This window comes from Pararhodobacter sp. (assembly GCF_036802785.1).
Taxonomy (GTDB): Bacteria; Pseudomonadota; Alphaproteobacteria; order Rhodobacterales; family Rhodobacteraceae; genus Pararhodobacter.
The window spans coordinates 114524-212736 of the sequence record NZ_DAIRVN010000002.1; the positions used below are offsets into that span (position 1 = coordinate 114524).

The following is a 98213-nucleotide window of genomic DNA, read 5'->3' on the forward strand; positions in this document are numbered from 1 at the left end:
TGCAGATTGCCCGAATGGCAGGCGGTGCAGATCTCGTGATCACCACCGGCGGGATATCGGTGGGGGAAGAAGACCACGTGAAACCGGCGCTGCTGGCCATGGGGGCCGACATTCATTTCAGCGGGGTTGCGATCAAGCCCGGCAAGCCTGTGTCGTTCGGGCGCGTCGGGGGGGCGGCCTGGCTTGGCCTTCCCGGCAATCCGCTTTCGGCCTTCATCACCTGGCAGGTTTTCGGGACGGCGCTGGTCAGAAGGCTGACCGGCGAGGCAGGTGACAGCGCGCCACGGCGGCTTGTTGTCGCCGCTCAGGACATCGCCAGAAAACCCGGGCGGTGTGAGCTGCGCCCGGCCATCTGCACGGGCATCGATCCGCAGGGGCGGGAGGTGGTTGCGTTTGAGTCAGCCACCCATTCGGCCCATGTCCGCTGTCTGGCGGAAGCGGACGGCCTCATCTTCCTGCCTGCCGATGCCGGGTTTCTTGCCGCCGGTGCGCTGCTCGAATTCCAGCCCTTTTGTCAAAACTGAGGAACAGCCAGATGAATCTTGCCTATATCATGGCACCCGGACGGGGCGACACCGACCTCATCCTGCTCCGGCTGGCCGAGAGCCTTGCAAAGCGCGGCATACGCTGCTGCGGCACGGTTCAGATCAACTCTGAACGCGATGATGCCGGACCTTGTGACATGGATGTCCGGGTGCTGCCCGATGGGCCCGTGCTGCGCATCAGTCAGAATCTCGGCCCGTCCGCGCGGGGTTGCAGGCTGGATCCGGCGGCACTGGAAACAGCCGTCGGTCTGGTCTCGGCCAGCCTGAACGGTGGCGCAGATGTGCTTATCGTCAACAAATTCGGCAAGCACGAAGCGGAGGGACGTGGTTTTCGGGCGGCGATCGCCGAGGCACTCTCCCTCGGCGTGCCGGTCATCACAGGCGTGAATGCGCTGAACCTGCCCGCTTTTCAGGCGTTTTCTGAAGGGCTGGCAGTTACCTTGCCGCCTGAACCCAGTGCCCTGGAAACCTGGCTCAACGGCATATCTGGCGCGCAAAGTGCAGCACCTGCCCAAGCCCGGCGCCGGAAGGAGGCGTGAGCCGTCTATCCCTGTCTGCGCTTAGTGTTCCGGCTTGCCAGTCAGCGCAAGGCGCATTGCCAGACCAATAAAGAACACGCCTGCAATGCCATCCATCCATCTGCCGAAACCTGTCTGTGCCACCCACCCGGAGGCTTTGCCTGCCGCAAGTCCGACGCCGACAAGAAATGTCACGCCAATGACGTTGTGAATGCTGCCCAGAAGGAAAATCTGAAGGCCAATATTTCCGAGTTCGACGCTTACGAACTGGGGAAGCAACGCCAAGTAGAAAACCACGACCTTCGGATTCAGTATGTTCGTAATCAGTCCGCGACGGAATACATCCCAGAGAGAGATTTCGATGGGCGCATCGTGAGGCGATGGGGTATCCGCGTGGTTTGCCCAGGATCTTAGCGCCTGGACACCAAGATACAGAAGATATGCCGCGCCAGCATATCTGAGCGTTTCAAATGCGACAGGAGACGCTGCGACCACCGCCGAGATGCCCAGAGCCGCAGCAATAGCATGAAAAATCGATCCGCAACCGATACCAAGCGCCGACGCGATTGCGCCTTTGACCTTGTGCCTCATTCCGTTTGCGACAACGAACAGAACATCAGGCCCTGGCGCGACCGCAAGCGCGGTTGCAAGGACGACATACGCAACCGTGAGATTCGGGTCGAGCAGCATGGCAAAAGACTAGCAGAAGCTTCAGCCTTGGCGAGCCGGAAAAATAAAGTCAGGCCCCTGCCACATTGGTCGATCCGGCCTCTCAGACAGGCGTTTCGGCCATCCCGCTACATGGGTGCCGGAAGGCGCGGTGCCGGGCGTTCAACCCCGTCATAATCCGTTGGTTTCATTACGCATACGGCTGCGTTGACGAAACGAGGACACCATCGCCCAGACCAGCAGCAGCGCGGCCATGGCAAGCAGCACGGCGCTGACAGGCTGGGTAACGAAGGTGGAATAGTCGCCCCGCGAGAACAGCATCGCGCGGCGGAAGTTTTCTTCCAGCATCGGGCCCAGCACAAAGCCGATCAGCACCGGCGCAGGCTCATAACCGAACAGCCGCATGCAATAACCGAGAACGCCAAAGCCAAGCGCCAGACCAACATCGGTGATGCTGTTGTTGGCGCTGTAAACACCAATGCAGATCAGGACGATGATCACCGGATAAAGAAAATGGTAGGGAATTTTCAGCAGCCGGATCCAGATGCCGATCATGGGAATGTTCAGCATCACCAGCAGGACATTGCCGATCCAGAAACTGGCAACCAGCCCCCAGAACATCTCGGGCTGATCGCGGATGAAAGAAGGGCCGGGCGTAATGCCATGAATAAGCAGTGCCCCCAGCATCAGGGCCATGGTCGCGCTGCCGGGAATGGCCATGGTCAGGGTCGGAATGAAGGCGGTCTGTGCGGCGGCATTGTTCGCGGCCTCAGGGGCGGTGACGCCGGCAATTGCCCCCTTGCCGAAGCGCGAAGGGTCACGCGCCACACGTTTTTCCATCGCATAGGCGATGAACGAGGCAATCGTCTGCCCGGTTCCCGGCAGCGCGCCGAAGAACGCCCCTATCGACGTGCCGCGCATGACCGGGCCGGTGAATTCGCGCATGTCCGCGCGCGTGGGCAGCATCGAGCGCATGGTGATCTTTTCATCAATCCGGTTCTTCTCATCGCGCGAATGGATCGAGGTGATCACCTCGGAAATGCCGAAAAGGCCCATAGCCAGCGCAACCAGACTGATGCCATCGTAAAGATCCGGAAAGCCAAAGGCATAGCGCGGGATGCCTGTGTTCACATCGGTGCCGACACAGCCGATCAGCACGCCAAGCGCGACCATGGTGATGCCCTTGAGCGCCGATCCTTGCGTGACCGAAGCCGCCGCGATCAATCCCAGAACCATGACCGAGAAATACTCGGTCGCACCGAATGACAACGCAAAAGAGGCCAGCAGCGGCGAAAAGGCCGCGAGGGTGATGATGCCGAAGCTGGCACCCACGAAAGAGGCGAGGGTGGTCACGAAAAGCGCCACCCCGGCACGGCCATTCTGTGTCATCGGGTAGCCGTCAAGGCATGTCACTGCCGATGACGGCGTGCCGGGCAGGTTCAGAAGGATCGAGGCGATCGAACCGCCGTATTCGGCCCCATAATAGACCCCGGCCAACATCACCAGCGCCGCAGTGGGCGGAATATAAAAGGTGATCGGCAACAGCATCGAAACGGCCGCAAGCGCGCCAATCCCCGGCAGAACGCCAATCAGCGTGCCAAGAAACACGCCAAAAAAGCAGTACATCAAGTTGATCGGTGTGAACGCTACCCCGAAACCCATTGCGAGATTCGCAAGAATATCCATCAGAACGGGTTCCTGAACGGGCGGATGGGCAACCCGAGGCCAACCACGAAAATGAGCCATGCCCCGATGCTGACGCCAGCGGCGAGCGCCAGAAACTGGATGAAGCGCCCTCTGTCATCGGCCATGGAAGCCAGCAGAAGCGTGGAGAAAACGGTCGGCACCAGACCCACGCGGGGCAGCAGCAACACGAAAGCGAAGATGCTGGCGCAGAGCACGACCATCGGTCGCCACGGCAACCTTCGCAAGCGTTCGGTGCTCAGGAACGCGCCCGCCATGGTGGCGAGCGCCAGAACCATTGTGAAAACGCCGAAGACAAAGGGAAAGTAGCCCGCCCCCATGCGCCGTGTCGTTCCCAGCCCAAGCCGGTAGGCAAAATAGGTGAACCCCCCACCGATCAACAGGATGGCTAAACCGCCGAAGAAATCCTTCTGGTTCAGACGGGGCATGGTGCAGCTTTGCATGAGATCATGGGTTCATCGGTCTTGGCTTGCGAAAACTGACAGGTAAAGTTGGCGTGGACATGCCCACGTCAAAGCGTGGCAGCCTGTCCGGCCCTGTAGCGGCCGGACAGGCGTTGCTTCAGGCATCGGCCATCTTGTGGGTCTGCTCGCCCAGACCCTCGATGCCGAGCCGGACAACCTGCCCGGCGCGCAGAAAGATCGGCGTCGGCTTCTTGCCCAGACCCACGCCGGGCGGGGTTCCGGTTGCGATCACATCGCCGGGGTGCAACGTGATGCACTGGCTTACATAGCTGACCAGTTCCGCCACGCCAAAGATCATGGTGCTGGTGGAGCCGTCCTGCATCCGCTCACCATCGACATCGGTGAACATGGCCAGGTTCTGCGGATCCGCAATCTCATCCCTGGTCACAAGCCAGGGTCCAAGCGGCCCGAATGTGTCAAAGCCCTTGCCCTTGTCCCAGCTGCCGCCGCGTTCGGCCTGCCATTCGCGTTCCGACACGTCGTTGCACAGGGTGAATCCCGCAACATGATCAAGCGCATCCTGCTGTGACACGCGCCGCGCGGTTGTGCCGATGACAATTGCCAGCTCACATTCCCAGTCGGTTTTTACCGACCCGCGCGGAATGAGGATATCGTCATTCGGCCCTGCCAATGCGCCCAACGATTTCAGAAAGACAATCGGCTCTTTCGGCACATCGGCGCCGGTTTCGGCGGCGTGGTCGGCGTAGTTGAGGCCGATGCAGACAAAATTGGTCATCCCCGAGACGGGCGCTCCCAGCCGGGTCGTCGCCGGTACGATCGGCAGCGACATCAGGTCGATCGCCGCAATCGCGCGCAGACCTTCGGGGGCAAGTGTCGCCCCCGCGATATCCGGCACCTTGCCGGACAGGTCCCGTATCGTCCCGTCAGAGGCCAGAATGCCCGGTTTCTCGTGCCCGGTTTCTCCGTGGCGCAGCAATTTCATCGTTGTTTTCCTTTCTGTTTTCGGCGTCGTGCCGGTTGCGGCATGCTGCCGCGACCGGCCATAGTTTATTGCATCCCGATGTTCAGTTCCTCGACCAAGGGGCGCATCTGTGAAACCTGTGTGCGCAGCACCTCGCGGAACTCATCGGGGCTGGAGGCTGCGGGTTCGGCGCCCATTGCTTCCATCCGCGCCTGAACCTCAGGATCAGCGGCGGCATGGGCCACGGCTTCCTGAATGCGGTCAATCACATCGCGTGGCGTACCAGCGGGCGCGATGAAGCCGTTGAACCCGACAAGATTGAGGCTTTCAAAACCCATCTCGCCCACCGTAGGAACATCGGGAAGCGCAGGCGAACGCTCACTGGCCATCACCGCAAGCCCGGTCAGGCGACCTGAGCGCGCATGTTCAAGCGAGGTGGCCAGCTGGTCACCGCCGAACTGGACACGCCCGGCCAGAAGATCCTGGACCATGGGTGCGGCACCCTGGAAAGGAACGTGATCCATCTCCAGCTCTGCCTGATGCTTGATCACTTCGCCAACGAGATTGATGATCGAACCCTGCCCGGTCGAACCGTAGAAAAGCGGATCGCCCGCCTCGGACCGCGTGCGCGCAAGTTCGACGAATTCTTCCAGATTCGATACGCCAAGATCCGGATGCGCCAACAGCAGCATCGGCACATTCACCGCGATTGAGACTGGTTCGAAATCTTCCTCGATGTCATGCAGCGCCCGGCCCTCGCGCTGCATCACAGTTGTCGTGGCCGAGAAGGTGATGTTGTGAAAGAGCAGGGTGTGCCCGTCAGGATCGGCGCGCGCGACCGCATCGGCACCCACAGACCCCCCACCGCCAGCCCGGTTTTCGACAACCACAGGCTGACCCAGAAAGCCCTCCATCCTTTCAGCAAACACCCGTGCGGCGACATCTGTCGTGCCACCAGCGGGGAATGGCACAATCACCCTGACAGGCTGGCTGGGAAAGGTCTGCGCCCAAAGCGGTGTAGCCGCGACCATCGCGGTCGCCGCAGAAAGGGCAATGAACAAGCGCCTAGATCCGAGTTTCATGCTATCTCCTCCGTTGCATAAAGCCGATCATTCTGTCGTGGACGACCCCTCCTCCTCCGAAAAAGTGAATGCCGACTCTGTTCAGATCGCCCATTTGAGATATTATATAGAAAAATCGGACAAACAACAAAAAATCTTTTTTTGGAGAAAGCAGTGTCAATCACTGAGCCCAAGAGCCGTGGCGAGATGGCCTATCGCAGTATCCGCGACGACATCCTTTCGTGTCGGCTGACACCCGGCAGCAAACTGCTGCTCGGTCCGGTGGCGGACCGCCTTGGTGTCAGCCTGAGCGTCATCCGCGAAACGGCAAGCCGGCTTGCCGCAGAGGGGCTGTTGATCGCGCAGTCACAGCGCGGCTTTGTTGTGCCGGGAATTGACCGTGACGACCTGATCGAGCTTACGGATGCGCGTATCGAAATCGAATGCCTCTGCCTGCGCGAATCTGTCCGTTCAGGGGATATGGACTGGGAGGTTGCCCTGCTGTCAGCCTACCACCGGATGGAGCGCACGCCTGCGCTAAGCACCGACCCGGCCATGAAGGACCATTGGGCCGAGCTGCACGCCAAATTCCACAACAGCCTTGTGGCCGGAGGTACCAACCGCTGGTATTTGCGCATCCGCGAAACGCTGTTTGCCCATTCCGAGCGCTATCGCCGCCTGTCGGTGGCTTTGCAACAGGAGCAGCGTGACCTTGATCAGGAGCATAAGGCACTGATGGACGCGGTCATCAGCCGCGATGCCGAACTCGCCTGCGAGCGCATCCGCGCCCATCTGTCGCTGACCATCAAGATTCTGCTCGACGCAGGCATATGCGATCCGGGCGCAGGAACACGGAAATGAGCTGCGGTCGTTGCGGCGCTGGCGCTGGCCGGAGTCAGCGCAAGCATGCGAAGGCTGCGTTCATTTCCGCCAGTCAAAGGTCGCCTTCGGCGTCCCAGCTGACCGGGCCATCAACATAGCGAAGCCCCTTCTGCAGCAGCCCCTCGCGCAGGCCCAGAAGATCCAGCGTATGGCCACCCTCGCGCAGCCCGGCCCGCATCGCCTCCTCCTTGGCAATGCGGGCTTGTACATCGGCCAGAACCGCAGCGGCCCTCCGTCGTGCGACGACCACCACGCCGTCATCATCGCCCAGAACCACATCGCCCGGCACTACGCGCTGGCCGCAGCAGATGACGGGCACATTGACCGCGCCCAGGGTTTGCTTGATCGTTCCTTGTGCCGAAACCCTTCGTGACCAGACCGGAAAGCGCTCCGCGCGCAGCACCGCCACATCGCGCACGCCAGTGTCGAGCACCACCCCCGCCCCGCCGCGGCACCGGACATATTCTGCCAGAACATCGCCGAAATAGCCATCATCGCTGGGCGAGGTCGTGGCGACGACCAGCACATCCCCGGGCTGCATCAGTTCGATGGCGACATGCAGCATCCAGTTGTCACCCGGCGCGCAAAGGGCGGTCACGGCAGAGCCCCCCATGATCGCGCCCGGAACGAGCGCGCCAAGTTCGGCACCCATAGACCCGGTCCGGCCCTGCGCCTCGTGCACGCTTGCCACCCCGGCATCGCGCAGCGCAGCAATTATCCCCGGTTCCGCGCGTTCGATCTTCCTGACAGCAACACCCAGCATATCCATGCTCCCCCCTTCTTCTGTTGGTCGGATCAGTCGCTTCCGCGCCAGATGGCGATCCGGTCACAACACCCGATACCCGCGCCCCTTCTTGACCCTTGCAACATCGAGGAGCGCATTCACCGCCTGACCCTCATCCACAAAAACCCTCTGCCTGACACGGCCCGGACTGCCGATGCGTCCCCATTCGCACGAAAGCACGGCAGCGCCAAACAGATCACGCTGCACCACGATCTCGTAGAAGCGGTTCATGTTCCGGGGCAGATCTGTCCGGCGCAGATGAAGCCGTTCGGGAAATACATCATACTGCATGGCTTCGTTTCTGATGCCCAAGAGCTCATTCTCTTGTGGTCAGAACGAATACTACTACAACAATTTGCGATCGGTCCAGTGTCGGCTCTCCCACTCCCCGTCCTCCGCGCCGCCGGTCAGCTTCTGATCTGCTTTCCTTGTCCCTGAGGGCTTCCCGGCGCACAACCCAGCGCCGCCAGCCCCTGAGCGCGACAGTGGCGACGGGATATCCGGCACTCCACTGCGGTGCAGACTGGTGCGTCATTCCAGGCCCTCACCGATCGCGAGGCTGAGCACGGCCCATTGTTGTGCGGCGTCATTCTCGGCGGAAAGAACCGCAGAGCGCGCCGAAACGGTTGTCCGGTCAATTTCCAGCAGTTCAAGCAGGGTGATGGAATTCTCCCGAAAGCTGCTGACCGCCAGGTCATGCGCCTCTTCCTGCGAGCGCAGTGCGGCACTGAGCGCGCTGAGACGTTGCCGCGTGCGGCGCAGGTTGGAAAGGGCGGTCTGCACATCCTCAATGGCGCTGGCAACAGCGGCGCGCCATTCAATCCCGGCCTGTGCCGCCTCCGCGACGCGGCGGTCGCGGGTCGCGCTCAGGCCGGTCTGGTTGAGAACGGGCAGAGAAAGCTGCGGCCCAAAGCTCCAGCCAGAGCTGCCGGTATCGGTGATGGAGCCGCTCAGGGTAAGCGATGGCAGCATATCCGCGGTGGCAACGCCAATCGCGGCGGTGGCCTGAACAAGTGCCATTTCCGCCTGCCGCACATCGGGGCGGATGCGCAGCAGATCGGCGGGAATGCCGGCTGATGGCGTCGGCGGAATGCGCAGCAGGGGCGCGCCGCGCTGCATGCGCACCAGCAACGGCCCGGCGGGTTCGTTCAGCAAGGTTGCCAGCCGGAACACTTGCGCCGCGAATTGCGCGTCATGGGCGGGAAGGTCGGCGCGGGCGCTTTCCAGTTGTGCGCGCGCCTGAATCAGCTCCAGATTGGTGGCGGTGCCGATCTCGACCTTGTCTGCGGTAATCCGGACAGTTCCGTCACGCGTGCGGATCGACTGGCGCGTGACCTCCAGCGCCTGCTGGTAGTAACGCGCGTTGCTATAGGCACCGATGACCTCGGCGAGCCAGGCCAGCCGGGTGGCCTGAGCGGCAGCCGCGGAAGCGTCGAGCGCGGCGGCGCTGGCCTGTCGCTGCCGGAAGAGGCCGCCGAAAAGATCGAACACCAGCGCCGCGCCCAACCCGGCGCTATGGCTTTCGCCGCTCACGCCACCCGCGCCGCTGCGCGTCAGCGATGCACTGGCATTGCCCGACAGGTGCGTTGCCGCAATGCCCTGACCGCGCAGATCTGCCTGCGCTGCGCGGATGCGCTCTTGCGCGGCAAGGATATCAAGGCTCTGGGCCAGCCCCCGCCCGATAATGTCGTTCAGCATGGGGTCACGATAGGCGGTCCAGAACCGGGTCTCGGCGCGGCTGACAGGGGCAGCGGCATCCGCGCCGACATAGGCGGCGGGAAGGTCGATCCGAGGGGGCGCAAGCGGATCGGGGCCGACCGGCGCGCAGGCCGCCAGAGCGAACAGGAATGCGGGGGTGAGGCGGACGGGCACGGTAGTCATCCTTTCGACAGAGCCTGAACAGGATCGAGCCGCGACGCATTGCGCGCCGGCAAAAAGCCAAACACAATCCCGATCAGGCTGGAGCATATGAAAGCCAGCAGGATCGACGCGGAGGAATAGATAAAGCTGTAGCTGCTGCCGAAGAGGCCGGCGAGTTGCCCGACAGCCAGCGCGCCGACGATGCCGATCACCCCGCCCAGAAGGCAGACCAGAACCGCCTCGATCAGGAATTGCTGAAGAATGTCGGACTGCCGCGCCCCTACCGCCATGCGCACCCCGATTTCGCCCACGCGTTCGCTGACCGAAACCAGCATGATGTTCATCACCCCGATCCCGCCGACGATCAGCGAGATGACCGCGACGGCTGAAATCAGCAAGGTCATGGTCTTGCTGGTTGAGGTGATGGTTTCGCGGATGTCGTCGGTGTTGATGATGAAGAAATCCTTCGAGCCGTGGCGCAGGGTCAGCAGGTTGGTCACGGCGGCTTCGGCGCTGTCCATCCCGGTGTCGTCATCCACCCGCACGGTGATGCTGCGCAGCGTGGTCGAGCCGGTAAGCCGCGTCTGCACCGCCGTATAGGGTGCGAAGACTGACAGCGACTGCCCGCCGCCGGGGCCGCGCGACTGGCTCTGCACCACGCCGATCACCCGCAGCGGTGCCTGATCAGCGAGGATCACCTGACCCAGCGGGTTGAGACCGTCAAACAGCGCATTACGCGTATTGGTGTCGATCACCGCCACCTGTGCCAGCCCCGCCACGGCCTCCTGTCCGAACACCCGCCCGCTCAGCAGCGTGACGCCCGCCGCGTCAAAATATTGCGCGCCCACGCCGGTAATCTGGGCGCTCGCTTCCTCGGCAGCGTACCGGAGGGTGGCATTGGCCGTGACAGTGGGCGTCACGGCGGCCACAAAGGGTTGGGTTGCCAAGGCATCAGCATCCGAAACGACCAGCGTGGTGATCCGGTCTGCGCGGGTGTCGCCAAAGCCGGTGCCGGGGTAGATTTCAAGCGTGTTGGTCCCCAGGCTGGAGATATTGTCCAGCACCTGCTGCTGCGACCCGGTACCAAGCGCCACCATCGACACGACCGAGGCAATGCCGATCACGATACCCAGCATGGTCAGAAGCGTACGCAGCCGGTGCGCAGCAAGCGCAACCACCGCCATCCGGAAGGACTCACGGAACCGCGCGGCAAAGGCAAACAGGCGGGGCCGCGCTTTGACTTCGCGGCCCGGTATGTCCAGGGCCGCACCCGGCCCCTTGTCGCTCCGGCGGTCGGAAACGATCCTGCCATCGCTGATCTCGATCACGCGGGAAGACCGGGCAGCGACGCGTGGATCATGCGTGACGACAATCACTGTCCGGCCTTCGGCGCCCAGCTCGTCAAGGATGCTCAGCACTTCCTGCCCGCTCTGGGTGTCCAGCGCGCCGGTCGGCTCGTCGGCCAGAATGACTTCGGCATCGTTCATCAGCGCCCGCGCGATCGACACGCGCTGCTGCTGCCCTCCGGAAAGCTGCCCGGGCCGGTGCTGCAGGCGCTCGCCCATGCCCAGCCGCTCCAGCAGCCGGGCGCTGCGGCGCCGCCGTGCTTCAGCGGTGGCGCCGGCGTAGATGGCGGGGATTTCAACATTGTCCAGCGCGCTCAGCTCTGCCAGCAGATGGTAGCGCTGAAAGATGAAGCCGAACCGGTCGCGCCTGAGCGCGGCCAGTTCATCCGGCCCCAGTTCCGAGACGGTGCGGCCCTCAATCAGGTATGTGCCCTTTGTCGGCCGGTCCAGACAGCCGAGAATATTCATCAGCGTCGATTTGCCCGAGCCCGAGGCACCGATGATTGCCACCTGCTCGCCCGCATCGATGGTCAGACTGATGTTTTTCAACACATCAATCGTGCCTTCGCCCGCCGGATACGAACGGGTGATATCGCGCAGTTCGATGAGTGGCGTTGCTGTCATGGCGTCAGAACCCCATCATCATCGGCGGTCCGCCCGCAGCGGCGGAACTGCCCGCGCGCGACAGTGCCTGACCGATGACCACGCGTTCCCCCTCCGAGACCCCGTCGGTGATTTCCACCGCCATGCCGCTGTTCAGCCCGGTGGCGACCTGCCGAACCTCGATCCGCCCGTCCGCCGCCTGAACCTGCACCGCGACGCGCCCGTCCGTGCCCTGTGCGCCAAGCGCGTTCACGGGGATGACCAGCGCATCCTCCGTCCGGCCCAGAACAAAACTGACCTGCACGGTCTGATAGGTGCGCAGCAGGCCATCGGCATTGGGCACATCGAAAGTGCCGTTGTAATAGACCGCAGACGCTGACGAGGTAGAGGTATTGGTGGAATCGATTGTGCTGTCGGTCCGGATTGTGGCCGGGGCGGGCTCGATGATGCCCAGTTCGCCGTCATAGCGGGTCGAGGTGTCGCCCAGTGTTGTGAACCACAGGGGCTGGCCGCTGCGGACCCGCCCGATATCGGCCTCGGATATCTCGGTATGAACGGTCATCACATCCAGCTGACCCAGAATGACAATGGTCGGCGTGGCGGAGGTGGCATTGACCGTCTGCCCCTCCTGACTGACGATCGCCAGCACCGTGCCCGCGATCGGTGCCGTGATCTGGGTATAGCCAAGGTTTGCCACGGCGGTTTCGATGCCCAGTTCGCTCTGGGCGATCTGGGCATCCAGCGCGTCGATCTGCGCTCGGGTCACGGCAACCGCCGCGATGGCGCTGTCATATTCAGCCGAGGTGGTGGTGCCGCGCGAGAGCATCTGCGCCTGGCGCTCAAGCGAACGCTGGTTCAGTGTCAGCGTCGCTTCCTTTTCCGCACGCTGGGCACGGGCCGATGCCAGCGAGGCTTCGGCGGTGCGCAGCTCGTTCTGCTGCGTGACGGAATCGATTTCGGCGATCAGATCGCCCTCCGATACCGGCTGGCCAACGCTGACATGCACCGCCGTGATACGTCCTGAAACCTGTGCCCCCACCGCAACCAGCCTTGAGGGCTTCAGAATCCCGCTGGCCAGCACGGTCTGTTCGATCGGCGCGCGCGTCACAGCGGCGGTCAACACACCATTTGTGTCGCTTGACTGCGATTGCCACCACAGCCAGCCGCCAAGCCCGGCGGCAGCGGCGGCCATGGCAATGCCGACAATTCTGGAAATGTGCATGAAAGCTTTCCCTGTCTGAAGCAGACCGCGCCGCTTGCGGCAGGTTATTGCAACAAGGCCTCCAGCAGGCCCATGATTGCCAGGATTTGCAAGCTGTTACTGTCCACCAGCACCAGATGCCCGTTCACTGCACGATATTCCTGCCCGCGCGGTGCTCTGGGGAACCGGCTGTTCGCCGCTTGGTGGAAGCTGCGGCCACTGCGGGCACTTTGACCAACGCGGGGTGCCGGGCCATGATTGACCTGCGGCGCCTGCCGCCCTGCCTGACCGGGGCCGGTCGTCTGCCGTGAGGGCGCCTGCGGCTGTGCCTGTTGCTGCGGCTGACCCGGGCGCTGCAACTGTTGACCCTGTAACTGGCCTTGTGGCAGGACCTGTCGGCAGGTCGATGCATCGCGGGTGCATTCCGCAGTTGTCTGGCCGTGGGCCTGCTGGGCAAGGACAGGGGCGCCAGCCAGACACATCAGGGCTGCGAGGGCGACAGGGGCGCTGTGCTTCATCGGAAACTCCATTTTTCGCAAATGCCCGGGATTGGTGCGGACGCGACCACAATTGCTGCGGTCGCAAGACACTTAGATGCGCCGCGTTTCCCGCGTTGGTCTGCCCCGTGACGAAGTGTTTCCCGCAACGGCCTTTTTGTGACGAAAAGTTTCCATCTCCGGCGATGGAAACATCGGGAAACAAATTGCCCGGCACTTGTTGCCGGATAACGCGATATACACACGGCATGACCAAGCCGCACAGGACGGGATGATGCGCATGCAGACGGGGCCAAGCATTCTGGTGGTTGACGATGATTCCGAGATCCGCTCGCTGTTGGCACGGTATCTTTCAACGCAGGGTTTCCGCGTGATCACCGCCGCCAGCCGCCGCGAACTGGAAGCGAAGCTTGCGGATTCACGCGTGGATCTGGTGGTGCTGGATGTGATGCTGCCCGATGGCTCGGGTCTGGATATCTGCCGCACCATGCGCGAAGCCCGCATGAATGTGCCGATCATCCTGCTCACCGCGCTGAAAGAGGATGTGGACCGTATTGTCGGCCTTGAAATCGGCGCCGATGATTATCTGGGCAAGCCCTTCAACCCGCGCGAGCTGGTTGCGCGGATCAAGGCGGTGTTGCGGCGGTTCAATTCCGGCGCCGTCCCCGCCCCGCAGACGGCGCCAGGCTATGTCTTTGCCGGTTACACGGTCCGGGTGGATGCCCGCCAGATCCTTGCTCCAGACGGCCGTTCGGTTGACCTGACGGGCGCTGAATTCGACCTCCTGCATGCTTTTCTTGAGCGTCCGGGCCGGTTGCTGTCGCGCGATCAGCTGCTTGACCTGACGCAGGGCCGCGCCCGCGATCCGATGGACCGCTCGATTGATGTGTTGATCAGCCGGCTGCGCCGCAAGCTGGGTGATCCTGGCGGCGACGGGCTGATCAGAACCGTGCGCAATGGCGGCTATCTGCTGGCAACCCCCGTTCAGATGCAGGAGGCCTCATGAACACCCTGCGCGCGCGCATTGCGGCGCTGCTGGTCGCCGCCATTGTGGGGGTTGTCGGGCTGGCGTCGCTTGTCGCCAGCAATCTTCTGCGGCCACCGCTGCCCGAGGCGACCATCGAACCCGTCGCCCGCCAGATCCGTCTGCTGGCGGGACTTGTGGTTCATGACCGCGGTGCTGCCGAAAGAGCCGGTGCCGATATCCGCCCCGGCCCGGACACCGGCGCGCCCGATCCAGACACCACCCGCTTCCTGACCCATGCGCTGGAACGCACCGGCGAGGCGCTGCCGGTGGCGGTGACGCGCAGCGCCGAGGCGCCGGTGGCGCTGGCCTCGGTCGATCTGGGTGAAACCGGCTGGCTCGTGGTCGAACTGCCGGATTTCCGACCGCCTGATTCCGCCTGGCGGATTCTGGCGGTCTGGGTGTCGCTGATCGTGGCGGGCAGCACCAGCGTGGCAATCTATGCAGCATGGCGTCTGACACGCCCGTTGGAGCTTTTGCGCAGCGCCGTGTCGCATGTGGGGGCAGACGGAGTGCTTGAACCGATCCCGGAATCCGGCTCGGCCGAGGTGAGGGCGACAGCGCGGGCGTTGAACGATCTGTCTGCGCGGCTGAAGGGCGCGATGCACAGCCGCATGCGGTTGGTGGCAGCAGCAGGCCATGACCTGCGCACCCCCATGACGCGCTTGCGCCTGCGGGTGGAATTCCTCGCCGACGATGACGAACGCGCACGCTGGCTGAAGGATCTGGACGAGTTGGAGAGGATAGCCGACAGCGCAATCCGGCTGGTCCGGGAAGAGGCGGGCGGCGATACCGCCGAGGTGATCCGGCTGGACCTTCTGCTGCGCGAAGTGGCGGAGGAACTGGCGGGCATCGGCCATGCCGTGGAATATGGCGCATTGCCCGAAACCCGTGTTCAGGCGGGGCCACTGGCCCTGAAACGCGCGCTGTCAAACCTGATCGCCAATGCCGCCAAACACGGAGGCGGCGCGCAGATCGCCCTGCGCAAGGATCAGGGACTGGCCATCGTTGCAATTACGGACAACGGCCCGGGTATCCCCGAAGCCCTGATTCCGAGGGTGTTCGAGCCGTTCTTCCGCGTGGACCCCGCCCGCAGGCAATCTGTTCCCGGTGCTGGTCTGGGTCTGGCGATCGCGCAGGAAATCATCGAGCGGACGGGCGGACGGATCGTGATTGCAAACCGCGCACCGCAGGGACTGGTGCAGACGGTCTGGCTGAATCTGGCCGAGGAGGCTGGGGCGGAACCTGCAGCAAGGCCTGTGGGACGCCAGCGCATGGCATGATCCTGCCCCGGGGCCCTTGCGCCCGACGGTTTCGCGCCCTTTCAGGGTTGCAGACTGCGCCAGACGGCGGGAGTGGTGCCGGTATGGGTACGGAAAACACGCGTGAAATGCGCCTGATCAGAAAACCCGGCTGCCCCGGCGATATCCACCAGCGGGACATCGGCATTGCGCAAAAGCGATTTCGTGCGTTCTATCCGGCGCCGGGTGACGGCACGTGCCGGTGTCTCGCCTGTCGCGTTGCGGAAGGCGCGGGCAAACCAGCTTTCCCCCAGCCCCGCCGCCTCGGCCAGTTCCGCGATGGCGATGCGCCGGTGCAGATTGGTGTCGATATGCTCCAGCACCCTGCGGCGCTGTCGCGGCGTCAGACCGGCAGGGGTGGCGGGCGCGCTTCCCGCCGGGGCGGCGGACTGGCGGAAATAGGCCAGCATGGCGCGCAGAAGGCTGTCGAGCAGCACCGGATCATGGCGCTGCGCGTCAATCTCACGCAGCATCATCAGTGCCAGCTGTTCGATCCCGGCATGCCGGGCCAGCAGCACCGGCCCCGCAGGCAGGCAGACCTCGTTGCGCAGGGACGGCATGGCCAGCGCTGAAAAATGAATGTCCAGATGGCTGAATTTGCCGTCGCTGTGCATCGTGCTCCAGATAGGAACGCCCGCAGGAACAAAGGCGAGCCGCGCCTCTCCCGGCAGGTCCGGGCAGGTTGACAGGCCAATGGCGGGCGATGGTTCCAGAAAGACCACGATCCGCGGATCGGGAGAGAGGTAATAGCCGTGCCCGCCCGCGCGCCCCTGCGCATGCCAGTGATCGGCCACCGCCCCTGACCAGCCAAGCCAGCGCACATCCGCCAGGGCGCAGATGTCTTCGATAAAGCTGTCCATCGAGGGAAGAAACACGGGCGCAGGCCTTTGCGATTGTGGAATCGGCTCGCTGGCTTGCACTGGCTTTTTTAGTAATCCTGCCATCGCGCCCCAAGGTCAACCGGCTTTTCGCTCCAGCGGCCACGCGGCACGGCGGATTTCTTCCAAAATGTGCAAATCCAGGCAATACAACCGCGCCGCACTCGCCTATGGCGGGGCAAACAACCTCCCAACCCATCGGCCGGGAGCGGTTGCGGGACAGATTGGGAGACGGACATGCGCGACATGAACGCGACGGACTTGCTGATGCGGCTTCTGGGAACTTCAGCCCTCGTGGCGCTGGGGTGCACCCCGCTTGCCGCGCAGGAGACGCCAGCCGAGGGTTACCAATATCTCGGGCAGGTGCGCTTCTCGATGCGGGGAGCCGAGCCGGTCGGTGATCAGGTTGACCCGCTGACCCTGACCGGCGTTCTGACACCGACGCCGCTGACCGAAGTGCCGCAATCCATCTCGGTGGTCTCGGCCGAGTCGATCGCCCGGCGCAACCTTGGCAAGCTGGATGAGGCCCTGCAGTATACCGCCGGTGTGCAGGCCGCGCCCTATGCCTATGATTCCGATACGAACTGGATATTCCTGCGTGGCTTCGATGCTACGCAGACAGGGCTGTTCATGGACGGCTCGCAGTTGCTGTCCTACGGCTTTGGCAGCTTCTATATCGACCCGTTCCTTGTCGAGCGGGTCGAGGTGCTGCGCGGCCCCTCGTCGATGGTCTACGGATCGTCCAATCCGGGCGGCGTGGTCAATCTGGTCAGCCGCCTGCCGACTGACACGCCGGGGCATGTTGCCGAAGTGGGTGTCAGTTCGCAGGGGCGCAGCTGGGCAAGCATCGACTGGAGCGACCATCTGAGCGAGAACGTCGCCCTGCGGTTTGGGGCACGCCTTCAGCGCACCGACGGATTCGGCATGTTCGCGCCGGGAATGACCGGCGTGATGTTCGGTGCCCTGACGACGGTATTTGACAACGGCGGCACGCTGAGCGTGGCCGCGAATTACACGCGCATGGACGAAACCCATGTCGGCGGCCACTGGCTGCCCTATGCCGGCAGCGTCGAGCCCGCGGCCTGGGGCCGGTTCCCGCAGTATTTCAATACGGGCGAACCGGGCTTTGACACCTATGATCGCGATCAGGGCATGCTGACGGCGATCTATCGTCAGGAGATCGCCGATGGCTGGAGCCTGAGCAACACGCTTCGCTACGCGCGCGCCGATGTGCACGAGCAACAGGTCTATGCCTATGGCTATTCCGGGTTCTCGCTGACCCCGACCGACCCTGAGGGCACCCTCAGCCGCCTTGTGTTCGCGCATGACAGTCTGGCCACAACGCTCAGCAATGATCTTCACCTGACCGGCGAATTTGCCACCGGCGGGGTCGATCATACGCTGGTCATGGGTCTGGATGCGCGCCGCTATGAGCTGGATCAGGTTCAGGCCTCGGCCATCGGCACGCCGTTGTCGTCGCGCAACCCGGACTACGGTGCACCGCAGCCAACCCCGGTTCCCTATCTCGATCAGGTCATCACCCAGCAACAGGTCGGGCTCTATCTGCAGGACCAGATGCGCTTTGGCAGCGGGTGGTTGCTCACGCTCAACGGTCGATACGACTGGGTCAGCACCACATCTACCCGTGACGCGGTGACCGGAGTCGCGGGGGTCGACAGGTCCGACCGCGAATTCTCGTGGCGCATGGGCCTGTCGCGCCAGTTCGGTGCCTTCACCCCCTACGCGACGCTCGGAACCTATTTCAACCCGCAGATCGTCGCCAATCCGGCAGGCAATTCCATCGTGCCCGAATCCGGTCGTCAGGCCGAGATCGGGCTGCGGTGGGCGCCCGATGACCGCACGCTGCTGTCGGTCGCGGCCTTCGACATCCGCCGCCGGAATGTCAGCCTTGACCAGTATGACTGGGCGAGCGGCAGCTATTATTACTACCAGATCGGCGAGGTGCGCTCGCGCGGGATCGAACTGGAATACCGTGGCCAGATCACCGACCAGCTTGGTCTTCAGGCCTCCGCGACCTTCCTCGACACCACGATTGTCAACGATCTTGACCCGACGATCATCGGCAATACGCCGCTTTCCGTGGCAGAAAACCAGGTATCCCTGATGCTGTCATGGGAACCGGCGACCATCGACGGCCTGACGCTGTCGGGCGGTCTGCGCTATACCGGCTCAAGCTGGGTCGACAACCAGAACAGCGCGCGGGTTCCGGGGCGTACACTGGTTGATTTGGGGGTGCGCTATGATTTTGCCGCCGACTGGACTGCCAACCTTTTCGTTGCCAACCTGCTTGACCGCAATTACATCGCATCATGCAACACCGCCTATTGGTGCTATCAGGGCGAAAGGCGCAACGTCAGCCTGTCGCTGAGCCGCAGCTTCTGAACGACCATCAGCCAGCCTTCGTGCCAGCCAGATGGCCCGGTTTCCAAAAGCCGGGCCATCCGGCTGTCAACTCATTTCCACCGACCGGCCTGTCGCCGCGTCCCTGCAGGGCCCCTGATGACCGGCATCGACTATCCCCTGATCGTGACGCGGCGGACCATTCTGTCGCCCGGCATGGTGCGGATAAGCCTGATGCCGCAGGCCGACCGCCGCCTGACCAGCTCAGGCTTTTCGGACGAATTCCTGCGGCTGCGGCTGACTGAAGGGGCGGAAGCGGGCGGTACGCCCGTTACCGTCAGCCTGCGCCGTTTCGATCCGGTCAGCGGTGCGGTGGACATCGATATCGTCATACGCGCGCAGGGGCGACTGTCGCAATGGGCGCAGGGCGTGCAGCCCGGCGCGCGCGTGATGGCGGGCGCCCCGGCCGGGCTTTATGCGCCGTCCCGCGAACAGCATTGGCAGGTTCTTGCCGCAGATGCCGCCGGGCTGCCCGCGCTGGCCCGGATCCTTGAAGACAGCCCGCCCACGACCGACACAAGGGTCTTCGTCGAAGTGGCCGACCGCAACCATATCCTGCCCTTGCCCGCCCATCCGCGCAGTCAGGTCAGCTGGCTTGTCGCCGGGAACGGGTGCAGCCCCGGAAAGCTGGCAGAAACGCTGACGGATCTGCCGCTGCCCGCTGGCAAAGGCTTTGTCTGGGTTGCCGGGGAACAGAAGGCCGTGCGCACGATCCGGCGCCATCTGCGCGGCACGCTGGGCCTGCCCGCGAGCGGCTATGCCTGCGTTGCCTACTGGATCGACCGGGCCGAGGCCTGGCAGGAAGCATACCGCGCGCTGGATACGCAGACGCTGTCGCACATGGAAGCCGTCTGGGGATCGGAACGTGATGCTGAATCGATCCGCGATGAGGTCGATGCCTTGCTCGATGCGCGGGGGCTGTGATGACCCGCGCGCGGCACCGGACCGGCCCCGCCGCTGGAATGCTGGCGCTTGTTGTGGCCTTCGCCGCCAGCCTGTCGCTGGGCGACCGCGCGATTCCGCTGACCGAGGTGGCGCGGGCCCTGTGGTCTTCGGATGGCAGCGCGGCGCATCTGATCGTGCAGAGCATCCGGTTGCCGCGCAGCCTGATGGCTGTCGAAATCGGCGCCGCACTGGGTGTCGCAGGCGCGCTGATGCAGGCGATGACGCGTAATCCGCTGGCCGATCCGGGGTTGCTGGGTATCAATGCCGGGGCCGGGCTTTTCGTGCTGATCGCGGTCAGCCTGCTTGGGGTCGGCTCGCTTCAGGGGCTGATCTGGTTCGCCCTGCTCGGGGCGCTGGCGGGATCCGCCGCCACCTGGGGTATCGCGGCGGCAGGCGGGCGCGCGGCCAGCCCGGTGACGCTGACCCTCGCGGGTATCGCCGTGGGGGCCGTACTGACCGGGCTTGCCACCGCGCTGGCGCTCATGGATCCCGAGGCCTTTGACCGCCTTCGCCACTGGAGCGCGGGCTCACTGGGCGGGGCGCGGATGCAGAATGTGGCCACCGCCTTGCCCTTCATCGCGTCGGGCCTTGTCCTTGCTGCGCTCTGCGCCCGGCCGCTGGACGCGCTGGCGATGGGTGATGACCTGGCCGTGGCGCTGGGGGCGCGGATCGGTCTGCTGCGCACGCTGGTTATTCTGGCGGTGACCCTGCTTGCCGGGGCGGCGACGGCAGTGGCGGGCCCGGTGGCTTTCATCGGACTCATGGCGCCGCATGTGGTGCGCTGGTGGACCGGGCCTGACCAGCGCCGGATCCTTGCCGGGTCAGCGCTGGTGGCACCCGTGCTGGTACTGAGCGCCGATGTGCTGGGCCGGCTGGTGCTGACCACAGGCGAAGTGCCGGTGTCCATCGTCACCGCCTTTCTGGGCGCGCCGCTGCTGATCGCCCTTGCCCGGCGGCGCGGAATGCTTGCACCATGAGCGCGGCACCCTTTGTTCTGCGCACGCCGGGCGGGTGGCTGGCGCTGCGGATCGGCCGCCGCGCGCTGCTCGTCGGGGTCATTCTGACCGTGCTGGCCATGGGCTCGGCGCTGGCCGCGCTGATGCTGGGTGATTTTCCGGTCTCGGCAAGCGACCTGTTTCGCAGCCTGACCGGCAACGGCGAAGGGCCGGTGCGCATGGTCATCCTTGAGTGGCGGCTGCCGCGCGCGGTGATGGCGCTGCTGGTCGGCGCGGCGCTGGGTGTTTCGGGCGCACTGTTCCAGTCGCTGACCCGCAATCCTCTGGGCAGCCCCGACGTGATCGGCCTCAATGCGGGCGCCTATAGCGGCGCGCTGATCGTGACGGTGCTGTTCGCGGGCGGCAGCCTCGCCGCGACGGCGGGTGCGGTGGCGGGCGGACTGATCACCGCGGCGCTGGTCTATGCGCTGGCCTGGCGCGACGGGGTGCAGGGCTTCCGGCTGGTGCTGGTGGGGATCGGCATCAGCGCCATGGCGACCGCGCTCAACACCTGGCTGTTGATGAACGCGCAGCTTGAGGTGGCGATGGGGGCGGCGATCTGGGGTGCGGGCAGCCTGAACGGCGTGACGCTTGACGCGCTGGGACCGTTCATCGCGCTCCTGCCGGTACTGCTGGTGCTGGCCGCGCTGCTGGCCCGGCCGATGCGCCAGCTTGAAACCGGCGATGATCTGGCCCGCGCGCATGGCATTGCGGTGGAGCCGTTGCGCATGGGTCTGGTGGCTTTGGGTGTGGCACTGTCGGCGCTGGCCACTGCCGCCGCCGGGCCGATCGCCTTTGTGGCACTGGCCGCGCCGCAGATCGGCCGCCGCCTGACCGGCAGTCCCGGCACCGCGCTGATCCCCGCCGCGCTGACCGGGGCGCTGCTGCTGGCGCTGGCCGACCTCATCGCGGCGCATGCGCTGGCGCCCCGGCAGTTGGCGGTGGGCACCGTAACTTTGGTGCTGGGCGGGCTCTATCTGTTGTGGCTTATCCGACGCGAGGCGAGGCTGGCATGAGTGCAGCAACAACCCGACCGGCCCCGGCCCGACTTCAGGTGCAGGGTGCAACGTTGGCCTATGACCGGCGCGTGGTGTCGCGTGATCTGTCGGTGGCGATCCCCGATGGCAGTTTTACCGCCATCGTCGGTCCCAATGCCTGCGGCAAGTCCACCCTTTTGCGGGCATTGGCGCGCATCCTGCCGCCAAAGGCCGGGAGCGTGTCGCTGGACGGCATGTCACTGGACCGGATCCCGGCGCGCGAACTGGCGCGCGCCATCGGGCTGCTGCCCCAGAACCCGCTGGCGCCCGAGGGAATCACCGTGGAAGATCTGGTCGCACGCGGGCGCTATCCGCATCAGAGCCTGCTCAGGCAATGGACCCGCGCCGATGCCGCAGCGGTCGCGCGCGCCCTGCACGCCACACGCATCGAATCGCTGTGCGGTCGGCGGGTGTCCGACCTGTCGGGCGGCCAGCGCCAGCGCGTCTGGATCGCCATGGTTCTTGCGCAGGAAACACCGATCCTGCTGCTGGACGAGCCGACCACCTGGCTCGACATTGCCCATCAGGTCGAGGTGATGGAACTGCTGGCGCGGCAGGTGCGCGATGAGGGGCGCACCATCGTCGCGGTTCTGCATGAGCTGAATCACGCTTTCCGCTATGCGACGCATGTGGTGGCGATGCGCGATGGCCGGGTGGTGGCGCAGGGGGCACCCCGCGATATCGTCACGGCCGGACTGATTGAAACCCTCTACGATCTGCCCTGCGTGATCGCGCCCGATCCGCTGACCGGCACGCCGATGGTCATCCCCCGGCCTGCCACCTGATCTTTGCCCCGGAAAGCGAGCCCCGCCTGTGCACCCATTCAACACTCTTGCCGCCGCCCTGCTGTCACTGGTTGTCGCGCTGCCGGTGCGGGCGGAATTTCCGGTCACCCTGCCGCATGCCTTCGGCGAAACGACGATTCCCGCGATGCCCGGACGTGTCATCACCCTGGGCTGGATCGCCCAGGACGTGGTGCTGGCCCTTGGGCTGGTGCCGCTGGCCGTGCCCCGGCAGGATTGGGGCGGCGATGCGAACGGCCTGATGCCCTGGGTCGGCGCCGCGATCGAGGCACAGGGCGGGGCACTGCCGCTTCGTTTCGACGATTCCTTCCTGCCCTACGAAACCTTTCTGATGCTGCAACCGGACCTGATCCTTGCGCCCTACAGCGGGCTGCGCGCGCCTGATTACATGCGTCTGTCGCAGATCGCGCCGACGCTGGGCTGGCGTGACGCACCCTGGACCGGGGACTGGCAGGAAATCACCCGCCTTGTCGGCCGCGCGCTGGGGCGCGAGGCCGAGGCCGACGTGCTCGTGACGCAGACAGGGGCCTATCTGGCGGACATCGCTGTCCGTCATCCGGAATTCAGCGGCGTGACCTTTGCCATCGGCTCGGGCGATCCGGCCGCCGGTTCGGTCGGCATCCACCGCGCCGCCGACCCGCGTGTGCAATTGCTTGAACAGCTGGGCCTGACCCTTGCACCCTCGGTCCGTGCGCTGCCCGGCGACGGGTTCTATACGCAGGTCGGTTTCGAGGCGCTGGGACGGCTGGATGCCGACCTGTTCATCCTGTGGCAATCGGGCGAGGATGAGCTTGCGGCGCTGCTCGATCACCCGGTGTTCGCGGCCTTCGGGCCGGTGGCGCGCGGATGCCTCGTGCCTCTGGTGGACCGCACCTTCGTGATGGCGACCTCGGCACCATCGCCGCTGTCGATCCCCTGGGCGCTTGATCTGCTGGTCCCGATGCTGGCGGCGGCGCTCGACGGCGACGCCGGTTGCCATTAGCGCCGTGCCAGACCCGCCAGCGCGACGACAAGAAGCGCTGCGACTGCACCAAAGGTTGTGACGCCCGCCGCGGTATAGAGGTAGACTGCGGCCACCGGGCCCACGACGTACCCCGCAGTGGTCGCGGCAGACATCAGCCCGGCGGCCTCCGACTGACGCTCCGGGGTAACCTGCAAGGAAAGCGCCGCTTGCGTGGCAGGCACAAACAGACCGAACCCGAAACCCAGCGCAGCCTGACAGGCGGCCATGGTGACAAAATCCGGCGCCAGCAGCAGCCCGCTCGCACCCAGAGCGGCAAGACCCAGCCCGATGATCACCTGAAGCCGCCCGCGCAGAAGCTGCCGCGCGGCAACAGCCAGTCCAGCGATGGTGGCCGCCGTCGCCACGATGCCCAGAACCGAAACAAGCCCGATCGTCTGCGCGGTATCCAGCGACAGCCGGTCCTGAACGTGGAACGGCAGCACCGCCTGTACCATCGCCGAGCCGGTCACCGCAGCGAACACCAGCGCCAGAAACAGTGCAAGCGGCGGGTTCAGCAGCCGCCCTGCCGCGGCTGCGGCAGAGGATGCCGCGGCGACGGGGGACGTGGAAGAAGACTGCAGGCGCAGCCCCAGCATCGCAACGCAGGCCCCGAATGCGGCCACGACAACCAGCGGGCCGGTCGGCCCCAGCAATCCGACCGACGGAAGCACGACGATTCCCCCGGCCACCGACCCCAACGCGAACGCGGCGGCGGGCAGGGTCATGGCGCGAGAGCGCATCTCGACGCTGGACGCGCGCGCCACCAGCCCGGCTGCTGCCGGCAGGCCGCCGCTGCCCAGCAGGCCATAGACGATCCGCGCGCAAAGCACCGCAGCAAAGACGCTTCCCGCCGCCATCGCGCCCGCGCGCCCGGCCGTCAGCGCCGCTGCGATCAGGGCCAGCGAGACAGCGCTGCTGAAGATCGCCAGCGCAAAGATCCGCTGCTGCCCTCTCCGGTCGGCCAAGCGGCCCCAGACCGGCGCAGCAACGACAGCGGCCAGCGCGGCACAGGCATGGATGACGCCGACCTGCGTGTCACGGATGCCAATCTCACGCGCGAGGGGCGCCAGTACGGCGATGAGCACGGCATTGCCCATCGACAGGCTGGCCAGCCCGGCCACCATCACCGCACGGTCGCGCCGGGACAGGCCGCTGACGGGCGCCGCCTTGATCTGCTGGCCGGGTTGCAGGGTGGGGGAAACGACACTCGGGGCGCGAGATGACATGACAGAAAACCTGCTATCCAAGTGGGGGAGGAACGCGGGGCACGGCGCCACCCCTTCCGGCTTCTGGCACCCGTTCCGCCGAAGGTCAACCGATGCGGAAGCGCCAGCAAACGGCGCGCTTCCGGCACTGCCGTTGGCCGGTCAGGCGGGCTTTGCTGGTTGGCGCTGGCGGCGGGGCAGGCCGGTCAGGGGATGTTTTTCAAGTGCTGACATAAACAGCGTCATCTGGCGCGTCGCGGGCCAGCGGGCGCGCGTTGCTGCGGCCAGTGGCATCGGCGCGCCCAGACCAAACGGCAAGGTCTTGAAGCGCTGAAGGAATGCATCCGTCCTGGAATAGCCGTTGCTGACAATCCCGATTGTATCGGTCGCGCTGACGATCTCGGTCACCATCGGGAAATTCTCAAGGATATGAAGCTGGCGCATCGACGACACGCTGAGCGGGTTCACCAGCCCGAGGATGCGCTCGATATAGGGGCCCTGAAGGTCTGGCACGATGATCGGATAGGCGGCGATGTCTTCGTTGCGCAGGTCTTTGCGGCCGACCAGCGGGTGATCCTGGCGCACGAACAGATTGGCCACCAGATCAGGCAGGGGATGGCAGTTGAAATCGGCGACGGCTTCAAGCCGGTCGCGCGCGCCAAAGCAGATATCGACGTCGCCCTGACGCAGCTGCTCGATCCCTCTTTCGATGGTCGAGGCGAACAGATGCACACGGCATGCCGGGCTTGTGGTGATGAAGCGGCGCACGGCGCGGTTCAGAAGCCCCTCCAGCGACGAGGGGCAGATGACCAGCCGCAGTGCCATTTCGCGCGATGTCCGTTGCGCCCGCGAATCTTCGATCAACTGCTCGATATCCGCAGTGATCCGCCGGGCACGGTCAATGAAGATGCGCCCGGCATCGGTGGTCGCCACGCCACGCGCCCGGCGGTCAAACAGCGGATAGCCGATCTCACGCTCGACATCGGCAACGCTCTTGGTCACCGCCGATTGAGTCACATTCATCATCTGCGCGGCCTGTGTGATCGAACCACACCGGTCAACATTGACGACATGGCGTAATTTCACGAGATTCATGCGGCATTCCATGCAGGAATATGATGGGAGAATATTGCATTGGTTTTATGTCATTCGCAATGCAATAAATCTGAAAGAGGATCCATTCCAGACGGAGAAACCAATGCGCCGGGCATCGAAAAACAGCGCTGTTGTCGCCGGGGTGGGCATGATCCCGTTTGCAAAACCGGGTGCGTCAGACAACTATGACATGATGGGCGCGCGGGCTTTGCGGCTGGCGCTGGAAGATGCCGCGCTGGATTACGGCGATATCGCGCAGGCCTATGTTGGCTATGTCTATGGCGATTCAACCTGCGGGCAGAAGGCGCTCTACCGCGTCGGCATGACCGGCATTCCGGTTGTGAATGTCAACAACAACTGCTCCACCGGCTCCAGCGCGCTGTTCCTGGCACGGCAGGCGATTGAAAGTGGTGCTGCGGATTGCGTGCTGGCGCTGGGGTTCGAGCAGATGCGCCCCGGCGCGCTTGGCTCGATATTTGAGGACCGGCCAAGCCCGTTCGACGCTTTCGATGCCGAATGCGAGGCGCTGGTGGGAAATGCACAGGTGCCGCTGGCGCTGCGCTATTTCGGCGGCGCGGGGCTGGAGCACATGAAGAAGTACGGCACCCGGCTGGAAGATTTCGCCGCCGTTCGCGCCAAGGCCAGCCGCCACGCCACCAACAACCCGCTGGCGCTGTTTCGTACCGAGATCAGCGCCGGGCAGGTCATGGCCTCGCCCGAGATATGGCCCGGCGTCATGCACCGGCTGATGGCCTGCCCGCCCACCTGCGGCGCGGCGGCGGCGGTGCTGGTGTCGGAGGGGTTTGCCGCGCGGCACGGTCTGGATACCCGCGTGCGCATTGCGGCCCAGGCGATGACCACCGATTTTGAGAGCACATTCGCCAGCCACGACATGATGCGTCTGGTGGGCTATGACATGACGGCCGCAGCGGCGCGCCAGGTCTATGAAGCGGCCGGGATCGGGGCCGGGGATGTCGATGTTGTCGAGCTGCACGACTGTTTCGCGCAAAACGAGCTGATCACCTATGAGGCGCTTGGGCTCTGTGCCGAGGGCGGCGCGCAGCAGTTCATTGCCGATGGCGACAATACCTATGGCGGCAAGGTCGTGACCAACCCCTCTGGCGGGCTTCTGTCCAAGGGCCATCCGCTGGGGGCAACCGGGCTGGCGCAGTGCTATGAACTGACGCACCAGTTGCGCGGTACCGCCGATGCACGGCAGGTGGAAGGGGCGCGGCTGGCGTTGCAACACAATCTGGGGCTTGGCGGCGCCTGTGTGGTGACGCTTTACGAGGCCGGCTGACACCGGCAGCGGGCAGAACAAATCAACGAGGGAGGAACCGTGATGTCAGGCATTGCGCCCAATCCGCGCGGGCTTTTTGACCGCTCGACGGTGGGGCAGACAACCGAACCTGTTGCGTTCGAGGTTGAGGCGGGGCGCGTTTCCTTTTTCGCCGATGTTCTGGGCGAGACCGGAGCGATCCATCATGACCGCGCGGCGGCGCGTGCGGCGGGGCATCCGGATGTTGTCGCACCCCCGACATTTGCCATGGTGGTCGATCTGGAGGCAGGGCGTGCGCTGGAGCGACAGGGCCACAAATCGCTGCTCACGCTGATCGGCTGCGACTTCACGCGCCTTCTGCACGGTGAGGAGCGCTACGACTATTCGGGCCTGATCTATGCCGGCGACTGTCTGAGCATCGAAACCGAAGTTGCCGGATTCGAGGACAAGAAGGGCGGCGCGCTGGAGCTGGCCCATCTGCGCGCGCGCATCAGCCATCCGGAACGCGGCGTTCTGGTGACCATCACGCGCAGTGTCGTGCACAGGCTGGGATGAGGGAGGGAATGATGAGCAAACGGACATTTGCCGACGCCGCGCCGGGCGACACGCTGCCAGGCATCACCTTCGGGCCGATCTCCCGCCAGATGCTGGCGCTTTATGCCGGGGCCTCAGGCGACCACAATCCGGTGCATATCGACCTCGATTTCGCGCGGGGGGCCGGGCTGGACGATGTTTTCGTGCATGGCATGCTGTCGATGGGGGTGCTGGCACGGGTGGTCACCGACTGGGCAGGCATCGGGCGCCTTGTCAGCCTCTCAAACCGCTTCATGGCCATTACCCCGGTGGGCGCACAACTGACCTGTTCGGGCACCATCAGCGAACGTTTCGAGGTTGATGGCGTCGCGCATCTGCGCGTGGCGCTCAGCGCGGAAATCACCGCCCCTGACGGGCGCACCGCGCGCAGTCTGGTCGGTGAAGCCGTGATACGGGCGGATTGATCATGCGCGATTCCTTTCTCAACCACGACTGGATCACCGACGAACACCGCGCCTATGGCGACAGTATCCGCCGGTTTCTGTCTGATGAATTCCAGCCCAACCGCGCCGCCTGGACTGCGGCAGGCGTGGTGGATCGCGGCTTCTGGATCAAGGCCGGGGCCATGGGCATTCTTGGTGCCTCCGCCCCTGAGGAATGGGGCGGGCAGGGGCTTTCGCGCAGTTTCGATCTGGTGACCTTTCTGGAACAGGCGCGCATTGCCGATACCGGCTGGGGCATTTCGGTGCACAATATCGTGCTGCATTACATCGTTGCGCTGGCGACCCCCGACCAGAAGGCCCGTTGGCTGCCCCGGCTGTGTTCAGGCGAATGGGTCGGAGCGATTGCGATGACCGAGCCGGGCACCGGCTCGGACCTGCAGGCGGTGCGCACCACGGCGCGCGCCGATGGCAATGAATATGTGCTCAACGGCTCCAAGACCTTCATCACCAATGGCCAGAACGCGGGTTTCGTGATCGTCGTCGCCAAGACTGACCCGGCGGCCGGGGCGCGGGGCATTTCGCTGATCGCACTGGAAACCGAAGGGGCCGAGGGGTTCCAGCGGGGCCGCAACCTGGAAAAGCTGGGAATGAAGCGGCAGGACACCTCCGAGCTGTTCTTTGACGAGGTGCGGGTGCCGCGCGCCAATCTGATCGGTGATGAAGAGGGCAAGGGCTTTGGCCAGCTCATGATCCAGCTGCCATGGGAGCGGCTGATGCTGTCCTACATGGCGCTGGGGGCCGCGCGCTGCGCCTATGAGGACACGCTGCGCCATACCCGCGCGCGCCGCGCCTTTGGCCAGCGGATCATGGATTTCCAGAACACGCGTTTCAAGCTGGCCGAGGTCAAGACCGAGATCGAGCTTCTGGCCGCGTTCCTCGACCGGCTGATGGCCGAGCTGGAGGCAGGAACCCTGACCGCCGAACGCGCCGCCATGGCGAAATGGTGGAGTACCGAGATGCAGGGCCGCACGGTCGACACCTGCCTGCAGCTCCACGGCGGCTACGGCTACATGAGCGAATATCGCATCAGCGAACTTTACGCCGATGCAAGGGTGCAGCGCATCTATGGCGGCACCAATGAGATCATGCGCGAAATCGTCGCGCGGTCGATCGACCGTGACGAAATCTGAAAACACGACGAGGGATTCATGGGGAAACTGACGGGAAAAGCGGCCTATGTCACCGGCTCGGGCCGGGGGATCGGACGGGCGGTAGCGCTGAAACTGGCGTCGGAAGGTGCCAGCCTGGTGATCAACGATCTGGACAGCGAGCCAGCCGAGGCCGTGATGGCCGAGATCCGGGCTGCGGGCGGGCAGGCCATCGCCGTGCCGGGCAGCGTGACCGGCGAAGGTTTTGCCGAGCGCTTCATCAGTGCCGGGATCGAAGCCTTTGGCGGGGTTGATATCATCGTCAACAACGCGGGTTACACCTGGGATGCGATGATCGGCAAGATGACCGACCAGCAGTTCGATGCAATCATGGATGTCCATGTCAAGGCGCCGTTCCGCATCCTTCGCGCCGCCAGCGGCTTCATCCGTGAAGCCAGCGGCGCCGAGGCTGCCGAGGGGCGCGAGGTGTTCCGCAAGGTTGTCAACATCTCGTCGATCGCCGGCACCGGCGGTAACGCCGGTCAGGCGAACTATTCGACTGCCAAGTCCGCGATCCATGGCCTGACCAAAACACTGGCGAAGGAATGGGGCCGCATGAAGGTCAACGTCAACTGCGTGGCCTTTGGCATGATCGAAACGCGCCTGACCGAGGTGAGCGACAAAAAGAAGGAGATCGAGGTCGAAGGCACGAAAATCGCCGTCGGAATCTTGCCGAAGGTGGCCAGCGGCATGAGCGCGATGATCCCGCTGGGACGTGCCGGAACACCGGCTGAGGCGGCCAATGGCGTGTATCTCTTTTGCGCGCCTGAATCCGACTACATCAGCGGCCAGATTGTCATCGTCGGCGGGGGGCTGACGATCTGATGGAGCATTCCGTCAAGGGGGGAAGTCGATGCAGATAACCGATGCGATGCAGCTTTTGCTGATCGGTGTGGCGCAGGGCTGCGGCTATGCCCTTGTGGCGCTGGGGTTCGTGTTCATTTACCGCGCGACCGAGATCGTCAATTTCGCGCATGGCGAACTGATGATGCTGGGGGCCTTCGCGGTTCTGACCTTCGCCGAGATCTGGGGCATGGGCTTCTGGCTTGGCGCTGCCCTTGGCGTTCTGTCACTGGGGATCTTTGGCTATCTGCTTGATGCTGCGGTCATGCGCCGCGTGATCGGTGAGTCCCAGTCCAGCATCTTCATCCTGACAGTCGCGCTCGGGGTGATGCTCAAGGCGCTGGCAGGGATGATCTGGGGCTACATGCCACGGGTTCTCAACTCCCCGTTTCAAAGCAATATCGACCTTGGGGTGATAACCATCAACTCCAGCCGGATTGCGATCATCGTCGGCACCGTGCTGATCTGCGCCGCGCTTTACTTTTTCCTCAGCCGGACCCGGCTGGGGCTGGCGATACAGGCGGCATCGCAGAACCAGCTGGCCGCCTATTACAGCCGCATCCCGGTGAAACGGCTGGTGTCGATGATCTGGGCGATCGGCGCGATGGTGGCGGCGGTGGCCGGGGTGCTGATGGCGCCGGTGACGCAGGTTGATACCGAGATCACCGTGTTCGGCATCAAGGCGCTGGCCGGTGCGGTGGTGGGGGGCTTCGGCTCCATCCCAGGGGCGCTTCTGGGCTGCCTTCTGATCGGTATCGCAGAGCCCTTTCTGGATTATGCCTATCCGCCGCTGCAGGGCGTCTATGCCTATATCATCATGCTGGTGGTCCTGTTCATACGCCCCGAGGGGCTGATCCCGCAAACCTTCCGCAAGAAGGTCTGACGCCATGCGCATCCTGTTCAAGACCAGCTACGACTTTGACATCAACCACCTTGTTGACCCGGGCGAACGGGTTCGCGTGCTTTTGCTGATCGTGCTGGCGCTGGCCGCGCCGCTGTTCGTGTCGGCCTATGGCCTGTCGGAGCTGTCACTTTTCCTGTGCTATGCGCTGGCGGGGCTGGGGCTGATGGTTCTGACCGGGTTTTCGGGGCAGGTCTCGTTCGGGCATGCTGCCTTTCTGGGGGTGGGGGCCTATGCCCATGCCTACCTGCTGGGGCACGGCATTCCGTTCTTCGTTGCGCTGCCACTTGCGGGCCTGATTTCCGGGCTTCTGGGTGCGGCGCTGGGGCGGGCGGCCAGCAGGATGCATGGTTTCTATCTGGCGATTGCCACGCTGGCCTTTGCCATTCTGGTTGAAACCGTGATCGGCGCGGCGGAACCCATCACCGGCGGGCATATCGGCATGTCGGTTCCGGGGATCGAGATCTTCGGCCAGTCGCTGGCGGCCTCATGGCAACATTATTACCTGTATCTGGCGATTCTGCTGTTCTTTGTCTGGGGCGTGGCCAACCTCAAACGGTCGGTCAATGGCCGGGCGATGATCGCGGTGCGCGATTCCGAGACCTCGGCGCAAAGCCTGGGTGTGGATATCGCGCGCACCAAGATCACCGCCTTCTTCGTCAGTGCCTTCATCACCGGCGTCGCCGGCGGGCTTCTGGCGCATCAGCTTTACTACCTGTCGCCGGAAACCTTTGGTCTGGGGGAATCGCTCAAGCTGTTGCTGATGATCGTGGTGGGTGGTCTGGGCACGATCAGTGGCGCGCTGATCGGGGCGGTGTTTGTGTCATTCCTGCCCAATGTCATCGAGCTGCTGCGCGAGGTTCTGCCCGGCCGTGTGGCGCATCAGGTGGGGCTGGAGCCCTTCATGTTCGGCGCGATCATCGTGGGCTTCATCATTTTTGAGCCTGACGGGCTTTACGGGCGCTGGCGCAAGTTCCGCCTCTTCCTTGAAACCTACCCCTATTACAAGCGCGCCACCTTCACCCGGCAGAAACGATACCTCAAGACGGGACGGTTCAGATGAGCACTCTGGCGGTAGACGGCATCTCGGTGGCCTTTGGTGGCCTGAAGGCACTGGCGGATGTCTCTTTTCATGTCGAAGCGGGCGAGATCTTTGCGATCATCGGGCCGAATGGCGCCGGCAAGAGCACGATCTTCAACGCGATCAGCCGGATCTATCCGGTTCAGGGTGGGTCCATCCGCTTTCAGGACCGCGACCTTCTGACGCTCAGGCCGCATCAGGTGGTGCAAAGCGGCATTGCCCGGACGTTTCAGAACATCGAGCTGTTCGAAAAGGCGACCGTGTTGCAGAACCTCCTGGTGGGCTGCCATGCGCGCCTGCCGCGTAACCTTCTGGCCGAGTTCTTCTTTCTGCCCTCGGTGCGCAAAACCGAACTGACGGCGCGCCGCAAGGTCGAGGAGATCCTTGATCTGCTGGACATGCAGCATCTGCGCGGCGAACTGATCGCCGATCTGCCCTACGGCGCGCGCAAGAATGTCGAACTGGCCCGCGCCCTGTGTGCCGAGCCACGGTTGCTGATGCTGGATGAACCTGCCTCCGGGCTGAACCCCGAAGAGACGATCGACATGTCTTTCTGGCTGAAGGACATCAGGGCAGAGCTGGGGGTCACCATTCTGATGGTCGAGCATGACATGGGCCTTGTCGGACGCACTGCCGACCGGGTTCTCGCGCTGGCGAACGGGATGGTTCTGGCGCAGGGCAGCGTCGCCGAAGTGCAGGCCGATCCGAAGGTGCAGACGGCCTATCTGGGGGATGCGGAATGAGCGATATCCTGCTGGAAACCCGCAATCTGGAAACCTTTTACGGGCCGATCATGGCCATCTCCGGGATCAGTCTGGTGGTGCGCGAGGGAAGTATCGTGACCGTACTGGGCGCCAATGGCGCGGGCAAGACAACGCTGATGAAAACCATCTCGGGCGCAGTCGACTGCAAGAAGGGCAAGGTGCTGTTCCGTGGCGCCGAGATCCAGAATCTTGCGCCCGATGTGGTAGCTGGTTTCGGGATCGGCCACGTCCCCGAAGGGCGCGAGGTCTTTCCCTTCATGACGGTGATGGAAAACCTGCGCGTGGGCGCCTGGGGCCGCAAAGACCACGATGCGGTGGCCCGCGACATCGAACAGGTCTTTGCCTATTTCCCCGATCTGTCAGCCAAACGCGAGGGGATGGCGGGCTTTCTGTCGGGCGGGCAGCAGCAGATGCTGGCCATTGGCCGGGCCTTCATGGGGCGCCCGGCGCTGATGATCCTTGATGAGCCTTCGCTTGGCCTGTCGCCGCTGCTGACGCGGACGATCTTTCAGATCGTGCGGCGTATCAACCGCGAGCAGGGGGTGACGGTGCTGCTGGTGGAGCAAAACGCCAATGCCGCCCTGCAGGTCGCCGATCATGGCTATGTGCTGGAGCTGGGCCGCGTGGCGATGGAGGGGCCCAGTTCCGAGCTGATTGAAAGCGAGGACATCAAGGAATTCTACCTTGGCAAGGCCGAAGCCGGAGTGCGTGGCGAAAAGCGCTGGAAAAAGCGCAAGACCTGGAGATGAGCATGGTGGATCTTGCGGTCAATGACGCGGTGGTGACGATCGACGGGCAAGAAACGCTTGCCCAGCTCATGCGTCTGCGCGTGGCGCAATGGGGCGACCGGATTGCGATGCGCGAAAAGGCTTTCGGCATCTGGCAGGATTACCGCTGGCGTGATTTCGACCACCACGCGCGCCGCATCGCGGGCGGGCTGATGGCGCTGGGTCTGAAGCGCGGTGATGTGGTGGCGGTGCTTTCGGAAACCAACAAGGAATGGGTGTTTGCCGATATGGGAATCCATATCGCGGGCGGGGTCTGCTGCGGCATTTATCCGACCTACACCCCCGGCCAGCTGGAATACACGCTGAACGATTCAGCCGCGCGTTTCCTATTTGTCGAGAATGAAGAGCAGCTCGACAAGTATCTTGCCGTCCACACGGCGCTGCCCGCTGTCGAAAAGATTTTTGTGTTTGACTGGAAGGGCCTGCGCGACTTTTCGGACCCCAGGGTAGAGGCCCTGTCGCATCTTTGCGACCGGGGGGCGCAGTTTGTCGCTTCCCATCCCGATGCGCTGGAGGCGGCAATCGATCAGGGCAAGAGCGGCGATACGGCGGTGCTGATCTATACGTCCGGCACCACCGGCAGCCCCAAGGGGGCCTGCGTGCCCCATAGCTACCTGCTGTACCAGATGGGCGCCGCGCCAGACCCGCTGCCCATCGGACCGGACGACGAGATGCTGACCTATCTGCCGCTGTGCCATGCCGCCGAGCGGATGATTTCGCTGTGCATGTCGCTGGGACATGGGCAAAAGCTGAACTTCGCCGAAAGCTCGGAAACGGTGTTCCAGAACATTCAGGAGCTGTCGCCCACGGTTCTGTTCGCGGTGCCGCGGATCTGGGAGAAATTCTATTCCCGCGTCACCACGCTGATGTCAGAAGCCACCTGGGCGGGGCGTGCCGGGTACCGGGTGGCGCTGCGCATCGGCGAGAAGCGCGCCGAATGCCTGATCGCCGGGCGGCGCCCCACGGCGGGGCTGGCGGCGGCGTACTGGCTGGCCGACCGCTTTGTGCTGCGCAATCTCAAGCAGTTGCTGGGGCTTGACCGGGCGCGCCTGCTTCTGTCAGGCGCCGCCCCTATCTCGGCTGATCTGATCCGCTGGTACATGGCCCTTGGCCTGCCGATTGCCGAGGTTTACGGCCAGACTGAAACCGGCATCGTCACCGCTATCCGCAAGGGCACCTTCCGGCCGGGCACCGTCGGCCACCCGCTGCCCGGCGTCGAGATCCGGCTGAGCGCGCAGGGCGAGATCATGGTGCGAACTCCGGGCGGCTTCAGCGGGTATCTCAACCTCCCCGACGCCACCGCCCAAGCCCTTGTCGATGGCTGGATCAGCACCGGCGATGTCGGCGAGATCGACGGGGATGGCGCGCTGCGTATCACCGACCGGCTCAAGGACATCATCATCACCGCAGGCGGCAAGAACATCACGCCTTCGCAGATCGAGAACCAGCTCAAGTTCTCTCCCTATATATCGGATGCCACGGTGATCGGCGACCAGCGCAAGTATCTGACCTGTCTGGTCATGATCGACCGGGACAATGTCGAGCATTTCGCACAGACCCGCTCGATTCCCTTCACCGATTACCGCTCGCTTTGCGCCCGCCCCGAGGTGGTTGCGCTGATCGAGGCCGAGATCGCGCGCACCAATGCCCATTTCTCGCCCGTCGAGCAGATCAAGCAGTTTCGCCTGATCAACGTGATGCTGAGCCCGGAGGACGAGGAACTGACACCAACCATGAAGCTCAAGCGCGGCTTTGTGGCGCGGAAATACGCAGCGCTGATCGACCAGATGTACTAGCGGGAATGTCCCGCAGACATCGCCAACGGAGGAGGAGGAAGACATGAAAAACAAACTCATCGGCGCCGCAGCGCTGGGACTGTTGCTGGCGACATCGGCCACGGGGCAAACCCGTGGCGTGACGGCGAACAGCATCATCATCGGCTCGCATACCGATCTGTCGGGCCCGCTGGCCAGTTGGGGCGTGCCCGCAACCAACGGCGCACGCATGCGCATTGACGCGGTCAATGCAGCCGGCGGCATTCATGGCAGGCAGATCGATTTCCGCGTTGAGGACACGCAGTATCAGGTTCCGCTGACAGTGCGCGCGACAAACCGTCTGGTGCAGCGGGACAACATTTTTGCCATGATCCTTGGCGCGGGCACAGCGCAAAGCATGGCCTCGATGGAGATCACCGACCGCGAAGGCATTCCCAATGTCTTCCCGCTGACTGCCGCGCGGTCGATGGCCCATCCGATCCACCCGCTGCATGTGTCATATTTCGTCAGCTATCAGGATCAGGCCGTCGGCGCGCTGCGTCATTTCCATGAAAGCGAGGGCATCTCGTCGGTCTGCCTGCAGACCCAGTCCAGCGAATATGGTGAGGAGGTCACCGAGGGTGTGCGCGGGGCCGCCGAGGAGCTGGGCATCGAGATCAAGATGATCGGCACCCACCGAACCACTGAAACCGAATTCGCGGGCGTGGCCACCGCCATCCGCAATGCCGATTGCGACATGGTCTATCTGGGCACCACAGGCCGCGACACGATCGGGCTGTATACCACCTTGCGTCAGCTGGGCTACAGCGGGCCGATGGCGGGCAACATGGTGTCCTATCTGCCGGTGGTCGCCCAGGCGGCGGGCGGCGCGATGGAGGGGCTTTATGTGGTCAGCCCAGTTTCGAATGCCGATTTCGCGGATGGTGATCCGTTCCGCGCCGAGTTTCTGACCGCTTACCGCTCGGCATTCGGTGATGAGCCGACGGTGCAGGCGCAGGTGGGTTATGCCTCGGCCGATCTGCTGGTTATGGCACTGGAAGCAGCCGGGCCGGATCTGACGGCTGAGGGGCTGATGGCGGCAATCGAGGAAATCCGCGATTATCAGGACCCGTTCGGCGGGCCGCAGATCAGCTTCGGGGCAGAGAAGCGTTTCGGCGGTGACAGCCTGATCCTGCTTCAGGTGCAGAACTCGGCCTGGGTTCAGCTTCAGGAAAACCTGCCTTTCTGAGGGCGATCTGCCCGAAAGCGCGCGCGAAGCCACATCGCCAACCCGTGGCTTCGCGTCACCACCTGTCAGAAGGGATTGCCCATGGATCACCGGACCGGCATTGACGCCGATGGTATTGCAACTGTCACGCTGGCACGACCTGAAAGGCTCAACGCGCTGAGCTTTGAGGGCTTCTCGGCGCTGGCCGACACATTCGAGGCCCTGGCAGAGGACAGGGCGGTCCGGGCAATTGTGCTGACCGGCGCGGGCCGGGCGTTTTGCGCGGGTGCCGATCTCGGGTCGCTGGCCGCGCATTTTGGCAGCGGTGCCAGTGGCGGCATCGATACAGAGCGGATGCGCGGCCACTTCGATATCAGTGTGAACCGCCTGCTGCGCGCGATGGCGCGATCACCCAAGCCGATTGTCTGCGCGGTCAATGGCATCGCCTCTGGCGGGGGGGTAGGGCTGGCGCTGGCGGGGGATGTGGTGCTGGCCGGGCATTCGGCGGCGTTTCATCTGCCCTTTGCCGCGCGGCTGGGGATTATTCCTGACGCAGGGGCAAGCTGGCTGGTTACCCGCGCCATTGGCCGTGGCCGTGCCCTTGCGGCGATGCTGAGCGCCGAGAAGATCTCTGCCAGCACCGCGCTGGAATGGGGTCTGGTCTGGGGTGTTGAGGCCGATGCTGACCTGATGCCCGCCGCCTTGCGCCTTGCCCGCCAGCTTGCGGCGCTGCCCGCTGCCATCACCCGCAGACTGCGCGAGACGGTTGATTGTGCGATGACCCAGTCGCTGGATGCCCATCTTGAACATGAACGCGAGCAAAACGCGTATCTGGTCGATACCGCCGATTTTGTCGAAGGGGTGAGGGCTTTCATGGACAAACGCGAGCCGGATTTCAGCGCGCACCGGGCCGGAGACTGACGATTGACCGGAGCGCCTGCTCTTATCGCTCTCCAAGGTACTGCAGTGGTCTGGTAACGCGCAATGCGCTGACTTATTGTGTGCCCATGACAATGCCAAGCGACAAACAGATTGCCGACCTCGCCGCCGCTCTGGATAGCTTTGCGCGGCGTTTCAAGCTGACCGAAGCCGCCTCTGAAAAGCCGCTTGCCGAGATCGACAAGCAGATCCTGCTTTACGTCGAAACGCACCCCGGTTGCGGGCCCACGGATGTGGCGCGTTTTCTCGGTGTGCCGACAACGACCATTTCTTCGGCAACGGACCGTCTGGCAAAGCGCGGGCTGCTCGCGCGGGATCGTCCGGAGGACAATCGGCGCGCCGTCGCGCTCAGGCTCACGGATGCCGGCGAGTCCTATGTCGCTGCCACCAAACAGGCATATATGGCGATGTTCAAGTCCATGCTTGAACCGCTTTCACCTGGGGAACGCGAAAGCCTTGTAGCGATGATGACGAAAATTGCATCAAACGATGGTTGAATAGTGCGAATATCGTAGTATCTTGTGCGCAGGGCTGATATGGTTCTCATGAACGCGCAGGGAGAAGACGATGGCGATAAGCATCAACGGCACCGACGTGGCCATACCCGATGACCCAAGGGTCTCTCTGGCCGATCTCCTGCGGGAAGAGCTGCATCTGACGGGCGCCAAGATTGGCTGCAATCAGGGCGCTTGCGGTGCCTGTACGGTCCTCATTGACGGCGAAAGGGTGCTTTCGTGCCTTACGCTGGCCGTGCAGGCAGACGGGCGCAGTGTCACCACGATCGAAGGGTTGTCGCATGACGGCAACCCGCATCCGCTGCAAAGCGCCTCCATCGAGCATGACGGCTTTCAGTGCGGCTACTGCACGCCCGGTCAGATCTGCGCCGCCGTCGCCATGCTGCGCGAGGTGGCCGACGGAAGCCCCAGCTATGTGACAGCCGATCTCAGCGCACAGCCCGTCATGTCGCCTGAGGAAATCCGCGAGCGCATGAGCGGGAACCTGTGCCGGTGCGGTGCGCATAACGGCATCGTCGAGGCGATCCTTCAGGTTGCAGGGGAGGGGACGGCATGAAGCCTTTTGCTTACAGGCGCACCGCGTCCAGCACGGACGCCAGTTCACTCGCTGTCCTTGAGGGCCACAAACTTCTCGGTGGCGGAACCAATCTGGTTGACCTGATGCGCAAGGGTGTCGAGCAACCGAGCACGCTGATCGACGTCACCATGCTGTCTTCCGACATCGGCGAGACGGATGGCGGTGGCCTGCTCATCGGTGCGGCCACCCGCAACAGCGCCGTCGCTGCACATCCGCTGGTACGCGCACAGTACCCCATGCTGTCCCGCGCGATCCTCGCCGGTGCGTCTGCCCAGATCCGCAACATGGCGACCGTTGCCGGTAACCTTATGCAGCGCACCCGTTGCGCCTATTTCAACGACCCCGCCGCCTCGCGCTGCAACAAGCGCCAGCCGGGCAGCGGTTGTGATGCCATGGACGGTTTCAACCGCTATCACGCGATTCTGGGCGGCTCGCCGGATTGTATCGCGACGCATCCCTCAGATATGTGCGTGGCGCTGATGGCGCTTGATGCAAGGGTCCATCTTTCGGGAAATTCCGGTACACGCATTGTCCCGCTGGCAGAATTTTATCGGCTGCCGGGTGACAGCCCCGATCTTGAGACGGTTCTGAACAGCGGCGAGATCATCACCGCCGTCGAGATACCGCCCTCCCGGTTCGCGCAACGCTCCGCCTATCGCAAGGTGCGCGACCGCGCGAGCTATGCGTTCGCGCTGGTATCGGTCGCGGCGGGCGTCTCGATGCGTGACGGCAGGATCGAGGACATAAGACTGGCATTCGGCGGCATCGCGCCAAAACCGTGGCGCGCCTTGAAAGCCGAAGCGGCGCTGCGTGGCGGCCCCGCGACCCCGGAAGCCTTCGCCGCCGCGATGGACATTGAGCTTGCCGACGCCAGACCCTTCGCAGGCAACGCCTTCAAGGTTGAGCTCCTCAAACGCACCACGGCCGCAGTTCTCGTTGAACTGACTGGAGACAAATCATGAGCAGAACTCAGAACATCGTCATCGAGTCTGTCAAGACAGTCCTGGGCTGGGTGCCGGAACGCTGGCTTCCCGGCGGCACGCCCGACCCGCTGATCATGCGGCGCGGCGCGGTGGGTCGGCAGGTTTCACGGCTGGATGGGCCACTCAAGGTTGGCGGGCAGGCGCGTTTTGCCGCCGAGGTGGCGATGGAGGGCCTGTGCTATGCTTCGTTGCTGCACAGCCCGGTCACGCGGGGGCGCATCACCCGCCTTGATACCAGCGCCGCAGAGGGCGCACCGGGCGTCATTCTGGTGATGACGCACCGCAACATGCCGCGCCTGGGCACCCTCCCCCTGATCAGCGTCACCAATCTGGGCGCGGTCGGCGCGAGTGCTCTGCCAATCATGCAGGACACGGAAATCCGCTACAACGGTCAGGTGGTAGCGCTGGTGCTGGCCGAGACGCAGGAACAGGCCGACCATGCAACATCGCTGATCGGCATCGACTATGAGGCAGCAGCGGCCAAAACGCATTTTGAGGCGGCAAAAGCCAGTGCCAGAACCCCGGCTTCCATTCTGATCGAGAAAAACCATACGGTGGTCGGCAATCCCGGGAGTGAACTGGCGCAGGCGGCCTTTCAGGTCGACAATCTCTACCGCACGCCCGGCAACAACCACAACGCCATCGAGCTGCACGCTGTCACGCTGGCATGGGAAGGCGACACGCTGACCGTCCATGACAGCAGCCAGATGATTGCGGGAAGCGCACAGGCTCTGGCGAAGCTGTTTGGTCTGAAGAAGGATCAGGTCCGCGTGCTGTCGCCTTTTGTCGGCGGTGGCTTCGGGGGCAAGGGGATGTGGGACCATCAGATTGTGGCGGTTGCCGCGGCACGGATCGCCGGGCGCCCGGTGCGCCTTGTCCTCAGCCGTGACGGCGTTTACCGCATTGTCGGCGGGCGCACACCCACCGAGCAGCGCGTGGCGCTGGCAGCCGATTCAGACGGCAAGCTTGCCGCGCTCATCCACACCGGCCATTCGGTGATGCCGCCCTATTCCGCCTGCCCCGAGCAATACACGCTCACCGGGCGCGCCCTTTACCGCGCGAAAAGCTATGAATTCGTGCAGCACCATCTTGACCTTGATATCGTTCCCAACACCTATATGCGCGCGCCGGGGGAAGCGGTCGGCACCTTCGCGCTTGAAAGCGCCATGGACGAACTCGCGCATGCGATGGGCATGGATCCGATTGAGCTGCGCCTGCGCAATGAGCCCGAAACGCACCCGCTTTCCGGCACGCCCTTTTCGCAACGCGCGCTGGTGCAGGCCTACCGGGACGGCGCCGCCCGTTTCGGATGGGAGCGGCGACAGGCCACACCGGGCACGCAGCGCGACGGCGAATGGCGCATCGGCATGGGCTGCGCGACCGGCAGCTTCCCCTATGCCCGCATGCCCGGCGCCAGCGCCAGCATCCGGCTGACGCGTGAGGGCAAGGCAATCGTGTCATGCTCTGCGCAGGATATGGGGATGGGCACCTCCACGGTGCAGGCCCAGCATGCCGCCGACCGTCTTGGCCTGCCGATGGAAGCAATCACCTTCGAGATGGGCGATTCCGCCTTGCCGAGCACGCCGATGGCCGGTGGCTCGTCACAGACCGTCTCCATCGCCGCAGCGATTGCCGCTGCCGCTGACAAGCTTGCGGGCGAGTTGCTGCGCCTCGCCGGCAATTCCAGCCCGCTGGCCGGTCTTCGGGCCGGTGAAGTGCGGCTGGCCGGTCAGACGCTGGTCAGTATCCAGGATCCGTCGCGCAGCGAGAGTTTCCAGTCGATCCTCACCCGCGCATCGCGCGAGGAGATAACGGTGACCGCAGCGGGCAGCGCACCCCTCGAAATGCTGAAATTCGCAATGCACAGCCTGTCGGCGAATTTCTGCGAAGTGCGGGTCAGTGAAGTGACCGGCGAGGTGCGTGTGACGCGGATGCTGGGCTCATTCGACTGCGGCGCAATCCTCAACCCCAAGACAGCGACCAGCCAGTTCAAGGGCGGCATGATCATGGGGATCGGCCTTGCGCTGACCGAGGAGACACTGTTCGACGCGCGCAGCGGCAGGATCATGAACGCGACCCTCGCCGATTATCACATCCCCTCGCATCTTGATGTGCCCGAGATTGAGGTCATGTGGACGGGTATTCCTGACCCGCGCTCCCCGCTCGGTGCGCGCGGTATCGGCGAGATCGGCATCACCGGCGTGGCCGCTGCCATCGCCAACGCGGTCTTCAACGCAACCGGCAAGCGTATCCGCGACCTGCCGATCACGCTGGACAAGCTGCTTTGAGTGGGAAAGACTGATCGGCCTGACCTGCTGGTGCCAGCTTCAACGCCGCCGCCAGAGGCGCGTGGCGAACACCAGCGCGCCACGCAACCTATGTGCCCGGGCTGCGGCCGAGACTGACTGATGCGCCGGTTCGCATCACGTCGGCCAGGCTCTTGCCCCGGACGAAGGAAAAATCCCGTGGCAGGCCCCTCGCCCCGGCTATGCGGAAGAGATTGCGGTCGCGGTAAGCGCGCGGTATCGTTGCCTCTTTCACATTGAGGCCAGACAATCGTGACGATGCCACAGGCTGCTATCGATCAGGCGCACGATCTGCCATTTCTCGCGGGTGGCGGGGACATGGCAGGGCGCATCCGTCTGCACAACTGGTCTGCGACACCTCTGGGTCCCATCGAGACGTGGCCGGAAGCGCTGAAGGCAGCCGTCCGGATCATTCTGCGCACCCCGATACCAATCGTCATGCTCTGGGGACCCAGCGGGGTGATGATCTACAACGATGGCTATACCGAGTTCGCTGCCGACCGGCATCCCGGACAACTGGGCGCAAACGTCCGCGAAGGCTGGGCCGAAGTTGCCGATTTCAACGACAACGTCATGAATATCTGCCTTGGCGGTGAGACGCTCTCTTACCGCGATCAGGAACTGACGCTCATCCGCAACGGCGCGGCGCAGCAGGTCTGGATGAATCTGGATTACTCACCGGTGCTTGACGAACAGGGGCACCCCGTCGGTGTCATGGCGATCGTGGTCGAGACAACGGCGCGGGTGCTGGCGGATCGCCGCATTGCAGCAGAGCACGAACGCCTGCAACGCCTGTTCGAGCAGGCACCGAGCTTCATGGCCATGCTGCGCGGCGAGAACCACATATTCGAGATGGTGAACCCGGGCTATATGAAGCTCGTGGGCAACCGGGATGTCGTGGGCAAGACGGTAGCCGAAGCGCTGCCTGAAGTCGCCACGCAAGGCTTTATCGACATGCTCGATACAGCGTTTCGTACCGGCGAGGCGGTCACGGGCCAAGCGCTGCCGGTCTTGCTCCAGCGCAGCGAAGATCAGGCTCCGGAACAACGGTATGTCGATCTCGTCTATCAGCCGATCCGGAATGACGAGAACGTCGTGACGCAAATCTTTGTCCAGGGTTCGGACGTGACAGAGCGGGTGCTGGGAGAACGCCAGCAGCAACTGTTGATGAGCGAACTGGACCACCGGGTAAGAAACACGCTGGCCACCGTGTGCGCCATCGCAACGCGGACATTGCGTGGTGCCACCTCTCTGGAGGAGGCAGAAGCCAGTCTCAACGCACGGATACTGGCACTGTCGCGCGCCCAGGACATTCTGACCCGCAGAAGCAGCGACGGCGCGGAACTCGGTAGCGTGATCGCCGCTTCTGTCCGATCGCACAGTGATGATCATCAGCGGTTCCGGATCAATGGTCCTGCAATCAAGCTGAATTCGGGTGCCGCCCTCGCGTTCTCGCTTGCGCTCAATGAGTTGTCGACCAATGCGACAAAATATGGGGCGCTGTCAGTGGACTCGGGCCTTGTCCACATCACATGGACGGTCGAGCAGCGGGACAACAAGCGCTTCTTGCTGATCACGTGGGAGGAAACGGGGGGCCCTGTGGTTTCTCCACCTACCCGCAGGGGCTTCGGCTCAACTCTGATCGAAGAAGCCGTGGCAACAGAGACCGGGGGCACAACGCGGCTTGAATATCGCCCTGCCGGGGTGCTGTTCACGCTCGACGCCCCGCTGGAGGATATCGAGGAGCATTGACCTGCCCGTCATGCCGGGACGGCCGGTTTGCGGACAGCAGACACTCTCAAGACCCGGCAACAAGATCCTGCAACCGGGCGCCAAGCGGGTGGCGGATGTCGGACAGGGCAAGCACCACATCCATATGGTTCAGCCCGGGTTCGATCTGCAACTCGGACAAATGGTTTGACGCGGAAAGCCTGTCATGGAGTGCCAGCGCCTGCTGGTGGAAGGGCGTGGTCTCCTCCTGACCCAGAGCGATGATGCGGACCGGGACCGGATGGTGCGTAGCCGACAGGGGCGAATAGTCGCGCGCCTCGGCGGCAGTCATGCGGTTTTCGTCTTTCAGGAAACTGCCCGGGATGTCGGACAGATCAAAAATACCGCTGACCATCATCAGCCCCCGGACGGGCGGAAGGGGGGCGGATGTCTCGCCTGGCGCGGTGGCGGCCAGCAGCGAAGCAAGATGACCGCCAGCGGAATGGCCGCTGGCGGTCAGTTTCGCCGGGTCTGCCCCGAAACCGGCGGCATTGTCAGCCAGCCACTGCGCTGCCCGCCGTATCTGGCTGACAATCGTCCCCAGCCGGGTGCCCGGCATCAGGTCATATTCCACAATCGCCGCAATGCCCCCGGCAGCCAGCACAGGCCCGGCGACGCAGCTATGGTCGGCCTTCTCGCCCGAGCGCCAGTAACCGCCGTGAATGAACATATGCAGCGGCGCGCCGGGAGCAGGGTTGTCAGGAAAGATCAGATCCAGCACCGCGCGGGGTGAATCACCATAGGCAATATCCCGGCGTATCGTCGCGCGGCTTGCCAGCGCGCGGCTGCGCCTTGCCGTTTCAGCCGCGATCACCTCGAATTCAGGGACGAAATCGCGAATGCGGTAAAGGTCCTGGCCTGTCATCTTCCCCCCGGGGTTTTCAGAAATCGACTGCGTAATATTTGGGCTCCATGAACTCCAGTATCCCGTGTACGCCCCCTTCGCGCCCCAGCCCGCTTTGCTTGACGCCGCCAAAAGGCGCAGCCGGATCGGACATCAGGCCACGGTTGATGCCCACCATACCTGATTCGATCCGTTTGCCGACCCGCATCGCGCGTGTAATGTCTTGCGTATAGACATAAGCCGCGAGGCCATATTCGGTATCATTGGCAAGCTGCACCGCCTGATCTTCGGTATCAAAGCGAAATACCGGCGCCACGGGGCCAAAGATTTCCTCATGCGCCAGATCGGCATCAAGGGGCACGTTTTCCAGCACCGTGGGCGGATAGAAAAAGCCAGCACCGTCAATCGGCTTGCCGCCCGTGGTTGCACGCGCGCCGCGCTCTAGCGCGTCAATGACCAGCCGGTCGATCTTTTGCACGGCTTTGGCGGTGATCATCGGGCCGACCTGCGTCTGCGCCTCTGCGCCGGGGCCGATGCGCAGGGCGGACATGCGCGCGGTCAACCCGGCGACAAAGGCATCATGGATGCCTGACTGAACATGGAAACGGTTCGCGGCGGTGCAGGCCTCACCCGCGTTGCGCATCTTGGCGACCATGGCGCCATCAAGCGCGGCGTCCAGATCGGCATCGTCAAAGACGACAAAAGGTGCATTGCCGCCCAGCTCCATGGAACAGCTTGTCACCGTCTTTGCCGCCGTCGCCAGCAGGGTGCGACCCACGCCGGTGGAGCCGGTGAAGGACAGCTTGCGCACCCGCGGATCGGCCAGCATTGCCTCCACCACCGGGCCGGGCTGCGTCGTGGTCAGCACGTTGACCACACCGGGCGGCACGCCGGCCTCTTCGCCCAGCCGCGCCATGGCATAGGCCGTCAGCGGGGTCTCCGAGGCTGGTTTCAGGATCACCGTGCAACCCGCAGCAAGGGCGGGGCCGATCTTGCGGGTGGCCATGGCGGCGGGAAAATTCCAGGGCGTAATCAGCACCGCAATGCCAATAGGCTCATGATCAACAAGGATCTTGTGTGAGCCCGATGGGGTGGCGCGGTATTCACCCGGAACGCGCACCGCCTCTTCGGCATACCAGCGGAAGAACTCGGCGGCATAGGCCACTTCCCCGCGCGCATCGGGCAGCGCCTTACCGTTTTCAAGCGCAATGAGCCGGGCGAACTCTTCGGAGCGCTCGGTGAACAGGGTGAACCACCGGCGCAGGATTTCCGAACGCTGGCGGCTGGGCGTCTCGCGCCAGCCCTTTGCGGCAGCGGCGGCGGCGTCCACGGCAGCGGCGGCCATGGACAGATCGGCGTCGGGCACCTCGGCCAGCGGCTGGCCGGTCGAGGGGTCAATCACCGGGATGCCGCCACCGGCAATCCAGCGACCGCCGATATACAGTCCGTGGGCGTGAAGGGCCGGATCGGCAAAATCGAGGCGTGGCTCATCAAGTGTCATGGTTTTTCCTTCATGCTTCAGTGAACAAGCGCCCGGTCGCCCGTGAAGGCGGCGCCAACAAGGTGACGCATCTGGTCACGGTTGATGGCGCGCGGATTGTTCTGGATCAGGCGTTCAATCCCGCAGGACTGCTCGGCCACCCAATCAAGCTTGCTCTCGTCCAGCCCCAATTCCCTGAGGCTGACGGGAATGCCGATACTGTCAAACAGCGCGGCCAGTTCCGGGATGACCGCATCGCCATCCGCCAATCCCGTGGCCCGGGCAATAAGGTCTAGCTCCGGCCCGATGGCCGGGCGGTTCCATTCCATGACATAGGGCATCAGGCAGGCCACCCCCAGCCCATGCGCCGTATGTGTCAGCGCGCCGATGGGGTACTGGATGGCATGCGCGGCGGCGGTGCCCGCGACGCCAAAGGCCAGTCCGGCCTTCAGGGCGCCCATCATCACCAGTTCGCGCGCCTCGTGATCCTCGCCATCAGCGCAGGCACGGGCAAGACCCTCCCACAACAGGCCGATCGCCTCGATCGCGAACTGATCCGAGACCGCGTTCTTACCGATGAACACCCGCTCTTGTGTCAACCGGGGGTCCGGCGCGCGGCGGATGGCGGTGAAGGCCTCGATAGCATGAGTCAGGGCATCTGCCCCGGCGATGGCGGTCAGGCCACGGGGACAGGTCAGCGTCAGCTCAGGGTCGCAGATCGCCACGACGGGAATCAGATAGGGGCTGGAGATCCCCACCTTCAGGGTGCGCTCATCGTCTGACAGCACCGCGACCGGCGTCACCTCCGAGCCGGTGCCCGCCGTGGTGGGCAAGGCGATCAACGGCAGAACCGGGCCAGGAACCTTTAACTCGCCGTAGTAATCGTGCGCCTTGCCGCCGTGGGTCAGCAGCAAGGCGACGCATTTTGCCATGTCCAGGCAGGAGCCGCCGCCGACACCGATCACCAGATCAGGCGCGAAAGGACGGGCGGCATCGGCAGCAATCTGTGCCGAGGCGACAGGCACATCCGGCAAGGTGCCTGCCTCTATGCGAGTCGTAACGCCATGCGCCGTCAGATCTGCGATCATCGCCAGAAACACGGGATCCTGCGCCAGCCGCTCATCGGTGACCACAAGCGCGCGCAGACCAAGACGGCGGGCGACGGCGCCAAGCGCCTTACGCTGGCCTGCGCCAAACAGTATTTCTCGTGGGGCCCTGAACGTTCCAAAAAGTCCCATGTTTTCCTCACTTTCTGGTGGTTTTACTTGAGCGCGCGACCGTTGCTTCAGGGCGAATAACATCTGCGATACGCGCTGCATTCCGTCCGGACCCGCATTGATTTCGTGAAGCTGCGCGAGGCCTATATACGATCCTATACGATAAAGTATTTGACATTGGGTATCATATTTGCAACTCATTCTGTCAAGACAGTTGTTGAACGTCGTTCGCAGGAGGGGTTGCGCCGGGATGGATTGCCACGAGGAGGTGGCGTATTCTGGCCGCGACCAATGCGAAAAGGGGGAGTTGATGGCAAACGCCATGCCGCGCGAAAATAATCGGCTTTCGATCCGTCCGGCCAGCGTTGTCGATGGGGTCTATAACAGCATTTATGAGCGGCTGATGTCGCTGGAATTTGCACCTGGTGGCCGGATCGCGATTGACCAGCTCGCCCGCGATCTGGATGTGTCGCAAACCCCGGTGCGCGAGGCGCTCAGCCGGTTGGAGCGTGAGGGGCTTGTGCGCAAGGCTCATCTCATCGGCTATTCGGCAGCACCCCAGCTGACGCGCAAGCAATTCGACGACCTCTATGATTTCCGGCTTCAGCTTGAACCTGAGGGCGCGGCCCGCGCGGCGGCCAACCTGTCACCCGAAGCGCTGAAGACGCTGGAGGAATCCGCCGCAGACATGAGCCATGGCGCGCTGCCGGTCGACCGCAACAGCCGCTATTCGCGCTTTGCCCGGACCGATGCGCAATTTCATGACGATATCATGCGCATCGCTGGCAACGAGATCGTGCGCGCAGCGCTTTTCAACAGCCATGTGCATGTCCACATCTTTCGCCTGATGTTTCACACCCGCGTCACCCAGGAGGCGCTGGAGGAACATGAAGCCCTTCTCGCGGCATTCCGTGCAGGTGACAGTGTCGCCGCGCGGGATGCCATGTTCTCGCACATCACCCGGTCCCGTGATCGTCTGATCCCAGCATTCGAATGAAATGACCAGTATGTCCCCGCTCATGACCGCGGCGCCCCCCGGCACCGCGAAGGAATCCGGCTTGCCTGCCGCCGGAACACCGGTCCTCGCCGTCGAGGGTCTGGGCAAGGCCTATGGCGCCATCACCGTGCTGTCAGGTGTGAGCATGGACCTTCGCGCGGGTGAGATTCACGCCATCATCGGCGAGAACGGCGCGGGAAAATCGACGCTGATGAAGCTGCTTTCGGGCCATGTCGAGCGCACCGAGGGACGTATTCTGCTGGAGGGGCAGCCGGTCAGCTTTGACGATGCCGTGAGCGCCGAGCGCGAAGGGATCGTGCTGGTGCATCAGGAAATCCTGCTCGCCAATGACCTGACAGTCGCTGAAAACCTGTTCCTGGGCCGCGAAACCGGGCCTTGGTGGACGGTAGATGACCGCGCGATGAACCGGCGCAGCCGTGAGGTTCTGGGCCGGATCGGCAGCACCGCCCGCCCGCGCGATCTGGTGCGCGACCTGCCGCTGGCGCAGCGTCAACTGGTGCAGATCGCCCGCGCGCTTCTGGATGACCGCAAGGTGGTTATCTTTGATGAGCCGACCGCGGTTCTGGCCAATGACGAGGTGGCGGCGCTTCTGACTGTCGTGCGCCAGCTGCGCGATGCCGGGGCGGCGGTGCTCTATATCTCGCACCGGCTGGACGAGGTTGAGGCGCTGGCGGACCGCATCACCGTGCTGCGTGACGGCGCGATGATCGGCACCTGGCCCGCAGCCGGGATCAGCCAGCGGCAGATGGCCGAGCTGATGGTCGGTCGCAAACTGGAAATGCTCTATCCCGCCAAGCGCGACGGGGCGTCGCGCACGCCGGTTCTTGAGGTGCTTGGCCTGACCGTCGAACATGGCAAGCAGCAGGCCAGCTTCACGATCAACGCGGGCGAGGTTCTGGGGATCGGCGGCATGATCGGCTCCGGCCGGACCGAGCTGATCGAGGGGTTGATGGGCTTGCGCCCGGCACAGACCGAAGCGATCACCCTGCGGGGCACGCCGGTTACGCGGCGCAGCGTCAACGCCTGGAAGGGCCGCGGCGTGGTCTACCTGACCGAGGACCGGAAGGGAAAGGGCCTGCTTCTGGATGTCCAGCTTGCACCAAACCTGACCCTGAGCGCGCTGAAAGAGCTGCATCCGGGCCTGCTGCTGCGCCCTGCCCGCGAAACCCGCGAATTGCGCGGCGCGGTCAGCGAATATGACATCCGGGTGCGGTCTGTCCGGCTGACGGCGGGGCAGCTTTCCGGTGGCAACCAGCAAAAACTGCTGCTGGCCAAGGTGATGCTGACCAATCCCTCGATCGTCATCATTGATGAACCCACGCGCGGCATCGACATCGGCAACAAGAGCCAGATCTACGAATTCATCGACACGCTGGTGCGGGCGGGCAAGGCCTGCGTCGTCATTTCCTCGGAACTGTCCGAGCTGGTCGGCATCGCCGACCGCGTTCTGGTGATGCGGGCCGGGCGGATCGTGGCGGAAATGACGGGCGACGAAATTACCGAACAGAATGTGGTCTATGCGGCAACCAGCAGCCGCCAGACCCCGCCGGGAAGGAGCGACGGATGAACACGGCCACGCTGCGACAAGCCACGGAACGCGAAGGCTGGACGTTCCGCTGGGCCGATTTCGGGCCCTGGATCGCGCTTGCGGTCATCGTGATCGTGGGCGCGACGATCAACGCCAACTTTCTGACCTCATCAAACATCACCAATGTGGTCACGCGCTCGGCCTTCATCGCGATCATCGCGATCGGGGCGACCTTTGTGATTGCGTCAGGCGGGCTGGACCTGTCGGTTGGCTCGATGATGGCGTTTGTCACAGGTGTCATGATCATGATCATGAACAGCCTTGCGCCGGTCTATGGCACCAACGCAATCTTCATGGGGGCAGGGGCCGCGCTGGTGGTGGGGGCGCTTTGCGGGCTGGCGAACGGGCTGATCGTCACGGTCGGGCGGATAGAGCCGTTCATCGTCACGCTGGGCACGATGGGCATTTTCCGCGCCCTGATCACCTACATGTCTGACGGCGGCTCCATCCCCATCGACCGGGGCCTGCGCGCGGCATACCGGCCGGTGTATTTCGGCAGCTTTCTGGGCATTCCCATTCCCATCTGGATCACCATCGCGGTTGTCCTGCTGGGCGCCTTCCTGCTCTACCGTACCAAATTCGGGCGGCGCGTGCAGGCGGCGGGTGCCAATCAGGAGGTCGCAAAATTCTCCGGGGTGTCGGTTGGTGGTGTGCGTACCATGGCCTATGTCATCCAGGGCGTCTGCGTGGCCATGGCCGCCATCTGTTATGTGCCCCGGCTGGGCGCGGCAACGCCGACCACCGGCCAGCTTTGGGAACTGCAGGTCATCACTGCCGTGGTGATCGGCGGCACGATCCTGCGCGGGGGGCGCGGGCGCATCTGGGGAACCGTCGCCGGTGCCCTGATCATCGAAACAATCGCCAATCTGATGGTGCTGTCGGACATGGTGTCCGAATACCTCGTCGCTGCAGTGCAGGGCGTCATCATCATCATCGCCATGCTGGCGCATCGCTTCCTGCGATAGCGACCCGTTTCCGACGACCAAGACTTCACAGAGGAGGAGAACGACCATGACCAATTTGAGGAAACATTTGCTCGCGTCCACACTGGCGCTGGCCGGAATGAGCGCCGGTGCCTTTGCTCAGGACCGCAACATCGTGATCGCGGTGTCGATCCCGGCAGCCACGCATGGCTGGACAGGCGGCGTCGTCTATCACGCGATGCAGGCGGAACGGCAGATCGAAGAGGCGTTTCCGAACGTCGATATCGTGATTTCGACCTCGCAGTCAGCGGCAGCCCAGGCTTCGGCACTGGAAGATCTGTCAGCAACGCGCGACCTGTCGGCGCTGGTGATCCTGCCCTTCACCTCGGAAGAGCTGACCGGGCCGGTCGAAAACGTGCGCGACACCGGCGCCTTCATCACGGTGGTTGACCGGGGCCTGTCTGACGACAGCATTCAGGATCTGTATGTCGCCGGCGACAACATCGCCGTCGGTGCCAACACAGCCGGATGGCTGGTCGAGCAGCTTGACGGCGAAGGCCAGATCGTCGTATTGCGCGGCATTCCCACCGTCATCGACGATGAGCGCATTCAGGGCTTCACCGAGGTCATCAACGAATCCGGCATCGAGATCCTCGATATCCAGTATGCCAACTGGAATCAGGACGAGGCCTTTACCCTGATGCAGGACTATCTGGCGAAATACCCGCATATTGATGCGGTATGGGCCAATGACGATGATATGCTTCTGGGTGTTCTGGAAGCGATCGAGCAATCGGGGCGCAGCGAAATCCGCTATGCTCTGGGCGGCAACGGCATGCGTGAAGTCATCGAAATGGTCATGGCTGAGAACCCGATGACCCCGATCTCCACGCCCTATCCGCCGTCGATGATTGCAACGGCCATGTATATGACCGTCGCCCAGTTCACCGGCCAGGCCCCGATGCGCGGCTCTTTCCTGCTGGATGCGCCGCTGATCACCCCGCAGAATGCGGAACAGTTCTATTTCCCTGATTCCCCGTTCTGATCATCCCCGTCGCGGCCCGGTGCAAAGCCGGGCCGCCACCCAACCCGACACGAGGAGCGCGCAATGAGCGGCAAGAAAATTCTCATGCTATGCGGCGAATTCACCGAGGAATACGAGATCTTCGTATTCCAGCAGGGGATGGAAGCCGTGGGCCACACTGTCCATGTGATCTGCCCGGACAAGAACAAGGGCGAGATGATCCAGACCTCGCTGCATGATTTCGAGGGGCACCAGACCTATATCGAACGCTTCGGCCATCTGGCCGAAATCAACAAGTCCTTTTCCGAGGTGGACCCGGCAGAATATGACGCAGTCTATTGCGCCGGTGGGCGCGGGCCGGAATACATCCGCACTGACAAGCGTATTCAGGCGATGGTGCGGCATTTCCATGAGGCGCAGAAACCGATCTTCACCATCTGCCATGGCGTGCAGATTCTGGTAGCGGTCGATGGCGTGATCCGGGGCAAGAAGGTCGCCGCACTGGGTGCCTGCGAACCTGAGGTTATATTGGCGGGCGGCACCTATATCGATGTCGCGCCCGATGAAGCCTATGTTGACGGCACCATGGTTTCCGCCAAGGGCTGGACCGGGCTGGCGGCATTCATGCGCGAATGCATGAAGGTGCTGGGCACGAAGATTACCCACAGCTGACCACATCTTTAACGGCCCACCGCAACGGACACCGATCAACAGCCCGCGGATCGCAGGTGGGCTGACAACCGCTTCCGATAGCAAAACGGTGCCGCGCCTTTCCGCGGCCCGGTCATTCCTCACGCCGCCCGGTTCATGACCGGGGGCGTCTGGTAGCGCATGGCCGAATGGGTCCGCGTGAAAACCAACGCCGCACCCCGTAAAAACCTCGGGGTTTACCCAGCGATATCCGCCGATATCCGTGCCGACCTTGCCGCAACATGATGACATTCCCGGCCGCGCTGCCTATTCTGTGCCGTCACCCGCCGCAAATGCAATCGGTTGCAGAATTCTTGGTTAGGAGATCCGGATGAACGGTGCAGATCAGCTGTGCGACGTGCTTTTGCAAAACGAGGTTTCTGTCTGCTTCGCCAATCCCGGCACGTCAGAGATGCATTTTGTTGCCGCCCTTGATCGTCGGCCAGAGATGCGCTGCGTCCTGGGCCTGTTCGAAGGTGTCGCCACCGGCGCGGCTGACGGTTATGCCCGCATTGCTGATCGTCCTGCCGCCACTCTGCTGCATACCGGACCCGGGCTGGCCAATGGCCTGGCCAATCTGCACAACGCGCGCCGGGCCTGTGTGCCAATGGTGAACATCATCGGCGATCATGCTGGCTACCATCTGCGTTTCGACGCGCCGTTGACCGCTGATATCCAGGGGCTGGCGCAGCCCATGTCAGCATGGGTTGGCCGTGCCGAAACGGCGGCAGACGTCCGGCGCATCACCGAGCAGGCGATCGTTGAGGCGTGGCGCAACAGCAACGTTGCCTCGATGATCCTTCCCGCCGATGCGGCGTGGGGCGCTGTCGATGCGGCACCGGCTGGCCTGGTCAGCCTGCCTGCGCGCAGGCAGGTTCCGGCAGAAAGCATCGAAGCGGCGGCGCGGGCACTGCATCGCGCGGGGCAGCGGGATGATCGTACAGTGCTCATCCTGTCAGGGCGCGCGCTGCACGGTGCGGCGCTTGAAGCGGCAGGGCGTATCGCAGCGCACACGGATGCAATGCTGTTCTCACAGCAATCCGCGCGCCATGAGCGCGGGCAGGGCAGGGTGTCCATCCGGCCAATTCCCTATGTCGTGGATATGGCGGTTGAAGCGCTGAAAGGGGTCGGGCAGGCGATCTGTATCGGCTGCCCCGCCCCGGTTGCCTTCTTTGCCTATCCCGGCAAACCCAGCGCGCTCCTGCCCGATGGCTGCAAGGTGATTCAGCTGGGCGATGCCACGCATGATCTGGCAACCACGCTTGACCTGCTGGAGCAGGCGCTTGGCAGTGGCGGCGCGATTGCCACGCGGAACCCGGTTGCTCAACGGACGACAGAGCCGCCCACCGGCCCCCTGACCCTTAGCACGATCGGGCAGTCGGTGGCCCGGTTGCTGCCGGAAAACGCCATCATCTGTGATGAATCGATCACCTCTGGCCGGGGCCTCGCGCCGTTCATACCGTCCATGACGCCGCATGACCAGTTGCCGCTGACCGGCGGTGCCATCGGCATCGGCATTCCCCTTTCCGTGGGCGCTGCCGTTGCAGCACCGGACAGAAAGGTTCTGCTTTTGCAGGCCGATGGCTCGGGCATGTATACGCTGCAGGGCCTCTGGACGCAGGCGCGTGAGAACCTTGACGTCGTCACGGTGATCTTTGCGAACCGCACCTATGCCATTCTTCAGGACGAGATGCGCAACATGGGTGTGAACCAGTTCGGCCAGAATGCCCGCTCGATGCTGGAAATCGGGCGTCCTGATCTGGACTGGTGCGCACTGGCGCGCGGCATGGGTGTGGAAGCGGCACGCGCCGACAGCGCCGAAGCCTTTGACCGGCTGCTGGGCGCCGCATTCGCGCGGCGCGGACCGTTTCTGATCGAGGCTGTGTTGTGAGAGTTCTGGCCGCGCACCGGCCAGAGAACAGAAGCATAGCCCCGGGCGTGGCGAGAGGGCGCTCAGGAAAGAGGTGGCGTAGTGCAGCGCAATAGAACGACGACGATCAAGCAGATTGCCGGAAAACTGGGCGTTCACCCGTCAACGGTTTCGCGCGCGCTGAACCCGCAGACCCGGCACCTGATCGGCGACGTTACGCGAGAGCGGATCGAACGCGCGGCAAAGGTGGCAGGTTTCTTTCCCAATGCCGTTGCCGCAAGTCTGCGCACGGGGCGCTCAAAGCTGATCGGTGTCTTTTTGCCCGACATCTCCAACACGGTGTTTTCGCCCATCCTGAAAGGCGTGGCAGAAGTGCTGACCGGCGAGGGCTTTGCCACCATCGTCGCCGATCTGGGTCAGACCGAGGGCACCGACCCTTCGATGGTGTTCGAGCTGGTCTCGCGGCGGGTTGAGGGGGTGATCCTTGCGACCGTCAGCAGAAATGACAAACTGGTTGAGCGCTGCCTGGCCAATGGTTTGCCGGTGGTGCTGGTCAACCGTGCCGAAGGCCAGATACGCGCGTCATCAGTGACGTCTGACGATATTCAGGGCATGCGCATGGCCATGGACCATCTGTGCGGTCTGGGCCACCGGCGGATCGGGCATCTTGCCGGGCCACAGACCCTGTCCACCGGGTTTCTGCGCAAACGCGGCTTCCGCGAGGCGGCCGAAGCCTGGTCGCTGTCGCCCGAGGCCACGCCGGTGGTGGAGTGTCAGTCCTACTCGCGCGAGGCCGGTGCAGTCGCCATGAAAGCGCTTCTGGACGTCAGGCGGGATCTGACGGCAATCGCTGTCGCCAATGACCTGCTGGCGCTTGGCGCTTACGAAGCGCTTGGCCATGCCGGGCTGAAAGTGCCTGATGATGTCTCGGTCGTTGGCCACAACGACATGCCGCTGATTGATCTGGTGAATCCGCCCATGACCACCATCCGCATCAACCACCGTGATCTCGGGCGCGAGGCCGCTTGCCTGTTGATGAATGAAATCAAGGACAACGCCGTTGCGCGCCGGTCCATCATTCTGGCCCCGGAACTGGTGGTCCGGGCCTCGACCAGAGCGGTCTGATCAGGCGCTTTCCCTCCGGCCGGGAAAGCGCGGGATGGCATCGAGCAGGGCGCGGGTATACGGGCTTTGCGGGTTTTCGAACACGTCGCTGACCGGCCCCAGATCGGTGAAGCGCCCTTTCTGCAGCACACCGACCGAATGGCAAAGGCTGCGCACGACACCAAGGTCGTGGCTGATGAAAACATAGCTCAGTCCCCGCTCGGCCTGCAGACGCCGGAGCAGGGCAATGACCTGCGCCTGCGTCGATACATCCAGCGCGCTCACCGCCTCGTCGCAGATGACCAGTTCGGGGTCGCATGCCAGCGCGCGCGCGATGGCCACACGCTGCTGCTGCCCCCCCGACAGCTCGTCCGGGTAGCGGCTGCCAAGCTGTGTCGGCAGGCCGACATCGGAAAAAAGCTGCGCCACCCGGTCTTTCAGCCGGGCTCCGCGCAAGCCCAGATGAAAGCGCACCGCCTCGGCCACGGTATCCCAGGCCTGCATACGTGCATTCAGCGACAGACGCGGGTTCTGAAAAACGACCTGTACGGCGCGGCGGTAACTCAGCGGAGTGCGGCCTGCCGGCCAGTCGGCGATGTTCTTTCCGTCAAACCGGATGCTGCCCCGCAGAACAGGAATCTGCCGCAGGATCGCCTTGCCGATCGTGCTTTTCCCCGAACCCGACTCACCCACCAGTCCGAATGTCTGCCCGCGCTTCACATCGAACGAGACGCCGTGCACCACCTCACCGTAGCGCGGCGTTCCCCAGATGCTGCGCCCTGTCTCATACCGGATATGGAGGTCGCGGACCGAAAGCAGCGGGCCTGTGATGTCTGATTGTGTCATGCGACGGCACCTGCGCTGTCCAGCTGTTGGCGGGCTTCGATCAGCTGTCTGGTGTAAGGGTGGGCGGGCGCCGAAAACAGCGCGGCGGTTCTGCCCGTCTCGACGATCTCGCCATATTGCATGACCGCGACCCGGTCGCAGAGCTGGGCAACGACTGCCAGATCGTGGCTGATGAACAGCACCGACATGCCCAGCTCGTCGCGCAGCCGGCCCAGCAGTTCAAGCACCTGTTTCTGCACCGTGGCATCAAGCGCCGTCGTCGGCTCATCCGCGATCAGCAGCGACGGGCGGCAGATCAGCGCTGCGGCAATCATCGCCCGTTGCGCCATCCCGCCAGAGAACTGGTGCGGAAAGTCATTCAGGCGGTTGCGGGCATCCTTGATACCGACAAGATCCATCAGTGCGGCTGCACGGTCCAGAGCGGCACGGCGGGAAAGCTTTTCGTGGTAGATCAGCCCTTCGATCATCTGGTCGCCAATGCGATGCACCGGCGACAGCGCCATCATCGGGTCCTGAAAGACAATCCCGATATCGCGCCCGCGCCGCTTGCGCATCTCAGCCTCGCTCAGCGCGACAAGATCCTGCCCGCCCAGCAGGATGCGGCCCGAGGTTATCCGGCCGGGTTTCGGAACCATGTTCAGTATCGCCGAGGTCGCCATGGACTTGCCCGAACCGGACTCGCCCACCAGACCAAAGATCTCCCCTTTGCCGATCTCGAACGAAACGTTCCTGACCACCTGACTTGTTCCACCGGCGATGGAGGGGAAGGCGACATTGAGGCCCTCGACCGTGACCACGCTTTCCGTCTCAGCCGGTCGCGCGCTGACGGCGCGGGGCGGGCTTTCTCCGGTTCTGGCAACAGGGCTGGCAGCTGCCTGCCGGACGGGCACCGCAGTGCGTTTCGCCGCCCGTGGTTTCCGGACAACGTCGCTGTTGACAGCATCGCGGATGCCGTCGCCCAGCATGTTGAACGCAAGAACCGTGAGGGTGATCGCCGCACCGGGCACCAGTGACAGCATGGGCTGCTGAATCTGGAAGCGCCGTGCATCATCCAGCATTGCCCCCCAGCTGGGATTGCCCGATGTCACGCCCAGCCCAAGAAAACTGAGCATCGTTTCCAGCAGGATAGCGACACCGAACAGGATCGACACCTGCACCATGATCGGCCCCACCGCGTTGGGCAGGATATGGCGAAAGAGAATGCGGAAGGTGGAATATCCCAGCACCTCAGCGGCCTGCACATAGGGCTTGTTGCGCTCAGCCAGCACGATTGCCCGGCTCAACCGCAGGAAGGACATGGCAAAACCGATGCTGATCGCAAGCATGGCGACCGTCAGGCCACGGCCAAAGATGGCGATGAAGCTGAAGGCGAACAGCAGCATCGGAATCGTCTGCTCGACATCGGCGAGGCGCATGACGATCCGGTCCCACCAGCCGCCCCGATAGGCCACAAACAGGCCCAGCGGCACGCCCACCAGCAATGCCGGACCTACCGACTGCACCACCGCCAGCAGCGCAATCCGGCTGCCCCACATGACGCGCGACAGCAGATCACGGCCCAGATCATCGGTGCCAAGCCAGTTCGTGGCCGATACACCCTGCAGGCGCCGCAGCACATTGGACGTGTTCGGGTCATGCGGCGCGAGTTGCCCGGCAAAGATTGCCACAATGACCAGCATCACCACCCAGGCGAGGGCAAGCGCTGCGGTTGGCTGCGACAGCAGCCTGGCCATGAAACCCGGCCGGCGTTGCTGCGCGCTCAATGCTGCCACCGGCGCTTCGGTTTCCTGCGAGATACTCATTCCGGGCGCACCTTGGGGTCAAGTTTACCGTAGCCGATATCCACCAGCAGGTTCATCAGCACGATGAACACCGCCACCACCACCACCACGGCCTGCAACACGGGCACATCCCCCCGGTTGATCGAATCGAGGATCAGAGACCCGAGGCCGGGGACGGAAAACACACGCTCGATCACGAAAGCCCCCGAAAGCATGAGCGCGGACAGCATGCCGATCACCGCAAGCACCGGCATCATCGCGTTCTTCAGGCAGTAGTGCATCACCAGCTTTCCCCGGGGGCATCCACGGGCGGTCAGGGCGCGCGCATATTGCGAGCCAAGCTGCTGCAGCATCGAGGTGCGGGTATGTCGCGCAATGCTGGCCGTCGCGCCAAGGCCAAGCGCCAGACAGGGCAGGATGATGCTGCGCGCCCAGGGCCACAGCCCGGAGGATATCGGCGTGTAACCGGCGGCAGGCAGCCAGCGCAGTTCGACGGCAAAAGCCAGCACAAGCAGCAGGCCCAGCCAGAAGCCCGGCATCGCCAGCAGGATGGAGACGATGCTGGTCAGCGTCCGGTCGATGATCGAATTGCGGTAAAGCGCGGCGGTCACACCGACCGGCACACCAAGCAGGATTGCAATGGCCATGCCGCCAAGGGCAAGGGTCAGCGTGATCGGCAAGCGCTGCGCAATTTCGCCGGACACTTCAAGCCCGGTGATGTAGGAGCGCCCGAAATCGCCACGCAGCGCATTTGTGACCCACTCGAAGAACAGAACGAGCTGCGGTCTGTCGAGGCCCATTTCCTGCCGCAACCGCTCCACCGCTTCAGGTGTCGCGCTGTCACCCAGAATTGCGGCGGGTGCCTGAACCGGCACGAAACGGAAAAGGATGAACGTCACCACAGCGACCATCACCACCACGGGGATGGCTGCGATGAGCCTTGAAATGATCAGCTTCCACATGATTTCATGACCTTGCACCCCATCCTGGAACGCGTTGCGGCAGGCATACGCCGTGCCGCAACGCAGGCGTTTTCAGACCCCGGTGTTATTCCTGCATCCGGACATCGCGATAGCGCAGTGCGGAAGGTTCCCACGTCGTCGTCGCGATCTCGGCGATGGTTTCGGGGTTGTAATGCACGATCCCTACGGCATCGAAATAGGCACAGTCCAGCGCTTCATCATGAATGATCTGCGCCATTTCCTGCAGCAAGGCGGGCTGTTCCTCTTCCGGTGCAACCAGCGCCAGCTGATACAGCTCTTCCAGCCGGGGCGGCGGGGCCACGTTGAAGGTGTTCGCCGCGCCCCCTTCGCTGAAGCGGAAGCCGTAGTAGTTGAACATACCGCCCATCTCAGGGTTGAAGGTGTTGATGATCAGCGGATAGCGCCCGGAATAGAACGACTGAAAATACTCCGGCGTCGGCATCATCTGAACGTCAAGGTCGATCCCGATCATGCCGAAGCTTTCGCGCGTCAGCTCCGAGATGACCCGCATGAAATCAGGGCTGGGCATCTGAAGGCTCAGTTCCGAAACGCCTGCCTCGGCCATCAGCGCGCGGGCGGCCTCGATATCATACTCGTAGCGCTGGATATCGGGGTTGTAGGAGGGGTCGCCCTCATCGAAGCGCTGCGACGGAAAGTTCAGCAGGCCATCGTAGCGCGCGGCGTTGATATGCTCCAGCGGCATCGCCTTGCACATCGCCTGGCGCACGCGCACATCACCAAGCGCACCGTCCCGGTCAAACATGATCAGATGATAGCGCAGGGTGCGCCAGACATCCGAGACCAGACCGGCTGCTTCGGCGCTTGGCATCTGACTGGGGTCGCCGTCGGCCGCGTCCACCTGACCGGCGAGCAACGCGTTGAAACGCGACGACGCATCCGGCAAATACACCACTTCCACGCGCTGGGGGCCGATATTGTCGTAGTCCCAGTGCTGCTCAAACACGTCAAACACGTAGCGAGAGCCGGAGATCGAAGCCTCGGCGTTGTAGACATAGGGCCCCGATCCGACGGGGATGCGCTCCCATGTGCCTGCTTCAAGCGCCGCCGGGCTGATCATCGCCAGACCGCGCTGGCTGAGGACATAGGGCATTGCAGGGCTTGGGTGACGCAGATCGATCCGGACGGTCAGCTCATCGACCTTGACCGCGCTTTCAATCCCCGAGACCGCTTCACGCCACCGGTTGGCGGCGCGCTGCACATTCTCCAGATTGGCGATGACAGCATCGGCATCCACGGGCGATCCGTCATGGAATACCGCCCCTTCACGCAACCGGATCGTCAGGCTTTCAGGGGTGATTTCCCAGGATTCTGCCAGACCCGGCGTCAGTGTCGTGCCATCGGCGTCGATCCGGATCAACGTATCATAGACCAGTTGGGTGAAGGTGGTATTGGGCGGCGTCTGCGGGTTCCAGCCCTGCGGCTCAAACCCGACACCCCAGCGCAATGTGCCATGGGGCTCGGCCATTGCCGTGCCGACAAGGCCGAGCACCGCCGCGCAACTCAGCGCCACCGTATTAGTCAATCTTGTCATCGCGTTCTTCCTCATTGCTTCATTTCTCCTGCTGGACGATCATCACGCGCCCGGCTTATGGCCAGGCAGATACGACATGCTTTTTCAATGTGGCGCGGCCTCGAATTGCCGCTTTTTCTGCGAACGATTGCATGGAAGTATTCACAATTTTATTGGCCATGGCAAAGACCTCTGACGGTTATCCGGAAATCGTTTGCTTTTTTCCGGGTTCAGCTTGATTTTCGAGCTGAAAGGGCATGCACAACACAATCTGGGCGGTAGCGTCACTGCGGTTTTCCAGCGCGCGCGCCTCGCCCGGCGCGATGCGGCAGCTGTCCAGAGGGTGCAGTGTCGCTTCTGATTCGGATGTCCGGATGACAACCTGTCCCTTGACGACCAGATAGAGCTTTTCGAAGCCCGAAGCTGTCAGCGTGGTGTGGCCGCCCGGCGCTATCTCTGACAGGCCCATCCACAAACTCTCGACGGGTCCGGCCTCGAAACCTTGCAGCCGAAGACAGCGCATGCCGAAATGTTCCGGCGGGCGGTATTCGCGCGCCCTGTTGATCCGCGTGACGATCATGGTGCCGCTTGCGGGATGATGAAAACCCGGTCCCGCGCCGACCCCATGACAGCCGTGTAAGCATCACTGATCTGGTCAAGGCTGAAAAGGCTGCCATCGACCACCGGAAAGGGCCTGAGCGCGCCGGTTTCGAACCCCGGCAGCAACTGACGCAGCAACGCGCCGGTTTCCGCGCAGTTGAGCGCCAGCGTATCGACACCGAAATAGCTGTGGCGCCCCCGGTAGAACTCGAACACGTTGAACTCGACCACAGGATTGATCGCGGCAATGAGGATCTGGCGGCCAAGCTTGGCGAGCGATTTGTGCGCTGCGGCAAAATACGGATCACCCACGGTGTTGAACACAATGTCGGCCCCATGACCATCGGTCAGCGCCCGCACCTCTTCGCCGACATCGGTATTTGCGGCATTGATCACTGCCACATCGGCGGTGGCGTGCCCGCAAAAGGGTTCATCGCGGCGCACAACCCCGATAACCCGCGCCCCGCGCCATGTGGCAATCTGCGCCGCAGCCTGCCCGACCTTGCCATTCACGCCCATGATAACCACGGTTTCGCCGGGCTGAGGCATGCCGCAGCGCCGGAAACCTTCAATCGCCGTGACAAAGGGAACGCCGATCCCGGCGGCCTCGGCAAAGCTCAGCCCGGCGGGTTTGGTGACCAGCCCCTCCTCGGGCACGATGACATGCGTGGCATGTGTGCCGTCGCGCCTGATGCCCAGATCGCCCGAAGACCCGAAGACCTCCTTCCCGATCAGTTCCGCCGCACCGGCGACGACGACGCCGGCAAAATCGCGCCCCGGTGTCCGCGGGAACACAGCATAGGGCATCAGCCCGGTCGCTGCCTTGGCATCGGAGGGGTTCACGGCGGCTGCGCGCACCTCGACCAGCGCTTGCCCGGGCTCGGCGCGGGGAGTCCATCCTGTTTCCAGTTCAGGACGCAGGCTGAACACGTCGGCCGCCTTTTGGGTAAGCCGGACACGGCGCGCCGCCCGCAGCGTTTCAAGGGGCGTAGTACTCATCAGGTCTCTCCTGGCATTTCTGAGCTTTTCAATTCCGGCTCCAACCGTGGCAAGCGCAGGTCGATGCGCGCCTGCTCGGCGCTCGCAAGCGTTCCGCCCAGATCTTCGACGATCCGGCGGGCCTTGAGCACCAGCGCGGCATTTCCGGGGGCGAGTATTCCACGCGACAGATACACGCCATCCTCCAGCCCGACGCGCACATGCCCTCCTGCGAGATACGACTGAGCAACCATGGGAAAGGCAGAGCGGCCTGTGCCGATGGCAGTGAACTGCGCGTCATGCGGCAAGCGGCCGCGGGCGTAGAGCACGCTTTCGGGCAAGGGCTGAAAGCCGTACCTGACGCCCATGACGAACGAGCACAGCACAGGCCCCTGCAGTGTGCCATCCGCCAGCAGGTCGTGCATCAGCGCGATATCGCCACTGTCGAACAACTCGATCTCGGGCAACACTCCGGCCGCACGGATCAGCGCCGCCATGCGCCTTACATGACCCGGCGTGTTGATCACCACCTGCGCGCCGGAATTCATCGTGTTCAGGTCCAGCGTGCAGATATCCGGCTTCAGCGCCACCACATGCGCCACGCGGGCCTCGGGGTGGGTGAGCGTTGTACCCTCGCCAGCCACCCGGGGATCTTTCTCGGATGGCACGAACCGCGCGCCGGGGCCGGTTGTCAGGTTCAGGATCAGCGCAGGGTTTTCCCGGCGCAATGCCTCAACAACCTGCCGGTACAGGCCCAGCTCTGACGAGGGCGCGCCGGTTTCCGGGTCACGGACATGGATGTGCACGATCGCTGCGCCTGCCTCGGCGGCCTCCAGCGCCGCGTCAATAATCTGCGCCGGGGTGATCGGCAGGTGCGGTGTCTGGTCAGGCCGGGTCAGGTTCCCGGTCAGGGCGCAGGTCAGGATGGTATGACCCGTCACAACAGCCGCCCCCCATCCATGACCAGCGTGGTGCCGGTGGCATAGCCAAGCGCAGTGTCACAGGCAAAGATCGCATCGGCGATGTCTTCCGGTGTGGCGATGCGGCGAAGCGGGACAGAAGCGGCGATCTTGTCGCTCGCCGATTTGTCGCGTCCGGGCACAAAGCTGTTGTCAACCACGCCCGGCGCAACCCCCATCACCCGGATATCGGGCGCCAGCGCGCGCGCCAGGGATTTCACCATCACATCGATCCCGGCCTTTGCCGCGCAATAGGCGATGTTGGAGCCAATGCCGTTCATGCCCGAAATGGAAGAGATGAAAACACTGAGCGGGCGCTCGCCCTTACGCAGCAAAGGGGCCAGTTCGCGCAGCGTGGCGAACTGGCCGCGCCAGTTCACGGCCAGCATGTCGTCGATCACCGCATCGGTGAGGGCATCGAGGTCGGCATGCGCAATCGCCCTTGTGAAGCCGCTGGCATGGACAAGCAGGTCGATGCGGCCATGGTCCTGCTCCAGCGATCCGCGCAACGCTGTCAGCGATTGCGTATCGGCCACATCCGCCTGATAGACCCGGAAACCCGCCTCCGACAGGGCGCGGTCGGGCCGCGCGCGCTGGGTCACGCAAACCGTTGCGCCCGCCTCGGCAAAGCGTTTTGCGGTCGCGGCACCGATGCTGCCCGTGCCCCCGATCACCACGACGACCCTTCCGTCCATGCTTTGCATTGCGTCTTCCTATTTGATCGGAGGTGTCGGAAGCCGCGCCGTGCCCGCTTCCAGCGTGAAATTGCACATCAGTGCGCAACGCTCGTCAGGGGTGCCCCGGCCGCTCACCACAAAATCGCCGATCAGGGCAGGGGTGACACCAAAGACCGGATCTTCTGCCAGATGCGGATCGTCGTCCGGAAACACCTGCGTGATCAGCGTCCGGAACCCTTCGCGATACAACAGAAAATGCAGATGGGCAGGGCGGTTGGGTTGTCGCCGCTGCGCGCGCAGAACCTCGCCGGTGGGGCCGTCCGTCGGCACGGGATAGCCAAGCGGGCGCACCGTATGGAACTGAAAACGGCCATCAGCGTCGGTTTTGAAGACGCCGCGCAGGTTCATGTCGGCCTGCTCAGGATCCTGGCTTTCGTACAGGCCTACAGGCGAGGCATGCCAGACATCCACGCGGACCCCCTCGATCGGCGCGCCGCGCGCATCGCGCACCTGCCCGCTGACGTCAAGCGGCGTGCCGGGGGTGGGCGAGCGCAGGAGCGAGGCGCCGTTCTCCATCTCAGGGGCATTCAGGCGCCAGAAGGGCCCCAGAAGCGCCGCGCCGGTCTCGGTGGGGCCGGTCATGCCGTTGTTGAGCAGGCACACCAGCGTCGATGCCCCCAGAACATCAGAAAACAAGGCGGCTTCATTGTGGCTGTCCGTCGTGGCCTGCCCAATGCGGTTTGCAAAATCGAATGCCGTTTCCAGCTCGGCGTCCGTCAACCGCACGTCGCGCAAGAAGGCATGCAGATGGCGCACAAGGGCTGACATGATCTCGGCATGTCGCTGGTCTGAAGCGCGGGCAACTGCCGCCAGCGCGGCCTCTGTCACCATGTCCGGATCGCGTATGATCATTTTTCTTTCTCGTCGGTTTCTGGGCGCAAAGCTGACAGGCGAAGCGGTCGCGCAAACGTTTGCATAAACTAAGCACGTGGTCAAAGAGAAAATTGCAATCAAGCGGCCGAAGGGATGTCGCGCTAAAGGCAGATCGTGTATGCATGTACTGATTTTTAAAGCGAATACAGAGAGTAACGGCGGATTCGCTGAAGAATTGTACGGAACCCGCTACAATAAAGTTGACCTCGGGATTTCGACTGCTAACATGCAATCGATTGTGCTTTCGAGTGCATGCAGGCTGGCGCAAGGCGCCGGTGATCGTGCCGTCGGTTCTCGGCGGCTTTGTTGGCGACATGGCTGTCTGCCACGGATCTGCATGCGCAGAACCCTGGGTCCAAAAGCGAGAATTGCGACGATGAAAAGAACGCTGATCAAATGCGGATGGCTGGTCACCAACGACGCTGCCACGGGCAGCCTGCGCGGGGCGGAGGTCCTTATCGAGGGCGACCGCATCCTGGCGGTTGGCAAGTCACTTGATGCTGCGCATGACGCAGTGATCGACGCATCGGACATGATTGTCATGCCCGGGCTGGTGAACGGTCACATCCATGTCTGGCAATGCGGCCTGCGCGGTATCGGGTCGGAATGGATGGGCCCGGATTATCACGCCAATATCCATGCCAACATCGCCACGAAATACGGGCCGAGGGACAATTACCTTGGCAATCTGGTGGGGGCGCTGAACCAGATTGACTGCGGCGTGACCACGGTTGTGGACTTTTGCCACAACCTGAAGTCGCTGGAAATGGCCGAGGCCGCCATCGACGGGCTGGAGGAAACCGGCATTCGGGCGGTCTTCGCCCATGGCACCGCCAAGCCACCCGCAAAGCCGGGTGAGATACCCTTTACCCATGTCCCCCACCCGCGCGACCGGATCGAGGCGCTGCGCAAGGGCCGCATGGCATCAGATGACCAGAGGGTGACACTGGCCATGGCCGTTCTGGGCCCCCATTACGGCACGCAGGAAGTGGCCGAAGCCGATATCAGGCTGGCGCGGGAACTGGGGCTTTACACATCTTCCCATGCAACCAAGCCGAACGACAAATGCATCTCGCCCCGCGGATATCTGGCCTTGGCCAAGGCCGGGCTTCTGGGGCCGGATCACAACATCGTCCACGGCAATTACATCGACGATGAAGAGCTGGATGCGATTGTCGATTGCGGCGCCACCGTCACCGCAACCGTGCTGGTGGAGCTGCATGGCCACGCCCCCGACCCCCTGACCATGCGGTTGCGCGCCCGTGGCGCGATGCCCTCAATCGGGGTTGATGTCGAACCCATTGTCACGGGTGAAATGTTCCGCGAGATGCAGGCCGCGCTTCTGCATGCACGCTGGTCCGCGCATCGTGACGCCGCCGCCGCCGGAGAGCCGCCATTGACAAAAATGCCCGTCCATTCGCGCGAGGCGCTGGAATGGGCGACAATCGGCAACGCCCGCACGATGGGGCTGGATGACCGGATCGGCATGCTGAAACCCGGCATGAAGGCCGATATCACCATGCTCAGGATGAAGGATCTGAACCTTTACCCGGTCCATGACCCGGTCTTTTCGATTGTTGAACAGGCCAGCGCCAGAAACGTCGATACTGTGATCATTGACGGCGAGCTGCGCAAACGCGACGGGAAATTGCTTTTCGACCAGAAGCTTCTGGCCGGGCGGATGGAAGAAATGCAGGCCTCCGCCCTGCGCGCGATGGACGAGGCGGGCTATCAGGTGAAAGTGAGCTGAACAATGACCAGAACTCTTGTGCGCTGCGGCTGGATCATCACGCTGGATGATGCTCTGGGCGACCGGGTGTCAGAAGACATCCTGATCGAAGACGGACGCATCGTGGCGGTCGGGCGCGATCTGGGCCCTGCCGACACCGTCATCGACGGCCAGGACATGATTGCCATCCCCGGCCTGGTCGATGCGCATCTGCATTCATGGGAGACCGGGCTGAAGGCCATCGGTTGCGACTGGCGGAAAGGTGAGTATTTGCGGGATGTGTTCGCCGGCCTGAGCACCTATTTCGGTCCAGAGGACAACTATATCGCCACGCTGGCTGCGGGGCTGAGCCGGATTGATTCCGGCGTGACCACCTTGCTGGACTATTGCCATAACATCCGCTCGCACGAACAGGCCGAGCGGTCGGTCGACGCGCTGGTCGATTCAGGGGTGCGGGCGGTTTTTGCCATGGGCACCGGCGTGTTCCGGCCTGACCAGAACCCGCCCGGCCCGCTGGCCAAACGGATGCTGCCGCGCGAGGGTGTCGCCGCCCTTCGGGAACGGCTTTCAGACGATGAGGCGCTGGTCACGCTGTGCCTTGCCGTGCCCGGGCCCCATTGGGCGGAAGAAGAGACGATCCGCGCCAATCTGGTCCTGACGCGCGATTTCGGGCTGCGCAGCTCGTCCCACGCCACCATGCGCAAGTCGCAGGAACTGATGCCGGATGGCTATCGCAGGCTTGTGGCCGAGGGCGCGCTGGGGGCTGACCACAACATCGTCCATGCAAACTACCTGCCGGATGACGAGCTGAAGATGCTTCTGGATGCCGGTGTCACCGTCACCTCGTCTGTGCAGACCGAGGTGCGGGGATACGGCCTCCCTCCGGCGGTTTCGCGCGTCTGGGACTTCGGGTTCATGCCCTCCCTCGGGGTGGATGTGGAACCCAAGGTGTCAGGCAGCATGTTTGCGGAGATGCAGCTTGCGCTCGCCTATGTCCAGAATGAGCGCGTGCGCGAGGATATCTCGACCAGAAGCGCGGTGCCGCCACGCCCCGTCACGGCGCGCGACGCGCTTCGCTGGGCCACGATCGGTGGCGCGGAAGCTCTGGGCATCGGGCACAGGGTCGGCACGCTGACCCCGGGAAAACAGGCAGACATCGTCTTGTTGCGCGCAACCGATCTTAACCTGTGGCCGGTGCATAACCCGGTCTTTTCTGCGGTCGAATTCGCCCATCCCGGCAATGTCGATACGGTTCTTGTCGGTGGCAAAGTGGTCAAACGCAAAGGGCAGCTCTCTGTCGGTGAAGGCAAGCTGCGGAAGATGCGCGACGACCTTCTCGCCTCGACCGAACGCGTTCTGAGCGCCGCTGACTACCGGATTGACGGAGCGCTCAGGCGCTGAAAACAGACTGTGAGATATAGCCGGCCGGATGGCCGGGCCAGGGAAATGGATGTGAACCATGTTCCCTGGCGTCCACCCTCCAACCGGCGCCGCCCATGGCAGCGCCGGGCGGCCCGCTTGCTCCCCCGCCCAGACTTGCAATGGTCATCCCCGGAAGCTGAACGATGCTTTCGTGCAGCATCTGCTGTCCGTGCATGCCGCTGACAATGCGGGCGCATGCTCTCGGCTGCGCAAGGAAAACAGGAGTGTCCAGAGTGACTTGTGGCGATCTAGTCCACAAACGACTGACGCAGATCGTTTTTTCATTGGACACAACCGCCATGGGACGCGACTTATGAGGCAAGATTTCGCGGAGGCCCCATGCAGAACATTGATCCGATCTGGTCGGCAGTTGAGCATCATCAGGATGATCTGATCGCGCTCAGCGACCGTGTCTGGGGAATGCCGGAACTGTTGTACGCCGAATACCGGTCCTGCGCCGAGCATACTGCATTGCTGCGTGAAAAGGGGTTTCGCATAACCGAGGCGCTCGCAGGCATTCCCACAGCCGTGCTGGGGGAGGCGGGCGAAGGCGGGCCGGTCATCGCCATTCTTGGTGAGTATGATGCCCTGCCGGGGCTGAGCCAGAGGGCCGGAATTGCCAGGCCGCAGCCTGAGGAACAGGGTGGCGCAGGGCATGGGTGCGGGCACAACCTGCTGGGGTCGGCAGCCCTGCTGGCGGCCTGCGCGATAAAGGACTGGCTGGAAAAAACCGGCACGCCGGGCCGCGTCCGGTATTACGGCTGCCCCGCCGAAGAGGGCGGCGCCGCGAAAGCATTCATGGTGCGCGACGGCGCCTTTGACGACGTTGATGCGGCGATCACTTGGCACCCGGCCAGCATGACCAAGGTGGACGAAGCCGAAAGTCTGGCCAACACGCGGATGGATTTTGTCTTCACGGGCCGCGCCAGCCATGCCGCCGTCGCGCCACATCTGGGCCGCTCGGCGCTGGATGCGGCCGAACTGATGTCGTCAGGCGTAAACTATCTGCGCGAACATATACCGGACAGCAGCCGCATCCATTATGCCTATCTGGACGCGGGCGGCACCGCGCCGAACGTTGTGCAGGCACGCACCAAGGTGCGCTATGCCATCCGCTCGACCAGCCTTTCCGGCATGCGCGCGCTGAACGAGCGGGTGAAAAAGGTTGCTTACGGCGCCGCCATGATGACCGAGACAGAGGTTGATATCTCGATCATGTCGGCGGTCTCCAACATGCTGGGGAACACCCCGCTGGAAGAAGCCATGCAACGCGCGATGGATGAACTTGGCGGCGTGCGCTTCGATGAGGCCGACCGGGCCTATGCCCGCGAGATACAGGCGACGCTGAGTGCGGAAGATATCGAGGCCGCCTATCAGGCCGTGGGTATCGAAATACAGCCGGATGAACCCCTGTGCGATTATGTCGTGCCGATGGACAAACGCGGCAAAGCGATGATGGGCTCGACCGATGTGGCAGATGTGTCGTGGAAAGTGCCGACAGTGCAGGCGCGCGTCGCCACCTGCGCCATCGGCACACCGGGCCATTCCTGGCAACTTACAGCGCAGGGCAAGTCGCCCGCCGCCCACAAGGGCATGATCTATGCCGCGAAGGTGATGGGCGTTGTCGGGCGCATGCTGCTAACCGATGCGGCGCTTCTGGCGCGGGCCAAGAAAGATCATTCCGGCCGGGTGGGGCCTGAACCCTATGTCTGTCCGATCCCGGCAGAGGTGCGCCCCCCGCTGCAACCACGCCCCGCAACGGAATAGCCGCAAGGCCCGGACGAGACAGCGCGCGGCAAACAGAAGCACCCAACCGACAGGACCATGATGCGACACACATTCAGACTGCCGGGCACTACGGAAACGCAGATAGTAGCGCCGTTTCTGACAGGACGCTTTGCTGCCCCTCCCCGCCACACCGCCGCCCTTTGCGGCAGGCCGCATGGTGAAGCCGGTTCAGCGCATGCTCCCGGGATGTCTGGAAATAATCGATGACGACACGAAGCGCGACCTCTTCCGGGGCCGAGGGATGGACGCGCATCTTCCCCCCCGCTTTCGCCGTGCTTCGGCGGATGGGTTCGGTGCTGATCACCCTCATCGGGCTGGCGGCGCTGACATTCATGATCGGTCGCATGCTGCCTATCGATCCGGTTATCGCGGTTCTTGGCGACAACGTGACGGCGCAGGCCTATCAGGCGATGTATGTCCAGCTTGGGCTGGATCAGCCACTGCTTGTGCAGTTCGGCAACTATCTGCTTGATGTGGCCCGGCTGGATTTCGGCCGCTCGCTGATCTCGGGCCGCCCGGTGATTGACGAAATTGCGCGCACCTTTCCCGCCACACTGGAGCTGGCGACGGTCGCGATGATCATGGGCACGGGGATCGGTGTGCCGCTGGGTGTTCTGGCAGCGGTCTACCGCAACTCGATCATTGACCACGTCGCGCGTGTCTGCTCGCTCATCGGCTATTCCGCGCCGAACTTCTGGCTGGGCCTGATGGGGCTGGTCCTTTTTTATGCGATGCTGGGCTGGGTGAACGGGCCCGGGCGCATCGGTTTCATCCATGAGATGGATCTGCGGCCGGTCACCGGCTTTCACCTGATTGACGCGCTTCTGGCGGGGAACTGGCCGCTTTTCCGCAACGTCTTTGGCCATATCATTCTGCCCGCCTCGATCCTTGCACTGACATCGATGGCCTACATCAGCCGCATGACCCGCAGCTTCATGATCGAACAGCTTGAGCAGGAATATGTCATCACCGCCCGCGCCAAGGGTCTGGGAACATGGCGGATTGTCTGGCTGCATGTTTTCCGCAATGTCGCCGTGCAGGTGATCACCGTGGTGGCGCTGTCCTATGCCTTTCTGCTTGAAGGCGCGGTGCTTACCGAGACGGTCTTCGCCTGGCCCGGCTTTGGCCGCTTCATGACCAACTCGCTTCTGGCCGGTGACATGAATTCGGTGGTGGGCTGCACACTGCTGATCGGCGTGATCTTCGTGGTGCTCAACCTGATCTGCGATCTGCTCTATCGCGTGCTCGACCCGCGGACCCGGTAGGAGAAAGCCAATGACTGCAACCCCTCACGATAATCCTGCCCGGTCCGGCCTCGGCGCATGGCTGCGCGATCCTGAGCCACGCACGCCCACTCATGCCAAGGTCCAGCAACTGTGGCTGATGTGGCGCAAGCTTCGGCGCAACGGATCGGCCATGCTGGGACTGGGGCTTTTGCTGGTGATCATCGGGGCGTCGTTCCTCGCACCCTGGCTTGCCACGCACGGGATCAACACCCAAAACCTTGGCAACCGGCTTCAGCCCCCCTCTGCAGCGAACTGGCTGGGCACAGACGAGCTGGGGCGCGACATCTATTCGCGCACCCTCTATGGCGCACGGATCACGCTTTACATTGCCTTCCTGACCGCTGCCATTTCAGCGCCGATCGGGCTGATTGTGGGCACGCTTTCAGGCTATTTCGGTGGCATCGTTGATACCGTCCTGATGCGCGTGACCGAAATATTCCTGGCCTTTCCCAGCCTGATTCTGGCGCTGGCCTTCGTGGCGGCCCTCGGGCCGGGGATCGAGAATGCGATCATTGCCATTTCGCTTGCCACTTGGCCCCCCATAGCGCGCCTCGCCCGGGCCGAGACCATGATGATCAGGCGGTCGGACTATATCGCAGCGGTAAAGCTGCAAGGGGCATCGGCGATGCGGGTTATCGTGCTGCATATCGCGCCGATGTGCATTCCCTCCGTCGTGGCCCGGGTAACGCTGAATATGGCGTCCATCATCCTTACGGCGGCGGGGCTGGGCTTTCTGGGCCTCGGTGCGCAGCCCCCTTCACCGGAATGGGGTGCGATGCTCTCTACTGCGCGTCAGTTCATCCTGTCTCACGGGCATGTGGCGGCAGTGCCGGGCATTGCCATTCTGCTGACAAGCATTGCCTTCAACCTTGTAGGCGACGGCCTGCGCGATGTTCTGGATCCCCGCAATGAGTGAACCGATCCTCTCTGTGCGTGACCTGAACATCCGGTTCCACGCCGCCGGCCGGGTGACCCATGCGGTCCGTGGTGTGAGCTTTGATATCAGGAACGAGAAGCTGGCGATCGTCGGCGAGTCCGGCTCGGGAAAGTCCCAGACGGGGCGCGCGCTGATGCGCCTCTCGCCGCCGGTCGCACGGGTGACGGCAGAACGGTTGGACTTTCAGGGCCGCAACCTGCTTGCCGCCTCGGAGCGCGACATGCGCCGCATCCGCGGCAAGGACATCGCGATGATCCTGCAGGATCCGAAATTCTCGCTCAACCCGCTGATCCGGGTGGGGCAACAGATCTCGGAGGCCTATCGCACCCACCACCGCGCCACGCGCCGCGAAGCACGGCAGAAGGCGCTCAGCATGCTGGAAAACGTCCATATCCGCGACCCCGAACGCGTGTACGATCTTCTGCCGCATGAGGTGTCCGGCGGGATGGGGCAGCGGGTGATGATCGCCATGATGCTGATTTCCGAGCCAAAAATGATCATCGCCGATGAACCCACCTCGGCGCTGGATGTCACCGTGCGCCGACAGGTTCTGTCAATTCTTGACGAGTTGGTGGCGCGCTCAGGTGCCAGTCTGGTTTTCATCAGCCATGACCTGAATCTGGTGGCAGATTTCTGCGACCGCGTGCTGGTGATGTATGCCGGGCGCGTGGTCGAAGAAATTGCCGCCAAGGATCTGGGTCAGGCCCGCCACCCCTATACGCAAGGGCTGCTGCAAAGCTTGCCCCGGCTTGATGCCCCGGTTGCGGAGCTTGCGGTGCTCGAACGTCGCCCCGAATGGCTGGAGGGCCCGACCTTTGCCTGACAACATTCTGAAAATCGACAATCTTGCCATCCATTTCGGCAGCGGAAGCAGCCGGATGACGGCGGTGCGGGATGTCTCGTTTCATGTCGTACGCGGCGAGTCATTCGGCCTGATCGGCGAATCTGGCTGTGGCAAATCCACCATCCTGCGCGCCGTTGCCGGGCTGAATCCGGACTATGACGGATCGATCCTGTTTGACGGCGATGCCCTTTCGGCGCGCCGCAGCCGCGATGTTCTGCGCGCGATGCAGATGGTCTTTCAGGACCCTTTCGCCTCGCTTCATCCGCGCAAGATGGTGCAGACGGTTCTGGCGGAATCCGTGCGCCTTATGGGGATGGACCGCCCGCAGGAACGCATTGAAGACGTGTTGCGCGCCGTCGGATTGAGTGTGCAGTTCCGCTACCGTTTTCCTCATGAGCTGTCCGGCGGCCAGCGGCAGCGCGTGGCCATTGCCCGTGCGCTGATTGTCGAGCCCCGGATGCTGCTGCTGGATGAACCGACCTCGGCACTTGATGTCTCGGTTCAGGCCGAAATTCTGAACCTGCTGAACCGCCTTCGCCGCGAACGGGGGCTGAGCTATCTGATGGTAAGCCACGACATCGCCGTGGTTGCCCATATGTGCGACCGCATCGCCATCATGAAAGATGGCGGCATCCTGGAGACGGTGAGCGCCGGGCAACTGCGCCAGGGCGATGTTCACGAACGCTACACCCATGATTTTCTAGCCGCCAGCGCGCCCGCAGTGACGCGCGCGCCCCCGCCTGCCTGAGAGGAAAAATGCCAGCAATTCTGGACGAGATTGTGGCGCGCGCCAGCGACGCCGCCCTGCTTACTGCACCCGCACGTCAGGCCGCACAGGATGCGATTGCCGACACTTTCGCCTGCATGATTGCGGGCCAGACCGATGGGGCGGTCCGCGCCGTCCGCGCGGGGCTCGCCCGTGGCGGTGTCGATGGCGGCCCCTGTACGCTGATAGGCACCGGGACCGGCCCCGCTCCGGTTGCGGCAATGATCAATGGCACCGCCGCCCATGCACTGGATTTCGACGACAACTTTTCCCCGGCGCTGAGCCACGCCTCGGCGGTTCTGGTCCCGGCTCTTCTGGCAGCCGGGGAACTGCGCGGCAGCAACGGCGATGATCTTGTCCGCGCCTATCTTGTCGGGCTTGAGGCGCAGGCGCTGGTTGGCCAGGGGGTTTCACGGCACCACTACACCACCGGCTGGCATGCGACCTCGACCGTAGGGATGATCGGCACCGCCGCAGGGGTTGCCTGGCTTCTGGGGCTGGACCGCGCCGGCATGGTGCAGGCAATGTCGCTTGGGGTCAGCATGGCGGCGGGCGTAAAGGGTCAGTTCGGCACGCCTGCCAAACCCTTTCACGCAGGCATGGCCGCGCGCAATGCCGTCGATGCCGCCCTTCTCGCGGCTGAGGGGCTGACCGGGCGGCGCGATATTCTGGAGGCCCCTCAAGGGTTCGGGGCGCTTTTCAATGGCGGCCATCCGACCCGGTGGGCAATCTCTACTGACCGGCATATCATCGAAACAGAAGGGCTTGCGCCAAAGCTGCACCCCTGCTGCGGTTCCGCCCACTATGCCATCGACATGATCATGGACCTGCGCCGAGAGCACGGCTTCAGCGCCGCCGATGTCGCCTCGGTCCATGTTATTGTGGGGCTGGCGAATTACCGCAACCTTGCCTATCCGGACCCGCAGGATGAAATGGAAGCACGGTTCTCGATGCAGTATTGCGTCGCCCGGGCCCTGACACAGAATGTCCTCAGGCTGGCCGACTTTACGCCCGGTGCGGTGCATGACCCGGCGATACGTTCCCTCCTGCCCCGGATTTCGATGGAGCCGATGGACCAGGACGAAGAGCGCGCATCACCCCGGCCCTGCCACCGGGTCAGCCTGAAGCTTGCCTCAGGTCAGGTTCTGAAGGCGCGCCGCACCTACGCGCGCGGCACGCTGGCAGAGCCCTTCACCCTTTCTGAGCGACGCGCGAAGTTCTTCGATTGCGTCACGCCGCATCTGGGTCAGGAGGGTGCGCAGGATGTCTGGCACGCTCTTCGCGCAATTGAACGGCACCCGGCGCCTGCACGGCTTCTGTCCGCTTTTCAGCCCGCTTCCGGCTGATACGATCCCGCTTTCCCCTCAGGTCCGGCGCAGCCGGACCGGCGGCGCCGGGGTGCTGGCGTTGATTTCCGCACCCGCTGCCCGCCAGATTTTCTCGATGATGGGTCGCGCCGGGTGGCGTCGCCGGAAAAGACGGATATCGACGCGCAGAAACCATTCAGGCCCGCCCGCGGCGACCAGTGCCCCCGAAGCCAGATCTTCCCGCGCCAGCGATTCCGGCACCCAGGCGACCCCCGCGCCGACCTTGGCAAGCGACTGCAACCCCAGGCTCATGCTGTTCGTGGCCGTCACACTCAGCGCCAGCGGGCGCTCGTTGAAAAGCGCCGCAAGCGCCTGCGCGAAGAAGGACGATGTTCCGTAGCTGAGAAAGCGCACCGGCTCTCCGCCTTCCAGCCGGTGAAGGGGTGTGCCGTCGTCGGCGGGGGCCGAGAGCGGAAGCACGTTTTCCCGCCCCAGAGCGATCGACTCAAACGTGTTCGGGTCCAGCCCCATGGAGACCGAGGGATGCACATAGGTCAGCAGCAGATCGGTTTCGCCATTGCGAAAATGGCGCAGTGTCTGGGCATAGGCCGCCGGAGAACCGACCGGCGTGACGGACCATGGCCCGGTAGTTTCCTCGATCCGGCGGCGCCAGTCTGGCAGAAAAGTGACCCGCAAGGTGTGCATCGCACCGATACTCACCGCATTTTTGGGCGGCGTGTCAAAAATCCGCATGCCCGTGCGCATGCCGTGAAACATGGATACGATCTCGCGCGCCTGTGGAACCATGGCAATCCCTTGTGGCGTCAGCTCGACGGGATAGCTTGATCTGTCGATCAGGGTGGCTTCCACCCAGTTTTCCAGTTGCCGTATCCGCTTGGAGAGGGTCGACTGCGTGATGTGCCGCAACTCGGCAGCGCGCGAGAAATTGCGCGTGTCGCTCAGACAGAGAAAATCCTCAAGAAACTTCAGCTCCACGCCCGCACCCCCATATTCCTGCTGCCATGTCAGCGTTGATGGACGATGGCGTCAATAGCCGACTGGCCGAAACGCGGGCAGCACGTCTGTATACCCTGCGTCGGCCCGGTGGTGCACAGAATTTGACTGGTTTTCACAACCCGGCGCAAGGGGACAATCTGCAGTGCCGCCTTCAGCCCGCATTCCGGGCGGCAAGAATCGCAGCCACGACCCGGCCAAAACCGTGTCTGGAGACGTTCTTGCCGGGTGTGTCGGTATCGACCCGGTGGATGATGACAAGGTCATATTGCGGGATGACCATGCAGTAATGCCCGCCCGCCCCGACGGCGCTGTAACTTCCTGCGGGCGTGCGAACACCGGGGAACATGACGCCGTCGCGTTCAAGCCACCACATGTAGCCATAGGCGCCGGACGGACCGGCATGCGAATAAGGCATGACATTCTCGGCAGCCCATCCTTGCGGCAGTATCTGGCTCCCGTTCCAGATGCCGCCCGCAAGAAAAAGCTGGCCAAAGCGTGCCAGATCCCGGCTGGACATGCGGAACGGATAGGCGTCATGCACACTGCTGTCAAAACTTTCCGTCCAGGCATCAGGCACCGGGCCTGTGAGCGAGAAATCCTCCATGCCCAGCGGCCCGGCGATCCTGCTGTCAAACGCCTGAGCCACCGACTGACCGCTCGCCTGCACAAAGATCGTGCCAAGTGCGTTGAAATCCCAGTTGTTGTAGCACCAGAAAGTGCCCGGCGCGTGACTGTGGCGCACCTCTTTGATCAGGCGCATCCACTCGGTCTCATATCCCGCAGGATGGTAGACCCCCGACCGCGCCGTCAGCAGGTCATAGACTGTCGCCGCGCGCTCAATCTCAGACAGGCCCTCGCGATCATCAATGCCAAGCTCGGCAAGTGTCGCACCCGGATCAATCGCACCGCTGCGGACTTCCGCACCCATCAGCGCCGCGAGCATGCTCTTGCGGATGGAATGGCACAGATATTTGCGTGTCACATCGCCATAGGTGAAAACCGTGCGCCCGCCTTCGACAATCATCAGGCAGTCGGTATCCTGTGCCTCGGCAAGCTGACGGAGTTGCTCGAGCTTCTCCGCGTTCCAGCCCTTCTGTCCTGCGACCTGATCCATTCCCTGCCCTTTCCGGTTTGCGCCGCGTCGTGGTGTCCGGGGGGCCAGCGCCCCCCGGCACAGACTTATTTCGAAACGTGGTTGAGATAGACCCGCAGCCCGTTCCAGGTCCAGTTCTGCACTTCACTGCGATGCAGGGCGTTATCGATGCTCTGCATGATGAAGGCCTGAGCACCTTCTTCCATCTGACTGCGCTGCAGCTCTTCGTAAAGCCCGATGCGCGCCTCCGGATCAGCCTCGAAAAGGGCCGCTTCCACAGCCGCGTTCGCGTCTTCGTTGTAATAGGCCGACCGCCAGCTGACATACTGGGTCAGTTGCGCCTCGGGGTCGTTGTCAGGGTTGAAGACAAACCTTGACGCCATGCCGTTCGCATCCGGCACCGGCGAGCGATAGCCAACCAGAAGCGTATCGAAATCGCGGGCACGGTGACGGGCAAACAACTGCGCATTGGCCATCTGTTCGATGTTGAAGGTGACACCGGCCTGGGTGGCATTCTCCTGGATATTCTGCGCCACTGTCGAAGCGATCGCATGCGAACCGATCAGCATGGAGACGGTCAGACCATCCGCATATCCGGCTTCGGCCAGCAATTCCCGGGCACGGTCGATATCGACGCTGAAGGGCTGCCCTTCTTCTTCACTCAGGGCGCCGGCGACCCCGATCGGCACGAAGCTGGCGCGCGGAACACCCACGCCTTCCATAACGCTGTCGCCCAGCCCCTGATAATCGATCAGATAGCGCATCGCCAACCGGACCCGGGCATCTTCAAATGCGGGGTGGCTGTTGTTCATCGACAAATAGTACATCTGAGGCGTCAGCACCTGCGAGACGACAATATCATCCCGTTGCGCCAGTTCAGCGATATCTTCCGGCGACAGATTGCGCGCGACATCGACATCACCCTGCTCCAGCAGCAGGCGTTGCGTGCCCGCTTCGGCGACATGCCGGATAAGGACGCGCGGCAGGTGCGGCGCGTCACCAGTGTAATTCTCGTTGGCCTGCAGCATGACAACTTCACCAGCGTTCCAGCGCGCCAGGCTGTACGGGCCCACGCATTCTGTCCGCGTGGCAAGCCAGGCGTTACCCAGATCGTCGCCTTCCGCATTCGCTTCCAGAACCTCCCGGTTCAGCATCACGGCAACGCGGTTCGCGGCAATACTGGCCATGACAAGGCTTACCGGATACGGGCGATCAAGCTTCATCACCACAGTGCGATCGTCTTCCGCAAAGATCATCTCTTCGACATTTTCGGCGGTGAAGCCGAACTCCGTCAGGGCCGCAGCATTGCCATAGCCAAGCTGCAGCACCCGGTGAAGGCTCCAGACCAGATCCTGCGCGGAGCCGGAGCTTCCATCAGGAAAGACAATCCCTTCCTTCAGCGTGAAGGTCACTGTCAGACCGTCGTCCGACACCTCCCAGCTTTCCGCCAGCCCCGGGATGAACTGGCTGGAATCTTCCGGGTCAAAATCGACAATCGAGTCGCAGGTGTTGCGGATGATTTCATCGGTCACAACTTCTGCAATCTGCGCGGGATCGAAGGACGAGATCGCATCGATGTTCCACGCCATGACCAGCGCATCAGAGGGGGTATTGGCTACGGCCGGCGTGATGCCGAGCACCAGCGCGGCTGCAATGCCGGAACCAAGGCTTGAGCGTCTTTTCATTTTGTATTCTCCTGTTGGGTTATTGTCAGAGGGTTTGTTTGAGGAAGCGGGCAACGCGGGAATAAGCAGCAATGCGGTTTTCAAGGCGCGCAAAGCCGTGTCCCTCGCCGGTAAGGCGCAAAAACTCCACCGGGTGGCCAAGCCCGCGCAGGATGGCAAAGACCTGTTCGCTCTGCTCCATCGGCACGCGGGGGTCTTCGGTGGCGTGAACCAGCAGCAGCGGTGCCGCGATCCGCGCAAGATGATTGACGGGTGAGATATCCGTCAGAAACGCGGCCATTGTTTCCGGCGCGCCATATTCGGCGGCCCGCAAAGCGCGACGCCATGGGCCGGTGGTGCGCATCAGCGTTATGAAATCAGCAACGCCGTAGAAATCGACACCCGTCTTCCACAGATCGGGGCGCAGGGCGAGGGCCGCAAGGATCATGTAGCCGCCATAGGACTGGCCCATCGCCCCTATACGCGTCTTATCAACCTCGGGCCATGCACCCACAGCCTCGGCCATCGCGCAAAGGTCGCGCACGGCATCCTCCCGGCGCTCCCGGTCGTCCATCTGATGATAGGTGCGCCCATAGCCGGTGCTGCCACGCACATTCGGCGCGATAACCATGATCCCGCAAACCAGATAATGCTGCAGATCGGCGCGCCAGCCCGGCCGCCACTGTGCCTCGGGCCCGCCATGGACAATGAACAGAACCGGCAAGTTCGGTAACGGGTCTTGCGGCCGGTAGACAAAGGCGGGCACCTTCGTGCCGTCGAAGCTGGTGAACGTCACCACCTCGGGCGCAACCAGCGCATCACTGGTTGAATCCGTGACGCCCTCACCCGCCAGAAGGCTGAAATGCTGTGCTTCAGGATCGTAGCGCATCACAACTGCCGGGCGCTGCGCGGTTTCGAAACTCAGCACCAGCGCTGACCCATCCGGCAGAAACCGCAGCGAGGTGATCACCCCGGCAGCAGGCAGCGCAATCTCGCGCTCCGGACCGTCAATCCGGTCACGAAGAAACAAGCGGCTGTAGCCCCGATCATTCGAGGTGAAGGCAAGGGCCCCGGTGCTGGCGGCCAGCGCGAAGCGCTCGATATCCTGCTCTGGCACATGCGCAACGCGCGCCAGTCCGCCGCCTTCCGGGTCCAGACAATGCACCGCGTGAAACCCCTCTGCGCGATCACACAGAACAAGAATTTCTGTTCCGCCCGGCGTGAAACGCGCTGAAAGGATGGCGCTCGCACCGCCCCCGTCACCCGGCCCCATCAGCATCCGGCGCTTGCCCGAGCCGATGTCCACCAGCCACAAATCCTGATCCATCGTGCCGCGGTCAGACCCGCGCACCAGCAGCCCCTGCCCGTCCGGCGTGAAACAGAGCACATCGCACCAGCCGGTGCCCCTCACCACGCACCGGGCCACACGGGTTTCCGGCGCCATCACCATCACATCCATGGCGGATTTGTCGCGCGCGTTGCAGCTGTAGGCGATGTGCTGACCGTCAGGTGACCAGCAACCCCATGCATGAAGGGTCGTCAGATCCTGCGTCAGTGGTTGCGGCGCCCCCGCAGCGCCGGCGATCAGCCAAAGCTGGTGCCGCTCATCGCCGCCGCAATCCATCGTGAACAGAAGATCACGCGATACCGGGCTGAAGGCAATGGCACCGATCCGGTCAGGCATGTCCGTCAGTTGCCGCAAGGTGCCGTGGGCAAGGTCGCGCAGCCGGACCTGATGTGTGCCGCTGGCGTTCGAGAGGCAGGCAAGCAATGCCCCGTCGTGCGAGACCGCCTCATCCCGTGTTTCCACCATGGCAATCAAGCTGGACATCGACAGCGGGAGTGTTTTTTCGGCGACGTCAGTCATTCTGGCTCCGTCGGTCGGGGAATCGCGACTTGCGATACCGTCCCGCGAAGGCTGATGAAATGCCAACGAAAATGCGGAACCAGCCATTCTGAACGAGAATAGTTTCTGCCTTGCGGCAGAGCGGGCGGGGGCAAGGCAGCGCCCTGCCCCGCCGCACGGCAGGCAGGGCGGCCCGGCGCTTCCGGTGCCGAAGAATGCTCAGACGGCGCTTTGGGGAAAGGCGCTTCCGGCACGGACAGGAGCCGTTTTTCCTTGAGGGCAGCACAAAGACCTGATCGCCCCAGAGGGCCGCCGGCAGCGGGCCGCGCCTTCAGACCCGCCGATAGTCGATGCCGCGCGCCAGCCAGCAGCCCAGCGTCAACCCGCTGACCTTTCCCGCAGCATCGCGGTGGGCCTGCAAGGTCCAGTCGCCGGGTGCTGGCGCATCCATCGAGCGGCGGGTGGTCAGCACCCAGACATCGCGGCCAACCGGATGTACCCGCTCCATCGGCCCCTTGCCCAGAAGACCGTCAAAGCCCGCATAGACACCACCATCCCGCGCCTCGATCAGCAGATCGGCTCCCAGCTCATCCGCGTGGAAACTTCCCGCCAGATCGGTGCCGTCCGCCGCTTCCACCACGGCCAAGGGTAGCGCGCGGACATGCAGGTTGTCTGACCCCCGCGCCATCAGCAGCACGTCTCCGTCGCGCCGCAATGTCACGCCAGCACCGCGCGCCACCCCATCCTCGCCGACCAGCAGCCGGTCCGGGCCTGTGGCAAAGCGCAGGCTCAGCCCCTTGGCGTCCTCGGTCACGCGCAGCAGCAATCCGCTCTCAGGGTCAAGCCATTGCCCTGCCCATCCGTCAGCGCGCTGGCCCTCCGGCTCCTGATAGCCAAGCGCCGCTTGCAGCAAGGAGGCGGCGGCGGTGTGGGCGCTGGCCTCGTGATTGAAGATCACCACCACCGACAGCCGCTGATCCGCCGCATGAAACCGCTGCGCCCGGAACCCGCGCAGCGCGCCGCCGTGGCCGGTCACTCTGACCCCGGCGACGGTCTCATGCGACAGGCCGAAGCCATAGCTGGCGGGCGTCCCCTCGGCATAGGTCGGCGGCACCGACAGGCGGCGGTAGAGGCTGTGTTCATCTTCGCGGGTTGCGTCGATCCAGCTTTCATACGCCAGCATATCGTCCAGCGAGGCGGAGATACCGGCATCACCGATCCAGAAGATACCGTTGTCGGCCGGGAAAAACCCGGTCGCGTCGTTCCCCTCATAGCCCACCACACCATCGGCGGGATGGCGGGTATCGGGGGTCAGTTCAGCGGTGGTCATGCCTGCCGGGGCGAAGATATGCTCGGCATAGAGGTCTGGCAACGCGCGGCCGGTCTCAGCTTCGATCAGTTCCGAGACGAGGCGGAAATTGCCGTTGTTATAGGAGTAGGCCGAACCGGGCGGGAAATGCCCGGTCTTCATGCGGGCGATCAGCGGCAGGGCATCCTCACGGGCAAAGGTCTGCGTCGCTTCGGCCCCATGCAGCACGCTCAGCGCCCAGTAATCCCTCAGGCCGGACTGGTTGTCGCAAAGCTGGCGAACCGTCGGCAAGGTGCCAGTGAACTTTGGCATGAACCCGGCCACGCGGGCGTCAAGCTTCGCCGGGTCTGTCACTGACGCCAGAAGCGCGCCGCAGGTGAACTGCTTGGAGATCGAACAGATCGGCAGCCGGGTCACCGCCGCCATCGGGCGCCGCGCGGTCAGGTCGGCATAGCCCCAGGCGCGGCGGGCGATCACCTTGCCATCCTTCACAACCCCGGCAACCCCGCCCGGACCGGCAAACCGATGCGCAAGCCCGTCCAGCGCGCGATCAAGGGCGGTGCGATCAATGTCAGTCATCTTGTCCTCGTCAACGTTGCTGCCCGCAGACTGACCGAGCGACGAAGCGGGCGCAACCATTGTCGCGGTGCTTCGCAGTTCAGGGTCAGTACCCCCCAACCCAGAGGAACCGCGCCACGATCACATCGGAAAGATCGTCTTCAACGGCAGGTGATGCTTGATGAACGGCGACTTCATCACCACAAAGCTGAAATACTTGTCGATCCCGATCTCCATATCCGTCAGGCGCTCCTTTATCGCCTGATAGTCGCTGATGCTGCCGGTGACAAATTTCAGCAGGTAATCATAGCCGCCGGAAATGAGATGGCATTCGATGATCTCTTCCATCTTCTCGCTGGCGACAGCTTTGTCATGAAGCCGGGGTTTGTCGGCACCTGGCGCACGATCGAGTCGGTGCGCAAAATCTGTGTCGTCTGCCAGACGGGCACAGGCGCGGGCGGCTTCAGCCCGCAGCCTGCCCCTCCCCCAGACGGCGGAGCATGGCGCAACAGGCGGTCAGTTCGCCGGGCGTGATATATTCGTCAGCCCGATGCGCCCGTGCGATATCGCCGGGGCCGCAGATGACCGACGGGATGCCCGCTGCATGGAACAGCCCCGCCTCTGTCCCGAAGGGGACAGCCTGAACCGCCTCTGCCCCTGACAGATCTTCGATCCAGCGGACGAAGCGGGCCGCGTCAGGCGGCGGCAGCGCCGCGCAGCAGGCCGGGGTTCTGTGCGGTGGCGCGCCGCTGGATGCGCCGGGGTTCTTCTATGCCCCCACCATCCTTGACCGCGTGACCAACCAGTCGCCCGCCGTGCTTGAGGAAATCTTTGTCCCGGTTCTGACCTTCCAGCGCTTCACCGATGGGGACGCGGCAGCGACGCTGGCTGACCATCCCGTCTATGGCCTTTGCGCCGGGATCTACACGCGCGATCTTTCCCGCGCGCTGCGCAGGATGCGCCGGATCGAGGGCGGGACTGTCTGAATCAACCGCTGTGGCCGTTCGCGCGATCACATCCTGCCGACCGGGGGTTACAAATCCTCCGGTCTGGGCAAGGATCTGGCGCGCGAAGCCTATCATGCCAACCGCCGCTCGAAGAGCGTGCTCATCGACCTGTGAGGAAACCATGACCCATCGTATCGCCGTCATCCCCGGAGACGGGGTAGGAACCGCTGTCACAGACGCCGCCCTCCGCGTGCTGGACGCTGCCGCCCCCGGCCTGATCCAAACCGAGATTTTTCCGTGGTCATGCGACTACCACCTGAAGACCGGCCGCATGATGCCCGAAGACGGCATTGCACAACTGGCCGCATTCGACGCGATCTTTCTTGGCGCCGTCGGCTGGCCTGAAACCGTGCCCGATGCTGTTTCTCTGCACGGGCTGCTGCTGCCGATCCGCAAGGCCTTTCGCCAATATGCCAACATCCGCCCGCACCGGCTGCTTCCCGGCGTTCAGGGTCCGCTGCGCAAGGAAGGCTTTGATATCCTGTGCATCCGCGAAAATACCGAGGGGGAGTATTCCGGCGCTGGCGGGCGGGTGCATCAGGGAACCGCACAGGAAGTGGCCGTGGAAACCGCCATTTTCACCCGCACCGGGGTGGAGCGGATTTTGCGGTTCGCCTTTGAGCAGGCGATGGCGCGGCGCGGCAAGCTGGCCTCGGTCACCAAATCAAACGCGCAGCGCCATTCGATGGTGTTCTGGGATGAGGTGACGCGCGCGGTTGCCGCCGATTATCCGCAGGTCGAGGTCACCTCATACCACGTCGATGCCATTGCCGCGCGCATGGTGATGGCGCCTGAGACGCTTGATGTCGTTGTCGCCTCCAACCTCTTTGGCGACATCCTTACCGATCTGGGCGCCGCCATTCAGGGGGGGCTGGGCTATGCCGCTTCGGCCAACCTCAACCCTGACCGCGATGCCCCCTCGATGTTCGAGCCGGTCCATGGCTCGGCCCCCGATATCGCCGCGCTCGGCATTGCCAACCCGATCGCGGCGATCTGGTCGGCGGCGATGATGCTTGAGCATCTGGGCGAGGCCGGGGGCGCCGCACGCATCATGGCCGCTGTCGAGGCGACCACCGCAGGGGGCATTGGCACCGTCGCCGGGGCCGACACCACGTCTGCCATCACTCAAGCCATTCTCAACGCACTGGAAGCCGCATCATGAAGGATGTCTCAACCGGCCCGCTGGCCGGTCTGAAAGATCAGGTGGTCGAGGGAGCGGGCGCAAAGGCACCAGGACAATCTGGAAACCGGGGCCTATCTTAGGCCGGATTAAAACGCGAAAGGGGGCCCTGCGGCCCCCTCTTGTCACAATACCCGGTCTTTGATCCCGACCAGGCACCGACCAGCGGCAGAAACCACGGCTTGCCGAAATGCCCCGGCACCGCAGACCAGCCGAGGTCATGCCACGGGTTTTCGGGCGCCTCACCCATGATCCGCCCCGCGACCATCTCACCCATATGGGTGGCAAGCTGCGCGCCGTGGCCGGAATAGCCCATAGCATACCAAAGCCCGTCTGCCTGCCCGGCGCGGAGCGCGCCCAGCCAGCAACGGCACATCCTGCCGTTCCCTGCTGCAAGCTTGGGCGATTCTTTTGCGCGTCGGTGCGCGCGCCATGGCCCCTGTGCCGCCACACGCCTACTCTGAGGGGCAGACGCCCGGCGGAGAATACCGATGCCCGGCACCCTGACCCTTCCCCGGATGACGCCAGCCCATATCCCGGGCGCACTGGCCCTGTCGCAGGCCGCAGACTGGCTCCACCGGGCCGAGGACTGGGCGTTGCTTCTGTCGCTGTCGAAAGGGATTGTGGCGCTTGAGCGCGGGCGCGTCGTTGCCACCGCGCTGGCGGCAAGCCTTGGTCCGGTTGCCGCGATGAACATGATCATCGTCGATGCGGGGATGCACGGGCGCGGGCTGGGGCAGAAGGTCATGGTGCGGGCGATGGAAGCGCTTGATCCGCTCTAATGGCGCCTTGTCGCCACCACCACATGAACCACCCCCCAGCCCGCCGCCGCCCAGCCCGCAACGCGGCTCTTTGACCGGGCGTGGACAATGGGCTTGTGATCCGGGCTTTCGGCTGGGGGGTGCTGGGCTTCGCGCCGCCGCTGTGCTGTACTGCAGACGAAATCGACCTGACCCCTGACCAGACCCTCGATAACCCTGAAATCCGCGCTGCATTAGGAAAAACATGAGCATTCTCTATACTTCAGACCCGGCGCGCGGCGCTGTGTTTGCCGATATCTTCGCGGCCGAGGCACCCGAACTGGCCTTTCACAGCGGCACGGCCCCTGACCCGGCCGCTGTGGAATACATGATCACCTGGACCGCACCGGACCTGCGCGCCTATCCCAGCCTGCGGTTGCTTTTCTCAACCGGCGCGGGCGTTGACCAGTTCGACCTTACCGCCCTGCCCGCCGGTGCACAGGTCGTTCGGATGCTGGAGCCCGGCATTGCCGAGCAGATGTGCGAATATGTAACCCTTGCAGTGCTGGGTCTTCACCGGGGCCTGCCCGGCTATCTGAACCAGCAGCGGGCCGCGCAATGGAAGATCGGCACGGATCACCCGGCGGCAAAGCGGCGCGTGGGCGTCATGGGGCTGGGCCAGCTTGGCAAGGCGGTGTTGCAGGCGCTTGCCCCCTTTGGCTTTCCTCTGGCCGGTTGGGCGCGCAGCCCGCGCCGGATTGACGGGGTTGAGGTCTTCACCGACCTGGATGCGTTTCTGGCGCGCACCGACATTCTGATCTGCCTGATGCCCCTGACCACCGAAACCGGGGGCATGCTGGATGCAAAACTTTTCGCAGCCCTGCCGCAGGGCGCGATGCTGGTGCAGGTCGGTCGCGGCAGGCAGACCGATCAGGAGGCCCTTCTGGCGGCGCTGGATTCCGGCCAGCTTTCCGCCGCATGGCTTGATGTGACCGAGCCCGAGCCATTGCCGCCGGAGCATCCGCTCTGGTCGCATCCGCGCGTGATTCTGACCCCGCATATCGCCTCACGCACCCGCGCCGAGGACGGCGCGCGCTTCGTACTGGAAGCCATTCGCGCGCATCGCGCCGGCCAGCGCGTACCCGGTCTGGTAGACCGCATCAGGGGCTATTGACCAAGGGCTGCGGGCTTATTGAAGCGGAAGGCTCACAATTAACTGCCCGTCACGCTCCGACGCCGGATGCACGACCAGCGCGCCACGTCCCTCGGGCGCATGATGCGGGGTGCCGTCGCGTAGATCTACATGCCGCTCTGGCGCACCGACTCATCGGGCGAGTTGGAGCCGATGCTGGCCGCTGGAATCCCGACGCTGGAGAAGGGCGGTATCTCGGAAGAATTCCTAGGGTCTTCGGACTTATATGATCATAATTCACGGATTATGACGATTATTCAGGCGCTCAACCGAAAGCTTCAGCCTGAGCCGTTCCCCGCGCCCGCACTCTGCTTTCTCGCACGGCAGAAACCGACAGCATAAAGCGCCCGCGCATGGGCGCGGGCGCTTTCGTCAGGCGATCATTGGAGGCCTGTCCCCGCGGGGACGACATCTGTCAGTCGTCGAGGGCTGCCAGAAACGCGGTGACAGCGCGCTCCAGTTGCATCCGGTCCAGCGCCGAGAAATCACGCGGCAGGCGCATTTCAACCCGGCCGTCCGCCGCCGTGCAATGCGCGATATCGCCCCGGTGCGACACACGCAGCGTCGTCTTGGCACCGGGTTTATGCGGCTTCCCTTCGGTTTTCGGTGCAACCGCCCCTGCCCCGCCCTCGGCAAACTCCCGCAGAATCGCCAGCTCCCGCTCGGCATCGCGCCCCGGCTCGGCGGCCAGTTTCCGGCGCAGGCCAGCGGCCGAAATCGGCTCCCGGTCAAGGCGCTTCCAGACGGCCAGACCCAGTGCGCGCGGCAGTTGCGGCGCATGGGCAAGCGCGCCGTCCAGCGCGTCCAGCAGCCGCGCGAAGTTGCGGATATAGACCCGTTTCTGACGTGCCGCTGAGCCGAACAGCGCCGCAATCGCCGCATCCAGCGAGGGCGCGTCGGTCTGCGGATCGGCGAGATAGGCGCGCGCAAGTTCGGCCATTTCGGCAAAGGAGATATCGCGCCGCACCATGTTCTCGTCGACCATGCGACGATACAGCCCCTCGATGCTTTCCCCCGGCGCCACCAGCCCGGCGGGGATCTGCCCCCAGGCGCCCGTGTCGCCGGTTTCTTCCAGCAGCTCCTGATAGGCCATCAGCCGCCGGAACCCCTGCACCAGTTCATACCCGCCGTCGCGGGCCACCACGCGGATGGGGTTTGACAGACCGATCTGGCGGATCGATTCCTTCAACTCGTCGATCTCATTATCCCGCCCCGGCGCGCGGTCGCGCGTCAGGGCCTGCGTCCGGATATCCCCCAGCGGGATACGGTCAACCAGCAGGCCCAGCCCGCGCAGCCGCACAAATTCATGCGCCAGCGCGTCATTTTCGGCGCGGATGCGGGTTTCGACATCGGCGCGCTCGCGCAGCGCCTCGGCGTTCTCAGTGATGGCGGCGGCCATCGGCCCCCGGCGCGGCGCGGCCTCTGTCCCCGCGGGGACAGCTTCCAGATCATCGTCAGGGAAGCCGATATCGAACATGCGGCGTTTGGTCATTTCGTGTCCTCCATCTGATCCCACGCCGTCAACGCATGGGTGCGGAATTCCTCATAGGCCCGATCAAAAGACAGCCGCGCGCGGCGCCATGTTTCCCGTGTCATCTGCCGGTAATCAATCTCATAGATCGAAGCGAGGAACCGGCCGGATTGTTCAACCGCGCGCGTCAGCTCTATCGGATGCGTGGCCATTCTGTCGCCAAACACCTTGCCAAAGGCTTCCTGCATCGCGCGGTGCAGCTCATTATTCGGCTCAAACCGGGTCAGCAGAAAGCGCACGTCCAGAAATGACTTCGGCAATTTCAGTGTCCCCGCGGGGACAAGGCCGGAAAACCCACTCAGATCCTCCAGCGCCTCGGCCAGCTGGCCGATGAAACTGGTGGTGCTGTCATACTCCCAATACCCGGGGCCAGACGGGATATAGAGCATATCCGCCGCGAAGACCGCGTTCATGCTCTGGTAGCCGATGGCGGGCGGGCAGTCGAACAGGATCAGATCATAACTGTCATCCGGCAGCGTATCGAGGAAGCGCGACACGGCGGCGAAGAACGACCATTCAGGGTTCAGGTGCCGGTACTGCGCGCTGGCAAATTCGACAAAGGCCGCATTGGCGCAAGACGGCACGATGTCGATGGTCGGCCAGCAGGTGGGCCGGATGAAATCTGCCAGCCGCAACTCGGCCAGGCCCATTTCCGTGACCGAGGCGGGCAGGCGGCGCTGGGGCAGGGCGGTGCCGCTTTCGGCGCCCCGCACCGCGGAATTCATGCGCTCGGTCTCGCGGATCAGGTCGCGGGCCATGATGCCCCAGACCGTGAATTCCTCGGCGATGTCAGAGAGGCCCATGGAATGGCTCAGCGTTGCCTGCGGGTCAAAATCAACGGTGAGAACGCGGTAGCCGTCCAATGCGGCGGCATGGGCGAAATGCAGCGCAACCGTGGATTTGCCAGCGCCCCCTTTGAAATTGGCGATGGCCGCGCGCAGCGCGCGCTTGCCCGCCGGCCTGCGCGGCAACAAGGATTGCTTGCCGATGCGCAGGCGGCGGCGCAGCTCGTTGATTTCTTCCAGCGAGTACCAGCGCTGACGGCCGTCCTCCTCCACCAGCCCCTGCGGCAGACTGGGGTCCGCCGCCATCTTGCCGCGCAGGGTCGATTGGTTGACCTTCAGGATCAGCTCACCCAGCTCCCAGCTGGAAAAGCGGCGCAGGGTTTTCTCATGCTGCGGCGAGAAGGTCTGCTGCCTGATCCAGCCCTGCATCTTGAGTGACTGTGCCTGCAGGCGGGCCAGGGTTTCGTGGGTGTACATGGAAACTGCCTCTCAAAGACGCTTATTATGGAATGGCGCCAATCTACGCGTTTTTCTGGAAAACGCAATTTCTAAACTTTCCCTGATTACCGTTTTGCACCATACTGTCCCCGCGGGGACAGGGCCAGCCTGCCGCATAGCCAAAACGCTTGTCCTGCTGGCGCTTACGGGCTTGAGGTGATTCGCGTGAATGTTACCGAGCGGCGGCGCCGGGCAGGACGGGCTCGGCAGTCAGTACGCTCCATTTAGGGGACACGAACCGCCGCACTTCTACCAGTAGGGGGACATTCCAGCGCCTTTGAGGGGACACCATGCTGACCCCTATTACCATTAAACCAGATTTTTAATCATGGTTCAGGGGAAGGCGAGCAATCACCGGCATGGCCACCGCAAGGAATCGTTGACATCGAATGGTTACCAAACGTAGATTGGTGACAGATCGGGATTAGCGTTGCTTGATGAGGTCGAAACACCCTCAGCAGACAACGGTATCGACGGCGACGGGCATCAAGACCCGCTTTGAGGCAGTATATCGAGGACACGTCATGGCATTCAAACAACCCGTCGGCCCGTCAGCAAGCGCGCGCAAGTATGATCTGCTGACTGCCATGGGCACGTTGGCGCTGAGCGCCCCACCCGGAGAGCAGCGGCTGATCCTTCGGCTGATGGTCGCGATCACCGCGCGCTACAACTGGGCCAGCGACACATTGGCCGTGGCGCAGACCGATCTGGCGCGCCTCTGGTCCGTCGATCCGCGCACGGTGAAACGGGCGATGGCGCAGTACCGGCAACGCGGGTGGCTGTTCCAGAAACGCGCGCCGGGGCGGGGCAGGGTGGGCGAATACGGGTTGTCGCTTGAGCGGCTGATGCAGGATACCAGCGCTCTGTGGCCCGCCGTCGGATCGGATTTCGTTGAACGGCTGAGCGCGCCACCCGCGCAGCAAACCCCGCCCCGGCCACAGATGCAAGGCACCGTCGTGCCTTTCCCTGTCCCCGCGGGGACAGACGAGGAAACCCGGCTCTGGCCGCTTATCCAGCGTGCCTTTGACCAGATTGAACCGGCGCAGGCGCAGGCATGGCTCGGCAACGTCACCAGTGCGGGGCTGGAGGGGAATGTGCTGGTGCTCAATGTGCCGGGCAGGTTTCGCGCGAATTATCTGCGCACCCATCTGGTCAGCCGCCTGTTGCCCGTGGCCCAACGGATCTCCCCGCAGATCGCCACCATACAGATCAATGACTAGACGGTGGCAGAGGCGGGGCTGACGCTACAGCGCGCGCAGTGCCTCAACCGCCGCGGCAAGCGGCATCACGCGCAGACCATCGGCTGCCGGAACCTCCCGCTCACCCGCATAGACCAGCAGCTTCCGGCCCGCTTTGATGTCATCGACCGCAAGATGGAAACCCCGCGACACCTTTGGCGCCGTCGTGCGTTTGACCTCAATCGCCCAGATGTCTTCGTTGGGAAGGCGCAGCACCAGGTCAAGCTCCGCCCCTGCCGAAGTGCGGTAAAAGAAGGGCTCGGTCCCGGCGGGCGCTGCGGCGATGAGGGTTTCAATGCAGAACCCCTCCCAGCTGCCACCGACCACCGGATGACCCAGAAGGCTTTCCTGCGTCCCAAGACCAAGCAGCGCATGAACCAGCCCGCTGTCGCGCACGAAGACCTTTGGCGATTTGACGAGGCGCTTGCCGACATTCTCATGCCAGGGCTGAAGGCGGCGCACCAGCATCAGATCGACCAGAAGATCAAGGTAGCGCCCGACCGTCTGGCCGGACACGCCCAGCCCCTCGGCAAGGGATGCGGCGTTCAGCAGACCACCCTGTGCATGCGCCAGCATCGTCCAGAACCGGCGCAGCGTGGCGGCCGGGATGCGGGGGCCGAGGGCGGGGATGTCGCGCTCCAGATAGGTGCGCAGGAAATCCTCGCGCCAGCTCATGCTGGCCCGGTCACTGTCTGCCTGAAAGCTGTCAGGGAAGCCGCCACGCAGCCACAGCGCGTTCAGCAGGCCCTGCCCAACCTCGTCGAGCAGAAGGGGCGGCATTTCGATGTAGCGCACCCGCCCGGCGAGCGATTCCGCCGATTGATGGAGCAGCACATTCGATGCCGAGCCGAGAAGCAGAAACTGCCCGGTGCGCAAACCCTTGCGCCTGCGCATGTCGATCTGCCCGCGCAGGCTTTTGAACAGGCCTGGCATCTGCTGAACCTCATCAAGGATCACGAGCTTTCCGGCCTGTTCATCAAGGTAGAGGTCAGGTTCGGTCAGGATCTGCCGGTCTGCCTCGCGCTCAAGGTCGAGATATACGGAGGGGCCGTTTTCGGCGATCTCAAGCGCAAGGGTGGTTTTGCCCACCTGCCGGGGCCCCAGCAGGACGACGGCTGACTGGCTATCGAGGGCGGACAAGACGGACTGATGGGTTTGGCGGTGATACATACCTTGCAAATATGCCATGTAATGGAGGATTTGCAAGGCTAATTTTGGATTTTGCGCTTCCTGCGTATTTCACCCGAAACATGCGTCAGCTTCCCACACGGGCGCATTGCCGTCCCCGCCCGGTTATTCCCGGAAGTAGTGAAAGCGACCGTGCAGGCCGCCTGGGGCGCGCTTGTCAAAGTGTCCGCAGGTTTCAGTACGGGGCAGGAGGCTGCGCCATGGTCGATTCGCGGAATAACCGACGAGCGGCACCAAAGCCGGGTGTTTGCAGTTTCATATCCTGTTGATAAACGACCGATTGTAAGCGGATGCAATGGGGTACGCTCTGATGCTGCTCATCGGATTTGCCTTGGTTTCCTTGCGCCACACCCGATCTGAGGGTGAATGCTGGTCTTGCGCGTTGGTAACGAATAAGGTTTCAGTGTATCCGCTGTACAGAACGCCGAAGTAATCGCCGTAATTCTGGTATTATGATCATATATTGGGTCATATCCCTTCTATTGCAGAATATTGAGCGACTCGCTGCTGCACCGCCTATGATCGGAAAATCCACATGTTTCATTTACCCGATCCCGCCTCGACAGACCCGCTTGACGACACGGCTGCAACCGCGGCGTTGCATCCTGGGCTCAGGCACGCGCCTGCGACAGCGCGCAACCGCAAGCCGATACGCGAGGCCTTGGTTGAACTGCTGCCGGGTCGGCTGCAGACAATCGATATCCACCACTCCCCCCGCTGGATACAGACCGATCTTGAATGAGGCATTGGGCCCTACAAGGTCAGGCTTCGCGGTCAGAGCGATCTTCAAGGAGGGCGGCACCGGGACCCTCGTTTGCAAGGCAGTCATCGGGGTTTCTGAGCGGACACAGCGCCAGTGACAGACACCCACAACCGATACATCCGTCGAGATTGTCGCGCAGCCGCGTAAGCCGGGCGATCCGCGCCGAGAGTTCTTCGCGCCAGTTTACCGACAGGCGCCGCCAGTCAGAAGCGGCCGGCATCCGGTCTTGCGGCAAGGTATCAAGCGCTTGGCGAATCTCCGTGAGCGATAGCCCGGTTCGCTGGGCAACCTTGATGATGGCGACCCTTCGCAAGACATCACGGCCATAGCGGCGCTGGTTGCCCTCGGTGCGCCTGCTCCGGATCAGCCCCCTGGCCTCATAGAAATGCAAGGTCGAGACCGGGACACCGCTGCGGTAGGCGACTTCCCCCACACTGAGTTCCGCTCGCATGCTTTTTCCCTTGACCTGAACCATGCTTGAGGTTGTAGCAGGGTGTCGCCGGATGTGACAACAGGAGGAATCGATGGCCCTGCGCTCAGATGACGACATGCCGCGAAAAGGGGTTTTTGCTTTCTTCGAAAGCCGGGTTGACCCTTTTCCGCAAGAGGAACCACGCCAGCCGCCTGCGCGGCTGCTGCCCTTCGTTCTGCATTACTCGCGCCCGATGTTGCCGTGGCTGGCCCTCATGTCGCTTTTCACGGCAGTGCTTTCTGTCATTGAAATTGCGCTTATCGGCTCCATGGGTCAGCTTGTTGACTGGCTTGCCGGGGCCGAGCGCGCAGGGTTTCTGGAGGCGAATCTCTGGCGCCTGATCGGTTTTTGCGCCCTCTTCGTCATCGGCTATCCGCTGGTCGTGCTTGGCCATTCCCTGCTGACGCATCAGACGGTCTTCGGCAACTACCCGATGATCACCCGCTGGCTGGCGCATCGCTACATCCTTGGACAGAGCATGAGCTTTTTTCAGGATGAGTTCGCGGGCCGTGTCAGCCAGAAGGTCATGCAGACCGCCCTCGCCCTGCGCGAGACGGTGATGAAGCTGACAGATGTTCTTGTCTACATCGTCATCTATTTCATCGGCGCGGTTGCGCTGGTCGGTGCCGCCGATCCGCGCCTGACGCTGCCGCTTATCTTCTGGCTCTGTGCCTATATCGCCATCGCGTATTATTTTGTGCCGAGACTGCGCAAGATCTCGATGCGGCAGGCCGATGCGCGCGCGCAGATGACGGGGCGCATTGTTGACAGCTACACCAACATCCAGACGATCAAGCTGTTTGCCCATACCCATCGTGAACAGGAATACGCGCGTGATGCGATGGACGGCTTCATGGTGACGGTCCACCAGCAAATGCGCCTTGTCACCAAGCTGACGGTCGCCCTGCAGACCGTGAACTCGCTTCTGCTGGCCGGGGTCGCCGGTCTAGCGATCTACGGCTGGCATCTTGGTTCGCTCTCGCTGGGCGCCATCGCGGTTGCTATCGCGCTGGTCATGCGCATCCGCTCAATGTCAGAATGGGTTCTTTGGGAAATTGCGGCGCTTTTCGAGAATATCGGAACCGTGCAGGACGGGATGAACACGATCGCGCTGCCGCAGGTTGTGAATGACCGCCCCGATGCCAGCCCGCTTGTGGTGACGCAAGGCGCGGTCGCCTTTGAAAAGGTGGCGTTCCACTATGCCGGCGCGGGCCGCGTGATCCGGGATCTGTCGCTGAATGTCCGGCCCGGTGAGCGGGTCGGGATCATCGGGCGGTCAGGCGCGGGCAAATCGACACTCGTCAATCTGCTGCTGCGCTTTCACGATATCGAGGCTGGCAGGATCACCATTGACGGGCAGGACATTGCCGGGGTGACGCAGGAAAGCCTGCGCCGCGCCATCGCGGTTGTCACGCAGGACACCGCCCTCCTGCACCGCTCAATCCGCGAAAACGTCGCCTATGGCCGGCCGGATGCAACGGACGCCGAGGTGATCGGTGCCCTTGAGCGGGCTCAGGCCTGGAGTTTTGTGAAGGACATCAACGATGGTCAGGGTCGGGTTGGTCTGGATGCCTACGCTGGGGAGCGCGGGGTCAAGCTGTCCGGCGGGCAACGCCAGCGCATCGCGATTGCGCGGGCGCTGCTGAAGGATGCGCCCATTCTGGTGCTGGATGAGGCGACATCGGCGCTGGATTCTGAGGTGGAGGCCGCCATTCAGGAGCAGCTGACCGGCCTGATGGCTGGCAAGACCGTCTTCGCTATCGCGCACCGGCTGTCGACGATTGCCGCACTTGACCGGCTTGTGGTGATGGATGGCGGGCAGATCGTCGAAGAAGGCAGTCACGACGCGCTTTTGCAGCGCGGCGGGCTTTATGCTGACCTGTGGCACCGCCAGTCGGGAGGGTTCCTCAACACGGAGCCTGAGACGATAGAACTGATTGGTCCTGGCTGACCGGCGCAGGGGAAATTTGCCCTGGGGCAACCACTTCCTGCAACCATACCCTGTCTCTGTGTGTCCTGGCAGGGCGCGCGCCCGTGGAGATGCAGCGTCTTTTCCGGGATAAGGACAGCCTCGACAGGCTGTTCAGCGCGCCAGATGAGCAGGGCGCAGGGGCGGTCTTCAGGCATCTTATCTCGCCGGGTTCAAGCTCTGTGGAACCGGTCGCCATCTATCCTGATCTTACCGAAAAGCATGCCGGATCAAGAGGCAACTGCGTGCCCGGATATCTCATGTCTGTCGATCCGGCGGTGGTGTCTTGCTGGCCGCCGCGCGGAGGCGTAATTCCAACCTGTCACCATAGACTGCACCGTGCTGCGCCGCGGGCGCGAGACAAGGGTTTCAGGCTTTGCTTTTCTTCACCATCTGGCCGCTGTTCGCCACAATCTGCCTTGGCTTCATTCTCGCCCGGCGGGGCATGCCCGACGGCGCGTTCTGGGCGGCGGCGGAAAAGCTGAATTATTTCATCCTGTTCCCGGCGCTTCTGGTCACCAGCCTGGCCAGTGCGCCGGTGCGCGACCCTGCGGTGCTGCGATTGGGGGGGGCTGCGGTATGCGTGATACTGGCCGGCGCCGCGGGGCTTTATCTGGTGCGCTGGCTGCGCCCGCTTCCCGCCGCGCGGTTTGGGCCGCTTATGCAGGGCACGGTGCGGTTCAATACCTATCTGGGGCTTGCGGCGATTGCAGCACTTGCCGGGACGGCGGGCGTGGAGCGGGCGGCAGTCTATCTGGCGGTGGGTGTGCCGCTGGTCAATGTGCTGTCGATCATCGCGCTCACTGACAGCGCATCGCCCGCGATGCTGGCGCGCATCATCCTGCGCAATCCGCTCATTCTGGCCTGTATCGTGGGTATCATGCTGGCGCTCTCGGGCTTCGGGTTGCCGTATGGCACCGGCACGTTCCTGGAGCTGCTGGCGCGGGCCAGCCTGCCGCTTGGTCTGCTCTGCGTGGGTGCCGCCCTGCAACCGGCGGCGATGCGGCAGGACAGCATGACCATTGCAGGCGTCAGCGCCTTGCGGCTGCTCGCCATGCCCACGCTGGCGGCGCTCACAGCGCACGCTTTCGGACTGGAAGCGCTTGAGACTCTGGTCCTGGTGGTGTTTTCCGCAATCCCCACCGCGCCGACGGCCTATGTGCTGACGCGCCAGCTGCAGGGTGACGGCAGGCTGATGGCGGGCATCGTGTCTGCGCAAACTGTGGCGGCCGTGGTGACGATACCGTTGGTTGTCTGGTTGTTCGGCCGGTAGCACGGCAATATCGATGTGTGCGTCAACGATGGCGCCCAGAACCCCTCTCCCCGGGATCGGCCAGCCCCTCTGCCCTTTCAGCCAAACCCAAAATCACCCCTGAACCGGTCGATCTGATGCATGCGTTCATGCCAGATCGTCACAATGCCTATGTCGCGGTCAGAGGAAGGTCTGCGGCAAGAACATCGCAATGGAGGGAAAGACAATGATCAGGGCGAGGACGAGCAGAATTACCAGGATAAACAGGCCGATGTAGCCCAGACACTGACCCGGTCGAGTGCCGGCGATCCCACAGGTGATGTTGAGCAGAATGCCCACCGGCGGTGTGATGCCACCGACCTGCATGGAGATGGCGACGATCACTCCGAAGTAAACCGGATCAAAGCCGTAATAGATTGCCAGGGTGTTCAACAGCGGTCCGAAGATGGTGGCGATGGCCAGCACCTCCATCACCGTGCCAAGGACCAGCACAAAGGCGATGGTCAGCATCAGGAACACATAAGGGTTCTCGGTCAGGTTGGTCATGAAATCGATGATCAGCGCCGGAATGCCAAGCATCGCGAGAAGCCAGCCAAATGCTGCTGCGAAAACAATGATGGCCATCACCATAACGGTAAGTGAGCCTGCCGAAAGCAGGATCTGCGGCACCTCCGAAAACCTGAAGGAGCGGTAGAAGAACTTACCGATGACGAAAGAATAGATCACTGCAACGGCCCCCGCCTCGGTGGCTGTGAAGACTCCACCCACGATGCCGCCAATGATGATCACCGGCATTCCCAGAGCGGGAATAGCCCGGATGCCCGCCTCCCGGATGCGCTGCATTCCAGCGAAGCGCTCGCGTTCGATGTTCGGCTGAAAACGCGGCGACGTCAGAATGAAGACCATCACCATCAGCCCCAGGGCGATCAGCAACCCCGGCACCACCGCAGCAAGAAACAGGCCACCGATGGAGACGTTAACAATGGAGCCATAAAGAATCATCAGGATGCTGGGCGGGATGATCGGGGCCAGCAGCCCGGCACTGGCCTGAAGCGAGGCAACGAAGCGCGGGTTGTAGCCCTTGCGCTTCATCGCGGGAATCATGACGGAGCCGACAGCGGTGGTGTCCGCCACGGCTGAGCCGGAGACATTCGCAAATATCAGGCTCGCCAGCACACAGCTGTGCCCCAACCCGCCGCGGATATGCCCGACAATCGCTTGCGCGAAATCCACAAGGCGCAGCGTCATACCGCCGCGGTTCATCAGTTCGCCAGCGAGGATAAACAGCGGGATCGCCAGCAGCGCGAAACTATCGGCGGCATTGGCGATGCGCTGCGCAAAGATCAGCACCGAGATGTCGGAGTAGAGCAGCACGGCCAGCACCGCCAGCCCGATCGAAAAAGCGATAGGAACGCCAATCACCAGCAGGACGAGAAACAGGAACAGCAGGACAATGGCTTCCATGGTGTCTCTTTCTTACGGATTCCGCGCAGCCTGGGCGTGGCCAGCCCTGCCGGTTCGCGGGGTGGATTTGGGATCGTCGGATCAGCCGGTGGGGCGGTGAGGGGCAAAAAAACGTTGGTAATTCTGCAGCAACAGTTCAATCAACATGGGCAGCGCCCCGATCGGCAAGGCCGCATAGACCAGCCCCCGCGAGATGCCGAGGCCCGAGCTGCGCTGCTCGGCTGTCAGGAGCGCCAATTGTGCCCCGCCGTAGAGAATCGCCGCGAACAGCGTGAAGATCAGGATGTCGATGAGCAGGCAGGCAAGGCGCCCGGACCGACCGGCATAACGGTCCAGCATCAGCCCGACCACCGCGTGTTGTCCGCGTGCGAAACACACTGCCATGCCCGAAAACACCAGCCAGACAAGGCCGGTGCGCGCCAGTTCATCGGCCCACGGAAGTGAGTAATTGAAGACATAACGCATGAGAACCTGCGTGAAGGTGGCCGCGACAAGCACGACCATCAGGATCGCCATAAGGATCTCGCTCAGCCAGATGTGTAGGGGAGGTCTGGTCATACTGTTCCCATGCAACTCTTGGTGTTGCGTCCGGCCGGGGGTCGGGCCGGACGCAGCGCGCCAGTGTCTTGGGGTGGGCCCACCGGGG

90 protein-coding genes (1 of these 90 cut by a window edge) are annotated in these 98213 nt (G+C 63.5%); 51 read left to right on the forward strand and 39 right to left on the reverse strand.

The features are described 5' to 3' along the window. Together V7Q53_RS01525 and V7Q53_RS01530 are read left to right on the forward strand one after the other, a co-directional pair. On the forward strand, positions 1-524 hold the final stretch of the coding sequence (locus tag V7Q53_RS01525) for a molybdopterin molybdotransferase MoeA (protein WP_333826600.1). The gene continues 757 nt to the left of window position 1, outside the view; only the last 524 of its 1281 coding nucleotides appear in the window; the start codon falls outside the window, past its left edge; the stop codon is at positions 522-524. 11 nt (positions 525-535) lie between these two features. Continuing rightward, positions 536-1084: a DUF2478 domain-containing protein gene (locus tag V7Q53_RS01530; RefSeq protein ID WP_333826601.1), complete on the forward strand. Its 549-nt coding sequence runs from the start codon at positions 536-538 to the stop codon at positions 1082-1084. A 21-nt stretch (positions 1085-1105) separates the two neighbouring features. Here the strand turns inward: V7Q53_RS01530 and V7Q53_RS01535 are convergent, their stop codons facing one another. The 5 genes from V7Q53_RS01535 to V7Q53_RS01555 all read right to left on the reverse strand — a co-directional run bounded on the left by V7Q53_RS01535 (position 1106) and on the right by V7Q53_RS01555 (position 5904). Beyond that, positions 1106-1753, reverse strand: coding sequence for a LysE family translocator (locus V7Q53_RS01535; RefSeq protein ID WP_333826602.1), 648 nt, complete (start codon positions 1751-1753; stop codon positions 1106-1108). 150 nt (positions 1754-1903) lie between these two features. Next, positions 1904-3418: a tripartite tricarboxylate transporter permease gene (locus V7Q53_RS01540; protein ID WP_333826603.1), complete on the reverse strand. Its 1515-nt coding sequence runs from the start codon at positions 3416-3418 to the stop codon at positions 1904-1906. Further along, positions 3418-3864 (reverse strand): tripartite tricarboxylate transporter TctB family protein, encoded by a 447-nt coding sequence (locus V7Q53_RS01545; protein WP_333826604.1) that lies wholly within the window; start codon positions 3862-3864, stop codon positions 3418-3420. Before V7Q53_RS01545 ends, V7Q53_RS01540 begins: the two co-directional genes overlap by 1 nt. Before the next feature lie 133 nt (positions 3865-3997). Beyond that, positions 3998-4843 (reverse strand): fumarylacetoacetate hydrolase family protein, encoded by an 846-nt coding sequence (locus V7Q53_RS01550; protein WP_333826605.1) that lies wholly within the window; start codon positions 4841-4843, stop codon positions 3998-4000. 65 nt (positions 4844-4908) lie between these two features. Further along, a complete protein-coding gene (locus tag V7Q53_RS01555; RefSeq protein WP_333826606.1) occupies positions 4909-5904 on the reverse strand; it encodes a Bug family tripartite tricarboxylate transporter substrate binding protein in 996 nt (331 codons plus the stop codon). 153 nt (positions 5905-6057) lie between these two features. Between V7Q53_RS01555 and V7Q53_RS01560 the strand changes: the two genes are divergently transcribed. Then, the gene (locus V7Q53_RS01560; RefSeq protein WP_333826607.1) at positions 6058-6744 is read left to right on the forward strand and encodes a GntR family transcriptional regulator; all 687 of its coding nucleotides are present in this window, start codon (positions 6058-6060) and stop codon (positions 6742-6744) included. A gap of 73 nt (positions 6745-6817) precedes the next feature. On the opposite strand, the gene V7Q53_RS01565 is transcribed toward V7Q53_RS01560, so the two are convergent. The 5 genes from V7Q53_RS01565 to V7Q53_RS01585 form a co-directional block, all read right to left on the reverse strand. Beyond that, entirely contained in the window at positions 6818-7528 is a 711-nt protein-coding gene (locus V7Q53_RS01565; RefSeq protein ID WP_333826608.1) for a 4-carboxy-4-hydroxy-2-oxoadipate aldolase/oxaloacetate decarboxylase, read from the reverse strand. A 63-nt stretch (positions 7529-7591) separates the two neighbouring features. Continuing rightward, positions 7592-7840: a WGR domain-containing protein gene (locus V7Q53_RS01570; RefSeq protein ID WP_333826609.1), complete on the reverse strand. Its 249-nt coding sequence runs from the start codon at positions 7838-7840 to the stop codon at positions 7592-7594. Positions 7841-8080: 240 nt separating this feature from the next. Then, complete coding sequence (locus V7Q53_RS01575) at positions 8081-9430, reverse strand: efflux transporter outer membrane subunit (protein WP_442954403.1); 1350 nt, start codon at positions 9428-9430, stop codon at positions 8081-8083. Further along, positions 9427-11379, reverse strand: a complete 1953-nt coding sequence (locus V7Q53_RS01580; RefSeq protein ID WP_333826611.1) for a MacB family efflux pump subunit — start codon at positions 11377-11379, stop codon at positions 9427-9429. Before V7Q53_RS01580 ends, V7Q53_RS01575 begins: the two co-directional genes overlap by 4 nt. A 4-nt stretch (positions 11380-11383) precedes the next feature. Further along, entirely contained in the window at positions 11384-12580 is a 1197-nt protein-coding gene (locus V7Q53_RS01585; protein ID WP_333826612.1) for an efflux RND transporter periplasmic adaptor subunit, read from the reverse strand. A 756-nt stretch (positions 12581-13336) separates the two neighbouring features. Between V7Q53_RS01585 and V7Q53_RS01590 the strand changes: the two genes are divergently transcribed. Together V7Q53_RS01590 and V7Q53_RS01595 are read left to right on the forward strand one after the other, a co-directional pair. Further along, positions 13337-14062, forward strand: a complete 726-nt coding sequence (locus V7Q53_RS01590) for a response regulator transcription factor (protein WP_333826613.1) — start codon at positions 13337-13339, stop codon at positions 14060-14062. Next, the gene (locus tag V7Q53_RS01595) at positions 14059-15363 is read left to right on the forward strand and encodes an ATP-binding protein (RefSeq protein ID WP_333826614.1); all 1305 of its coding nucleotides are present in this window, start codon (positions 14059-14061) and stop codon (positions 15361-15363) included. The genes V7Q53_RS01590 and V7Q53_RS01595 overlap by 4 nt, the downstream gene beginning before the upstream one ends. A gap of 41 nt (positions 15364-15404) precedes the next feature. Here the strand turns inward: V7Q53_RS01595 and V7Q53_RS01600 are convergent, their stop codons facing one another. After that, on the reverse strand, positions 15405-16256 hold the full coding sequence (locus V7Q53_RS01600) for a helix-turn-helix transcriptional regulator (RefSeq protein ID WP_333826615.1): 852 nt from the start codon (positions 16254-16256) through the stop codon (positions 15405-15407). A gap of 240 nt (positions 16257-16496) precedes the next feature. Between V7Q53_RS01600 and V7Q53_RS01605 the strand changes: the two genes are divergently transcribed. From V7Q53_RS01605 to V7Q53_RS01630, 6 genes are all read left to right on the forward strand, one after another. Next, the gene (locus V7Q53_RS01605; RefSeq protein ID WP_333826616.1) at positions 16497-18662 is read left to right on the forward strand and encodes a TonB-dependent siderophore receptor; all 2166 of its coding nucleotides are present in this window, start codon (positions 16497-16499) and stop codon (positions 18660-18662) included. A 117-nt stretch (positions 18663-18779) separates the two neighbouring features. After that, positions 18780-19604 carry a siderophore-interacting protein gene (locus V7Q53_RS01610; RefSeq protein ID WP_333826617.1) on the forward strand — a complete coding sequence of 275 codons (825 nt, stop codon included), beginning with the start codon at positions 18780-18782 and terminating at the stop codon, positions 19602-19604. Next, on the forward strand, positions 19604-20602 hold the full coding sequence (locus tag V7Q53_RS01615; RefSeq protein WP_333826618.1) for a FecCD family ABC transporter permease: 999 nt from the start codon (positions 19604-19606) through the stop codon (positions 20600-20602). Before V7Q53_RS01610 ends, V7Q53_RS01615 begins: the two co-directional genes overlap by 1 nt. Beyond that, on the forward strand, positions 20599-21636 hold the full coding sequence (locus V7Q53_RS01620; RefSeq protein ID WP_333826619.1) for a FecCD family ABC transporter permease: 1038 nt from the start codon (positions 20599-20601) through the stop codon (positions 21634-21636). Before V7Q53_RS01615 ends, V7Q53_RS01620 begins: the two co-directional genes overlap by 4 nt. Beyond that, positions 21633-22442, forward strand: coding sequence for an ABC transporter ATP-binding protein (locus tag V7Q53_RS01625; RefSeq protein ID WP_333826620.1), 810 nt, complete (start codon positions 21633-21635; stop codon positions 22440-22442). Before V7Q53_RS01620 ends, V7Q53_RS01625 begins: the two co-directional genes overlap by 4 nt. 28 nt (positions 22443-22470) lie before the next feature. After that, positions 22471-23442: an ABC transporter substrate-binding protein gene (locus V7Q53_RS01630; protein ID WP_333826621.1), complete on the forward strand. Its 972-nt coding sequence runs from the start codon at positions 22471-22473 to the stop codon at positions 23440-23442. Here V7Q53_RS01630 and V7Q53_RS01635 read toward each other — a convergent pair. Both V7Q53_RS01635 and V7Q53_RS01640 read right to left on the reverse strand, forming a co-directional pair. Beyond that, positions 23439-24689: an MFS transporter gene (locus V7Q53_RS01635; RefSeq protein ID WP_333826622.1), complete on the reverse strand. Its 1251-nt coding sequence runs from the start codon at positions 24687-24689 to the stop codon at positions 23439-23441. The two genes, V7Q53_RS01630 and V7Q53_RS01635, sit on opposite strands and share 4 nt — an antisense overlap. Before the next feature lie 141 nt (positions 24690-24830). Beyond that, a complete protein-coding gene (locus V7Q53_RS01640) occupies positions 24831-25763 on the reverse strand; it encodes a LysR family transcriptional regulator (RefSeq protein ID WP_333826623.1) in 933 nt (310 codons plus the stop codon). Positions 25764-25866: 103 nt separating this feature from the next. On the opposite strand from V7Q53_RS01640, the gene V7Q53_RS01645 reads away from it, so the two are divergent. From V7Q53_RS01645 to V7Q53_RS01725, 17 genes are all read left to right on the forward strand, one after another. After that, complete coding sequence (locus V7Q53_RS01645) at positions 25867-27063, forward strand: lipid-transfer protein (RefSeq protein ID WP_333826624.1); 1197 nt, start codon at positions 25867-25869, stop codon at positions 27061-27063. A 42-nt stretch (positions 27064-27105) separates the two neighbouring features. Then, entirely contained in the window at positions 27106-27597 is a 492-nt protein-coding gene (locus V7Q53_RS01650) for an FAS1-like dehydratase domain-containing protein (RefSeq protein WP_333826625.1), read from the forward strand. An 11-nt stretch (positions 27598-27608) separates the two neighbouring features. Next, positions 27609-28040 (forward strand): MaoC/PaaZ C-terminal domain-containing protein, encoded by a 432-nt coding sequence (locus V7Q53_RS01655; protein WP_333826626.1) that lies wholly within the window; start codon positions 27609-27611, stop codon positions 28038-28040. A 2-nt stretch (positions 28041-28042) separates the two neighbouring features. Continuing rightward, positions 28043-29209, forward strand: a complete 1167-nt coding sequence (locus V7Q53_RS01660) for an acyl-CoA dehydrogenase family protein (protein ID WP_333826627.1) — start codon at positions 28043-28045, stop codon at positions 29207-29209. 18 nt (positions 29210-29227) lie between these two features. Next, on the forward strand, positions 29228-30052 hold the full coding sequence (locus V7Q53_RS01665; protein ID WP_333826628.1) for an SDR family NAD(P)-dependent oxidoreductase: 825 nt from the start codon (positions 29228-29230) through the stop codon (positions 30050-30052). Between the two features lie 28 nt (positions 30053-30080). Beyond that, entirely contained in the window at positions 30081-30953 is an 873-nt protein-coding gene (locus V7Q53_RS01670) for a branched-chain amino acid ABC transporter permease (RefSeq protein WP_333826629.1), read from the forward strand. A 4-nt stretch (positions 30954-30957) separates the two neighbouring features. Beyond that, on the forward strand, positions 30958-32034 hold the full coding sequence (locus V7Q53_RS01675) for a branched-chain amino acid ABC transporter permease (protein ID WP_333826630.1): 1077 nt from the start codon (positions 30958-30960) through the stop codon (positions 32032-32034). Continuing rightward, a complete protein-coding gene (locus V7Q53_RS01680; RefSeq protein ID WP_333826631.1) occupies positions 32031-32795 on the forward strand; it encodes an ABC transporter ATP-binding protein in 765 nt (254 codons plus the stop codon). The genes V7Q53_RS01675 and V7Q53_RS01680 overlap by 4 nt, the downstream gene beginning before the upstream one ends. Next, positions 32792-33565, forward strand: a complete 774-nt coding sequence (locus V7Q53_RS01685; RefSeq protein WP_333826632.1) for an ABC transporter ATP-binding protein — start codon at positions 32792-32794, stop codon at positions 33563-33565. Before V7Q53_RS01680 ends, V7Q53_RS01685 begins: the two co-directional genes overlap by 4 nt. Positions 33566-33567: 2 nt before the next feature. Beyond that, a complete protein-coding gene (locus V7Q53_RS01690; RefSeq protein WP_333826633.1) occupies positions 33568-35400 on the forward strand; it encodes an AMP-dependent synthetase/ligase in 1833 nt (610 codons plus the stop codon). Between the two features lie 43 nt (positions 35401-35443). Beyond that, entirely contained in the window at positions 35444-36607 is a 1164-nt protein-coding gene (locus V7Q53_RS01695) for an ABC transporter substrate-binding protein (protein ID WP_333826634.1), read from the forward strand. Between the two features lie 81 nt (positions 36608-36688). Beyond that, on the forward strand, positions 36689-37507 hold the full coding sequence (locus V7Q53_RS01700) for an enoyl-CoA hydratase-related protein (protein WP_333826635.1): 819 nt from the start codon (positions 36689-36691) through the stop codon (positions 37505-37507). A gap of 92 nt (positions 37508-37599) precedes the next feature. After that, positions 37600-38022 (forward strand): MarR family winged helix-turn-helix transcriptional regulator, encoded by a 423-nt coding sequence (locus V7Q53_RS01705; RefSeq protein WP_333826636.1) that lies wholly within the window; start codon positions 37600-37602, stop codon positions 38020-38022. A gap of 70 nt (positions 38023-38092) precedes the next feature. After that, a complete protein-coding gene (locus tag V7Q53_RS01710; RefSeq protein ID WP_333826637.1) occupies positions 38093-38596 on the forward strand; it encodes a (2Fe-2S)-binding protein in 504 nt (167 codons plus the stop codon). After that, a complete protein-coding gene (locus V7Q53_RS01715; protein ID WP_333826638.1) occupies positions 38593-39579 on the forward strand; it encodes an FAD binding domain-containing protein in 987 nt (328 codons plus the stop codon). Before V7Q53_RS01710 ends, V7Q53_RS01715 begins: the two co-directional genes overlap by 4 nt. Next, complete coding sequence (locus V7Q53_RS01720) at positions 39576-41888, forward strand: xanthine dehydrogenase family protein molybdopterin-binding subunit (RefSeq protein ID WP_333826639.1); 2313 nt, start codon at positions 39576-39578, stop codon at positions 41886-41888. Before V7Q53_RS01715 ends, V7Q53_RS01720 begins: the two co-directional genes overlap by 4 nt. Before the next feature lie 276 nt (positions 41889-42164). Further along, positions 42165-43658: a sensor histidine kinase gene (locus tag V7Q53_RS01725; protein ID WP_333826686.1), complete on the forward strand. Its 1494-nt coding sequence runs from the start codon at positions 42165-42167 to the stop codon at positions 43656-43658. A gap of 46 nt (positions 43659-43704) precedes the next feature. On the opposite strand, the gene V7Q53_RS01730 is transcribed toward V7Q53_RS01725, so the two are convergent. Genes V7Q53_RS01730 through V7Q53_RS01740 form a run of 3 tightly spaced genes read right to left on the reverse strand, consistent with a single transcriptional unit; the run spans position 43705 to position 47238 of the window. Beyond that, on the reverse strand, positions 43705-44541 hold the full coding sequence (locus V7Q53_RS01730; protein WP_333826640.1) for an alpha/beta hydrolase: 837 nt from the start codon (positions 44539-44541) through the stop codon (positions 43705-43707). Positions 44542-44557: 16 nt separating this feature from the next. Continuing rightward, positions 44558-46021 carry an NAD-dependent succinate-semialdehyde dehydrogenase gene (locus V7Q53_RS01735; protein WP_333826641.1) on the reverse strand — a complete coding sequence of 488 codons (1464 nt, stop codon included), beginning with the start codon at positions 46019-46021 and terminating at the stop codon, positions 44558-44560. A 17-nt stretch (positions 46022-46038) separates the two neighbouring features. Continuing rightward, a complete protein-coding gene (locus V7Q53_RS01740) occupies positions 46039-47238 on the reverse strand; it encodes an iron-containing alcohol dehydrogenase (protein WP_333826642.1) in 1200 nt (399 codons plus the stop codon). Between the two features lie 289 nt (positions 47239-47527). On the opposite strand from V7Q53_RS01740, the gene V7Q53_RS01745 reads away from it, so the two are divergent. From V7Q53_RS01745 to V7Q53_RS01775, 7 genes are all read left to right on the forward strand, one after another. Beyond that, positions 47528-48214 (forward strand): GntR family transcriptional regulator, encoded by a 687-nt coding sequence (locus V7Q53_RS01745; RefSeq protein WP_333826643.1) that lies wholly within the window; start codon positions 47528-47530, stop codon positions 48212-48214. Positions 48215-48236: 22 nt separating this feature from the next. Then, a complete protein-coding gene (locus tag V7Q53_RS01750; RefSeq protein ID WP_333826644.1) occupies positions 48237-49802 on the forward strand; it encodes a sugar ABC transporter ATP-binding protein in 1566 nt (521 codons plus the stop codon). Beyond that, a complete protein-coding gene (locus V7Q53_RS01755; protein WP_333826645.1) occupies positions 49799-50788 on the forward strand; it encodes an ABC transporter permease in 990 nt (329 codons plus the stop codon). The genes V7Q53_RS01750 and V7Q53_RS01755 overlap by 4 nt, the downstream gene beginning before the upstream one ends. Before the next feature lie 46 nt (positions 50789-50834). After that, complete coding sequence (locus V7Q53_RS01760; protein WP_333826646.1) at positions 50835-51791, forward strand: substrate-binding domain-containing protein; 957 nt, start codon at positions 50835-50837, stop codon at positions 51789-51791. Positions 51792-51854: 63 nt separating this feature from the next. Then, positions 51855-52442, forward strand: coding sequence for a DJ-1/PfpI family protein (locus V7Q53_RS01765; RefSeq protein WP_333826647.1), 588 nt, complete (start codon positions 51855-51857; stop codon positions 52440-52442). Between the two features lie 349 nt (positions 52443-52791). Continuing rightward, entirely contained in the window at positions 52792-54351 is a 1560-nt protein-coding gene (locus V7Q53_RS01770) for an acetolactate synthase large subunit (RefSeq protein WP_333826648.1), read from the forward strand. Positions 54352-54432: 81 nt separating this feature from the next. Next, positions 54433-55455: a LacI family DNA-binding transcriptional regulator gene (locus tag V7Q53_RS01775; protein WP_333826649.1), complete on the forward strand. Its 1023-nt coding sequence runs from the start codon at positions 54433-54435 to the stop codon at positions 55453-55455. Here the strand turns inward: V7Q53_RS01775 and V7Q53_RS01780 are convergent, their stop codons facing one another. The 9 genes from V7Q53_RS01780 to V7Q53_RS01820 all read right to left on the reverse strand — a co-directional run bounded on the left by V7Q53_RS01780 (position 55456) and on the right by V7Q53_RS01820 (position 64701). Further along, positions 55456-56280, reverse strand: a complete 825-nt coding sequence (locus V7Q53_RS01780; RefSeq protein ID WP_333826650.1) for an ABC transporter ATP-binding protein — start codon at positions 56278-56280, stop codon at positions 55456-55458. Next, complete coding sequence (locus V7Q53_RS01785; protein ID WP_333826651.1) at positions 56277-58082, reverse strand: dipeptide/oligopeptide/nickel ABC transporter permease/ATP-binding protein; 1806 nt, start codon at positions 58080-58082, stop codon at positions 56277-56279. The genes V7Q53_RS01780 and V7Q53_RS01785 overlap by 4 nt, the downstream gene beginning before the upstream one ends. Continuing rightward, entirely contained in the window at positions 58079-59023 is a 945-nt protein-coding gene (locus tag V7Q53_RS01790; RefSeq protein ID WP_333826652.1) for an ABC transporter permease, read from the reverse strand. The genes V7Q53_RS01785 and V7Q53_RS01790 overlap by 4 nt, the downstream gene beginning before the upstream one ends. 85 nt (positions 59024-59108) lie before the next feature. Next, positions 59109-60596: an ABC transporter substrate-binding protein gene (locus V7Q53_RS01795; RefSeq protein ID WP_333826653.1), complete on the reverse strand. Its 1488-nt coding sequence runs from the start codon at positions 60594-60596 to the stop codon at positions 59109-59111. Positions 60597-60774: 178 nt separating this feature from the next. After that, positions 60775-61155 carry a cupin domain-containing protein gene (locus V7Q53_RS01800; protein WP_333826654.1) on the reverse strand — a complete coding sequence of 127 codons (381 nt, stop codon included), beginning with the start codon at positions 61153-61155 and terminating at the stop codon, positions 60775-60777. Next, the gene (locus tag V7Q53_RS01805) at positions 61152-62174 is read right to left on the reverse strand and encodes a quinone oxidoreductase family protein (RefSeq protein ID WP_333826655.1); all 1023 of its coding nucleotides are present in this window, start codon (positions 62172-62174) and stop codon (positions 61152-61154) included. Before V7Q53_RS01805 ends, V7Q53_RS01800 begins: the two co-directional genes overlap by 4 nt. After that, the gene (locus V7Q53_RS01810; protein ID WP_333826656.1) at positions 62174-63094 is read right to left on the reverse strand and encodes a 3-keto-5-aminohexanoate cleavage protein; all 921 of its coding nucleotides are present in this window, start codon (positions 63092-63094) and stop codon (positions 62174-62176) included. Before V7Q53_RS01810 ends, V7Q53_RS01805 begins: the two co-directional genes overlap by 1 nt. Continuing rightward, positions 63091-63816 carry an SDR family NAD(P)-dependent oxidoreductase gene (locus tag V7Q53_RS01815; RefSeq protein ID WP_333826657.1) on the reverse strand — a complete coding sequence of 242 codons (726 nt, stop codon included), beginning with the start codon at positions 63814-63816 and terminating at the stop codon, positions 63091-63093. Before V7Q53_RS01815 ends, V7Q53_RS01810 begins: the two co-directional genes overlap by 4 nt. Positions 63817-63825: 9 nt before the next feature. Next, on the reverse strand, positions 63826-64701 hold the full coding sequence (locus tag V7Q53_RS01820; protein ID WP_333826658.1) for a dioxygenase family protein: 876 nt from the start codon (positions 64699-64701) through the stop codon (positions 63826-63828). Between the two features lie 397 nt (positions 64702-65098). Between V7Q53_RS01820 and V7Q53_RS01825 the strand changes: the two genes are divergently transcribed. The 8 genes from V7Q53_RS01825 (at position 65099) to V7Q53_RS01860 (ending at position 74840) form a co-directional block, all read left to right on the forward strand. Further along, the gene (locus V7Q53_RS01825) at positions 65099-66472 is read left to right on the forward strand and encodes an amidohydrolase family protein (RefSeq protein WP_333826659.1); all 1374 of its coding nucleotides are present in this window, start codon (positions 65099-65101) and stop codon (positions 66470-66472) included. Between the two features lie 3 nt (positions 66473-66475). Next, a complete protein-coding gene (locus V7Q53_RS01830; RefSeq protein ID WP_333826660.1) occupies positions 66476-67852 on the forward strand; it encodes an amidohydrolase family protein in 1377 nt (458 codons plus the stop codon). 360 nt (positions 67853-68212) lie between these two features. Beyond that, positions 68213-69640, forward strand: coding sequence for a M20 family metallopeptidase (locus V7Q53_RS01835; protein WP_333826661.1), 1428 nt, complete (start codon positions 68213-68215; stop codon positions 69638-69640). Positions 69641-69864: 224 nt separating this feature from the next. After that, positions 69865-70926 (forward strand): ABC transporter permease, encoded by a 1062-nt coding sequence (locus tag V7Q53_RS01840; RefSeq protein WP_333826662.1) that lies wholly within the window; start codon positions 69865-69867, stop codon positions 70924-70926. A gap of 10 nt (positions 70927-70936) precedes the next feature. Next, a complete protein-coding gene (locus V7Q53_RS01845; protein ID WP_442954404.1) occupies positions 70937-71863 on the forward strand; it encodes an ABC transporter permease in 927 nt (308 codons plus the stop codon). After that, the gene (locus V7Q53_RS01850) at positions 71856-72707 is read left to right on the forward strand and encodes an ABC transporter ATP-binding protein (RefSeq protein ID WP_333826663.1); all 852 of its coding nucleotides are present in this window, start codon (positions 71856-71858) and stop codon (positions 72705-72707) included. The genes V7Q53_RS01845 and V7Q53_RS01850 overlap by 8 nt, the downstream gene beginning before the upstream one ends. Further along, positions 72700-73476, forward strand: coding sequence for an ABC transporter ATP-binding protein (locus V7Q53_RS01855; RefSeq protein ID WP_333826664.1), 777 nt, complete (start codon positions 72700-72702; stop codon positions 73474-73476). Before V7Q53_RS01850 ends, V7Q53_RS01855 begins: the two co-directional genes overlap by 8 nt. Before the next feature lie 8 nt (positions 73477-73484). Then, positions 73485-74840, forward strand: coding sequence for an MmgE/PrpD family protein (locus V7Q53_RS01860; protein WP_333826665.1), 1356 nt, complete (start codon positions 73485-73487; stop codon positions 74838-74840). A gap of 18 nt (positions 74841-74858) precedes the next feature. On the opposite strand, the gene V7Q53_RS01865 is transcribed toward V7Q53_RS01860, so the two are convergent. The 6 genes from V7Q53_RS01865 to V7Q53_RS01890 all read right to left on the reverse strand — a co-directional run bounded on the left by V7Q53_RS01865 (position 74859) and on the right by V7Q53_RS01890 (position 82636). Beyond that, on the reverse strand, positions 74859-75797 hold the full coding sequence (locus V7Q53_RS01865; protein WP_333826666.1) for a LysR family transcriptional regulator: 939 nt from the start codon (positions 75795-75797) through the stop codon (positions 74859-74861). Positions 75798-75969: 172 nt separating this feature from the next. Further along, positions 75970-76932: a serine hydrolase domain-containing protein gene (locus V7Q53_RS01870; protein WP_333826667.1), complete on the reverse strand. Its 963-nt coding sequence runs from the start codon at positions 76930-76932 to the stop codon at positions 75970-75972. A 65-nt stretch (positions 76933-76997) separates the two neighbouring features. Further along, positions 76998-78596 (reverse strand): ABC transporter substrate-binding protein, encoded by a 1599-nt coding sequence (locus V7Q53_RS01875; protein ID WP_333826668.1) that lies wholly within the window; start codon positions 78594-78596, stop codon positions 76998-77000. A gap of 25 nt (positions 78597-78621) precedes the next feature. Continuing rightward, positions 78622-80442: a S9 family peptidase gene (locus V7Q53_RS01880; RefSeq protein WP_333826669.1), complete on the reverse strand. Its 1821-nt coding sequence runs from the start codon at positions 80440-80442 to the stop codon at positions 78622-78624. Between the two features lie 310 nt (positions 80443-80752). After that, positions 80753-82309, reverse strand: a complete 1557-nt coding sequence (locus V7Q53_RS01885; protein ID WP_333826670.1) for a D-aminopeptidase — start codon at positions 82307-82309, stop codon at positions 80753-80755. A gap of 120 nt (positions 82310-82429) precedes the next feature. Beyond that, on the reverse strand, positions 82430-82636 hold the full coding sequence (locus V7Q53_RS01890; protein ID WP_333826671.1) for an Lrp/AsnC ligand binding domain-containing protein: 207 nt from the start codon (positions 82634-82636) through the stop codon (positions 82430-82432). A gap of 24 nt (positions 82637-82660) precedes the next feature. Here V7Q53_RS01890 and V7Q53_RS01895 point away from each other — a divergent pair, with 24 nt between their 5' ends. Next, complete coding sequence (locus V7Q53_RS01895; RefSeq protein WP_333826688.1) at positions 82661-82822, forward strand: hypothetical protein; 162 nt, start codon at positions 82661-82663, stop codon at positions 82820-82822. Here V7Q53_RS01895 and V7Q53_RS01900 read toward each other — a convergent pair. Continuing rightward, positions 82752-82997, reverse strand: coding sequence for a M20/M25/M40 family metallo-hydrolase (locus V7Q53_RS01900; protein ID WP_333826689.1), 246 nt, complete (start codon positions 82995-82997; stop codon positions 82752-82754). The genes V7Q53_RS01895 and V7Q53_RS01900 overlap by 71 nt on opposite strands. Here V7Q53_RS01900 and V7Q53_RS01905 point away from each other — a divergent pair. Further along, positions 82960-83274, forward strand: coding sequence for an aldehyde dehydrogenase family protein (locus V7Q53_RS01905; protein WP_333826690.1), 315 nt, complete (start codon positions 82960-82962; stop codon positions 83272-83274). The genes V7Q53_RS01900 and V7Q53_RS01905 overlap by 38 nt on opposite strands. Before the next feature lie 142 nt (positions 83275-83416). Beyond that, positions 83417-84457, forward strand: a complete 1041-nt coding sequence (locus tag V7Q53_RS01910) for a tartrate dehydrogenase (protein ID WP_333826672.1) — start codon at positions 83417-83419, stop codon at positions 84455-84457. Between the two features lie 97 nt (positions 84458-84554). Here the strand turns inward: V7Q53_RS01910 and V7Q53_RS01915 are convergent, their stop codons facing one another. After that, positions 84555-84851: a hypothetical protein gene (locus tag V7Q53_RS01915; RefSeq protein ID WP_333826673.1), complete on the reverse strand. Its 297-nt coding sequence runs from the start codon at positions 84849-84851 to the stop codon at positions 84555-84557. Positions 84852-84966: 115 nt separating this feature from the next. On the opposite strand from V7Q53_RS01915, the gene V7Q53_RS01920 reads away from it, so the two are divergent. Both V7Q53_RS01920 and V7Q53_RS01925 read left to right on the forward strand, forming a co-directional pair. Next, positions 84967-85257, forward strand: a complete 291-nt coding sequence (locus V7Q53_RS01920; protein ID WP_333826674.1) for a GNAT family N-acetyltransferase — start codon at positions 84967-84969, stop codon at positions 85255-85257. Between the two features lie 223 nt (positions 85258-85480). Next, complete coding sequence (locus V7Q53_RS01925) at positions 85481-86389, forward strand: 2-hydroxyacid dehydrogenase (protein ID WP_333826675.1); 909 nt, start codon at positions 85481-85483, stop codon at positions 86387-86389. A 433-nt stretch (positions 86390-86822) separates the two neighbouring features. Here the strand turns inward: V7Q53_RS01925 and V7Q53_RS01930 are convergent, their stop codons facing one another. Beyond that, positions 86823-87899 (reverse strand): ParB/RepB/Spo0J family partition protein, encoded by a 1077-nt coding sequence (locus V7Q53_RS01930; protein WP_333826676.1) that lies wholly within the window; start codon positions 87897-87899, stop codon positions 86823-86825. Next, a complete protein-coding gene (locus tag V7Q53_RS01935; RefSeq protein ID WP_333826677.1) occupies positions 87896-89200 on the reverse strand; it encodes an AAA family ATPase in 1305 nt (434 codons plus the stop codon). The genes V7Q53_RS01930 and V7Q53_RS01935 overlap by 4 nt, the downstream gene beginning before the upstream one ends. A gap of 545 nt (positions 89201-89745) precedes the next feature. Here V7Q53_RS01935 and V7Q53_RS01940 point away from each other — a divergent pair. Beyond that, positions 89746-90441, forward strand: a complete 696-nt coding sequence (locus V7Q53_RS01940; protein WP_333826678.1) for a hypothetical protein — start codon at positions 89746-89748, stop codon at positions 90439-90441. A gap of 24 nt (positions 90442-90465) precedes the next feature. Here the strand turns inward: V7Q53_RS01940 and V7Q53_RS01945 are convergent, their stop codons facing one another. Then, a complete protein-coding gene (locus tag V7Q53_RS01945) occupies positions 90466-91629 on the reverse strand; it encodes an ATP-binding protein (RefSeq protein ID WP_333826679.1) in 1164 nt (387 codons plus the stop codon). A gap of 779 nt (positions 91630-92408) precedes the next feature. Further along, on the reverse strand, positions 92409-92861 hold the full coding sequence (gene soxR, locus V7Q53_RS01950; protein ID WP_333826680.1) for a redox-sensitive transcriptional activator SoxR: 453 nt from the start codon (positions 92859-92861) through the stop codon (positions 92409-92411). 73 nt (positions 92862-92934) lie between these two features. Here soxR and V7Q53_RS01955 point away from each other — a divergent pair, with 73 nt between their 5' ends. Together V7Q53_RS01955 and V7Q53_RS01960 are read left to right on the forward strand one after the other, a co-directional pair. After that, the gene (locus V7Q53_RS01955) at positions 92935-94833 is read left to right on the forward strand and encodes an ABC transporter ATP-binding protein (RefSeq protein WP_333826681.1); all 1899 of its coding nucleotides are present in this window, start codon (positions 92935-92937) and stop codon (positions 94831-94833) included. 394 nt (positions 94834-95227) lie between these two features. Then, on the forward strand, positions 95228-96124 hold the full coding sequence (locus V7Q53_RS01960; RefSeq protein WP_333826682.1) for an AEC family transporter: 897 nt from the start codon (positions 95228-95230) through the stop codon (positions 96122-96124). A 159-nt stretch (positions 96125-96283) separates the two neighbouring features. Here the strand turns inward: V7Q53_RS01960 and V7Q53_RS01965 are convergent, their stop codons facing one another. Together V7Q53_RS01965 and V7Q53_RS01970 are read right to left on the reverse strand one after the other, a co-directional pair. Further along, positions 96284-97567 carry a TRAP transporter large permease gene (locus V7Q53_RS01965; protein WP_333826683.1) on the reverse strand — a complete coding sequence of 428 codons (1284 nt, stop codon included), beginning with the start codon at positions 97565-97567 and terminating at the stop codon, positions 96284-96286. An 81-nt stretch (positions 97568-97648) separates the two neighbouring features. After that, complete coding sequence (locus V7Q53_RS01970) at positions 97649-98125, reverse strand: TRAP transporter small permease (protein WP_333826684.1); 477 nt, start codon at positions 98123-98125, stop codon at positions 97649-97651. Positions 98126-98213: the final 88 nt, after the last annotated feature.

Excerpts from the sequence above, each read along its gene's own strand:
- V7Q53_RS01965 (WP_333826683.1), bottom strand. The coding sequence starts at position 97,567 with ATGGAAGCCATTGTCCTGCTGTTCCTGTTTCTCGTCCTGCTGGTGATT.
- V7Q53_RS01825 (WP_333826659.1), top strand. The coding sequence starts at position 65,099 with ATGAAAAGAACGCTGATCAAATGCGGATGGCTGGTCACCAACGACGCT.
- V7Q53_RS01910 (WP_333826672.1), top strand. The coding sequence starts at position 83,417 with ATGACCCATCGTATCGCCGTCATCCCCGGAGACGGGGTAGGAACCGCT.
- V7Q53_RS01545 (WP_333826604.1), bottom strand. The coding sequence starts at position 3,864 with ATGCCCCGTCTGAACCAGAAGGATTTCTTCGGCGGTTTAGCCATCCTG.
- V7Q53_RS01535 (WP_333826602.1), bottom strand. The coding sequence starts at position 1,753 with ATGCTGCTCGACCCGAATCTCACGGTTGCGTATGTCGTCCTTGCAACC.
- V7Q53_RS01765 (WP_333826647.1), top strand. The coding sequence starts at position 51,855 with ATGAGCGGCAAGAAAATTCTCATGCTATGCGGCGAATTCACCGAGGAA.
- V7Q53_RS01595 (WP_333826614.1), top strand. The coding sequence starts at position 14,059 with ATGAACACCCTGCGCGCGCGCATTGCGGCGCTGCTGGTCGCCGCCATT.
- V7Q53_RS01835 (WP_333826661.1), top strand. The coding sequence starts at position 68,213 with ATGCAGAACATTGATCCGATCTGGTCGGCAGTTGAGCATCATCAGGAT.
- V7Q53_RS01615 (WP_333826618.1), top strand. The coding sequence starts at position 19,604 with ATGACCCGCGCGCGGCACCGGACCGGCCCCGCCGCTGGAATGCTGGCG.
- V7Q53_RS01710 (WP_333826637.1), top strand. The coding sequence starts at position 38,093 with ATGGCGATAAGCATCAACGGCACCGACGTGGCCATACCCGATGACCCA.
- soxR (WP_333826680.1), bottom strand. The coding sequence starts at position 92,861 with ATGCGAGCGGAACTCAGTGTGGGGGAAGTCGCCTACCGCAGCGGTGTC.
- V7Q53_RS01755 (WP_333826645.1), top strand. The coding sequence starts at position 49,799 with ATGAACACGGCCACGCTGCGACAAGCCACGGAACGCGAAGGCTGGACG.
- V7Q53_RS01665 (WP_333826628.1), top strand. The coding sequence starts at position 29,228 with ATGGGGAAACTGACGGGAAAAGCGGCCTATGTCACCGGCTCGGGCCGG.
- V7Q53_RS01795 (WP_333826653.1), bottom strand. The coding sequence starts at position 60,596 with ATGACAAGATTGACTAATACGGTGGCGCTGAGTTGCGCGGCGGTGCTC.
- V7Q53_RS01645 (WP_333826624.1), top strand. The coding sequence starts at position 25,867 with ATGCGCCGGGCATCGAAAAACAGCGCTGTTGTCGCCGGGGTGGGCATG.
- V7Q53_RS01805 (WP_333826655.1), bottom strand. The coding sequence starts at position 62,174 with ATGAGTACTACGCCCCTTGAAACGCTGCGGGCGGCGCGCCGTGTCCGG.
- V7Q53_RS01610 (WP_333826617.1), top strand. The coding sequence starts at position 18,780 with ATGACCGGCATCGACTATCCCCTGATCGTGACGCGGCGGACCATTCTG.
- V7Q53_RS01550 (WP_333826605.1), bottom strand. The coding sequence starts at position 4,843 with ATGAAATTGCTGCGCCACGGAGAAACCGGGCACGAGAAACCGGGCATT.
- V7Q53_RS01590 (WP_333826613.1), top strand. The coding sequence starts at position 13,337 with ATGCAGACGGGGCCAAGCATTCTGGTGGTTGACGATGATTCCGAGATC.
- V7Q53_RS01820 (WP_333826658.1), bottom strand. The coding sequence starts at position 64,701 with ATGATCATACGCGATCCGGACATGGTGACAGAGGCCGCGCTGGCGGCA.
- V7Q53_RS01570 (WP_333826609.1), bottom strand. The coding sequence starts at position 7,840 with ATGCAGTATGATGTATTTCCCGAACGGCTTCATCTGCGCCGGACAGAT.
- V7Q53_RS01890 (WP_333826671.1), bottom strand. The coding sequence starts at position 82,636 with ATGGAAGAGATCATCGAATGCCATCTCATTTCCGGCGGCTATGATTAC.
- V7Q53_RS01715 (WP_333826638.1), top strand. The coding sequence starts at position 38,593 with ATGAAGCCTTTTGCTTACAGGCGCACCGCGTCCAGCACGGACGCCAGT.
- V7Q53_RS01920 (WP_333826674.1), top strand. The coding sequence starts at position 84,967 with ATGCCCGGCACCCTGACCCTTCCCCGGATGACGCCAGCCCATATCCCG.
- V7Q53_RS01580 (WP_333826611.1), bottom strand. The coding sequence starts at position 11,379 with ATGACAGCAACGCCACTCATCGAACTGCGCGATATCACCCGTTCGTAT.
- V7Q53_RS01785 (WP_333826651.1), bottom strand. The coding sequence starts at position 58,082 with ATGAGTATCTCGCAGGAAACCGAAGCGCCGGTGGCAGCATTGAGCGCG.
- V7Q53_RS01605 (WP_333826616.1), top strand. The coding sequence starts at position 16,497 with ATGCGCGACATGAACGCGACGGACTTGCTGATGCGGCTTCTGGGAACT.
- V7Q53_RS01935 (WP_333826677.1), bottom strand. The coding sequence starts at position 89,200 with ATGTACACCCACGAAACCCTGGCCCGCCTGCAGGCACAGTCACTCAAG.
- V7Q53_RS01940 (WP_333826678.1), top strand. The coding sequence starts at position 89,746 with ATGGCATTCAAACAACCCGTCGGCCCGTCAGCAAGCGCGCGCAAGTAT.
- V7Q53_RS01655 (WP_333826626.1), top strand. The coding sequence starts at position 27,609 with ATGAGCAAACGGACATTTGCCGACGCCGCGCCGGGCGACACGCTGCCA.
- V7Q53_RS01695 (WP_333826634.1), top strand. The coding sequence starts at position 35,444 with ATGAAAAACAAACTCATCGGCGCCGCAGCGCTGGGACTGTTGCTGGCG.
- V7Q53_RS01620 (WP_333826619.1), top strand. The coding sequence starts at position 20,599 with ATGAGCGCGGCACCCTTTGTTCTGCGCACGCCGGGCGGGTGGCTGGCG.
- V7Q53_RS01970 (WP_333826684.1), bottom strand. The coding sequence starts at position 98,125 with ATGACCAGACCTCCCCTACACATCTGGCTGAGCGAGATCCTTATGGCG.
- V7Q53_RS01640 (WP_333826623.1), bottom strand. The coding sequence starts at position 25,763 with ATGAATCTCGTGAAATTACGCCATGTCGTCAATGTTGACCGGTGTGGT.
- V7Q53_RS01760 (WP_333826646.1), top strand. The coding sequence starts at position 50,835 with ATGACCAATTTGAGGAAACATTTGCTCGCGTCCACACTGGCGCTGGCC.
- V7Q53_RS01790 (WP_333826652.1), bottom strand. The coding sequence starts at position 59,023 with ATGTGGAAGCTGATCATTTCAAGGCTCATCGCAGCCATCCCCGTGGTG.
- V7Q53_RS01880 (WP_333826669.1), bottom strand. The coding sequence starts at position 80,442 with ATGACTGACGTCGCCGAAAAAACACTCCCGCTGTCGATGTCCAGCTTG.
- V7Q53_RS01575 (WP_442954403.1), bottom strand. The coding sequence starts at position 9,430 with ATGACTACCGTGCCCGTCCGCCTCACCCCCGCATTCCTGTTCGCTCTG.
- V7Q53_RS01625 (WP_333826620.1), top strand. The coding sequence starts at position 21,633 with ATGAGTGCAGCAACAACCCGACCGGCCCCGGCCCGACTTCAGGTGCAG.
- V7Q53_RS01845 (WP_442954404.1), top strand. The coding sequence starts at position 70,937 with ATGACTGCAACCCCTCACGATAATCCTGCCCGGTCCGGCCTCGGCGCA.
- V7Q53_RS01780 (WP_333826650.1), bottom strand. The coding sequence starts at position 56,280 with ATGACACAATCAGACATCACAGGCCCGCTGCTTTCGGTCCGCGACCTC.
- V7Q53_RS01895 (WP_333826688.1), top strand. The coding sequence starts at position 82,661 with ATGAAGCCGGGGTTTGTCGGCACCTGGCGCACGATCGAGTCGGTGCGC.
- V7Q53_RS01650 (WP_333826625.1), top strand. The coding sequence starts at position 27,106 with ATGTCAGGCATTGCGCCCAATCCGCGCGGGCTTTTTGACCGCTCGACG.
- V7Q53_RS01530 (WP_333826601.1), top strand. The coding sequence starts at position 536 with ATGAATCTTGCCTATATCATGGCACCCGGACGGGGCGACACCGACCTC.
- V7Q53_RS01915 (WP_333826673.1), bottom strand. The coding sequence starts at position 84,851 with ATGTGCCGTTGCTGGCTGGGCGCGCTCCGCGCCGGGCAGGCAGACGGG.
- V7Q53_RS01870 (WP_333826667.1), bottom strand. The coding sequence starts at position 76,932 with ATGGATCAGGTCGCAGGACAGAAGGGCTGGAACGCGGAGAAGCTCGAG.
- V7Q53_RS01730 (WP_333826640.1), bottom strand. The coding sequence starts at position 44,541 with ATGACAGGCCAGGACCTTTACCGCATTCGCGATTTCGTCCCTGAATTC.
- V7Q53_RS01800 (WP_333826654.1), bottom strand. The coding sequence starts at position 61,155 with ATGATCGTCACGCGGATCAACAGGGCGCGCGAATACCGCCCGCCGGAA.
- V7Q53_RS01815 (WP_333826657.1), bottom strand. The coding sequence starts at position 63,816 with ATGCAAAGCATGGACGGAAGGGTCGTCGTGGTGATCGGGGGCACGGGC.
- V7Q53_RS01585 (WP_333826612.1), bottom strand. The coding sequence starts at position 12,580 with ATGCACATTTCCAGAATTGTCGGCATTGCCATGGCCGCCGCTGCCGCC.
- V7Q53_RS01635 (WP_333826622.1), bottom strand. The coding sequence starts at position 24,689 with ATGTCATCTCGCGCCCCGAGTGTCGTTTCCCCCACCCTGCAACCCGGC.
- V7Q53_RS01690 (WP_333826633.1), top strand. The coding sequence starts at position 33,568 with ATGGTGGATCTTGCGGTCAATGACGCGGTGGTGACGATCGACGGGCAA.
- V7Q53_RS01930 (WP_333826676.1), bottom strand. The coding sequence starts at position 87,899 with ATGACCAAACGCCGCATGTTCGATATCGGCTTCCCTGACGATGATCTG.
- V7Q53_RS01540 (WP_333826603.1), bottom strand. The coding sequence starts at position 3,418 with ATGGATATTCTTGCGAATCTCGCAATGGGTTTCGGGGTAGCGTTCACA.
- V7Q53_RS01680 (WP_333826631.1), top strand. The coding sequence starts at position 32,031 with ATGAGCACTCTGGCGGTAGACGGCATCTCGGTGGCCTTTGGTGGCCTG.
- V7Q53_RS01705 (WP_333826636.1), top strand. The coding sequence starts at position 37,600 with ATGCCAAGCGACAAACAGATTGCCGACCTCGCCGCCGCTCTGGATAGC.
- V7Q53_RS01945 (WP_333826679.1), bottom strand. The coding sequence starts at position 91,629 with ATGTATCACCGCCAAACCCATCAGTCCGTCTTGTCCGCCCTCGATAGC.
- V7Q53_RS01850 (WP_333826663.1), top strand. The coding sequence starts at position 71,856 with ATGAGTGAACCGATCCTCTCTGTGCGTGACCTGAACATCCGGTTCCAC.
- V7Q53_RS01745 (WP_333826643.1), top strand. The coding sequence starts at position 47,528 with ATGGCAAACGCCATGCCGCGCGAAAATAATCGGCTTTCGATCCGTCCG.
- V7Q53_RS01860 (WP_333826665.1), top strand. The coding sequence starts at position 73,485 with ATGCCAGCAATTCTGGACGAGATTGTGGCGCGCGCCAGCGACGCCGCC.
- V7Q53_RS01770 (WP_333826648.1), top strand. The coding sequence starts at position 52,792 with ATGAACGGTGCAGATCAGCTGTGCGACGTGCTTTTGCAAAACGAGGTT.
- V7Q53_RS01700 (WP_333826635.1), top strand. The coding sequence starts at position 36,689 with ATGGATCACCGGACCGGCATTGACGCCGATGGTATTGCAACTGTCACG.
- V7Q53_RS01740 (WP_333826642.1), bottom strand. The coding sequence starts at position 47,238 with ATGGGACTTTTTGGAACGTTCAGGGCCCCACGAGAAATACTGTTTGGC.
- V7Q53_RS01750 (WP_333826644.1), top strand. The coding sequence starts at position 48,237 with ATGACCGCGGCGCCCCCCGGCACCGCGAAGGAATCCGGCTTGCCTGCC.
- V7Q53_RS01660 (WP_333826627.1), top strand. The coding sequence starts at position 28,043 with ATGCGCGATTCCTTTCTCAACCACGACTGGATCACCGACGAACACCGC.
- V7Q53_RS01685 (WP_333826632.1), top strand. The coding sequence starts at position 32,792 with ATGAGCGATATCCTGCTGGAAACCCGCAATCTGGAAACCTTTTACGGG.
- V7Q53_RS01725 (WP_333826686.1), top strand. The coding sequence starts at position 42,165 with ATGCCACAGGCTGCTATCGATCAGGCGCACGATCTGCCATTTCTCGCG.
- V7Q53_RS01925 (WP_333826675.1), top strand. The coding sequence starts at position 85,481 with ATGAGCATTCTCTATACTTCAGACCCGGCGCGCGGCGCTGTGTTTGCC.
- V7Q53_RS01830 (WP_333826660.1), top strand. The coding sequence starts at position 66,476 with ATGACCAGAACTCTTGTGCGCTGCGGCTGGATCATCACGCTGGATGAT.
- V7Q53_RS01555 (WP_333826606.1), bottom strand. The coding sequence starts at position 5,904 with ATGAAACTCGGATCTAGGCGCTTGTTCATTGCCCTTTCTGCGGCGACC.
- V7Q53_RS01670 (WP_333826629.1), top strand. The coding sequence starts at position 30,081 with ATGCAGATAACCGATGCGATGCAGCTTTTGCTGATCGGTGTGGCGCAG.
- V7Q53_RS01885 (WP_333826670.1), bottom strand. The coding sequence starts at position 82,309 with ATGACTGACATTGATCGCACCGCCCTTGATCGCGCGCTGGACGGGCTT.
- V7Q53_RS01720 (WP_333826639.1), top strand. The coding sequence starts at position 39,576 with ATGAGCAGAACTCAGAACATCGTCATCGAGTCTGTCAAGACAGTCCTG.
- V7Q53_RS01735 (WP_333826641.1), bottom strand. The coding sequence starts at position 46,021 with ATGACACTTGATGAGCCACGCCTCGATTTTGCCGATCCGGCCCTTCAC.
- V7Q53_RS01875 (WP_333826668.1), bottom strand. The coding sequence starts at position 78,596 with ATGAAAAGACGCTCAAGCCTTGGTTCCGGCATTGCAGCCGCGCTGGTG.
- V7Q53_RS01840 (WP_333826662.1), top strand. The coding sequence starts at position 69,865 with ATGACGACACGAAGCGCGACCTCTTCCGGGGCCGAGGGATGGACGCGC.
- V7Q53_RS01675 (WP_333826630.1), top strand. The coding sequence starts at position 30,958 with ATGCGCATCCTGTTCAAGACCAGCTACGACTTTGACATCAACCACCTT.
- V7Q53_RS01565 (WP_333826608.1), bottom strand. The coding sequence starts at position 7,528 with ATGCTGGGTGTTGCTGTCAGGAAGATCGAACGCGCGGAACCGGGGATA.
- V7Q53_RS01955 (WP_333826681.1), top strand. The coding sequence starts at position 92,935 with ATGGCCCTGCGCTCAGATGACGACATGCCGCGAAAAGGGGTTTTTGCT.